Below are 114,598 nucleotides of genomic sequence, written 5' to 3' on the forward strand. Positions count from 1 at the left end.
ACGAGGATCCGATCGATCGGATCGTCTCGACGGTTCGATCTTCCTCCGTGGTTCCAGCGGACGGCGGCGACGACCGATACCGTACCATCCTCGCGAACGAACTGCCCGACGAAGCCTTCGTCATCGGCGAGAACGGGACGTATCTCGAGGCGAAGGTTCGGTCCGAGTCCGCGGATCTGTACTCGATGCCGGCGGACGACCTCGTCGGAACCGCGCTCGACGACGCGTTCCCCGAAGCGGTCGCCGCGAAGTTACAGGAGTGTGTCGATCGGGCGATCCGGACCGACGAGGTCCAGTCGGTCGAGTACGAGGCGGACACGACCGACGGCCGCCGACAGTTCGAGGCCCGGGTCGTCCCGATCGAGGAACGGATTCAAGGCCGGCGCGCCGTCGTCTGGCAGGCGCGGGATATCACCGAACGCGTCGAGCGCGAGCGGCAACTCCGCTCGCGCCAGGATCAACTCGAGACGCTCAATCGAATCAACGCGGTCGTTCGACGGGTCATCGAGACGCTGGTTGAGGCCCCGGCCAGGGACGCCATCGAACGCGACGTCTGCGAGCAACTCGTCGACTCGGAGCTGTACTGCGGCTCGTGGATCGCCGAACGGACCGGGGATGGGCGACTGTCCTACCGGACCGGCGCGGGCGAGGCGGAGGCCGTCCTCGAGCGCATTCGGGAGTACCCCGGAGACGATCACGATAACCCGGTGGCGAAGGCGGCACAAACCGGCGAGTTACGGACGACGAACCGCGTTCTCGAGGACGAGTCGATCCCCGACGAATTGCGGGCGGCGGCCCGCGAGGACGACGTCAGGTCCGCGATCGCCGTCCCCATCACGCACGAAGACGCGACCTACGGCGTGCTCACCGTGCTCGCGAGTCGCGACGACGCCTTCAGCGAGCGCGAGCGGGCCGGGTTCAGACTGCTCGGCGAGACGATCGGCTTTACGATCATGGCCGTCAAGAACCGCCAACTGCTCTTCGCCGACTCCGTCGTCGAACTCGAGTTCCGGATCGACGGCGGCGACACGTTCTCGTTCGACCTCTCGACGGAGTACGACTGCACCTGCTCGCTCGAGTGGGCCGGCACGACCGCCGGCGGGCGCACGTTCCAGTACGTGACGATCGACGGGCTGAACGGCGAGACGGTGCTCGAGGAGGCGGCGGCCCACGACTCGGTCGAGGAGTGTCGGCTCATCCACGACGGGGAGGAGCGCTGTACGATCGAGATGCGGCTGTCGAAGTCGGGAGTTCGGACGCTCACGAACCACGGCGCGACCATCCGGGACGTCTCCGTCGCGGACGGCGTCGGGACCTGTCTGGTCGAAGTCTCACAGGACGCCGATATCCGGGAGATCGCGGAGGCGCTGACCGTGATCTACGAGAACACCGAACTCGTCGCCAGACGGGAAGTGGATCGACCGGTCAGGACGGCGGCCGAGCGACGGAATCGGATCCTCGACGGGCTCACCGACCGCCAGCTCACGACGTTGCGACTCGCCTACTACAGCGGGTTCTTCGATTGGCCGCGCGAGAGCACCGGCGAGGATATCGCGGACGCGATGGACATCTCGCCGCCGACGATGCACCAGCATCTTCGAAAGGGACTCAAATCGATTCTCGGTGAGTTCTTCGAGGACGGCGGAAACCCCGAGTAGTCGTTCTCAGCGGCGAATTCGACCGAGTCGAGAGATAGCGGGGACGTTCGAGGCGGCGAATGGTCGCCCGAACGGACTGACTCGGATCGAGTCCGTCGTCCGACCGCTGCCATCTGGCCGGCGAATACAGCCAAGAGAACGGTGTTAGACACGGTCAGCATCCGCCCGGACCGAACAGCTCGAGGCCCACTGCTGCAGTCGGCGGGCCGTCCGCCAGTGAATCCGCGTGCCTCTGACGCTCACACTCGGTGGAAAGTGACGCTCGCTTAAACGTCGTCCATATGAATCCGAGTGCCGACGTGCGTGACGGTCGTTCGATGCGATAGGAATGACTGGTGTCGTTCGAATCGTCTACTCCGTCGCCAGCTCGCAGGAGCGCCCCGGCTCTCGAGAGCAGGGGGTGTCGAACCCGTGGTAGCGCCCCCGTTCGAGACGGTCTTCGAGGGGTCGGACGGTCGGTACTACACCGACTGGCAGGTCAGACGACGGCTTCGGGACGGCGAGTGGACGGTTTGTCTGCACCAGCGCGCGCCCCACCGACGACTGGTCGAAACCGAGAACGACGCGCTGCTCTTGCTCACACCGACTGAACCGAACGAACTTCCCGACGGACTCGAGATTCGCGTCATCGAGAGCCGTGCCCGCGTCGTCGATACTCGGCGCGTGCCGCCGCGGTAGTCGCGTCGGCCGACCGCTCTGATCTCGGCTGTATGGCTCTCGGAACCGTCCGTGACCGGCCGGTAGCACCCACTTCGAGGCGGTCGTTTCGCTCGCGGTGGTCCGTACCGCGGGGAACGACCGACACTTAACGCGCGTCCATAGACACCCGAAGGCACTCCCACCTCGTTGCGAGACGCACGCTCGTGAAACGCCGCGTGTTTCTCGGGACCGTCGGATCCACGGCCTCGCTCGGCACGCTGGCGTATGCGACGCGGGGAACGAGCCACACGCTCGAGGTGCGGATCTGGCTCTCGGAACGGGCCGCGACCTACGACGGGGTCGGCGATCGGATCCGTGCGTATCTCGACGAAACCCTCGCCCTCGGGTACTGGACGCTCGAGGTCTCGGTCGGCGGGCCCGTCTCGGTTTCGACCGAGGACGCCGCGCGCCTCACTCGCCGCGGGGAGTGGCCCGTGGCGGTCGCGTCGGGGACGCTCGGCGGGCGCGACCTCGAGCCCGCGTCGGACGTCAACCTGCTGGTGACCGACGGGGGGATGGGGCGGGCTCCCACCGGATACGGCGTCCCCCACATCGCATCGGTCGGCGGGGCCCGGCATCTCGCCGCCCTCGAGTCGTTCGACGACGTGGTCACCGACGAGGCCCGTGCGATCGCGCCGAACACGACGCCGGTGCGGACGATGCAGGTCCTCCTCCACGAGATCGGACACGCACTCGGTCTGAACCACGAAGACGGCGTCGCGTTCGTGTACGACGGTTCCCTGACCGCGACGCCGATGCTCAGCAGTTACGCGTGGGATCCCGAGTACGAGAGCGACGCATCGCCGTGTGGATCGACGATACCTTCCTCTGCCGACCGGAAACGGTCGCTCAGCTTCGCCTTTTCGGCCTGTGCCCGCCGCCGTCTCGCGGAGTACGACGGAGCGTTTTCGCTCTGACTCGCACGGACCATGGTAGTAACTAACGGACGGCTGTCGCGACCGACTCGCCGTGGCAGAATTCGTCACGACGACTCGAGGCGGAGTGACGGCGGCCGGAGGCGGGCCGCGTCGTCAGGTTACTCGTCGGAGTCGTCGTCGGTTTCACCGCGGGCGAAACTCGCCTGCGGCTCTCCCTGCTCGGCCCCGGCGCTCGGGCCCTCGATGAGCGCCTCGAAGTCGTCGGCTTCGTCGTACTGTTCCCGGTAGACCAGCGCCGCCTTCCCCGTCGAAGAGATCTCGTACAGCCCGGATCGCTCCGCGGGACCGATCTTGCGGACGAGACCGTAGTCTTCTAACACCGGTAGTCTGGTATTGATGTTCTTCCGGCTCTTTCCCGTATGGGCGGCCAGATTCGTTGCAACGTTGCGACCCTTGTCCTCGAGCGCCTCGAGGATCAGGAAATCAGTTGGTTGTCGGAGTTTCACTCTCTTTCACTCTCGTACCGTACTATATTTCCAGTGGTAACTAATACTTTCGGCTCGAACGCGCGTGTATCTACTAGTCATTCGTTTTGGAAATGCCGATATCACGGAACCGGCGGTCCGACGCGATGACTCGTCGCGGCAGCTATCGCGCCGACTGCAACGATTGACACACCGATCGCACAGTCCGCGGTTCTCGCTCACTCCGTTCGCTCCGAACCGCGCCGCTCCGAACCGCACCGCTCCGAACCGCTATCGGGCCTCGATGGGAGGCGCGGTGGACGCGTCGGACCGAGCGACCAGATCGGCTCCGGTCGATCCCAGCCACGAGAGAAACGACGCGACCTCGGCCGGCGACTCGACCCGACAGGACGCGCTCGAGGGAGCGTCGTCGCCGACCCGAACCCCGAACCCGTCCGGTTCGACGGCTCGAAACGCCGACTCGTCGGTGACGTCGTCCCCGACGTAGACGGCGGCGGTCCCCGGCGGTTCGTCCGCGGCGATCAGTTCGACGGCGTTGCCCTTTCCCCACGGGAACTCCGGTCCGATCTCGAGGATCCGTTTCCCCGCCGAAATCTCGAGGGCGTCGCCGCCGAAGCGGTCGACCACCTCGCGAGTGATGTGGCGGGCGATGGGTTCGGCGGCCGGCGGTACGGATCTGAAGTGGACCGTCCCGGTCAGGCGCTTGTTTTCGATCCGGCAGTTCGGAACGGGGCGAAGCGCGGTCTCGAGAACGGCGCAGATCCGGTCGACGCGGGCGGCGCGTTTGCGCGCGACCGGATGGACGGCGATCGTTCCCGTGCGCGCGAGTTCGAGGCCGTGGTTTCCGGCGTAGATCGACGGCCCGTCGACGCGCTCGCGGACGTCCGTCAGGGCGCGGCCGCTGACGACCGCCGTCGTCACCGACGGCGTGTCTGCGAGCGTCGCTACCGCGCCCCGATTCTGGTCCGTCGGGACCGCGGCGTCCGGATCCTCGACGATCGGCGCGAGCGTGCCGTCGAAATCCAGACAGACGAGCAACCCCTCGGCCCGCTCGAGCCGCTCGCGAATCCGGGGCAGTCGCTCGTCGATCGGCCGCGGTGATGATTCGGTCCTCGTCATCGGCTATATCGGCGGCGTTCGTTCGCGGGAGTCCGACTCGCGTTCGGACCGCGGTTCGGTCGTCCGGGAATCGTCGTGGACGCGTCGAATCCAGTCGAACTGCGTCTCCATCCACGACTCGATGTCTCCGTCGAAGACGCGCTGACGAAGCGTGTTCAGCCGCCGCTGGCGTTCGTAGGTGGACAGGGTGAGCGCGTGCTCGATCTGGGTCGCGAAGCCGTCGGTATCGGTCGGATCGATCGTCAGCGCGTGCGAACCGAGCCGCTCGTGGGCTCCCGTTCGGTCGCTCAGCAACAACGCGGAGTCGCCGTCGACGCTCGCGGCGACGTACTCCTGTGCGACCAGATTCATCCCGTCGACCAGCGGACTCACGATCATCACGTCCGCGTGTCGATAGAGCGCACAGATGTCCTCGCGAGGCAGCACATCCTCCGTGTAGACGATCGGCCGCCAGTCGGCGGTTTCGAAGCGTCGATTGATCCGCTGGACCTCGCTGCGGACGAGTTCGCCGTACCGTTCGTAGGTCTCGATATCCGTCCGGGAGGGCGTCGCCTTCTGAATGAACGTGAACTCGCCGCGCCGGTCCGGATTCCGCTCGAAGAACCGCTCGAGCGCCGCCAACCGCTCCGGAATCCCCTTGCTGTAGTCGAGGCGGTCGAGCCCCAGTCCGATCGCGGTCCCCTCCGGGATCCCGTACTCCTCGAACAGGCCGGAGAGGCGGTCCAGATCGGCCGATCGCGCGTCCCGGTCGTACGATTCGGCGTCGACGCCCATCGGCGTCGCGACGACGCGGGTCGTCCGCCCGTCGTACCGGATCGTTCGCCGAGCGAAGTCGACGGACGCCCTCGGGAGGAACTGATCGACGCACCGCAGGAATTGATCGGCGTACCGATCGACGTGAAAGCCCAACAGATCGTTCCCGAGCAGCCCCTCGAGGACGCGGTCGCCCGCCGGACAGTGCTGGAAGGTGTCCGGCGTCGGCCACGGAATGTGCCAGAAGTGCGCGACGGTCGCGCTCTCGGGAATCGAATTCTGGATCATCCGCGGCGCGAGCGCGAGGTGGTAGTCCTGCAGCCAGATCACCGAGTCGTCGTCGGCGTGCTCGCCGACTGCGTCGGCGAACTGTTCGTTGACCGTCCGATACCACTCGAAGTCGTTCGATCGATCCTCGATCAGGTCGGGAAAGCCGTGGCAGAGCGGCCAGAGCACGCGATTACTGAACCCGTAGTAGTAGGACTCGACCGCCTCGTCGGATAGCTCGAGCCGTCGGAGCGTGTACGCCCCTTCGTCCGGCGGGACGGCGACGCAGTTTCGCTCGTCCGTGACCGCGAAGTCGGCGTCGCCGTCGCCCCAGGCGATCCAGGTTCCGTCGGTCTCCCGGACCACGGGATCGAGGCCGGCGGTCAGCCCGCCGGTCGGTTCGTCAACCGTGATGGACCGCTGCGTTCCCGTCTGATCCCCGCCGTCCGTTCCCGCTGGCGGGCTCTCGTCGGTATCCGGGGAGCCGGACTCCGGAGTCGGATCCGGCTCGTCTTCGTACTCGTGACGATACGGTTGCCGGTTCGAGACCACGATCAGCGAACCGGGACAGGTGGGGCCGTCGTCGCCGGACGTTTCGTCCGCTCGTCCGCGGCCGTCGGCCCGAAGCTGTCGACTGTGCACAGCCATCGACGACAACCGCTCGGTAACTCGCATTCGCTGAAAAAACAGAGCGCCCCGACTGGTTGCTCCGCGGCCTGCGACCGCAGGGAGGCTAATAGGTTTCCGCTACTACTCGCGTCCGGCCGACCGTTCGCTCGAGGAGACAGTCACCGATCGGCACTGGCCCGCTGCTGTCAGCGAGGGCGAGACGGTCCGACAGTGGATCGCCCGGGACTGATCCGACTCTATGACGAGCGAACGGCGTTCGATAAGGGGGACGCTACGTCTCAGTTCGGACCGACCAACCGCCGTGCGGTGGCGCGCGCTGGGCCGCGGTGAATGCTAATGAACCGCGGCATGAAGCCGTGCGAGGGATGAGCGAGTGCAACGAGCGAATCGGCTGGGGAGGACGTGGCGATCCCCTGTTGCCACGATAGCAGGGCGCTTTGTTTCCCGTCTTCCCATCAGCACACACCGTACCATTCACCATCGATGGGTACTCCGATCGACGAACGCTGATACGGTGGTGGTCCGCCTGATCGTCGGTTTCGTCGGGTTCCACTCCTCGAGCCACGCCACAAGCGAGGACCCCGATCTCCGGCGTGCACTCCGTCCTCTCCCGCTCCCGTTTCGGCAACCAAACGTTGATTCCTCGCTCGAGCGAACCGTCCCCTATGAGACCCCCGTTCGAACGCCGGATCGAGGCCTGTCGGGGCCGACTCGAGGAAGCGGGAGCCGACCTGACGGTCTGTTTCCCGAGCCCGAACCTGACCTACCTGACCGGATTCGACGAGTCGCCGTCCGAACGACACCTGCTACTGTTCGTTCCCGCGCGCGGCGATCCCGCGCTCGTCGCGCCGGCGATGTACGAGGCCGAATGCTCCGAGCTGCCGATCGAGAACCTGCATCTGCAATACTGGACCGATTCCGACGACCCGCTCGAGGCCGTCGAGACCGTTTTGGAGGCCTGTTCGCTGATCGGCCCCGATACGTCGACCGTACTCGTCGACGATCGGATGTGGGCGACGTTCACGCAGGAGCTTCGAGAACTGCTCCCCGGCGCCGAATTCGGGCTCGCGAGCACCGTCCTCGAGCCGTTGCGGATCCGCAAGGACGACGGCGAACTCGCGGCGCTCCGCCGAGCCGGCGAACTCGCGGATCGCGTCTCGCTCGAGATTCGCGAGCGCGGGGACGAGCTGCTCGGGACGACAGAAGCCGAACTGGCCGGCGAGATCGACCGACTGCTCGCCGCGGAGGGCGGGGCGGAACCGGCCTTCGAGACGATCGTCGCGAGCGGTCCGAACGGGGCCCGTCCGCACCATCACGGCGGCTCGCGCGAGCTCGAGTCGGGAGATCCCGTCGTCCTCGATTTCGGCGCCTTCGTCGCGGCCGATCTCGAGGCGGGAGCCGGCCGGTATCCGGGCGATCAGACTCGAACGATCGTCGTCGGCGAGCCGCCAGCGGAGTACGAGCGCGTCCACGAGACCGTCAGGGAAGCCCAGCAGGCCGCCATCGACGCCGTCGAGCCGGGCGTCACCGCCGGCTCGATCGATCGCGCCGCTCGATCGATCATCGAGGAAGCCGGCTACGGCGACGCCTTCGTCCACCGGACCGGCCACGGGGTCGGCCTCGAGGTGCACGAACCGCCCTACATCGCGGCGGGCAACGACCGCGAACTCGAGCCGGGGATGGTCTTCAGCGTCGAACCGGGGATCTACCTCGAGGGCGAGTTCGGCGTCAGAATCGAGGATCTCGTCGCGGTGACAGAGGACGGTGCCGAGCGGTTGAACGAGACGCCCCGCGGCTGGGAGACCGGTCGGTGAGTCGGCGAATGCGGAGACAGTTCGATCACTGTCGAAGAGAGATGCCGTGTTTCTGGTGAAACAGCCCTTCCGTTTGGCGATGGTGATTCGCGGCCGGGTCAGTATCGCCTACCCCGGAAATCGAGCCGCGGACGTCCGGACGGCCCGGTAACCGAGACGATCACCGATGGCCCGTTTGATCGAATGCGTGCGGGCAGTAGGCGGTCGCGGACACACACCGGGTTTCCGGTGTGGGTCGCTCCCACGGCACCAGTAGTCGGTTCGCCGAGACTGCGGCCCGAGCGCGAGAACGAGTGGAACGCGCAGCGGTCGAAACGCAGGGAAAGGCCGCCTGCTGACATCTGCCTGAGAAGTTCCCGTCGGACTCGCCGTCTCAGTAGTAGTACAACTCGAGTTCGTGACCGCAGTTCCGGCAGCGAGTTTCCTTTCCGAGGAGGCGGTTCGAATCGCTCTCCGAGTGGATTCCCGGGCCCGGCGGGACGGATGCGGCGATCGTCGCATCACACTCCGGACACCCGATATCCATTGCTGCGTGACCTGTACGAGACATGCTTCGGACGTATTCGATGATCCACGATAGTTATCGTAACCGTAAGCGACCACCGGTAACCGGTCGGGACCGATCGATTACGGTACGAACGAATTTATCGACTGAAACATAGCTCCCGCGCGAAGGCTTTTCGATGGTCGACCGGCTCTTGTTTCGGCGATCGGCCGACTCTCACCGTCGTTCCGTCCGAAAGCCGTGGTTTCCACGCTGAAATCGACACCCTCCATCCGGAGGCTGTCGCAACGCGTGGCTCCGCCTCGAGCGGCTCGAAACGGATAGTGAACTGTCTCGTGAACGATCTCAAACTGTTTCGGCCCTGAACCGGCTCAGACCGTGTAGCTCAGTTCATCGAAGTCGAAAAACGCGGTCTCGTAGCCATCGTGGCGGGACACTTGCGGCGGCGAGTCGATCGAGACCGTCACGCGGTCGCCGGACGCGAGCTCGTCGATCGCGACGCCGTAGTGGTGGCCGATTTCGTGATCGAGCGCTTCCGTGAGTTCGTCCTGTCGGACCGAACCGCTCCCCTCGACGGCCGCTGACAGGGACGTAAACGGGAGGACGATGTCGTTGTACGGCGTTCTGGGACTGATCGCCAGATATGAACTCCCGTCGGCGAATCGGTCGTCGTCGGAGATCAGCGCGACGAACGCCGCGTCACCGCTGCGCTGAGGCTCGAAGACCTGGCCGGGAAGGTCCTCGATCGGCACCCCCCGTCCCATCGGCGGCTGTCCGGCCCCGTCACCGTGGCCACCGCCGTCGCCGCCGTCACCGTCTCCTCCGCTGTCGCCGTCCCCGCTGTGTCCACCGTCGCCGCCGTGATCACCGTGGGTCATCAGGGGCAACGCCTCGCGACTTCCCCGCCGATCCTCGGGGATCGTCTCGAACGAGAGGTCGTGAACGTCCGACCGAGCGTACTCGAAGTCGATCTCGAGCGAGCCCGACGACTCGAGACGGCCCTCGAACGACCCGGTCCGCTCGATCCCGGTGGGGGCGACGGTGACCCGAACTGTGTACTCGCCTTCCCCGGGAAGCTGGACGTTATCGCCGTAGTGAAACCCCATTCGCTGGGAGATCATGGGCCACGGCGACGAGGTGCCGGTATCGACCGGTTCGCCGCCCTGCGAAACCTCGAGGCGCAGGGTCGCCGGGAGGACGGTGTTCGTCTCGCGATCCCAGACGGAGACCATGAGGTGGAGGCTGTCGTCGGCGTCGACCTCGACGAGCGTCTTCCCCTCGCTGGTGGCTTCGACGGTCCAGAATCGATGGGGGAAGGTGTACGACAGCGCGGCCGCGTAGTCGCCGTCGGTCGCCGTCCCGTAGGTCCCCATCTCCTCGCGCGATGCCGGGAGGTAGACCGCGTCGGGTCTGTTCTCGACGAGCGGCGGGTTCGCCCACGCCGATTCTTCTTCGAAGCCGAGTCGCTCGAGACAGCCGGCGAGTCCGGCGGTTCCGGCGGCACCGACCGCTGCTGATCCACGGAGAAAACCCCGGCGTTTCATCGAGTGACGGTTGGGTATCGGCGATCAAACGCCTGTTGGTTCGTCCGTCGAAGGGGCGGAGCCGGGATCGCGCCGCTCCGGGTGCCCGCTCGATCGGCGACGGAGGCGGCCACGTCTGCGTGTCGGTCCATCGACCACGACGCACCGGGACCGACTTCGGCGATCGAACCAATGAACCTTTGATTACGGGTTCCGACGAACTAGACATGGAACGGCGGACATACCTCGGCTCGCTCGGGGCAGCGGGGATCACGAGCGTTGCCGGCTGTCTCGGTGATCTACTCGGCGGAGACTCCAATCCGGATACGATACTCGACCCACCGGAAGAAGATGCCCAGTACGGTGACTTCTCGTATCCGACGTACGGCGAGGAGTTCCCGTCGTTTTCGCTCACCGATCCGCTCACGGGAGACCCCATCTCCCGCGACGATTTCGTCGGCGAACGCCCGTTCGTCATCACGTACTTTTACGGATCCTGTCCCGACGGCATGTGCGACGCGCTCCTCCAGCACCTCGCTCGGATACAGGAAGACGCCATCGAGAGCGGCTACGAGGACGACGTCGGTTTGCTCGCGGTGACGTTCGACCCCGACCGTGACACGGCCGATGCCCTTCGGACTTACAGTGCAGATCGGGGGATCGATCCCGACGCAGGACGCTGGCATTACCTCCGCCCCGAGGACAACGAGACGGCCAAAAGGGTCCTCGAGGAGACGTTCGGTCTCCCGCTATCGGGAGGGAAGGAACCCTCGGGTGACGAATCGGAAACCAACACGTCGGATACCGAATCGACGAACAGTACCGCGGATACCGGATCGGAAAACGAGACCGACACTCCCGAGTCGACGAACGAATCGTCCGGCACCGACGACACCGAGTACACGTTCACGCATTCCGCGCTCGTTCAGATCGTCAACGACAGCGGAATCGTCGAGCGCGCGTATCCGAAAGCGAGCCAGCAACGTGACGCAGTGAACACGCAGGTGATGGTCGAAGATACGAGAACGGTCGTGGGGGTGGACGAGTAGCGATGCGTCGCCGCGAGGTCCTCGCCGGCCTCGGCAGCGCGGGCGTCGTCGCCGGTGCCGGTGCCGTCGCAGCGTTCGGCGTCCCCTCTCTGAACGACGACTCCGACGACTCCGGACTCGTCGGCCGGCAGCACGAACCCTACGAGATCGAGACGGCTGACGCGCCGGGGAGCGAAGCCGGCACCGCCACCGTCCCCGCGCCGGACCGTCCGACGTTTATCGACTTCTTCGCGACGTGGTGTGATCCCTGTATCAAACAGATGGACGCGCTCGCTACGACCCACGAGCGAGTCGGCGACGAAGTCCTCTTTCTGTCCGTCACGAGCGAACCGGTCGGCGAGACGATTTCCGAGGCGGAGCTCGCCGAGTGGTGGGACGAAAACGACGGCGACTGGACGGTCGGCCTCGATCCGACCTCGGAGCTCACCAGCCGATACTGGGGATCGCCCTATCCGTCCGCCGTGGCGATCGACGCCTCGGGGACCGTCCGGTGGCACGATTCCGGTATCAAGACCGCCGACGAACTCGTCGCGGGCATCGAACGCGCCCTCGAGGGCGGGGCCGAGTGAGGATGGTCGACGCGACGGGAACCACGTCGATCGTGTTCGCGCTGTCGACCGGGGTCGCGACGTTCTTCTCCCCGTGTGCGTACCCGCTCCTGCCGGGGTACGTGGGCTTTTACGTGAGTCAGACCGACGGCGAGCGGGCGTCGCTCGGCGGCGCGTTGAGCCGCGGTTTGCTCGCGGGGCTCGGCGTCCTCGTCACGTTCACCGCCCTGCTCGGGGCGACGTTCTGGGTCGGCCAGTCGACGCTGTCGTCGATCAAGTGGTTCGAAGCCATCGCCGGGTTCGTCCTGATCGGTTTTGGCGCGTTAATCGTCGCCGGCCGCGCGCCGTCGCTCTCGATCCCGCTCCCGAAGCGTCGCTCGAGCACGCTCGGCTTCGGGGTCTTCGGCGTCGGCTACGCGCTGGCGTCGGCCGGCTGCGTCGCGCCGCTGTTCATCAGCGTCGTCACCCGCGCGTTATCGCTGTCGACGACCGACGCGCTGGTCCTCCTGGGGACGTACGTCGGTACCGTCGTCGTGCTCATGGTCGCGTTAACCGTCGCGACGGGGATGGGTCTCCTCGCCGGTGCCGGCCGGCTCGCGGCCTACTCCGGCCTGCTCAAGCGGATCGCGGGAGTCGTGATGATCGTCGCCGGGATTGGGCAACTGTACCTGGCGATCGTCGTTTTCGACCTGCATCGCGTGTTTCTCGAGTTGCTCTGACGCCGCCGCTCGCGACGCGACGGTTCGGTCCGGCGTTCAGCGGTCAGATCGACCGATCGAACTCCGTGTGAAACGGACTGAATTGGTATCAATCCTCCCGAAGCGAGTCGGCGCTTTATATTCGACGTGAGCGATGCGAGAAGAGCATGAGCCGATATCGTTGCCCGAACTGTCTCGAGGAGTCGGGAGAAGAAGCGGCCCGATCGGTGACCGATGCGGGGCTCAACCGTCGCTTCGAGTGCCGGAACTGCGGGCACGGGTGGGAGGTAGTGTTCTGAGGCTGCCCGGCCGATGGATAGCCGGCAGGCAACGGCAGGTCAGGGATGTATCCGACCGTCGCTCGAATGGATAGTTAACCGATGTATCAGGACTTACTGCTCGCGACGGACGGGAGCGACGCGGCCCGTCGAGCGACCGATCACGGGATCGAACTCGCGAATCGACTCGACGCGACCCTCCACGTCCTCTCGGTGTCGGAGGACGGCCCGCACGCGGAGAACCAACAGGATCAGCTCCGGAACGATCCGGAGGATGCGGCCGCCGCGGCCGCCGCGGAGGCCGAGGAGTCGGCGACTCGAGAGGGCGTCGACGTAACCACGGACATCCGCCACGGCGTCCCCCAAGAGCAGGTCGTCGACTTCGCGGAGACGAACCCGGTCGACATGGTGATCGTCGGAACGGCCGGCCGATCCGGGCTCGATCACCTCATCTCGGGCAGCGTCGCGGAGGAGATCGTCCGGAACGCACCGGCCCCGGTCCTCACGGTTCGAGAACGATCGTAACGGTGCAGTCATAACGGCCCCCGAATCCGGTGGTTAGTCCGCCTACTCCCCCGCGGCGTGCGGGTACGAGACCCATAGTTATCTTGCAAGAGAGCGATCCGGCCGGTATCGTGGCCGCTTTCGTGGCTGCTCGCTCGGCTCGTGCGCTCGGTCGTTCGGGACTCGGTCGTCCGGCGATTCATCGATCAGGAGTCGATCGGACCGGACGGTACCGACCCGGGGCGCGAGAGCTGAAGCGGACCGAATCGGCGGTGATCACCGAGTGAGCGACGGCACCGCAACCGTCGTCGGTGACGCTCCCTGCGTGCTGGTCGTCGGCGATTCCACGGCCGCCGACGACACGATGGAGACGCTTACCGGCCGGCTCGAGGCCGGGCCGCTACTCAGGGAACGAACGCTCGAGGGGGCCCGCGAGCGACTCGCCGAGCGCGAGGTACACTGTCTCGTCTGCCCGTTCGTCCCGGCCGACGACGGACGATCGGAACCGAGCGAAACGTTGCTCGAGCGCCTCGCCGCCGGAGCCGACGATCGGCCGATCGTTGCCGTCCTCGGCTGCGACGACGCCGACCGCACGGACTCAGATCACGCCAACTGCGCCGACCGCGCGCTCGCGGCGGGGGCGACAGACGTCGTCGCTCGCGACGAATCTCCGACGGTGCTGGCCGCTCGAGTGAGAAACGCCGCCGAGCGAGCTCGATTCCGTCTGGCCGCGGCGGAATCCGATCGGCGCTACCGATCGATCCTCGAGAGCGCCGGCGCGGTCGTCTGGGTGCTCGACGCCGACGGCGACGTCGAGTACGCGACGCCGGCGGTCGAGTCGCGGCTGGGGTACACGCCGACCGAACTCGAGCGGGCGGCGATCGATCGGCTCGTTCACCCGGACGATCGAGCGACTGTTCGCGAGGCGCTCGCCGCCGTGACCGACGCGCCGGTCGGGACGACCGAACGCGTGACCCCGCGGCTCGGCCACGCCGACGGCACGTGGCACGTTTCGGAACTGGCCCTCACGAACCGGCTCGCGGATCCGACCGTCGAGGGTGTCGTCGTCACCCGAACCGGTGCGGGATCGGCGGCCGATTCGGCGATCGACGACGGGATTCGCGCGGGCGTCGACCGGCTCGCGGACGCGTTTTTCACCCTCGGCCCGCGGGACGAGCTCCGGTACGCGAACGACGCCGCGATGTCGCTGTTCACCGGCACCGATACCGGTATCGGCGGGGGAACTGGGGCCGAGACGAGCACTGCGGAGCGCTCGAGCGACCGCGCCGACCCGATCGGAACCGTCGTCTGGGGCCTCCTTCCGGACGACCTCGGCGAGGCGCTCTACGACGCCGTTCGAGCGGCCGAGACGACCGGGTCCGCCGAAACGTTCGGAACGACCCGTTCCCGACTCGAGGGTGAACTCGCCGTGACCGTTCACCCCGGCGACGACGGCGTCTCGGTCCACGCGCGGGAACGTCCCCCCGACGCCGCGACCTCGGTGAACGAAGACCGCCTCGAACTTCTCGAGTCCGTCGTCGACGCGCTCGACGACGGGATCGCCGTCCTCGAGGGGGAGACGATTCGGCTGGCGAACCCGGCGCTGCTCGATCTCGCCGCTGCGGACGCGCTCGTCGGACGGCGGCTCGAGGACGTGTTCGCCGACGACCTCGCGGCGACGGTTCGGGAGCGGGCTCGATCACCCGTCGTCCGGTGGATGGAACCGATTTCGGGCGTTCTCGCGACCGACGCGTCCCCGCCGGTCGACGTCTTCGTCGCGCCGCTTTCGGATCCCGACCGAACGCTCTGCGTCGTCCGCGACAGGGGCGGCTCTCGGGGGGCCGCCCTGTCGTCGATCCGACGCGCACTCGACGGGCTCCGCCGGGCCGAGACGCCGTCCGCCGTTCGAGACGCCGCCACGGGCGCCGTCCGGGAACTGGCCGGCGCTGACGTGGCCGTCTGGTATCGCGTCGACGACGACCGCCTTCGTCCGGCGACGGTCGCGACGGCCGACCGCATCGGTGGCGACCGGCGCTCGCTCGACCCGCCGCCGATCGATCCCGACGGGAGCCCGCTGTCCGATGTTCTCGAGGACGACGGGTCGGATGCCCACTCGAACGATGACGGAGCGGCCGATCGCCCCGAGAACGAGGGACCGACGGTCTACGAGCGGGCGGAGTTCGCGGACCTCGTCGCGCGCGCTGGGCTCCGAGCCGAGCGAGTTCTCGCCGTCCCGGTCGCGAACCGCGCCGTGATCCTCGCGACCAGTACCGAACCGATGGCGTTCGACGGGCTCGAGTCGGACCCGATCGAGGCGGTGACGGACGCCGCGACGATCGCGCTCGAGTCGCTCGAGCGCGCCGACGATCTCCGAGCGTTTCGGCGCGAGCGAGCCCGCCTCGACGCCGTCGTCGAACGGACGGAACGGGTGTGGGACGCGGGGCAGTCGATACTGGCTGCCGACACGCGCGAGGCCGTCGAACGGCGGCTCTGCGAGGCGATCGTCTCCCTGACCCCGCTCGAGTCGGAGGGAGAAATCGAACTCGCGTGGGTCGGTCACGCGGACGACGGCCGCGAACGGGTCGTCCCGTCGACGTGGGTCGGCCGCGACGGCGAGTTCCTCGAGTCGGCGACCGTTCCCCTCGAGACTCCCGTCGACGCGCCGACGGGAGCGGCGGCCGCGACGCGCGAGCCGGTCGTTCTCGACGACCTCTCGGTCGATCGGCGCGAGCACGCGAACGAGGACCGGTCGTGGCGACGGCGGCTCCTCGAGCGAGGATTTCGGTCCGCGCTCGGTGTGGTGCTCACCGCTGACGGCGTCCGGTACGGAACGCTGACCGCGTACGCGGACCGGCCGTCGGCGTTCGACGACCGAACCCGACGCGCCTGTCGTCACCTCGCCTCGATCGCCGGCGCCGTGATCGGGGCGATCGAGCGGAAACGCTCGTTGCTCGCCGATCGGATCGTTGAACTCGAGGTCGTCGTCCGGGACGACGCCGAACCGCTGTCGTCGATCGCCCGCGGCATCGATCGACCGCTCGACGTACGAGCGATCGTCCCGCGATCGTCGGGCGGATCGACGGTGTTCTGTACGGTCGACGGGGACGATCCGGACGCGATTCGAGAGACGATCGGGTCGCTGTCGGCGGTCGACGCGGTTTCGATCGTCGACCGCGACACCGGCGGGACCGTCCTCGAAATCGGCCTGCGGGAACCCACCGTCGCGCGACCGATCGCGGATCACGGTGGCGTCCTCCGATCCGTCACGCCGGTCGACGGTCGCTGCCGGCTCGTGATCGAACTCGGCGAGCCGGTCGACGTTCGCTCGTTCCTCGGCCACCTCGAGCGAGCCCATCCCGGAACGGAGCTGGTCGCTCGCCGGAAACGCGAGCGATCACCCCGGCCGGTGCGCCCGTTCGACGATCTGCAGCAGCACCTCTCGGAGCGCCAGCGGCGGACGCTCGAGGCGGCCTACTATAGCGGCTTTTTCGAGTGGCCGCGCGAACACACCGGCGAGGAGGTCGCCGAATCGCTCGGGATCTCCCAGCCGACGTTCAGTCGCCATCTCCGGCTGGCCCAGTTGAAGCTGTTCGAACTGTTGTTCGACGAACTCGAGGCCGACTGAGACGGGGTGCTATCCCGATGTACCGGCGCGGCTGCAGCGACGTCCCAGCGCGACCGCGAACCGTCCTGCGGTCGCGCCAAAACTGACTGCCAGCAGGTCCACACGAGCCGCCATCACCCGATATTGCCCCGGTATTTTCGTCTTACTACGATCCGCTCGAGTCGGTAATACCGTCTTTCCGCCGGTGCCGGTACCCATCAACGCACCGATAGATGAATATAGATTGAGCGGCGGACCGGCTCCGTTTCCGTGTATAGCGCCCACGATCATGTCCTCGGCTCCTCTTGGGGCATTCGATGAGTGCGTTCGAGGTAAGTCGTAATTACGCCGGTCATCTCTCCGGATGGCGGATGGATTCGTGAGCATCGATATCGCCGACGTCGAGGAGGGCGTCGAGGAAGTCACCGACGCCGATTCCGAAACGAGCGTCGAGCGAGCCACGGACGCCGGGAACCCCATCGAATCGATCAGCGACGCGTCCGGTGACCGATCGGGCGTTCGATCGGAAGCCGACGGCGGGATCGTCGTCCAGCTTCGACTCGATCACCCGGAGCTGTTCTTGCGCTCGACGATTCGGCACGCGTCGGACGTCGCCGTCGAACCCGATTACTGGACCACCGTCGAATCGGGGCGGACGCTCGTGTTCGTCACCGTCTACGGTACCGCGTTCGACGCGTTCGAAACCGCCCTCGAGACGGATCCGACGGTCACCGACCCCGTCCTCGTCGACCGCTACCCCGACAGACGCGTCTACCGGATCACGCGTACCGACCGCGCGACGACGTTCACCGCCGAGATCGCCGCAGCCGGCGGCCGCCTGCTCGACCTCTCGAGCGCTCGAGACGGCTGGCAGGTGCAGCTTCGGTTCGCCGACCGGGATCGACTCGTCGCGTTCAACGACTACTGTCGCGAACGCGAAATTTCGGTGACCGTCGATCACCTGCGCGTCTCCGACGACGGCGACGACGGCGTCGTCGCGCTGACGGCGAAACAACAGGAGCTGCTCACCGTCGCCTACGAGGAGGGGTATTTCGACGTGCCGCGTGGCATCTCTCAGAACGAACTCGCGGATCGACTCGGCGTCTCGAAGTCGGCCGTCTCCCAACGACTGCGGCGGGCGATCGGCGAACTCTGTTCCGCGACGCTCTGCTGACCGGCGGACCCGGCCGTCACTGTTGATATCTCTCGAGTATCCACTCGTTTCGGTTGACTCGACGACTCGAGACGCGGTTCGAGAAAAAACGAAGCGGCGATCGGAGCGATGGCGGTCGACGACGCGCGAGCGATCGCCGTCGACCGTGGACGGCCGGAGCCGTCTCGACCCCGCTTCAGTGAGGCCGTTATTCGTCGGACTCGTCTTCTTTCATCGAGCCCAGCTGGGAGACGAGTTCGTCCGTCGAGACGTCGGACTCGAACGACATTTCCCCCTTGTGTTCGTGTTCGTGGACGTTGACGGCTTCTACGTCCTCGTCGTCCGTGCTCTGGTCCTGTTGTTCGGATTCATCGTAGCTACCAAAACCCATACGCGTACAACCCACCCCACCGCAAAAGGTGTGGCGGTTCGAGCCACCGCCCCGGCGGGTCGACCCATCGCGCGCGCGTCTCGACGATCTCGGTTCGGAACGCAGCCTGCGGTCGCGGTTTCGCCCCTCCGTGACCGACCGCCGAAACGACGCTGTGTGTCGCGTTGCGAACTGCGACGACTGTTTTCCGTTCCTACGTCAGTTGGGTAGTCGCTACCGCTCGTTCGACGCCCCATACTCGAGCGCCGACTCCCTGTTTGTTCGGCGTACTTTTCAGACCGATAGGACAGTTCGCACGTTTTCCGCGGAGAGAGCGTCCCAAATCGACAGTTCGTGTCCGGCGGCGGGTTGCGATCCTGTTCGACACTGCGATCGACATGGGCTGCGGTCGACGGCCAGTGATGGTGTACCCTGTGACTACGGCGCTCAGTAGTCCGTCTATAGTAATGGGTTCAGGAGGTTTGAAGTCCTCTCATGGTTGCGTACCGTTCGTCGTCTCGACCAGTTACTGCGAGTCAGCAGCCCTCCACGATACTTCTATCGCAGCGTTCGGGGGCAGAGAAGCAGCTGCCTCATCGGCGGCAATCGAACCCGTGTCCGGACCACGCGAACAGTCCGAGCGTCCCGACGGGTGGTGACTAACAGATGTGTGGAATCATCGGCCGCGTCGGAGACGGCAACGCCATCGAGCCGTTGCTGACCGGGCTGGAGAACCTCGAGTACCGGGGCTACGACTCGGCGGGGGTCGCCGTCCAGAACGGCTCCGGTATCAACGTCGAAAAGCGCTCCGGGAAGGTCGAGGAGCTGAAGGAATCGATCGGCGAACCGCTCGACGGGGAAGTCGGAATCGGACACACCCGCTGGAGTACGCACGGGCCGCCGACCGACGCGAACGCTCATCCGCACACGGACGAGAGCGAGGACGTCGCGGTCGTCCACAACGGGATCATCGAGAACTACGTCGAACTCAGGAAGCGACTGGCCGAGAACGGATACGTGTTCACGAGCGAGACCGACACCGAAGTCATTCCGCACCTCATCCAGTACTACCTCGACGCCGGATTCGACAGCGAATCGGCATTCAGGCGGGCGATCGACGAACTCGAGGGCAGTTACGCCGTGACCGCGATGGTGTCGGGCGAGCACGTCCTCTACGCGGCCCGGCAGGGCTCCCCGCTCGTCGTGGGGATGGAAGACGGCGAGTACTTCCTCGCGAGCGACGTTCCGGCCTTCCTGGAGTACACCGATAGCGTGGTCTACCTCGAGGACGGTGACGTCGTCATCGTCGACGAGGACGGCGTCGAGTTCACCGACCTCGAAGGAAATCCGATCGTGCGGACGTCCGAGACGGTCGAGTGGGATCCCGAACAGGCCGGGAAGGGCGAGTACGATCACTTCATGCTCAAAGAGATCAACGAGCAGCCGACGTCGCTGGCGCAGGCGCTCGAGGGCCGGATCGACCCCCTGAACGGTCGGATCGCGCTCGCCGATTTCGAACCGGGGGCGTTCGACGACGTCGACAGCGTCCAGTTCGTCGCCTGCGGAACCTCGTATCACGCGGCCCTGTACGGCTCGCTCGCGCTGAATCAGGCGGGGGTGCACTCGACCGCGTTGCTGGCCAACGAATACAGCGCCTCCGCGCCGCCGATCGACGACGACACCTTGGTGATCGCGGTCACCCAGAGCGGCGAGACGGCCGACACCCTGAACGCGCTCCGCCAGGCCGCCGCCGAAGGTGCTCGCACGCTCACCGTGACGAACGTCGTCGGCTCGACGGCCGCACGCGAGGCCGACGACACCCTCTTCATCCGCGCCGGCCCGGAGATCGGCGTCGCCGCGACGAAGACGTTCTCATCGCAGGCGGTCATGCTCACGCTGCTCGGCCAGCGCATCGCCGACGACGCCCGGGGCGAACCGCCGGCCGATCTCGAGTCGCTCTTGCCGGAACTCGAGTCGATGCCCGGGAAAATCGACGAGCTCCTCGAGTACTCGAGCGCCGCGGCGATCGCCGACCGGTACAGCCGGAGCGAGGCGTACTTCTTCATCGGCCGCGGGCTCGGCTTCCCCGTGGCGCTCGAGGGGGCCCTGAAGTTCAAGGAGATAACCTACGAGCACGCCGAGGGCTTCGCCTCGGGCGAACTCAAACACGGACCACTGGCGCTGGTCACGCCCGAAACGCCGGTGTTCGCGATCTTCACCGGACAGGAAGACGAGAAGACGCTGAAAAACGCCGAGGAGGCACAGACCCGCGGAGCACCCGTCGTCGCGGTCTGTCCCGACGGCCACCCCGCCGTCGAGGTGGCAGACGAACACCTGCGGATTCCCGACACCGATCCCGATCTGGCGGGGCTGGTCGCGAACGTCCAACTCCAACTCGTCTCCTATCACGCCGCCGACCTCCTCGACCGACCGATCGACAAACCGCGAAACCTCGCCAAGAGCGTCACCGTCGAGTGAGCCGGAACGATCGACCTCGAATCGGGCGCGGCTGACACGGTTCGCGCCCGAAGCCGCCTCCGCTCCTGTCAGCGCAAATCGGCCACATCGCTCGGTGGAGTCGCCGCGCTCGCGCATCGATCCAGCGCGTCGGATCTCCGTCTCGAGACGGCGCTTCCCGTCGGTCTCGAAGTGTCCAGTCTCAAAGTATGGAGCGCCGCCTCCGAACAGCGCACGGACCGACCGATCGGACTCGAGTAAGGGTCTCGAGGCCGCAGGACGCGAAACCACCCCCGTAGTCTCGAATCCACACGGCGTCGGTCGTGACGACCCGTACTCGACCGATGTCGGAATCGAACGTGGAGGGTCACTGTGGCGATCGAGTTACGGTGACGGCGTCACCGATTTCGTGGGTATCGACCGATACCCTCCAAGTAGTCTAGGTGTTCGCCGCTGTATAAAGGGTGTACCTGATTGCTCCGGGCGATCGACGCGTCCGGTCGCGCGCGAGCGAGAGTGGAGGCGAGATATCCGCTGGCGGGCGTTTACGACGGATCGGATCGCGGCCCGTCCTCACCGATCCCGTTCGACCGTTTCACCGGGAGCCGTGGTCGCGCCGGTCGCGAGTCTCAGCCCGGGCGTCAGACTCGCGTTGATGCCGGTCTTCGCCCCGTCTCCCGCGACGACGCCGAACGTCCGTCGGCCCGTCGAGAGCCGTTCGCCCTTGACCGTAAACGAGACGTCCGCTTCGTCGTGGCGGCGATTCGCCACCGTCGTTCCCGCACCGAAGGTAACGTTCCGACCGAGAACGCTATCGCAGACGGAAGAGCGGTGGTTCACCGACGCTCCCCGCGAGAGGACGCTGTTTTTCACCTCGACACCGCTTCCGACCGACGCGTCTTCGCCGACCACCGTCGCGCCCCGGACGGACGCGTTCGGGCCGACGGTCGCCCCCGACCGGATCAGCACCGGTCCCTCGATCACGACGCCGGGCTCGATCGTCGCTCCCTCCTCCACCACGACTCGTCCCTCGAGGTGAGCGGCGTCGCTGACCGCGCCGTCGATCCGGCGCTCGAGTTCGCCGACTTTCCACTCGTTGGCCTCGAGCAGTTCCCAGGGACGGCCCACGTCCAGCCACCGGTCGAGCGTGATCGGCGTGACCGCGTCCCGCTCGATGACCCGCGTGAGCACGTCCGTAATCTCGCGTTCGCCCCGTTCGCTCGCGGGCACCTCGAGCCACTCGCGGGCGTCCGCCGGGAAGGCGTAGGCCCCCGCATTGGCGAGGTTCGTCGGCGGCTCGTCCGGCTTTTCGACGATGTTCGTGACGGTGCCGTCGGTCGTACTCAGGACGCCGTAGTTGCGCGGGTCCGACACCTCGGCGGCACAGACCGCCGGACACGCGTCGAACAGCCGGTCGATGGCGGCGGGATCGTAGAGGTTGTCCCCGTTCAGGACGGCGAAGGGGCCGTCGATCTGTTCGCGGGCCGCGTCGACGGCGTCGGCCGTCCCCGTCTGCGCTTCCTGAACGGCGTAGGAGACCGGGACACCGCGGTATTCTTCGCCGAAGTAGTCCCGGACCGTTTCGCCCTCGTAGCCGACGACGAGCGCGATCTCGTCCGCACCGGCGTCGATGGCGGCGTCGGCCGTCTGGGCGGCCAGGGGTCGGTCGGCGACGGGGAGCATCGGTTTGGGTCGGGACGCGGAGAGCGGCCTGATACGCGTCCCCTCACCTGCCGCGAGAAGGATGGCTTTCATCGGATCGACGTACGCCGATCCGGCGGATAATTATGCGTCGAGCAAGCGTGATACCGGGCCGTTTAGGGCTCGGATACGGCCCGTCACCGACCGACGCCCACCACTGATAACTGCATTGCCGGATATTCCCGGAGCGTTTCGCACCGAGCGAACGGGTGTGTTACGAACCGTACTATCCTCTCGCTCGGGGTTCCCGCGTCTGAAGACGCGGGCGGATGCCAAAGAGCTGGTACGGGAGTCGACTCGAGCGGCCGACCGATGCATCGCCGACCCGATTCGGAGACTCGACTCGGTGTCCCATCTCGGCCGAATCCGACTCGAACCCGAACCGGACACTACCGAATCGGACGGGGATCCGAGCGATCGATACGACAGTCCAGACTCGGTCGCTCCGAGATGACGAACACGGGGTAGAAACGGGCCGAAATACGATATTTCGTTTCGGTAATTTTGTATTTCTCTCGAATGCGGGCCTAATACGTTCGATATCTGGAGTGTTTCGCTGGGGTATCAATCGCCGCCGGCAGCGCGAACGGCCGGTCTTCACGTTGATTATGCGGTCTATAGTAAATACCGTTCTGTGGTTACGACTTGTTGATGTCGACGGATCCATCCGCGAACTGGACGCCAATGACGTCCGGCCAGCAAACGACCGCCCCCCGATGTGTCAACTGTGGCAACCAGGTAACTCGACAGTTCGCTCGCGTCTTCGGCGACAATCGCGACGTCGTCCACGCCTGTCCCGACTGCGCGACGTACCGCGAAATGAAGACCTCCGATTTCATCCCGAAAGAAGCCAGATAACCCGTTCGTAACACCCGTCTCGAGCGCTCTACCGTCGGCCGCAGCGCTCTCAGATCAGTTGCCGCCGTCGTCACTCCCCCTCGTCGCGACGGCCTCGGTAACTACCGCCTGTGCCTCCTCGAACAGCGCCTCGGCGTCGGCCGCCGACCGCGCCTCCGCCGTGACGCGGATCAACGGCTGCGTGCCGCTGGCCCGAAGCAGGAACCAGCCGTCATCGGTCTCGACCCGAACGCCGTCGAGCGTATCGATCTCGTCGTATCGCTCGCTCACCCCCTCGCTGACGTCGGTCATCACCGCCGCCTTCGCTCCCACTTCGATCGACGTGCGTCGGATCGGATACCCCTCGGTCCCGGCGACCAGTTCGGAAAGCGGTCCCCGCTCGGCGACCAGTTCCACCAGTTTACACGCCGCGAGCGGGCCGTCCGGACACAGCGTCTCGTCGGGCCAGATCCACGCGCCGCTCGGTTCGCCGCCGAAGACGACGTCGGTCTCCGTCGCCCGCTCCGCGACGTACACGTCCCCGACCCGCGTCCGCGTCAGCGACGCGCCGACGTCGGCAACCGCGTCGTCGACGGCCAGACTCGTGTCGACGGGGGCGGCGACCCGGTCGCCCGATCCCGCCGCTTCTCGAGCGAAGAGAGCCAATAACGCGTCTTTCGGGACGAAGGTTCCCGTCCCGTCGACGGCCACCATTCGATCGGCGTCGCCGTCGTGAGCCACCCCCAGCTCGGCGTCAGTTTCCGCGACCAGGATCGAGAGCGTCTCGAGGGTCTCCGCCGTCGGCTCGCTCGGCCGACCGGGGAAGGAGCCGTCTTCCTGCCCGTTGAGCGTCCTGACCCGACAGCCGAGGTCGTCGAGCACCGACGCCGTCACGCCGCCCGCACCGTTTCCGATATCGACGACGACGCTCGGCGACCGCTCGAGGGCCACCGCCGACTCGATCGCGGTCGCGTGATGGTCCCGAACGCCGTCGCGACGCGTTCGATCGCCGACCCCGTCCCACTCGGCCAGTTCGTAGTCGTCCTCGTGAACCCGCCGTTCGACGGCCGCGCGCTGGTCGGGGCCGAAGGCCTTCCCCGACGGGTTCCAGAGTTTGAGCCCGTTATCGGTTTCCGGGTTGTGCGAGGCCGTCACCACGACTCCCGCATCGGCCCCGAGGTGGTGGACCGCGCGGGCGATCGTCGGCGTCGCCTCGACGCCGACGTCGACGACGTCGGCACCGCACTCGCGCAGTCCCGCGCTGACCGCCTCGACGAGCATCGAGCCGCTCTCTCGAACGTCGCGGCCGACGACGACCCGATCGTGTCCCTCCGAGGCGACGGCGCGGCCGACCGAAAGCGCCAGCGCCGCCGTCACCTCGTCGCCCACCCGCCCGCGAATACCGCTGGTTCCGAACATATCGGTTCCTGAGGTGGGCTACCGCCTTACTATGCACGGGTTACTGCCGTCCGCTCCGCGCTCCGTCGTCGGGTCCACAGCGGCCCGCACCGCCGCCTCGAGCGGTCGTCGACTGTCGATCCGCGCGGTGATCGACGCGGGTGACCGTCCGATCGGAGACTCGTTAGTTCCTCCCTGCGATTCTGAACTGTCGGTACGGTATATGTGGCTCACACCGGTACGCTCGAGCGAGAATGAGAGAGCAAGGACCCGCAGCCCGCCGATGTAGTCCGTCCGTCGGGAGACGTGATCTCGAGCCGACGACCGCACGTGTCACTCGACGGGCTCCCCCGCCCCGTCCCGATCGGACCGCTTCCGACGGACGGTCCTCGGAATCGCCGCGCGGTATCCCCGGTGACCGAGAGACATGAGTGCGACCGAATCGGATCCCGACGTCGACGAGAACACCGATGCCAACGAAGCCACTAGCGGTGCCGAGGGGACGGCTGCTGGTGAGGGGACGGCCGATGATGCGGGAAGCGGCGAGAACGAGGAAACGTGTGCCGAGAGCGCTCTCTCCGAGTTTCCGCCGAGCGCGAAACTCGTCTACAAAGTCCTCGAGTACGAGGGGCCGCTGACCCAAGAGCGGATCGCCGCCGAATCCAGACTGTGTCCCCGGACCGTCCGTTACGCGCTCGGCAAGCTCGAGGACGGCGGCCTCGTGACCAGCCGAGTCTGTCTGGAAGACGCCCGCCAGTCCAAGTATCGAATCGGCGAGTAGCGAACGGAGCGCGTTCCGGTTATCCCGTCTCCACCGGCGCGGAAAACTGTCACCGACTGCGGTTCCAGGTGAGCGTGTCGGGAGTGCGACGGGAGTGTCATTTTCGACGGACAGGTCGACTGTCGTCGTCTCGTTCAAGGGGGTGTGCAGTTACACCTGTGCAGTCGGCTCTGGGATGAGAGAGTACTTTATATGCCGCGCTCAAGTGACACACGCACAGGCGAGAGCAATGAGTCAGGACGTCATCGAGATACTATTTGGCGACCCGTTCGCCGTTATGAATACGATCGGCCTGGTCGCGTTTGCACTCGTGGGATCATCGAAGGCGATCCGGGAGGGGTTCGACGTATTCGGGATCACCACCGTCGGACTGGCGATGGCGTTCGCCGGTGGAGCAACGCGCGATCTTCTCGTGGCACGAACTCCGTTAGCACTCCAGTCGCCGATCGAAGTCAGTCTGGGGCTACTCGGAGTCGGCTTGGCGATCGCGCTGAGCGTCGTTCTGTCGTCTCCGGAAACGCATCCAATCACCCTTGTCTCGGATGCTATCGGGCTTGCTGCCTTTGCGACGACCGGCGCTATCGTCGCAACTGAGGCGGGCGTTTCACCGTTTGGGGTCGTCGCAATAGCGACGATCAACGCCGTGGGCGGTGGTGCGTTCGCAGATATTCTTCTCGATCGACCCCCGTTCATTCTCTTCGAGGATTTCTACGCGAGTTGTGCGGTCCTCGGTGGAAGTGCGTACTGGCTCGTGGGAACGGTCGGCGCTACCGGAAGTACGGCTGCTGGAGCCTGTGCGGTAGTGACCGTCGTGACTCGGGTAGCCGCGGTGACGTACGATTGGAACCTCCCGACGGCACAAAACTTAGGACTATTGAGGAGTTGATTCGGTTACAAATGAGCGATTCCTCGATCAGGTTACGACTCAATTCGGTTCGAGGGCCTGCACACTCACCGAGATAAAGTAGACGAACATGAACAAGAAAAAGCCCACGATAAGCGGAATGAGCCGGGCATCGATGACGGCGAGTTCCAACAGTGCGACGAGTGCGATTCCGCTGACGAAGACCAGAATAACGAAGACACCGACCGCGTAGTAGAACCGAAGATCGGATTCGAAGTACTCTCCTATTCCCATGTTCTTCTGTTGATAGCTGGCGGAGAAAAGTGTGTTGTTAGTATCCGACGCGGAGTCGGGGAAACCCCCTCGTGGGTCTCGAGTGCGACAACGAGTGCGACGGCGAAGTTCGCTATCGACGCGACTGGTAACCGCTGATAGTCACTGCAGTCCGACACTACAACAGCTATCTGATCAGAAGAAACACTCGGTTTAGTGATTGGTATCGTAGCCGCGGGTCTAGTCCTGGCACTCTCGGACCTCGATCGTTCCGTCGGTGGCCACGGTGACGAGCAGATCGTCGACGGTGAATGCGATGACCAGCTCCGAAGTCGCGGATTCGAGAAGCGTGTCGAGGGCGTCCGGGTCGAGGTACTCCCCAAACGTAAAATCGACCTCGGTGGGATCTTCCTCAACGTAGTCTGCAATCGTTTCGATCACCTGTACACTATCGGGGACCGGAGGAGAAGGGGACGGGGACCCTGTGTCGCGCTCAGTCATCGCTATACAAGGTAATACTGTAACCTTTGTATAACAGTTGCGATATTTAGAAATTCCGCTCGAACGTGATTTCCACCGGTCTCAATTCGTTTCCGGCGAATTCCTTCAGCACGTCAGAGGAAACGTCGGTTATCTCCCCTTCGACGGAAAACGCTATCGTCTCCCCGGAGATAGTGATGTCAACGTCCTCGAGTTCGACATTTGCATCGTCTGCAACATTAAGAGTCATCCCCATGTCTCTTCACAGCAGTGATATGATATAAATAGATGCCGAAACGGTTGTCAACTCACTATATATTTGATGCGTATCATCTACTCCGGGGATATATCCAGTTCCGTTGGTCGGGGTTGTCCGGGGGAACGTGGACGGCTGCGGCCGCAGGAACGTTACCGGTGTTTCTGGTACTGATCGACCAACAGGTCGACGCCGAACGAACCCGACGTGATCTCGTAGTGGGTCTCGAGGCGCGGGTTGAACTTCGCCTTGTACCGGTTGATGCTCGGGACGCCGGCTCCGACGAGGTCGTACTCCTCGTTTCCCTCGCGGAGGCCGTCGCGCATGACGTGCCAGTCCAGTAGATCGTTGATCGCGATATCGACGTCGGCGTCCGGTTTGACCCCGCCCTGCCACCGGTACCGCGTCCGATCGGATTCGACGACGAGGATGCCACCCAGGAACTCGCCGTCGACGCGACAGACGTAGGGCCGGATCGCGCCGTCGGGGAGTTGCTCGTAGAGCGACCTGGCGAAGTCGGGCTGCAGCCGGAACGGCTGCCCCTGATTCTCGTAGCGTTCCCGGACCTTCTCGACGATGCGTTCGACGTCTACGGAATCGCCCGCTTCGATCGCGTAGCTGTCTTCGTCGGCGTTTCGGATGTTGCTCCGGGCGTCGCTGCTGAATCGTCCCAGTAGCTCCGCTTCGGTCCCCTCGAGGTCGACGACGTACGTGTGACAGGGTTTGACATCGTACTCGTTCCAGACGAACGGCCGAATGTCGTCTAACTCGGCGGTGACGAACTTGCTGTACAACGGCGATATTTCCGCGTCGATCCGATCGAGACAGCCCTCGATGAATCGCTTGATCCGTCGATCCGCTTTGCGCTGTTTGAGCTTGTCGACGTTCAGCAGGGCGGGTCCGAGGTACGACGTCCAGGAGTGTGGCGCCGGAGAGAACGCGCCAGTCACCGGGCCTTTGGTGTACTCGAAGATCGGGAAGATCCCGACCGGCTCCTGCCCTTTAAACCCGGCGAGCAGGTACGGGGTCGTTCCGGTGTATTCGGCCTGCAATCGGAGCGCTTCCGTCCGGAAAAACGGGTTCGACCCGTCGGATCGTTCGACGTACCGGTTCCACTCGTCGGCGTCGGTTCGCGGATCGAGAGTTTGGATTTCGACGCTCATAGGTAGCCCAGGTCGGAGAGTCGGTCTTCGACGGTTCCCTGGTCGGTCGCCCTGATCGGCTCCGGATCGTAGGCCGGATACGATTGCTCGGCGCTCCGGTCGACGGCCGGAAGCGCTTCGCCGTCCATCGCGACGTCGATCGGCACGTCGAACAGCGAACAGATCGTCGGCGCGATATCGAAGATCGTCGCCCCCTCGAGCGCGGCGGACTCGTCGAACGCCGGCCCGGCGGCCGCGACGACGCCGGTCGACTTGTGGTTCCACGGCTCCATCGGCTCGCCGAACCGCCCCGTCCCGAGATCAGCGGAAATCGCGTTGTCGAACCCGGCAGGAACCGTCACCACGTCGGGTGCCTCGTCGACGTGCGGTCCCTCGAAGTACGTCTCCCTGGGTTCGACGGCGTCGAACATCGCCTCGCCGTCTGGCGTCCGGACGGTAGATAGCGTCTCGATGAGTTCGTCGCGGACGCGCTCGTACGCCGCGGCCGGAACCCGTCCGTTCGGCTCGCGCCCCTCGAGGTTGATCCGGACGCCGAGTTCGCTCTTCGAGCGGACGTACGCTCGAGAGTTCGGGAAGTCGACTTGTTCGCTCGCCGCCCGGATCATATCGTTGGGCACCCGCTTGCCGATCGGCTCCTTCAGCCCGACGCGCTCGAGCGCGCCCGCGATTCGCTGGGTCGTCAGCCCGACGGACGCGGCCAGGTTCATCGCCCGCTCGAGCGTACCGGCCCCGGAGTCGCCGGCTGTCGAACCCTCGAGCAGGTCGTTCTCCCACGATTTCGACCAGTCCGGCATCCCCTCACCCCCGCTCTGGGCGCTCACGTACCCCGCGTCCCGGAGGAACTCGTTGACCCGGAACTCGTCGCCGGTTACTTTTCCCATGCCGTGATCGCTAACGACCAGGACGTTTTCGGGGTCCGTTCGCTCGAGCGTCTCCTCGAGTTGGTGGTCGACCGCCCGGTAGACCGCTTCGATCGCCTCCTTGTCCCCCGGTCGCTCGTGAAACACCGAGTCGGTCTGCTGGAACTGGAGGAAGCCAAAGTCCGGTGCGATCCGCCGACAGAGGTATCGGAAGGCCGTTCCTCGGAGTTCGATCGTCCGCTGATAGCCCTCGATCGAGCGGTCCGGCAACGGCCCGCTCTGCGGGTATATCCAGTAGTCGCCGCCGCAAGCGAGCTCGACGTCCTCGAGTATTCCTTCGGGGTGACAGTCCGGATCCTCCGGGGCGGTCAGTCCCGGAATGAGCGCGCCGTCGAACGCCCGAGGCGGGTGTGTCACCGGCACGTTGACGACGACGCTCGAGAACCCGTTGTCGCTCAGAAGCTCCCAGACCGGCCGCTCGCGGACGTGGGTCGCGTTGACCACGTCCCAATCGTAGCCGTCGAAGGAGAGGAAATCGTACACGCCGTGTTTCCCCGGGTTTTTGCCGGTGTACAGCGACGGCCAGGCGCTGGCCGTCCAGGGCGGAATCTGGGACTCGAGGGGTCCCGCAGTGCCCGTTTCGAACAGCCGCTGTAAGGTGGGGAGTTCGTCCGACTCGAACATCGGCTCGAGCACCGGTCGACAGCCGGCGTCGAGCCCGACGACGAGCAGACGAAGGTCGTTGTCGTCAGTCGAACCTGCCATGGACGCGTTGTCTGCCCGCCCGGGCTTTGTTATGCGAGTGCTTTTCCCGTCAGTTCGGTATCGCGGAGCGAGTGAGCCGGAAGCCGTCGGCTGTAAGTAGCCATTTCTTCCCTGTCGCGGGCTGTATCGGCCGGTTCACTAAGACCACGCGACTCCGAACTAATTCGATAACCGCCGCTCTTCGGCATCGATCCGCGCAGCGGTTACACGTATGATCACTGCTACCCCTTCCGTCTTCGCTCTCTCCCGTTCGCGGTCGGATACGGGAGGAATCGACTCCTTCGTCGACCGGCACGCCCCCGACGTGGCGTACACGCGCTACGGCTCCGGGAAAGCCGCGCTCAGAGACGGGCTCGCCGGGGTCGCCGAGCCCGACGGAAACGTCGTCGTTCCGGCTTACCTCTCGCCGGCGATCGCCGAACCGTTCCGCGACCTCGGACTCGAGACGCGGTTCTACGCGATCGAGGCGACGTTGGCTCCCGATTTCGGCGACCTCGAGGCGCGGATCGACGACGACACCCTCGCCGTCATGTCCGTCAACTATTTCGGCTTTCCACAGCGCGGCCTCGAGCGGATCGCATCGCTGACCGACGAGCACGACTGTTATCATATCGACGACAACGCGCATTCGCCGCTCAGCGTCCACGAGGGGACGCTGCTGGGAACGCACGGCGATCTCGGCATCACGACGCTACGGAAGTTGCTCCCGGTTCCGGACGGGGCGTTGCTCTATCGATCCGACGAGGATATTCGCGAGCGGTATTCCCCGTCGTCGCTCGCCGGACAGTCCGATCGCGTCGGGTCCGACGACTGCCGGTTCGTCGCCACGTCGGTCTTCGGGGCCGTCCTCGAGACGAGTCCATCGCTCTACCGGTCGGTCGAGTCTGCACTCTCCGACGGTTCAGATGGCTCGAAGTCGGTCGATCCGACGGCGAGGTACGAGGCCGCGAAAGCACCCATGTCGAAGTTCTCGGCGTCGGTCGCCGACGCCGCCGACCCGGACGCGATTCGGAAGCGGCGGCGGGAGAACTACCGAACGTGGCGAGGGATCCTCGACGACCGAAACGACGTGACGCTACTGTACGACTCGCTTCCGACCGGGATCTCGCCGTACGAGTTCCCCGTCCGAACCGACGATTCGGCGGCGGTTCTCGCGGAACTCGAGGCGGCCGGCGTCACGGGGGCCCACACCTGGCCGATACTCCGGGAGTCGGTCCGGGGAAACGACGAGTACGAGACCGCCAACCGGCTCTCGCGGGAGCTCGTCGCGCTTCCCGTCCACCAGGGAGTCGAGCCGTCCGCGATCGATGCGGTCGGCGATCGTCTCCGCCGATAGTCCGGAGAACGGACGGAACACTCGGCGTGCGACGCCGTCACAGCCGTTCACTCGCCGGCGGTCGAGTGGGCCAGTTCCGCGCGGACGTCCTCGGACAGCGCGTACGTCCGTTCGCCGGTGCGTTCGAGTACCCCGTCCGTCCGCAGCTCCGAGAGGAGACTCTGCACCGCGACCGTCGACCGGTTCACCCGAGCCGCGATCGGCTCCGCCTCGAGGGGGCCGTCCTCGGCGAACACGGCCAGAATCTCGCGGGCCGCACCGACCGAGCACTGCGATCCTTCGCACGCTCGAGTGACTCGATCGCGGACCCACGGGACCTCGAGCAGCTCCGCGAGTTCGCGCTCCTCGTCGGCGACGACGAGCGACGAATCGTCGATCGCTGCCGCGTTCGACTCGCTCTCGCCGTCCGAATCGCCGTCCGCGTCGGCGGGCGTGTAGCCGAACTCGATGTCGTCGCCGCCGGCCTGCAGAATGGGTGACTCGTCGTCAGTTCCGCGCTCGGCACCTCCGTTTCCGTCGGCGTCCTCGCGCTCGAGGTCGCGGACGACCTCGCGTAACTGTTCGTTGTCCGCGCGAAGCGTCGCCAGTTCGTCCTCGCGAGCCGCGAGTTCGGTCTCGAGGCCCTCGATCCGATTGTCGCGGTCGTCGAGCGCTTCCCGAAGCTCGTCGCGTTCGGTCTCGAGTTCGGCGATCTCCTCGTGAAGCCGACGAAGGTCGTCGCTCGAACCGGGGAGTTCCGCCTGGACCGTGTCCGTGTTCTGCAACGCGTCGGCCATCTGTCTGGCCGCACTCGAGACGTCCCGCGCCGAGGACAACTCGTCCTCGAGGGTCTCGATCCGTTTCTCCTTCTTCTCGAGTTCGTTCTCGAGTTCGTTGATCCGGTCTTGCTCGCGGTCCTTGCGCTCGGAGATGTCCTGGAGGTCGCCGACCAGCGTGTCCGAGACGGACTTGAGTTCGGGGCGCTCGAAGTCCTCGAGGCCGGGGGTCGCGCCGGCGTCGAAGGTCCGCTTGCGGCGGAACTGGACCTTCCGGACGTCGACCTCGGTCCAGTCGGTCTGCACGAACGCCTGCCCGTCGTCGAGGTCGGCGACGAGTTCCGAGTACTCGGTGTCGATGATTCGGCCGACCACCTTGGTGTCGTTGTCCCAGGTTAGCCGGTGCCAGACGAGCCAGTTCGCCTGCGTAATGAAGTCCTTCTTCACGTCGGCCGGTCGCTGGCTGATTCCCAGGATTCCGAGGCCGTGTTTCCGACCGCGCTTGCTGATCTTGATCAACAGGTTCCCCGTCTCGCCGACGCCGCCGCCCTCCGGGATGTACTCGTGGACCTCCTCGACGACCAGCAGGAACGGCTTCTTCATCTTCTTCTCCTTGACGAACAGCTGGCGGGCGACCTCTCGGAGCAACTCGTCCGCCACGCTCTCGTCGAGATAGCCCGAAACGTCGAGGATGACGGGGACGTTCTCCTCGAGGGCGATGGTGGCCATCTGCTCGGCGTGCTCCGGTCCGATCTGGATGTCGCACTCCTCGTCGGCTCCCGCGTGGAGCATCTCGTACTCCTCTTTGAGCCCGTAGTACTCGCCGTCGGTGTCGACGATGAGGAGGGGATAGCCCGCCTCGAGCAGTTCCTCGGCGATGACCGACGCGGTGTTCGATTTCCCGGAGCCCGATTTCCCGGTCACGAACCCGCGGCCGGTCAGCAGTTCCACGACCGGCAGCTTCAGGTTCGCGCCGTCGGCCGTTTCGCCCACGAGAATCTGGCGCTGGGTCCCGTCGTCGCTCACCGCCACCTCACCTCGCGTCCGCGTGGCTCGTTCATACTATCAGTACAGTTCGAACACGCGACCTTGAATATTGGCCTCGGTTCGGGTCCGGTTTCGTGGGGCCGTTCCGTCTCATCTCTCTCCGCCCGACCACCCCGACTCATACAGCAGACCGTTTCAGTCCTCGTCCCGTTCGACGGCCTGTTCGCGGACCGTGATCCCCTTGCGACCCAGATGCTGGAGCTGTTTCCGGGCGAAGTCCTCCTCGCGCGTGCCCCGCGTCGCCAGCACGTAGACGAGCGCGCCGCCGGCGGGACGCATCGTCCGTCCGGCGCGTTGGGTTCCCTGACGACGGCTCCCGCCCAGCCCGGAGGCGACGATCGCCAGATCGGCCGTCGGCAGGTCGATCCCCTCGTCGCCGACCCGCGAGACGAGCAGCAGGTCGCGCTCGTTCCGGCGGAACTCCTCGAGCAGCCGCCGCCGTTCGTGGTGGGGCGTCTCGCCGCTGAGGAAGGGAACCTCGAGCGCTTCGGACAGCTCGCGGCCCTGGTCGAGGTAGTCGACGAAGACGATCGCCTTCGCGTCGGGGTGGGCCGACAGCAGGTATCGGACCTCGTCGATCTTGCCCCGGTTTTCCGCGGCGATGCGGTACTTCTCGCGGCCCTCGGCCGAGCCGTAGGCGTTGGCCTGTTCGTCGTCGCCCCACGGCACGTAGCGGATCTCGAGTTCGGGTTCGGCGACGAAGCCGGCCTCGAACAGCGCCTCCCAGTCGGTGCCGATCGGCGGCCCGACGAGGGTGAAGATCTCGGTCTGGCGGTCGTCTTCCCGGATCGGACTGGCGCTGAGCCCCAGGCGATGTTTGGACTGCAGGTGTGTACTCCGCCGATACACGTCCGAGGGGACGTGCTGGCACTCGTCGAAGATCACCAGCCCCCACTCGCGGTCGTCGAACAGCGAGCGGTGGCGATCCATCCCCGCGATCTGGTAGGTGGCGATGGTCACCGGTCGCACTTCCTTCCGGCCGCCGTGGTACTGGCCGATCTGGTGGGACTCGAGCGAGGTGTACTCCTCGATCGCGTCGGCCCACTGCTGGGCGAGGTCGCGACTCGGGACGAGGACGAGCGTCTCGCCTTCGACGTGGGCCATCGCGCCCATCGCGGCCACCGTCTTCCCGCTGCCCGGCGGGCCGACGAAGACGCCCTCGCCCGCCTCGGCGAAGCGATCGACCCAGGTCTGCTGGTAGTCCCGCAGTCGCACACCCAGCTCGATCGGCAACTCCTCGCCGGAGGCCAGTTCGCGGTGGTCCTGAACCGGATAGCCGGCCTCGTAGAGGATTCGCTTGATCGCGGCCTCCGAACCCTCCTGCACCCAGTCTTCGGTCTCGGAGATCGGCGCGTGGACGTGTTCCTCGTCGAGCTTCTGGCGGGCGACGTTGCCCATTATCTCGGGGCTCTGCGCCTCGAGCACGGTGTAGCCCTCCTCGTGAGTCACCAGTCGGAACTGGTGGGCCCGGTCCCACTGGCTCTCGACCCACTCCTCGAGCGCGTCCGACCGCTGTCCCAGCGCCTGCCGCATCGTCCGCGCGAGGGCGTCGAAGGAGTCGTGGGGCGTCCCCCAGATATCGGCCGGCCGAACGACGTACCGATACCCCTGCTCTCCGTTCGCATCCGCGAGGTGGGCGAACTGAGACAGTTGGGCGCGCGTGAACTGGTCGGGCCGGTCGACGACGATCTCCCGTTGTTTCGGAAAGACGACCACCCGCTCGCGATCCGTCAGGTCCTCGAGTTCCGTCGGGTACCAGACGACGGGATCCGTCGAGACGGCCAGTCGCTCGAGCGCGCCGCGGTCGGCGAGCGCCTCGAGTCGTTCGTTCGCTTCCTCGTGGGGGAGGTCGAGGGCGCGGGAGACGGCCGCGGCGGTGAGAACCGGCCGTCCCTCCCGCTGGCTGGCGTCGTGGAAGTCGGCGATCGTGAACTCGTCGGTGGCGTCGTTCTCGTCGGCCTCCGCGCCGGCGTCGGTCGCCTCCCCGCCCCTCGAGTCGGGGTGATCGCTTCGCTGCTCGCCGGAAGACGTCGAAGAACGTTCGTCGGTCACTGCCCGGTCGTAGCGTCGGTGGGGGTAAACCGATTTCGCTCGCCGATCACGGCCAACAGATATGCCGGATGAGAACGTACATCGTCGTATGTACCGCGCGATCCTCCCCGAAGGACAGATCGTCTGCGAGCGCTACGATCACACCGACGACGGACTCGAGCTGTACGACGATGACGACCGGTTCCTCGCGTTCGTTCCGTACAGCAACCTCCACGCGCTGCTCGACGAGGAGGTCTACGAGGAAGACGAGAACGACCGCTCGATCATGTGACCGGCTGCTGATCGATCGCCTCGAGCTGCTCGCGATACCGGTTTCGAACCGTGACGACGGTCGTCTGGGCGGTATCGGCGACCGCTCGCTGCGGGATGGTCTCGTCGCAGAGCAGTCCGGCGGCGTAGATCGCCGCTGCGGCGAACCCGGTCGGTGACTTGCCCGAATGGAGCCCCTTCTCGGTCGTCAGGTCGATGATCTCGACGGCCTTGGTTTCGACGTCCTTGTCGACGTCTAGCTCCGAGCAAAAGCGCGGAACGAACTGCCGCGGGTTCGTCGGCTCGAGGTTAATATCCAATTCGTCCGCAATGTAGCGGTAGGTGCGACCGATCTCGCGCTGGTCGACCCGTGAAACCGACGTTACTTCCTCGAGGCTTCGGGGAATGCCTTCCTTACGACACGCGGTGTAGAGCGCGCTGGTCGCGACGCCCTCGATCGATCGGCCGCGGATGAGGTCTTGCTCGAGCGCCTGTCGATAGATGACGCTCGCGGTCTCCTTGACCGGCTTGGGGACGCCCAACGCGCTGACCATCCGATCGATCTCGGAGAGGGCGTATTTGAGGTTTCGTTCGCCCGCATTTTTCGTTCGAATTCGTTCCTGCCAGACTCGAAGCCGGTGGAGCTGCCCGTGTTTCTCGGCCGACATCGAGTGACCGTTCGCGTCCCTGTTGCGCCAGTCGATGGTCGTCGTCAGCCCCCGATCGTGCATGGATTGGGTAAGGGGCGCGCCGACCCGCGAGAGTTCGTCGTGCTCCTGAGCGTTGAACGCTCGCCACTCCGGGCCGTAATCGATCGGATCTTCGGTGAGAACGAGGCCGCACTCCTCACAGACCCGTTCGCCGCGGTCCGGATCGTGGACGATCGTATCGGTCTCGCAGTCTGGACAGAGACCAGCCTCGACCGCCTCCGACTGCGATTCGGTGCTGGCGTGATCGATTATAGACCGCGTCATCAGTATCCGACCGAAACCGTGCAGTCACTGTAAGGGGTTCACATGGTTTCGCGGGAAACACCGACTTACTATTCTGACGCCTGACTGTCAGGAGCCGTATTCACCGGATGGATTCGAGGAACTTCTCTGAGACGGCCAGTAAGGAGTCGCGTCGCCGACGCTACACCGAGCGGTGACGACGACCGACGCGACCGTCACTCCCTCGAGCGAACAGCTGTGACGGTCGCGTCGAGACCGTGTCCCATCGGTCGTGTCCGGGCGAAACGGCCGTCACCGGTCGCTTCGACCCGTATTGATACGTGTGACCATCCCACATGAAATGTGGGGATAGTCGACTCGAGCCAGCGGCGTAAATCCCTCTATTCGGCGTGTAAACCCGTCGTTCGTGTGTGAACTGTCGATCGACTTTATATCCGCTGGGCCGAACGATCGGTATCGCCGCCGTGTTGTCACTCAGTTCCCCGAGACGCGTCGGTATCGGATCCGTTTTCGGCCCGCGTCTCCGTACGCTGTCGATACGCGCCCACGATCGATCGGTACCGACCGACTTCGCCGGCGACCGAGGACGGCCGTCGCGGCGCCAAGAAGCCACCGTTGTAACTCGCTCGGGAAGCCGTTCCGTACGTCCTTTGCAGCCGGTGCGAAACGTGGCCGTTTTTAAGAGTATCTCCGTTGGTGTTCAACTTGGTGTGTCAAACGTGATTTGGAGCCGCCGTTCGAACGTACAGCGGTCACCGTCGAGCCGACGCTCCGGTGGCTTTTCCTGCCGTGTACTGGGGACGACGAACGCGAATGGGGTCGCTACGATCGGAGGGTCGCGATAATGTCGTCGGTAGATACGTCACTTCCGGACGAGATCGCCTCGGTCACCAACGAGACGGACGAGCGGCTCTCGAAGGATGTCATTTTCGAGCTCTTAAAGAATCGACGTCGGCGCGAAGTCCTCGCGTACCTCCTGGACGCCGACGAAACGGTGACGCTCGGCGAACTCGCGGAACAGATCGCCGCCTGGGAGAACGACACCGATATCAACGCCCTCAGCTCCGACCAGCGGAAACGAGTCTACGTCGCTCTCTATCAGACCCATCTGCCGAAAATGGACGACGCCGGTATCGTCGAGTACGACCAGGATCGAGGGTTGATCTCGCTCGCGGACAACGCCGACCTGTTGATGATGTACCTCGATACGGATACCCATCGACAGGATCGGTGGGATCGGTGGTACGCCGGGCTTAGCGTGGCCGGCGCGTCCCTCATCGGTGCGGCGTTCCTCGGGATCCCGCTCCTGTCGGCCGTGCCGATGACCGCCCTCGCCGGCGTCGTCGTCGCCGCCTTCTTTTGTCTCTCGATCGCTCACGTCGTCCGGAACCGTCATCACGAACGCAACGTCGACGGAAAGCTCTCTCGTATCGAGTGACCCGCCATCCACACGGCGGCGGTCCGTCCCGTGGCTGCAACGAGTTCGCGCTGTGACCTCGCGCCTCGAGCGACGCGTTCGTTGACCGCCTGCGGATCGAACGCCGTTCCGTTCGTCCGGTCGAGGTCCGTGTTCGTCGCCGGACTCGTTACCATCCCTCCCCGTGACCGCGCTCGCCGCACGCGGGTGAGCGACGGGATCGATGCGCTCTCTCACAGCGGTTCCCGGTCGGCCGCTAAGAAGGCTTTTTATTACCCGCTTGCGTACAATCGATTGGCTCCCGACGACCGTCATCCAGTACCGGAACAGTCGCGTGCCAGCAGCTGTTCTCGGCGCGGGAGCCTTCTAACCTGACGCGAATGGGTCGCCGACGCTCGTGAATTTCGTGCCAGCAGAGTGACTCTCGTAGCCACCGACCGTCACTGCAGACCCGATCGCACGATAGCGTTGCGATCGGTCCGTGAATCGTTTCAGTGGCTACGATACCGTCTCGAGTCATGCCCCGGAGGCGACCGCCCCGAAACGGCGGTCGATCGAACGGGACCTCGTGCTTCGGGTCGACTGCGCCCGATCCTCGCGTTCGGTAGCCCGGATCTGTCTCTCGTAAACGCGGCCATTACTATGACGAAGACTATCACGTCTCCTCCTATGGTTGGCATCACCGGGCGAACGCCGGACGTGGACGACGGATCGTTTGCCAGTTCTCTCGAGCCGCTCGTTCACACGGATCGGTACGAGGCCGACGTGGTCTTCGAATCGGCGTCTCGTTCGGTCGGAACGACGGCGTACCCGGAGTATCCGATCCGAATCGTCGAGAACGACGAGTACTGGATCTGTCTCGAGGGCCGGATCTACGACCGCGACGACGAGACGCTCGACCGCGAACTCTTCGACGTTGCGGCGCACGTGCTCGCGGCCGACGGCGACGACGAGTTCCTGACCGAGTGGTTGCTCGAGACCGACGGCGAGTTCCTGCTCGTCGCCGTCGACAAGAAAAGCGACCGGCTCGGCTTGCTCAACGATCCGCTCGCTCGGCTGCCGACGTACTACTTCCACGACGGGGAGACGTTCCTGTTCTCGCGGGAGCTCCGCTATCTCATCAACCAGGCGCCGATCGAGGGGTTCGATCCGATGGGCGTCGCCCACTGTCTCCTCTTTGGCTACTCGCTGGGCGACCGGACGCTGATCGACGGGGCGAACCGGCTGCGTCCCGGGACGAAACTCACCGTCGATCCGGAGCGCGGCGCGGTCACGGAGACGACGCTCCACCGGTTCGACTTCGGCGAGCCGGCCCACGCGGATCGGAGCCGATCGAGAAACGCCGCCGAACTCGTCGACCGGTTCGAGCGGGCCTGCCGCCAGCGGTCGGGCGACGGCAGTCGGGACGTGATCTCGTTGAGCGGGGGGCTCGACTCGCGGTCCGTGCTGGCCGGCTACCACGCCGAGGGGATCCCGACGACTGCGGCGACGATGGCATCCGACGAGTTCGTGCCGCGATCCGACGTCGAGCTCGCTCGAGAGCTATCCGAGACGTTCGATATCGACTGGCAGCGTTACGATGTCGGGCCGCCCAACGGGTCGGATCTGGACCGAATCATCAAGACGAAAAACGGACAGATCGGGCTCCTGACCTCGTTTATCCTCGACTTCTTTCGGCAGCTTCGTGAGGAGTACGACGCCGGCCTCACCTACGTCACCGGCGACGGCGGGGACAAGGTGCTCCCCGATCTCACTCCCGCGACGTCGATCGACGACGAATCGGCGCTGGTCGACTACATCATCGAGGAAAACTGCGTTCTCTCGCTCGAGCAAGTGGCCCAGATTACGGGGCTCTCCACGGATGCGATTCGCCGGAGCGTTCGTGATCGGCTTCGACTCTACCCCGAGACGGATCCCGCCTCGAAGTACGTCCACTTCCTCGTCTACGAGCGCGGCGTCAACTTCCTGTTCGAGGGCGAGGACCGGAATCGATTCTTCTTCTGGAGCACGACCCCGTTCTACTCGATCGACTTCTTCCGGTACGCGATGAACTGTCCGCCCGAACAGAAGAGCCGGTACGACCTCTATCGGTCGTTCCTCACGGAACTCTCGCCCGCCGCCGCGGCGCTTACTCACCCCGATTACGGAGTGCCCGTCGCCTCGACCCGCCACGAGGCCGCGGCGTTCGTCGACGAGCTGCTTTCACGGTATCCACGGGTGTTCGACGTCGTGCGACCGATCGTCAAATCGCTCAACGGTCTCGAGACGGAGTCCCAACTGAGACCGAGCACGGTCGACTGCATTCGAACCCAGATCGAACAGTGCGGGGCCGTTGATGACGTGCTCTCGACCGACGAACTCCACGCGTTCCTCGACGCGCACGCGGACCGCGATCGGGTGTCGGTCTACCGCCTCTTCGCGCTCACCTCGCTTATCGACGACATCCATTCGACGGAGAGCGTCCTCGAATCGCGGCGGGATGCCGTCTTCGGCTGACTGTCTCGTTTCTCTGTTCGACGGGCGAGTAGTCAGGTCACAATTCTGGAGTACGCGTTCGTTCCCTCGTTTTTGACAGTTCCACCACCCCAACTGTCTTTATATAATGCTGGATACCGATGAGCAGAGACGCGACCCCGCCGCAGCCGCCCGTTTTCCAATATAAGAAACCGTGGTTAAATTGGATAATAAGAGAAAAAATATGCAGTGATATAATGAAAATCACAGAATCTTACCGATATCGAGGCAGGAAAGTTTATGGTACGGTAGTGTTCTCTCACAGATCGCATGGCACGCGACGAACCGGTACGGGACACAGACGATCCCGCCGAACCGACAGTCAGTGACGACGAACAGCGCGAACACAGTATACTCGATCGACGATCGTACCTGAAGTTAGCCGGCGCGACGGCCGTCGCAGCGGGCGTCGGGACGACTGCGGCGAGCGCGGCCGACGGTGACTACGAGGTCATCGAGGCGCGCGGCCAGTCGATCAGGATCGATTCGGGCGAGACCTGGGAGAACAAACTCATCGATTTCGGCGATCGAAACAACATCACGATCACCGCCAAGGGATCGAATTGGACGATCCGGAACATCGGCTTTACGGGCACTATTCCCTACAACGAGACCATTTTCGGAGTCTGCGATTCCGGCTCCGGAACGTCGGTGATGGAGAACGTCTACTTCGGCGAATCGACCGGCGAACAGCCGAGCGGCGAGCGCTCGATCTGTATCTGGGTCGACCCCGACCACTCGGGCCACCTGGACGTGACGAACGTCAATTTCAACGTCCCCGGAAACAACGGTATCTACGGCTCCGCGCCCGCCTACAACGGCGACGGCGGGACGATCGCACTCCAGGGCTGTTACGGCAACGACTGTCACCACACCGCGTTCCGGATCGGCGACTGCGGCATGTCGATCGAGAACTGCGTGAGCTACAAGAGCGGGACCCGCGCGGCGAACCGCAACGTCTGGGTCTGGGAGGGCAACTACGGCGGCGGCGCGACCGTCCGCGATTCCCACTTCATCACGAACGGCACGGGCGGCTCGGTCGTGACGAACGGGAGTCCGAACCTGACCCTCGAGAACGTTCACACCGACGACGGCCGCGGCGACGGCTCGAATCCGAAACATTTCGTCCCCGACGGCTGTCCGGAAAGCGGCGCGGAAGCAGCGAGCGGCGGCAGCGGCGGTGGTTCGTCGAGTCCGCCCTCAAACGGCGAGGCTGATTCGGACGAGGACCTCCCCGAGAACACCCTGACGGTCACCGGGACCGGCGACGCGACGGAGTACTACGTCGAGACCACCGACGAACTCGTCGCCGATCCGAACGCCGGCTCGCTCGAGGTTCACGACGAGATCGACGGCACGAGCGTCTCCGGCTGGGTGACGACGTCGTCCCACGTCGACGGCTTTCGCTTCGCCGGCGACCTCCACGAGGTCGCGTTCCGACAGGGCTCTGCCCGCGTCGAGGTCAACGGCGAGGTGATCGATCCCGATCAGTACAACGGCGACGAGCCCGGCCTCGAGAACACGCTGCTGGTCGACGGGATCGGCACCGCCGGCGGAACGAGCTACGAGTTTTCGGTCTCGGGGGCCGTCGAAAAGGCGACCGTCGAGGGAGCCACGATCGACGACGAGGACGCGATCGACGGCGGCCACGTCTCGGGCGGCGTCGCCGGCTGGCGCGACGCCTTCCGGTTCGGCGGCGACCTCGAGGAACTCACCGTCGACGGCGATGCGCGCGTCCTGATCAACGGCGAGCAGGTCGACCCGGCCGAGTACGGCCAGGAGCAGCCACACGTGCTGACGCTGGTCGGCAACGGATCGGCCGCGAACTACGAGATAACGGTCGACGGAACGATCGACACGATCGCCGGCGACGATTCGGACGCATTCGCGACGGTGTCCTCCGGGACCACGGTCGAGGGATCGATCGAGCGCGGCGCTCAGCGGTTCCGGTTCTCCGGGACGCTCACCGACGTCACCTTCATCGACGGTTCGGCACACGTCTACCTCGATGACCGGCGAATCGACCCCGATCAGTACGGCGAGCAGGAACTGCTCCCAAACGCCATCGTAATTGACGGAGCCGGCACCGACGGCGAGACGAACTACTCCTTCGATATCGACGGCGAGGTCGTCACCGCGAGCTACCGCGACGCGTCGGTCGACCCCGGTGACGAGATCGAGGGCCGATCCGTCACCGGCAGCGTCGACGACGAACTGGACGCCTACTGGTTCGACGGCGACGTCGCGGACTTCCGGCTCAGCGGCAACGCCAGCGTCGACGTCCAGTACAACGCCCGAAGCAACTGACCGGTCTCGACCGGCTTTTTGCCGGACCCGCTCCTCGAGACGATCGCGTTGGGACCCTGTGTCTCGCGCGCGATCGCGTTCGCCACAGCGGTCGTCACCGTTCGCCGAGTTCAGACCGTATCCGCCCGAATCGGCTCGCTCGACGGGCGATCGACCCCCTCGGTCGACTCGAGTGCAGTGTGACAGACTCGTTCGAAGCGCTCGGCCTGGGCGCTCCAGCGAAACGCGTACGCGTCTTCGCGAGCCTGCGCACCGAGGCGCGACCGGAGCGACGGGGAGTCCACGAGCATCGTCAGCTTGTCCGCGAGATCCTGGGGATCGCCGACGCGGGCCAGCAAGCCGTTCTCCCCGTTGGAGAGGTAGGTCGCGATCCCCTCGAGATCGGTCGTGACGACCGGGAGGCCACAGGCCATCGCTTCCAGGTTCGCCATCCCGAAACTCTCCTCGTGGCTCGGGAGACAGAACACGTCGGCTCCGGCGTGGTACGCCGGGAGATCGGGGTGGGGAACCTCGCCGTGGCAGACGACGTCGTCGTCGATCCCGAGCGCCGCGGCCCGATCCCGAATTCGGGCGCGTTCGCCCCGCCCGACGAAGTGGAGTTCCTGTCGTCCGTCGAGGGCCGCGACCGCCTCGAGCAGGTCGTCGATCCCTTTCGATTCGACGAGTCGACCGACGAACAAGATTGCCGGGTCGTCGCTCTCGAAGGCGGGCTCGATACCGGGCCGAAATTCCTCGGGATCGATGCCGGGCGGGACGACGCCCTCGAAGTCGTAGCCGAACGTCTCGGTGAGTTTGCGGGCGGTATCCGGCGAGTTGGCAATCAGCAGGTCGGTTTTCGAAAACCGGTCGCGAAGCCAGGCCGCCGGAGTGACGGTCGAGGCCTTGTGAAACGTGTAGACGGTCGGCACGTCGACGAGGTTCGAGAGGAGTAGATCGTCCAGAAACTGGGAGGTACAGAGCACATCGAGCCGTTCGTTCATGTGATCAATGACGTCGTTACGGGCCGCCCAGAGCGTCATCAGGAACTTCTTGCGGTTCTGGCTACCGAGGGGATTGATCGGATCGATCGCCCGGGAGGGGTGGTCGGCGAACGACGGGGTCTCGACGATCCGCACGTCCGACTCGAGTAACACGGGGGAGAGATCGCCGCTCCTGGTGTACAGCGTCACGTCGTTCGTCTCGCTGAGTTCGACCGCCATCCGCTGCGTGTAGACGGCGATCCCCCCGGCGTGGCGCGTGCCCGCCGCGTCGTGATAGAACCCGATGTGCATGCGCCAGTAGACGCGTATCAACTGGTTTGTTATTACGCTCGTACCGACAGTACAACCCGCCTATCTATAGCGCCTGGCGTCTACTCGATGGCGGCGTGTCGGTCGGCGCGCTCGAGGGATGCTACTCGCGCAACGGCGAGAGAGCGAAACAGGAGGAGTGAGTCGTATTATTGATCGCGCGCGTTGTACTGGACGTCGACGCTCGCGTTCCCGCGGAGCCGGAAGTCCGTAACGTCACCGTCGAACCAGTAGGCGTCGAGCCAGTTGCCGACGCCACCGCGAACGGCTCGTCCCTCGATCACGTCTTCGTCGTCGATCGAGGCGTTCCGGTAGTCCGACTTGCAGACCGCGCCGTCGACCTCGAGGGAGTACGTGCTCGGACCGTCGGCGTCGACGCCGTCGATCACGAGGGCGTGGGGGAGCAGTTCCTGCTCGGCGTACTCGCTCGGATCGATCGATTCGCCGTCGACCGTGATGTCCGCCGCGCCGTCACTGAACGTGAGGTCCGTCAGCGCACCCGAGAATCGGAACGACTGGGTTTCGTCGGTGAGCGAACTCTGAACCGTCGATCCCGAGATCGTCGTCGCGTCCGCCGCGGGCTGCTCGTCCGACGCGAGTTCGATCGATCCGTCGACCGTGACCTCGTAGCTCGTCGGCGTTCCCCGTCCCGAGACCTCGAGGACGTGGGGAAGCCGTCGGCCGAAGTCGGCCGGATCGACCTCCTCGTCGTTGACGAGCACCGTTCCGGGGCCGTCGACGGTGAGTTCCGCGAGGTCGCCGTCGAACCGGAATGCGTCCTTCCAGTCGGCCACGCTCCCCTGCACGGTAGCGCCGTCGATGGCGTCCTCGGCGTCGATCGAGGCACCCTCGTAGTTGGCGTGTTCGATCGCACCGTCGACCGCGAACTCGTATCGGGTCGCGTCCGACGGATCGCCGTCGACGAGGAGGACGTTCGGCAGTTGCGGGTTCTCCTCGTCCGCGGTCGTCCCCTCGTCGCCGGCTCCGCCGCTCGAGCCGGCGGATTCGGTGCCCGACGCGGCCGCCTCGGGCGACGTCGGAACGCCGTCGGGGACGGAGAGATCGGGCTCCCTCGAGACGTCGCTGCCGATGGAGACCGTGGAACCGTTCGCCTCCCGTATCTCTCCGCGATAGCCGCCGCTCCGGAAGTCGACGCTGCCCGCGGATCCGTTCGCCCCGGCCACGAGCGAGTACGGGTAGGGACCGTCGGCGAAGTGCGAGTCGCGGATGGTCACGGTACCGCCGTTCCAGACCCAGACGGGGCGGCCGTTCGTTTCACCGTAGCCGCCGTAGCCGCGCCCGTAGTCGGTATCGTCGTTGTAGGCGACGCAGTCGACGATCTCGTCGTCCTCGCTGCCACAGCGGAAGGTGGTGACGCCGTTGTTCTTGCCGAAACAGCGCTCGAAGCGGACGCTGCCGCCGTAGGGCGTGTTGGAACAGTAAAAGCCGTTGTTCGGGTAGCCCTGGACGTTGCAGTTGCGGAAGGTGAGGTCCGCCTCGCTCCCGCGGTGCATGAATACGGCACCGGGGCCGTGAACGAAACTCGCGCCTTCCTTCGTCGCGCCGTCGCCCAGGTAAATGTTCTCGAAAAGGATGTCTCCCTGCCCGGCGTTGATCGAAATCATGAACGAGTCCCCGCGGTAGAGGCCTTTGAAACCGATATTTCGAACCGCTGAGTCGGCTCCATCGACCATGATCAGGAAACTCTCACCGGTCGTGAGGTCGATCAGTTTGTTCTCGTACGTCTCACCGCGGCTGACCGTCACCGTCTGGCCGCGCGCCTCGACGACCTCGTAGTCGTCTTCGACGGCGCTCGCCGCTCCCGTTAGCGTCGCGGCCGCCGTCGTCGCACCGGCCAACTTCATATACGATCGCCGGTCTAGTAATTTTCCGTTACTGCCGTCGCCGGTCGCCTCCGCGTCGGTGGAGGCTGACGACTCGTCGTCTCGTACCGAAGGGTCGCGTGCCATGCAATCAGGTAATTCGATACTACCGGCATAAACTTTCCGCATTTCTGCACTTAAAATTTACAGACTGTACCTATTCTCTGCACGATTACTAAAAGTTTGAGTGCCTATTCGTATCAGAATAATTCGTACAGAACATTCTCGCATTCCTATCGGTACGATCGTATTACCTGGAAACGGGCGCCGAAAGCCGCCGATTCCGGCTGCTCTTCGCCGGTCGATTCCGGTCGATCGTCGCCGGTAATACGATATTACGCTGGAAGCGATACGCCGAATACGCCCGGAAGAAGCGATCGTCTACAGCAGTGTCGCCTCTCGAGAAACGGATACCTCGAATTCGGACTGAAGCCGGTATCGCGGACTGTCCGATCAGCGGGAAACCGTTTCGGCGATTACGATACCCATCATCGAAGCGATGGCTCGAGTCTGTGACGACCGTCGAGCGAGACGTGAATACGGTGAGAATGTGCCAGCGCGGATCGGGGGAGGGCACAGCAGCGAGCCGCACTGTGGAGAGTCGCGTCAGCGGGGAACGGATCGTGTGGAGGGTCGCGTCAGCAGGGAACGGATCGGGTGGAGGGTCGCGTCAGCAGGGAACGGATCGGGTGGAGGGTCGCGTCAGCAGGGAACGGATCGGGTGGAGGGTCGCGTCAGCAGGGAACGGATCGGGTGGAGGGTCGCGTCAGCAGGGAACGGATCGGGTGGAGGGTCGCGTCAGCAGGGAACGGATCGGGTGGAGGGTCGCGTCAGCGGGGGATTCAGTTCGAAGCGCCCGATGCGGCGTCTTCGGGGGAGGTCGGGACGCCGTCCGGGATGACTGCCTCGGGATCAGTCCCGACGCCGTTACCGAGTTGAACGCTCGAGCCCGCTTCTTCGCTGATGCCCGCTCCGTCGTCGTAGTCGGAGTTCGTGACGGCGACCTCGGTGGGATTTCCGTTCGCACCGGCGACGATGGCCGAATTCTGGCCGTTCATCTCGATCTGACAGTTGTCGACCTCGATCGCCCCGGGGGCCCACGCCCAAATCCCGCGGCCGGCGTAGCCCTCACTGCTGTCGACGTAAACGCTGGAATTGGTCACCTTGCTGCCCTCGGTGGCCAGCCGGAAGTGCGAAACGTAGCAGTTCGCGGCGAAGCTGCTGTCGACGTGGATCGTCCCGCCGCCCTTGTTGCCGGGCGCGGAGCCGTAGATCGCGTTGTCCGCGAAGTTCTGGATGTTGACGTTTTTGAAGTCGATGTGACCGGAGTGGTCGGGGGCGACCCAGAAGGCGGTCTGGCCGTGCCCGTTCGGGTTGCCGTTACCCGTACTCGAGCCGTCGCCGAGGTAGACGTTTTCGACGGTGCAGGTTCCGCCGGCGGTGTCGGAGATACCGAAGGTGGCGGAGCCGGTGCCGGAGGTGTTCTCGCCCTTGAACCCGACGTTTCGGATCGTCCAGTCGCTGCTGTGGGCCGTGACGATGATGTCCTGACCGGTCGTCATGTCGATGAGCTTGTTCTCCCAGGTCTCACCGGCGTCGATGGTGATCGTCTGTCCCTCGGCTTCGATGACCTCGTAGTCGTCCTGGGCCGAGGCTGCGCCGGCACCGCCGAGTGCGGTCGTCGCGGTCGCCACCGCGGCGAGCGAGCGAACGTAGTTACGGCGGGTTAATCCGGAATTTCGGCCTGTCGTCGGAGCGGATTCCGTGTCGGACGTACGGGGATTCTGCGCCATACAATTCCGTAACACCATCTTACGCCCATAAACTTTTCTTTGTAGATATGGCTTAAATTTACAGACATAGTTTCTAACTTTGTGGAAACCAACACAATCTATGCATATTCGTTCTCGAACATACGAATGATCACGCGGTGAAACTGCGGCGTGCAATCGCGGCTTTTCTCGAGAAACGAGGGAATTCCCCGGAGCGTGGGGGACTCCGGGCCGAATTCGGCGAGTTGCTTCCCGCACCGTTTCTCCGGTGGTGACGCCGTTTCATTCGGACAGGCGCACGTTTCCTCGGTCGTAACAACCTATTACCGGCCGGAACGCCGACCGGCGGCCCCCGTCGCCCGTCAGTCACGCCGTCCGTACGATTGCCCGACAGCGTCGAACCACCGCGGTCGCCAGTGAGACGTCGGCACCGGACTCGGCGGACGACTCGCCCCTCGAGTGCGCATCCGGGCGTTGCTCAACGCGCGCGTGTCATCCACTACTAGAGCTCGAGTTCCCCCGACGACCGAGTCGGACACCTCTCTAGGGGGCGGTGATCGACCGCGACGGTCTGAGAGCGACGATTCGATACCGATCGCGGGAGGCGACTCCATCGCTCGACCGACCGGCTCGCTCCCTCCGGAGAAACGCAGTCGCGTCGGGCGACGAGGGACCTTACGGTGCGCTGTCGATCGCGTACATCTCGAATTCGTCGTTCGAGATCACCTTGTTCGCGCCCGGCTCCGTGTCGAGTCCCTCGAGCGCCCTCCTGTCGTAGTTGAGCTCTCGATAGACGTCGAGCTCTCGCGTCTCGTCCCAGTCGGTGACGACGAAGTAGTACTCGTCGGTGGGATAAGCCCCGCTGTAGTTCCCCTCCGAAAACACGGTGGCGTTGACGGAGCCGGTGGCGGCCGACGCGCCGCCGACCGTGTCGCCACCGCCTGCAATTCCGTTGATGCCCTGCTCGTATCGATAGGGATCGTACCCCATGCCCGCGTAGGGGACGTCATCGGCCCCGTGATCGAACCCGTCCTCGTACCCGCTCATCATTTCGTCGGTCACGTGCTGGCCCGGGTTGTAGATCAGCGGCGACGTGAACACCGTCATGAGCCCGAGGACGAGACACGCCCCGAGTACCAGCGCCGTGACCGCGTTCGCGCCCGGTCTCGTGATCACGCCCGAGAGGCCGCCGACGAGCTGTGCGAGGGCGATGCCGGCCAGGATCGTCAGGAGCACGTAGATGAACCCCATCTGCCGGAACGCCATCGTCGGCGTCCCGAGGAAGTAGACGAGAAACATCGCGGAGAGCGGGAACAGCGCGAACGCGACGTAGTTGACGAGGGACTTGGTCTCCCCGTCGAGGCTCGTCCGGCCGAGCCAGACGACCAGGATGAAACAGCCGACGATGAGGCCGATGATCGCCGCGTCGAGGAACATCTTGACGAACAATTCGGTGAGGCTGCCGCCGATCTCGGTCAACGACGTCCCCCGTTGATTGACCTCGGTGCCGCCGCCGATATCCTGTGCGAGCAGGCCGGTGACGAGGCCGGCGGCGGCCTGCCTGAACCGCTCGTTACCGAGCGCCCAGAGCCCGAAGAGGGCCCCGAGGGAGAGCGTGTGAACGTGGGTCGTCGGATGCTCGAGCATCGGGTGTTCGTCGTAGCGCCGGCGGGCGAGGTACTGGACGCCGCTGATCGCGCCGATGAGAACGACGACGTTGAACATCTGCTGGGGATGTACCAACAAGAGCGCGAGGCCGGTGAGAAAGAGGAGGACGCTGAACGGCGACACGTCGAGCGGGAGCCGCTCGAGCGTCGAGCGCCGGCGGAGGTAGGCGACGATCGCGAAGAGTACCGGCGGGACGAGAAACAGCGCGTTCGAGTTGGTGTGAACGCCCATGTGGGTCGCGATGTTGTTGATCGGCAGCACCATCCAGGAGACGATCGCGGCGAGGCCGACCGCCAGCCCGTCGCCGGTCATGTCGCGGACGACGAGCGGGACGAAGACGACGAAGGGGACGAAGAGGATAACCATTCCGAGCAGGAGTCCGCGTTCGATCGAGACGCCGCCGGCGAAGTGCAGGACCGTCGCGATAGCGTGCAATCCCGGATAGAAGAGTTCGTGTGGCGCGGTTCCGCCGGTGACGATATCGCGCGTCCACCCGAGGTGGGTGAGGGCGTCTCCCATTCCGGCGAACCGATAGTTCCTGAGTATCGGGAGGCTCACGATGGCCGTGACCGTCAGTCCCCCGAGACCGATTCCGAGTCCCTGCTGGCGGCCGCGACAGGACAGGGTCGTTCCGACCGCGATCGCGAGCGCGAGTGCGAACCCGAACCAGGTGATCGTCGGCGCTCCCGCGTAGACCGACGGCTCGTAGGCGGTCGCGGGATTCGCCCTCGCCACGAGGATCCCCACCGCGACCGCGAGAAAGCCGATCGCGACCGTCACGTTGAGCGTCGATCGTCTCATGCCCTCTCACCGAGTTCGGCCGGACCAGTCTCGATACGCATGTGTTGGGCCAGTGGTCGGCGCTGTCGGGGTTTGTTATAGGCTTCCTACCCTCGAAAACAGACGTTGTGAGGCCTCCACCCGAAGTATGCTATCCCTATCGAATCCGAACTGTCAGCTACGGATTGATTTCTCGCGTCGGAATCGATCAACGATACTGCTGGTTTTTGTAGGCGGTCGTGATCGATCGAGACGACACCCGACTCGCTCTTACTATGTCATCCATCATCATCGACGGGATCTCGACTCACGAGGCGACCCTCGAGTGCTCGGTCCGTAGCTCGGCCGACCTCGAGCGGTTCTTCACCGACGAATCGTTCCGGACCAGCTACGACGTTCCGATCGGGGACGTTCCCGAGGGCGTGCTCGCGATCCCCGTCCTCGCGCAGGTCTGTCCGGTCGCCTGGGCCAACGGCGCCGACGTCTACGTCGACGAGGTCGACGCGACGTTCGCCCGCGCGCTCGAGGACGTGAAGGAATCGCTGTGTGAGATGCACGACTTCCTCGAGGGAGGGACGCTCTACGCGCGTCGAACCATCGAACCGGAGCCGAACGCGACCGGCGAGAGCGGCCTGCTGTTTACCGGCGGCGTCGACTCGACGTGCTCGTACGTCCGCCACCGCGAGGAGTCGCCGACGCTGATCAGCGTTCGCGGCTGGACGATCACCCCGGACGCTGCCGACGACGGGAAATGGGACGCCCTCCGCGAGCGCGTCTCGGGTTTCGCCGCCGATCACGACTGCGAGACGTCGTTCGTCGAGTCCAACATGCTCTCCTTCCTCGATCATCCGATGCTGTTGGCCCACTACAAGCGCTACGTCGACGGCGGCTGGTACAGCTCCGTGGGTCACGGGCTGGGACTGCTCGGCCTCTGCGCGCCGATGGCCTACGCGCGCGGAATGGAAGACCTCTACGTCGCCGCGACCCACTGGGACGGGATCGACCTCGAGTGGGGTTCTCGCCCCGACATCGACGAGCGCGTCCGGTGGGCCGGGACGCGATGTCACCACGACGCCTACGATCTCACCCGGCAGGAACGCCTCGACGTCATCGCCGGCTACGTCCGCGACGAGGATCCCGAACTGCAACTCCAGACCTGTAACGACCGCATGGACGGTAACTGCGGGGAATGCGAGAAGTGTTATCGGACGGCGGTCGGCCTTCGCCTGTCCGGCCTCGAGCCGTCGAACCACGGGTATCCGTTCTCCGACGCGGACTACCCCGACCTCCGTCGCTCCCTCGAGCGCGGCGAGTGGGTGCTCGGGCAGGACGAGCGCCACATGTGGGCCGACATCCGCGAACGCGCGAGCGAGACCGAACCCGCGACGCCGGCCGAGCGACGCTTCTTCGAGTGGCTCGAAACCGCGGATCTGGCCGACCTGATATCGTCGTCCGGCTCACCGCTGGCCCACCGACTCCTCTGGGTCGGCGCTCGAAACGCGCCGAACAGCGTCTACAACACGGTGTACCCGGCCTGGACGACGGCGAAAGCCGGCCTTCGACTCGTCCGGTCCGGTCGATAGAGCGAGGCGTCCGATCGGCGTCGTGTCCACCACGCTTTTCATCATCCCACGTGAACGAATGGCACAATAGGGAGATGACCGTCGAAATCGGCGATCTGGCCTCGATCTTGCTCGAGAACGCCCAGGACAAACTCGCCGTCGTCGACGAGGCGGGGACGTACCGCTACGTCAACGAGGCGAGCCGCTCCATCCTCGGCTACGAGCCGGACCAGCTCGTCGGCGAGGACACACAGGAGTACATCCATCCGGACGATCGACAGCCTGTCGCGGACCAGTTCCGGCGGATCACTGCGACGGGGGAATCGTCCGCGTCGGTCAGATATCGTCACGCGACCCGAAGCGGCGAGTGGGTGTGGCTCGAGAGCCGATTTACGGACCTGCCCGACGACACGCTCGAGGGGTACGTCGTCAGCTCGCGGGATATCTCCCGACAGGTCGCTGCGGAACGCGATCGCCGCACCGCCGAGAGTCGACTGCAGACGATCGCCGGGACGGTCGGGGACGTCCTCTGGATGTTCAACGGTGACTGGACCGAGCTCCTGTTCGTGAACCCGGTCTACGAAGACGTCTTCGGCCAACCGGTCGAGGATCTCGAGGCGAACCCGCGCGAGTTTCTCGAGGTCGTCCACCCCGACGACGTTTCCCGCGTCACGGAAGCGATGGCCCGCATCTCGGACGGCGAATCGGTCGACATCGAGTATCGCGTCAATCCGGACACGGACTACAGCCGCTGGGTCTGGGTGCGTTCCGAACCCATCATCGAAGACGGCGAGGTCGACCGTATCGTCGGGTTCTCCCGGGATATCACCGATCGCCGTCGTCGGGAGCGCCAGCTGGTGATCATGGACAATCTCCTTCGACACAACCTGCGAAACGATCTGTCCGTGATGCTCGGCAACGCCGAGTGCATCGCCAGTGACGGCGACGAATCGTCCCGCGAACGCGCGGCGATCATCCGCCGACAGGGACGGGAACTCCTCGAGACCGCCGCCAAGCAGCGCGAGATCATCGAGTTGTTGACGGAGGGATCGGCGCCCGCCTCGATCGACCTCGTCCCGGTCGTGACCGACGCGGTCGACGCGATACGCGACCGGTATCCGAACGCCACGATCGAGACGACCGCTCCGGACACCGCGACCGCCCGCGCAGTAACCGAAATCGAGTTAGCCGTGACGGAACTCCTCGAGAACGCGGTTCGACACGAACCGCACGGAGAGCCGAAACTGTCGGTAACCGTCCGCTCGCGTCCGGAAACGATCTCCGTCGCGATTCGAGATAACTGCCCGCCGATTCCGGAAGTCGAGTTTCGCATTCTCACCGGCGACTGGAAGATGGACGACGTCTATCACACGTCCGGGCTGGGGCTGTGGCTCGTCTACTGGGTCGCCGACCTCTCGGACGGCGGTATCGCGTTCGACCGATCCGAGACGGGAAACACCATCACGCTGACGCTACCGCGCGATCGGACGTGATCGGGGGCTGCCGGTCGGTCGGCATCCGTTCGAACGGATCGGCGGTATTCGAGATCGAAGAGCGTCAGGAGAGAACCCCGTCACGACGAATACGGCGGTAGGTGCCGACCCCTGCCGAGGCGATAGCCACTCGGAGAACGCGCGACGGACGGCGGGATCCCGTATACGGACTGTTGTCCGTCAGTTTTGGAGCGACCGCGACTCGTCCTTGGGATGCTCCGGTACGTCGGTGCACCGGACCGTCTTATTCCATGTAACCGAGCCCCTTCAGTCGGTCCTCGACGTCGTCGAAGTCCTCGTCGACCGCGTCGTCGCTGTCGGTCCGGCTGACCGTCGTGCGGTCGACCTTCCGCGAGGACGGGCGCGCTTCCGCGGCGAACGCGTCGAACAACACCCGTCCGTCGGCGTTTTCCGGGACCGGTTCGCCGATTCCGTGGAGCAGCGTCGGCGCGATGTCGACTACGCGCGCCCCCCGGAGCGTCGCCCCGGCGTCGATCGACGGCCCGCGACACAGGACGATCCCTTCGCTGCGGTGGCTCGCGTCGTAGACCCCGGTGTCGCCGATCACGTCGTCTGCGACCGAACTCCGCGCCTCGTAGGTGCCCCGACCGCTCACGACGAGGTCGGGTGACGCCTCGTCCGTCGGGAACAGATCGTCCCCGTCGGACACCTCGAGCAGCGCCTCCCCGTCGGCGTCGGTCGCCGACTTCAGGGTGGCCGTAATATCGGCCTTGATCTCCGGTATCTCGCCGGGATCGACGACGCCGCCGTCGAAGCGGTCGGTGTCGTTGATGTACAGGTTGCCGGTGTCGTGGACGAACGCGACCGTGCGGTCGAAGTCGACGTCGTAGAGGGCGTGATCGCCGGGAATCTGCTCGGCGACGGAGTCGACCAGCTGCCGGGGGAGCGACTGGACGAGAGCCTTCTCCGTGATCCCGACCCGATTGAGCGCCCCGGTGATCGCGTCCCGGGAGATGCCGAGGCTGGCGAGCGCGCCGCGGGTCCCGTCGTCTTCGCGACGGAACAGGTAGCCGTCCCGCTCGAGGATGCGGTTGACGTAGACGAGGTCCTCGATCGGCCCGAAGCCGTGATCGGAGACGACGTAGAGGTCCGCGTCGTGGTCGTCCGTGTAGTCCACGACCTCGCCGAGTATCTCGTCGAGCTTCTTGTAGTGGGCGAGGAGCCGATCCATGTCCCAGATGAGGTGCTGGAATCGGTCGGGTGCGGTGTAGACGAAGAAGAACAGCTGCCAATCGTCGGCGGCGCGGTCCATCTGAATCCGCATCAGTTCGCGGCGCTTCGCGAGCACGTCGTCGACGGCGACCTCGAAGTCGTCCAGTCGGTCGGCGTACTCGGGATAGTCGAGGCTGATCTCGTAGTTCGGGATCCGGGACTCGATCTCGTCCCGAAGATCCGGTGGATGGGTGAACTCCCGGTCCGTCGAGGGCGTCATCATGCCCGTGACCATGGTGCCGTCGATCTCGCTGACCGGATACGTCATCGGGACGTTCCCGACGTGGGCCGGCCCGAGTTGCTCCCAGAGGGCCGGCTGCTGGAGATCACGACTCGTGTACATCTCGTGACTGTATTCCGAAGAGAGATTCTGAAAGCCGTAGATTCCGTGCTTGTCCGGCCAGACGCCCGTGGCAATCGACGGCCACGCGAGCGGCGTCGTTGGCGGACGAGTGCTCTCGAGCGTTCCGGACGCGCCCTCCTCGCGCATCCGGGCGAAGTTGGGGAGTTCGCCCTCGTCGCACCACTGCTCGATGAGTCTCCACGGTACGCCGTCGAGTCCGAGCACGAACGCTCGCTCGGATGGGGTTGTAGATCCGCTCATGATTTATGTAGGGAGACGTCGAAGACGCCTATGGACAGAAATTGCCCGACGAGCGCTTTGTTATAGAGGGGTTTCACCCGGTAGCCGCCCCCGCTCGATTCCGTTCGCTCCGATTAATTTCACCGCCAACACGTCCGTTCCCGAAGACCGGCGGCGGCGCTCGAACGACGGCGGTAAACGCGACGGTTCTCGGTCCCCGTTCCGACAAGAGATCCATAACAAAGTCATCCCGGGCGGACCGTCCCGATATGAAACGCGTTCAACAGTGGTGGATACCGTGGGCAGCGTCGTAATTTCCCTCGACGCCGAACTCGGCTGGGGATTTCACGACCTGGCCGACCCGCCAACCGAGCGGGTCGAGGCCGGTCGCCGCGGCTGGTCGGTCATGCTCGAGTTGTTCGAGGAGTTCGACGTCCCGGCGACGTGGGCGGTCGTCGGCCACCTCATGCTCAACGACTGCGACGGCGTCCACGCCGATCACCCGGCCCCGGACGGCTGGTTCGATCGCGAACGAACTGACTGGGCGGAGCGCGACGACCTCCGATACGGCCCCGATCTCGTGACGGACCTCCTCGAGTCGGACACCGACCACGAGTTCGCCAGCCACTCCTTCTCGCACGCCCTGTTCGGCCGCCCGGAGACGGATCGCGAGTTCGCCGTCGCCGAACTCGAGCGCAGCCGCGAAATCGCGGCCGACTGGAACCAGTCGATCGACTCGTTCGTCTACCCGCGCAACGATATCGGCCACCGGGAGGTGCTGGCCGAGCAGGACGTCTCGGCCTATCGGGGACGATCGCCGACGCGGGACGGCGTGCGCGGCATCTTCGATTCGACGATTCGGGACCGGTCCATGCTGGTCGAACCGGCCGTCGACGAGTACGGGCTGGTCAACGTTCCGGCGTCGATGTTCCTCTTCGGGTTCGAGGGGCCGGCGCGGACCGTCGCCGAGTCGATCTGGACGGATCCGATGGTCGAACTGGCCCGCAGCGGGATCGACGAGGCGGCCCGGACCGACGGCCTCTTCCACATGTGGCTTCATCCGAACAACCTGACCCACGAGCGAGACGATCGACGGATGCGGGCGATCCTCTCACACCTCGAGCGCCGGCGGACCGCGACCGATCTCACGGTCGAGACGATGGCCGACGTCGCCCGCCGAGTCGCGGGACGGCCGTCGGCCACCGAGCGGGCGACGGCGAGCTGGAACTGACGGGCGATATCGGCCGAAGGGGCGCGCTACTCGGTCGCTCGACGCGGTACGGCGACGATAACAAAGCCCGCAGCCGGACCGTTTTCGGACAGATGGCACGAACACCTCTTTTGAATCGGTTGACCGACTCGAGCGCGCTCTCACTGGGCGTCCTCGGCGTCGGGAACATCGGCATGGTACACCTGAAGTCGGCGGCCGCGATGCCCGGCGTCGAGGTCGTGGCGGCCGCTGACGCCATTCCCGAGAACCGCAGCCGCGCCGAACGCGTCGGCGCGTCGAACACGTACGACGACTACGCGACGCTGCTCGCGTCCGAGGACCTGGACGCGGCGGTCGTCGCACTCCCGCCGTTCCTCCACGCCGAAGCCGTCGAGCGGGCGGCCGAGGCCGGCGTCGACGTCTTCGTGGAAAAACCCCTCGCTCGCTCGACCGAGGAGGCCGACGAGATGCTCGAGACCGCTCGCGAAGCGGGCATCGACATCGGCGTCGACCACACCCTGCGCTACCAGCCGGACATGGCCGGCGTCAAGGCGGCCTACGACGAGGGGAGCGTCGGTCACGTCCCCTACGCCTCGATCACCCGGCTCAACGACGGCCCGCTCGGCCGACCGCCGGTCGAGAACGCGCCCCCCTCGTGGCCGCTGGATTCCGATGCCGTCGGCGGCGGCTCCCTCCTCGAGCTCGGCGTCCACTGCTTCGACGTCCTCGAGTGGCTGTTCGGCGAACTTCGCGTCCGGGACGCGACGATGGGACGGACGCTCGAGATAGACGTCGAGGACGCCGCGACCGTCCTCATGGACGCGCCGGAGACGGGGACGACGATCTCGCTCCACTGTGGCTCCTACCAGTGGGAGCAGCTTCCGGAGGTCAACACGCGACTGCGCCTCGAGGGCGTGACGGGGACGATCAGCAATCAGGAGCACCTGCCCCGGAACTTCTACGCCGGCGCGGCCAAATCCGCCCTCTCGAACGTCGCCAGTCGACTCACGCGCGACGAGCCGGACGTTTTCGGCCCGTCGTTCTACCTGCAGGCGCACTACGACGCGCTGGCGGACTTCTGCGATGCGATCCGCGAAGGCGAGCAACCGCCGGTCGACGGGGCCGACGGTCGCCGGACGCTCGAACTCGCCGAACGGGCGTACGACCTGGCAGCCGCGGAGATCGACGACGCCGACGTCGACGGACTCGAGACGCCCGAGGTGACGCTATGAGCGCGACGGACGATGCGACCAACGGGGAACCAGTCCGCGCAGTTGCCGTCGACGCCGACGAACGCCGCGGCGGCTGGAACCCCGACGTCGACGACCGGATGGCCGCCCTCGAGTCGCCCGTCCGAACCCTGCTCGAGCCCTCGCTCGAGACGCTCGCCGAGGCCGACCGGATTACGCTCGTCCCCGACGCCCACTACCCGTTTCACCCGTCGTCGGGGATGGTCACCGATCCAGCAGTGATCGGGTCGATCGTCGCTCGGCTCGAGTGGCGGACGGACGCCGACGTCGCCGTCGCCGGCGCGAGCGACGAGCGGATCTCGTTCGATCGAACCGCCGAGTATCTCGGCTACGCGAGCCTGCTCGAGCGCTTCGACGCGGAACTCGTCGATCTGGCGGACGAACCTCGTACCGACGATATCTGTGCCGTTGACGGGAGTCCGACCGTGCTCTCGGTGCCCGAACGACTCACCGAGGGTACCGTGATCGTCATCCCGTCGCTGCGACCGACCGAGGACGGACCGGTCGCCGGCGCGATGCGAACGCTCGCCACGCTCGTCGACTCGACCGCGGATCCCGAGCGAGTTCCCGTCGCGGCGACGCGCGTCATCGGCCCCGCCGTCTCCGTCCTGGACGCGACGACCGCCTACGGCGGCGACCCCGCGGAAGGAAACGCGCTGTTCGCGGGCGCTGCTCCCGCCGTCGACGCCGTGGCGTCCTCGCTGCTCGGCCGATCGCTCGAGACCGACGCGGCGCTGAAGACGGCCCGCGGAGACGCGGGGCCGGTCGCCGTCGAGGGGGACGGCGTCGACTTCGAGCGGCTTCGAGACCGGATCCCCGACGGCGACCTCCCGCCATCGGACGAGACCCATCCCGCCGTCTCCACCGCCTACCGCGTCTACGCGGCGGTCGCCGGCGACGCCGTCCCGCCGCAACTCGAGGGTGGTCGATGACCGAATCGCGCACCGCGGCGGTCACCGGCGCGACCGGCTTCCTCGGTTCGCGGCTGTGCGAGCGCCTGCTCGAGGACGGCTGGACGGTTCGCGGGCTCAGTCGCCCGACCTCGGACCGGGGGGATCTCGACGACGCGGAGTGGTACGTCGGCGATCTCTCCGACGACGAGACGCTGTGCGACCTCGTCGACGGGGCCGACGTCGTCTTCCACCTCGCGGGGATCGGCCTCTGGAGCGCCGGTCCGGAGACGGTCTGGGAAGTCAACCGGGACGGGACGGAGCGCGTGCTCGAGGCCTGTCGAGAGGGCAACGTCGGTCGCGTGGTGTTTACCAGCACCTCCGGGACGCGCCGCCCGAAGAACGGGAACGATTTCGCGGACGAGACGGACGTGGCCGAGCCGATCGGTGCCTACCAGGCCTCGAAAGCCGAGGCGGAGGAACTGGTCGATCGGTACGCCGAAACGGACGGCGACGCCGTCACCGTCCACCCGACGTCGATCTTCGGGCCGGGCGACGAGGAGTTCACGGCGCAACTGCTCTCGATGGGCGTCGAGCCGACGATGCCCGCCTACCTCCCCGGCGGCCTGAGCATCGCCGGCGTCTCCGACGTCGTCGACGGCTTGCTGGCCGCCGCCGAGCGCGGGACCAGCGGCGAGCACTACATCCTCGGCGGCGAGAACCTCACCTACGATCGGGCGGTCTCCAGAATCGCCGACGCGGCCGGCGGCACGCCCGCACGGATCCGCGTTCCGTCGACCGCGATCCGGGCCGCCGGACCGGTCGCCGAGGTCGTCGACGCCGTCGCCGATCGCCGGATGTTCCCCTTCGACCGACAGATGGCGCAACTCGCCACCCAGCGACTGTTCTACAGCTCGCGGAAAGCCAGCGAGGAGTTGGGATACGAGTACCGGCCGCTCGAGGCGCACGTGCCCGAGGCGATGGAGTGGTACGAGGCGGAAGTGCAGTAGCCATCGAAATTTCAGCATAACCGACTGCGATCGAACCGGTGCGAGAACGGTTTTCCGCGTCGCTTAGCCCGCCGGAACGGCTGAACGACTGCAATTTCGGTTCCCATTTGAGATCGAAACGTGGGAGTAGATTTCTTTCCCGCCCGCCAGTTGACACTAGATAGGTATGTCCGAGATCACGACGGACGAGCGCGGTCGGATTACGATCCCGAAGGCGGTTCGTGAGCGCTTCGGCGAGCGGTATCGACTTGTCGAACTGGAGGACGGTATCAAACTCATGCCTATTCCGGAAGATCCGCTCGAGTCATTACGGAACGCGGCCAGCGACGAGTTGAAAGCTGCATCCATGGACGAACTGCGTGAGGGCGGTCTCGACGAAGGCCGAGAGCAAGCGACCGAGCATATACGCTGATACAGCTACGACTTTCGACCGTCACTCGACCCGTGCCGCTCCCGTCACAGGCCGTTTCTCCCTGTCGTCCTCGGTTTCGATGACCTGCCCCGCGACCTCCTCGTAGACCTCGAGCATCCGATCGGCCGTTCGGTCGATGCTCACCTCGCGGGCGGCCTCGCGGCCGTTCGACCGCTCGCCGGATTCGAGGACCTCGATGAGACCCCGGACGAGTTCCTCGTCGCTCGCGGCGACGCGTGAGGGCTCGACGCCGGCCAGTCGTTCCTGCACGTCGCCGACGTCGACGGCGACCACGGGGAGGTTGCAGGCCAGCGCCTCCTTCACCGAGTTTGGCGACCCCTCGCTGTGAGAGGTCAACAGCAGCGCGTCGGCGGCGTTCATGTAGTCCGGCACCGCGTCGTGGTCGACGCCGGAGACGGTCCGGAGCCGCACGGGCCGCTCGAGGAGGTTGTCGACCACGGAGACGACGCGCCGGGCCCGCGGATAGTTCTTCACGTCGCGTGCGGGAGAGTAGGGAAAGAGTACCTCGTACGCGTCGTCGTTCCAGCCGACCCGCGCTTTGACCCGGTCCCGGGGTTCCGGCCGAAACGTCTCGAGGTCGACGCCGTCGGGGATCACCCGACAGTCGCGACCGAGTGCCGCGCGCATCTCCTCGGACATGACGACGACCTCGTCACAGAACGGCGCGGACGCCCGGCTGACGGGCGCGACCGGTCCGTGGACGTCCGATCCCCACAGCGAGAGGACGACCGGCTTGCGGAGCTGTGCGAGCGCTATCGGCCCCGTCAATCCGTAGTGGGCGTGGATCAGATCGTAACCGTTTCCCGCTTCCCGAATGACCTCCGGAACCGTCCGAACGTAATCCGCCGGACTCCGGTCGGTTTCGGCGTCGATCTCACCGGCCACCGACATCGTCGTAAACGAGACGCCGCGCTCCTCGAGCGCGTTCATCTGCTGAACCATGAACGGGGCGTCGGCGTACGCAGTGAGCGTGAGGACGTCCATTTCGAGTACCGGATGAAACGGACTGAAGCCGTTTTGTTAACCGCTCGACCCACGGAGTTTTTCTTCACGTACAGCTAGATGTGGGGTTCGTATACGGTGACTTCCGGTCGGAGTCCCCCGTAGCGATGGGATTACAAAGGGTCGAGATGGGGTAGCTCCCTTCGATGCGGATCCTCGTCTTGGCGAATACGCCAGCTCACGTCCATCTGTATCGACACGCCGTCGACCGCCTCGAGCGAGCGGGCCACGACGTGCTCGTGCTCACTCGGCGCTACGCCTGTACGACCGATCTACTCGACTATTTCGACATGCCCTACCGAGTGTACGGCGATCACGAAACGGAGCGCTACTCGAAACTGGGGTTCGCACGGGAGTTAGGGGGCCAGTTCCTGACGATCGCCACCGAAGCGATACGGTTCGGTCCCGACGTGATCTTCGGCAGGGGCCCCTACGCCGCCGCCGCCGGCACGCTGACGAGAACCCCGGTCGTGCTCGTCCTCGACGACGAGCCCGGTGACTTCAACCACACCGTTTCCCGACCGTTCGCCGATTGCATTCTCTCCCCGGCGGTGACGCGCCGGGATCTCGGCGACGCCCACTACACCTTCGACGGCTTCAAGGAGTGCGCCTATCTCCACCCCGACGTCTTCGAGCCGAACGCCGACGTTCGGGAGTACCTCGAGGTGGCTCCGGACGAACCGTACGCGATCGTCCGATTCAACGCCCTCGACGCCCTTCACGACGCCGACCTCGAGGGGTTTCGCCCGGAACAGCGACGCGACCTGATCGAACGGCTCAGCGAGGAGGTGACCGTGTTCGTCTCCGACGAGGGCGACGAGATGGACATCCGGGACCTCCCCGCACGGGCGTACGACCTCCACCCCGCGCTGATACACGATGCGATGGCCGAGGCCTCGCTCCTGGTCGCCGACACCGGGACCATGGTCAACGAGGCCGCACTGCTCGGAACGCCCGCCTTTCGCTACCGCGGCACCGACCGTCACGAGTACGGCGAGTTCCAGGAACTCGAGCGCGCCGGCCTCGCCGAGCAGTTCGACGAGTACGACGCGATCTGCGAGCGCTCTCTCGAAGTCCTCGCCGACGACGAGGTCGACGAGCGCTGGCAGCGGCGGCGGCGGGAGTACGTCGGCGATCTCGTGAACCTCACCGAGTTGCTCGTCGATGTCGCCCGGTCTCGGGGGACGGTCGACCGTCTCGATCGCTCGTCGAAACGGGTGTTACAGCCGCGTTCGCAGACGATGTGACTCCGGTTGCGATCCGACTTTCCGGGAAGGGTACCCGGCCGTTTCTCGCTACAGCGACCGGTGACTTGCCGACTATACGCGCCGATGCTGGTGCCGTCCGGTTCACAAAAAACTTATTACCGGCTCCGGAATAGAGCCGATAACCCCGTTCTATGAGTCTCTCCACACTCCTTAGTGAACTGTTCTCCGGGTCCGAAACCACGACGGACACGCCAGAAACCGCCGCACAAAGCGGCGATGGCGTCAAATCAGTGACGGTCGTCCACGAGTGCCGTGACTGCGGAACGAACGTCTCGGCCGGAACCACTCAGTGTCCGACCTGCGAGAGCGATGCGATCGTGACTCACTCGATCGATTGAGCCGGCGCTCGATCCTCGCGCTCGACTGTCCGATCCGTCGCCGCGTCGCGTTCGTCGCACGGAATCTCGAGTTTCCCGTTCGCCTCGGCGTCGAGCTGGATGGCGCTCCCGAGCGAGACGAGTCCGATCAGGATCGCGGCGAACGAAGCGAGACTAGCCGTCGCGGCCTCGTTGCCGCGAGCGACTCGAACGAGCGAGCTCCCCGCGCCCGCCAGCCCGCCGGCCAGCCCCACGGAGCCGACGGCGTAGTGGACGATGGCCGGATTGAACGATCGGACCACGTACCGCGTTTTCAGCCGCCAGCAGAAGCTCCGGAGTAACAGCAGGGAGACGTACCGAACGAAGGGGACGTACCGAATACTGCTCTCTTCGTCGCCGTAGACCGCCGTCATGGGTACGTCCGCGACCCGACAGCCCGCGACGTTGAGGTGTGTCAGGAGGTGGTTCAGAAAGCCGTACTGGTCGGTGATCGACTCGAGATCGAGTCGCTCGATCGCGTCCCGCGAGATGGCGGTGTACCCGTTTTGGGGGTCGCCGATCGACCAGTAGCCCGACGCGAACTTCGAGAGCCCGGTGAGGAGCGCGTTCCCGACGAACCGGAACGTCGACATGTCCTCGCGGTCTTCGGGTCGGAGCAGCCGATTCCCCTTGGCGTACTCGGCCTCGCCGGTCACGACGGGATCGATGATTCGATCGAGGATCGCGGGGTCCATCTGGCCGTCGCCGTTCATCACGGCGACGACGTCCATTCCGTCCTCCGTCGCGCGGCGGTAACCGGTTTTGACCGCCGCGCCGTAACCGCGGTTTTCCTCGTGACGGATCGGAACGACCCGTCGGTCGTCGCCGCCGTCGGCCACCGCGACCGCCTGTTCGGTCGCGCCGCTTTCGGCCGCCGCGTTGACCCGCTCGGCGACGCGCTGGATCACCTGCCAGCTCTCGTCCGGCGACCTGTCGTCGACCGCGTAGATCCGATCGACGAACTCCGGGACGGTTTCGATGACGCGACCGACGAACGACGCCTCGTCGTAGGCGGTCACGACGACGCCGATCCGCTCGCCCTTATACATCGTTCCCTCCGTCCGTGCTCGCGCTCGTCGCCGCCGACGTGTCGCGCTCGGTTCCGTCGCGATCAGTGCCATCGGGTTCGATACCGTCGTCGAAACCGCGCGACCCCCGCGGCGGTCGCCCGTCGCTCGAGCCGGCGAGGTCGTACTCTCGATGGAACGTTTCCGAGAGGTCGACCGCGTCCCGGCCGTCGACGACGACCATCGGCTCGAGGTCGCCCCAGTCGATCCGATCGAACTCCCGGTGGGGCGTGACGATCACGGCGGCGTCGAACGCCTCGTCAGCGAGCCCCTCGATCGTCACCGGGCGCGCGCCGTAGTCGGCCGGATCGACGAGCGGATCGACGCCCGCCACGTCGGCTCCCCGCTCGAGCAGGTCGTCGATGACGCCCAGCGCGGGCGAGGCGCGCGTCTCCTCGACGCCGGGACGGTACGTGACGCCGAGAACGACGACCGACGCGTCCGCGATGTCGGTGTCCACCCGCGCGAGTTCGCCCTCGAGTCGCTCGACGACGACCGACGGCATCTCGTGGTTGACCCGGCGGGCCGTCTCCGTGACGGTCATCGGCTCGTCGGTTCGGCCGAGCAGGAAGTGCGGGTAGTACGGAATGCAGTGCCCGCCGACGCCCGGACCGGGATCGTGGAGCTGACACATCGGCAAGTCGTTCGCCGTGTCCATCGCTTCGCGGGTCGAAACGTCGAGTTCGTCCGCGAGTAGCCCTAACTCGTTCGCGAGGCCGATGTTCACGTCGCGGTAAATTCCCTCGAACACCTTGACGGCCTCCGCCGTCGTCGCGTCCGAGACGGTGTGGACCTCGTTCTCCGAGAGCTCGTCGTAGACGACCGCGGCCGCCCTGGTACTCTCCGGATCGACGCCGCCGACGACCTTCGGATACTGGCCGCGGATGTCCCGCAGCGCCGTCCCCGAGGAGGTCCGTTCCGGACAGAACGCGAGCCCGAACTCGTCGGTCGCGAGACCGCTCTCGCTCGCGAGGTGGGGCTCGAGCACGTCGCGACAGGTCCCCGGGGGCAGCGTCGACTCGGCGATCACCAGATCGCCGGGGGCGAGCCCGGCGGCGATATCGTCGACGACTGATTCGACCGTCGTCAGGTCCGGATCGTTCGCGTCGTCCAGCAGCGTCGGAACGATGATGACGTGAATCCGCGCCGCAGCCGCCGCGGCCGAGCCGTCGGTCGTGGCAGCGAGCCGTCCCGCCTCGACCTGGTCGGCGACGAGGGCCGCGAGGCCGGGTTCGCCGACGACGTGGCTCTCGCCGTCGGCGACCGTCTCGACGACGGCGGGATCGATGTCCACGCCGGTTACGTTCCCCGTGATCTCGGCGTAGACCGCCGCGAGCGGGAGTCCCATCTTGCCGAGGCCGTAGACGGCGACCGGAACTTCGCCGCTCGTCAATCGGTCGCGCTGACGGCCGGGGGACCGGCTCGAGCCGTAGAGCCCGTCGGTGGTCCGGTCGCCGGTCGCGTCGCGATCGTCGCCAGCGGCGTCCGACATCAGGCTTCCACCTCCGGCTCCTGGAGCGGTTCGTCGTCCGCCTCGTCCGTCGGCCCCATCGCGAGCCGATCGATCAACTGGACCGTCTCGAGTGCCTGAATCCCGTCCTCGGCGGTCACTTCCGGCTCGGAACCGGTACGAACCGCTTCGACGAACGACTCGAGTTCGTTTCGAAGCGGCTCGCCGGTGTCGACGCGAGGTCGCTCGACGACGCTCTCGTGGCGGTATCGGGACTGGCCGTCGTCCGTGAGGTACTCGGGGTAGGAGTCCCGGTGGATCAGCACCGACTGCTCGAGGTAGTCCACCTCGACGAGACACTCGCGGGCGGTGACGGTGAGTTTCCGCACTTTCTTCTGGGTGACGCGGCTCGCCGTCACCGTCGCGATGACGTCGTCGTACTCGATCGTCGCGGTGGCGTAATTGCCGTTCTCGGATCCCATCGCGGCGACCGAGTGCGGCTTTTCCTCGAGTATCGAGCCGACGACGTCGACGTCGTGGACCATCAGATCGAAGACCACGTTTCCCGGTGCCGTCCGGTCGATCGGCGGGCCGAGCCGGTGGGCCTCGATGCTGATCACGTCCAACTCGTCGATCAGTTCCTCGACCGTCTGCACCGCCGGGTTAAAGCGCTCGATGTGACCGACCTGCAAGATCAGGCCCGCCTCGCGGGCCCGCTCGGCCAGTTTCTGGCCCTGCTCGACGGTCTCCGCGATCGGCTTCTCGACCAGCACGTTGACGCCCGCCTCGAGACAGGTCGAGACCGTCTCGTAGTGGGCGTGGGTCGGAACGGCCACCGTCACGAGGTCACAGCGTTCGCACAGCGTCTCGAGACCGACCGGTTCGGTTCCGTACTCGTCGGCGACTCGCCGCGCGATCCCGTCGTCGTGGTCGCTTACGCCGGCGAGTTCGACGCGGGGCAGTTCGGCGTAGATGCGCGCGTGGTTTTCGCCCATCGAGCCGACGCCGATGACGCCGGCTCGAATCTGTTCGTCGGTCGTCGCGTCAGTCGTTCTGTCCGTACTCATTGGCTGATAACGTGATCCCGAACTGCTTCGACGACGGTCTCCCTGTCGCGTGTCGACAGGCCCTGATGAACGGGCAGTGACAGTACCTCCTCGGCCGCCCGTTCCGCGCGCGGTAACCGCGCCGCAGCCGTGCTAACCGTTTCGTAGGCCGGCTGGTGATGAATCGGCGTCTCGTAGTAGATCCCGGTCCCGACGTCGCGATCGGCGAGGGCCGCCTCGAGGGCGTCCCGATCGTCCGTCCGAATCGTATACTGGTGGTAGACGTGCTGAAAGCCGGTCGGCTCCGTCGGCGTCTCGAGCGGGAGGTCCGCGAACCGCTCGTCGTACGCGGCGGCGTTCTCGCGACGGGCGCGGTTGAACTCCGACAGCCGCTCGAGCTGGGCGCGGCCGATCGCCGCCTCGATGCTGGTCATCCGGAAGTTGTGCCCGAGGGCGACGTGGTCGTAGCCGCCGGTCCCGCTCACGTCCCGGCCGTGGTTGACGTAGCTCGCGGCGCGCTCGGCGACGTCGTCGCGGTCGGTGACGATCATTCCGCCCTCGCCGGTCGTCATGTTCTTGGTCGGGTAGAACGAGAAGCAGGCCGCGTCACCGAACGTGCCGACTCGCTCGCCGCCGACTTTCGCCCCGTGGGCCTGACACGCGTCCTCGAGGACGAACAGATCGCGCTCGTCGGCGAGGTCACACAGCGCCGGCATCTCCGCTGGCAGTCCGTAGAGGTGGACCGGCAGGATTCCGGCGATATCGTCGCGCTCGGCGAGCACCCGCTCCACGTCGGCCGGATCCAGCGTGTAGGTCTCGGGATCGATATCGGCGAAGACGGGTTTGCCGCCCGCCAGTCGGATCGCGTTCGCGCTCGCGACGAAGGAAAACGGCGACGTGATCACCGCGTCGCCGTCCTCGAGTCCGATCGCCTCGAGGGCCGCGTGTAACGCGGTCGTCCCGTTGGCCGTCGCGACCGCGTCGTCGGTGCCGCAGTAGGCCGCGAATTCGTCCTCGAAGGCCCTGACTTCCGGCCCGGCCGCCAGTCGGCCGTCCTCGAGGACGGATTCGACCCGCCGGACGGCGTCGTCGCTGAGTCGAGGGTCCGCGATCGGAACTGGAGTCGCGTCGCGGTCGGGTTCGGTATCGGCGTCGGCCGTCCCGGCTCCCGCATCGGTACCAGTGCTGGTATCGGTACCAGTGTCGGCATCGATACCAGTCTCCGCTTCTCGGTTCGTTTCGGTGTCCGTCATGCGAGCTGGTTCGCCCCCTCGAGTGGAGCCGGTAACTCCCGGACGGCGGCCGGCGTGCCGACGGCCAGACTATCGGCAGGGACGTCGTCCGTCACCACGGCCCCGGCGGCGACGAACGCGTTCTCGCCGATCGTGACGCCGGGCAACAGCGTCGCGTTCGCGCCGATCGACGCGCCGTCCTCGATCGTCGGTCCCTCGAGCCCGTCGTCGGTCCGAATCGGGTACTCGTCGTTGGTCAGCACCGCGCCCGGGCCGACGAAGACGTTGTTACCGATCGTCGTCTCGGTCGGGACGTAGACGTTGGTCTGGAGGCTGACGTGCGAGCCGATCGTCGTCTGTCCGTCGATGACCGTCTTGGTTCCGACGAGCACGTCGTCGCCGATCGTCGTCCCTTCGCGGACGAGGACGTCGTGTCCTGTCGCGAACTCGTCGCCGACCGTCACGTCGCCGTAGACGATCGAGCCGGCTCTGATCGTCGCGTCGTCGCCGATCCGCGTCGGCTCGTCGAACTCGCCGTAGCCGACCGTCGCGTCGGCGTCGATCGTACAGCCGTCGCCGCGGACGACCTCTCGTACCGCTTCGCTCATCGTGGTTCGCCTCCGTCGTCGCGGCTCCCCTGGACGTCGCTCGAGCGACCGCGACGGTGAATCGTGGCGTGCGCTCGAGCCGCTACTCGGCGTCGTGGTCGGTCGCGTATTCGTTTCATAGTCAATCGATACCCGCGTGGGTAATCGTGCTGAAACAGCCGGTAGCGAGGCTTTGTTATCCCCGGCTTGCAGGGCTCGTAGGAACGAACTACGGCCTCCTCGGGACGGAACACCCCGTCATCGTCGTGAGCCGGTCACTCGCGGCCGCGAACGAGCGTATAAAGTGGGATCGCGCACTGAAACGTCGTATTTCTCGTCTGTCACGGATGCCAACTGGTACAATTCCCTTTCCCGCGGGTAGCAGAGCGATAGTAAAGTGACACAGTCTGGCATTCGATGGTGTGAGGTATCCGACTACACCCGTCAGACGGAACCGGGACTCGAGACGACACGACGAGAGCAGACATGTCTGAGACTGAACTCACGCAAGCCGAGCTATTCGACGTCTTCAGCAACGCGCGGCGACGACGGGCGGTCCAGTACCTGAAACGTCAGGGCGGCTCCTGCGATCTCGCGCCGCTCGTCCAGCAGGTCGCCGCGTGGGAGAACGACACCGAGCCCGACGATGTGACCCGCACCCAGCGCCGGCGAGTGTACATCTCGCTGTACCAGACTCATCTGCCGATGCTCGAGGACCACGGCATCGTCGACTGGGATCCCGACGGGCACAAGATCGAACTGCTACCCAGCGAGGACCGGTTCGAGCCGTACCTCGACCGCCACCTCGAGAACGATCGGGCGTGGCATCGCATCTACGCTGCGGTGACGTCGGTCGGCGTCGTCGCACTCGGGCTGTCGTTGCTCGCAGTCGGTCCCCTGACTACCGGGCTGGCACCGATCATCGCGCTGATGCTCTGCCTCGTCGTCCTCGCCCTCTCGGCGGTACAACACGTCTCCCGCCGACCGGATTTGGACCTTCCGCTCGGCTTCGCGAGCCGGTAGAGCGGTTCCCGCGCCCGACTTCCGTCGTCGTTTACTATCCTCGCCATCCCCGTTTGCGCCGACCCGCTTCCCGCCGTCCGTCTCAGCGCGTCTCGGAGCCGTTTCGCACCAGCGCGAACCCCGAGAGCGATCGCCGAACAGCCGCCCTCCGTCTCGTCGACGGACGGACTGGCCCCTGCAGTCTCGAGGGGCGATCCTCGCTCGAGAAGCGACTCGAGTTGGTACTGCTGTCTCGGCGATAAGTCAGCGTTTCACCGCCTTGGAACGCGTCGAGCGCGCCGCAAAGCGGAGCAGCTTCCCCTCGGAGTTCGATTCACACTCGAACGGGAGAATATTACGATTCAGTCACTTCTACCCAGAAATGGGTCTCCTCCGCAGCGTTTTCGTTCGTCGGGGTGCCTGGTGGCTCGCCCTGATAGAGCAACAGACTGATCCTGACCGTTTCGCCCGGGCCTGCAGTCGGGGTCACCGATCGCTCCCCGCTCGCGGTCGCGCCGTCCGAGACGGTCGCGTCGATCCGTCGTAACTCCGTTCGTTCGACCACCCCGCCGTCTTCGATGACCTGTTCCTGGACGACGACCGTGTAGCGCTGTTGGTCTCCCTCCTGGTTTTCGATCGAGACGGTTACCGGGATCGACTCGCCCGGCTCGACCTCGCTCGGCAGCGCGCCGGCGACCAGTTCGCCGTCTTCGTCTTCACTGTACAGCGCGAGCTCGGTATACCCACCGCCCGCCACGGGCAGCAAAAATCCGACGAGTAACGCCCCGACCGCCGTTCCGATCGCGACCACGAGCAGTACCGACGACGCCGTCGCAACCGCGCTATCGTCGCCGCGGAGGCGCCCCAGACTCGAGATCGGGGAGACGCTGAACCGGTCGGCGTCCGGAGTCCGGAGCCGTCGCACGACGCCCAGTTGGGCGGCGACGACCGTCACGAGAGCGAGGGCCGCTGCGACCGACGCGGCGGTCAGCCCCCAGCCGGTGATCGGCAAGAGCAACACGGCCAGCGGAACGATCGCCAGCGAGAGGACGAATCCCAGACCGACGCGTTCGGTGACGTCGATTCCGCGGGGGCGCGCCTCTGCGGCCGTCGCCGCCGTTTCCCGCGCATCCCGCTCGCGGGCCGGGAACAGGACCGAAACGAGCGCGTAGCCCGGGAGAAACAGTGCAAGCGGCATCGTAACGAACAACCGAAGGCCGTTTCCGGACTCGAACGACGTCACGATCAGGAACGCGAGCACCGCGCCGATCGAGACGGCCGCGAGATCGAACGGGTACCGGCGAACGAACGCGAACCGCGTCCGACTACTCGTTCGATGACTCATCGACGATCCACCGGGGTTCGTCGTGCGACGTTCGATCCCTGTACGGACAAGACGAGTGGCATTCTCGTTGGAGCGATACACTCTCCCGTGCTTTGTTATGGCCGCGTTACCGCGATGAAAACTACCGTCCGGTGCGATATCGACCGGTCACTGTGAGACCGACTGTATTCGCGGTCCGCCGTCGGGGGTCACCTGCCGCCCTAAAAGTCGATGTACTGTCCCTCCCACTCCCGACGATCTTCGATCTGCTGTCGACCGGCATCAGTGATCGCGTAGTAGTTCGTTCGTCTGTCGAGTTGTCCCTTCTCGACCAGTTCCTTGTTGACGAGCGTGTCCAGATTCGGATACAACCGTCCGTGGTTGATCTCGGAGCTGTAGTACTTCTCGACTTCGTCTTTGACGGTCTGCCCCGACGGTCGGTCGGCACCTGCGATCACGTACAACAGGTCGCGCTGGAAGCCGGTCAGATCGTGCATTGCTCAATCACACTGACCGTTCCAGTGAATAGATATTTGTTATCCGTCTCGTACAGTGTCCGTTCCGTCGTTTCGTGGGGTATTACTCGAGCGTAACAGCGTATTCACGGACGGTGTTCGATCTCCGAAACGTCCATCGAAGCGCCGCTCGAGGCGGTCATCAGCGGCGTCGGATCCAATCGTTTCACCGGGCAGACGGACACCACCACATTCGCGACCCGCCCGAGGACGATCAGCCGTCGCTATCGGAGACGACGACGTTGATGCCGTCCGCGTCGATCCGAACGCGAAGGGCGTCGACGGTCGTCTCGTAGGCGGTCGTATGGGAGCCGTCGTTCTCGAACCGCACGCACTCCGCGAGGAGATCGCTCTCGAGAAGGTTATTGATTCGTCGGTAGACCGTTGCCGACGAACTGTCCGTTCGTTTCGTCAGTTCCTTTGCAGTCTTCGGCCCTTCGCTCGTGGCGATGAGGATCGTCCGTGCGCAGTCGTCACCGAGGACATCGAGTTTGGTCGCGGGATTGGTAGTCGACTCGGATCGCGTGTTACTTGCTTGCGTTGACATGGTCGTAGTCACCCGTCCAGGACGGGCAGGGTCCGTTCGCTCTGTGTGAGAGGGGACGATTCGAGGGGGTCTGTCGCTGGACCACCACTGTCTGCGGTTCCACCGTTACATTCCAGCACAAAGATCGGTAAGCCATAGTGGTATTTTATAACGATGTACCTTATTCTCCGCCGCTATTTCGTTCCGCGACGTAAGATCGTATTTCGATCCGGAAAGTACAGCTTTCGCCGATTCCACGAACCGATAAATACTCGGTTTGAATACCTAATACGGCTGAATTCTGGTTGAGGTCGCTCGACGGCCGTTCGACTACACGTCGGTATCGACGCTTCTACCGGGTCAAGCCGCCCAGAAACCGGTTGTTTCCCGGTTCTCAAACCGGCTTCCGAGGTGAACGGTCAGCGTCCTTTATTCGCGATTGCTCCCCTCGATACGATGATGCCCGGACGGGTATCGCGGCAGATCGGCCGCGTCGCGACCGGATCGAGTTCGGCGGTCGATCCATCCGGTCGGCGGCGTCCCCGATCGTATCCGTCCGAGTACACCCCCTACAACCCATGAACTCCACACAACACGATTGGAAGCCCATGGAATCGTCGACGGCCGGTGCTCGATGTCGAAACTGCGGAACGCACGTCACGCAGCAATTCGCGCGCGTCTTCGGTGACAACGGCGACATCGTCCACGGCTGTCCATCCTGTACGACCTATCGAGAGATGCAATCCGGCGGTCATCTCCCGGGTGACTGATCGCCTCCGGCCAGCTCCGTTTTTCGTTTCGACGCCACCCCTCTCCCGTCCGCCCTCGAGACGAGAGACCGAGACGGTCGGCGACTGGAGGGCCGTTCTCCCGTCCGTCCGCGCCGTTCGTCACGTTTTCAGGAGACGGTTTCTCACGTCTTCCGGACGCGATGTGATCGGCGGGTGGAACCGATGGCTCGAGTGACTGTATCCCTCTCCTACTCCCGGTCGCGCGGATCCCGGTCACACAGGCCGTCTCGGGCGATGGCGTAACCTGCAAAAGTTAAAGGTAGTGGTGGGAGAAATGGGAAGACATGGTTACAGGTGGTGGACGGCCGTTCGAGTACCCTTGCCCTTTCTCTCTGATCGATGTCAGTTCAAACGAACAGAACTGAGCCACTCGAGGAGAGCGAGGTATTTCACATCCTCGGTAACGATAGACGGCGGGCTATCGTCCAGTTGCTCGCGGAGGAGGGCGGACAGATCGACGTCTCCGACGTCGCGACCGAGATCGCTGCGACGGAGTCAGATACCACGCCCGTTCCGAACAACCTCTACAAGAGCGTCTACGTCTCCCTCCAACAGACGCATCTCCCCCAGCTCGAGGAAGACGCCGTGATCGAGTACGACTCCGACGCGAAGACGATCCAGCCCGGTCGTCACTTCGACGAGGTCCTCCAGTACGTCGACGGGCACACAGACGATCACTCCCGCGTCTTGGGGCTTCACCTCGGACTCTGTCTCCTCGGGCTCGCGATCATCGCGCTCGCCGGTCTCGGGCTGCCGGTCGCCTCGAGCATCGATCCGGTGCTCTCGAGCGTGCTACTGTTTCTCGCCGTCGCTTCGAGCAGCCTCTATCAGCTGCTCGGGTGAACGAGGTGCACACCCCACCTCCACGTCCGGCGAACCTCGGCCATCGGCGCTCAGCGCGCGTCACGCCCACACTCGCACGGCCATCCGTCGTGTGACGGCTAGTTCGGTACGACGCCGTCGCTACGCGCCTGGTGACTGCTGAATCGAGTGTGGTCGTCCGCCGAGCGAACGACAGCATCCCGTCGCGACGCTCGCTGCGACGGCGAGAAAAGACGCGCGGTCCGTTGGATCGGTCGGCCGTTCGCTACCGAACCCGGTCGCAGTCGCAGGGTCGGCTCAGTCGGCCGTCACACCGTCGGTGGTGTTCTCACCGGTGTCGTTGAGATCGTCTCCGGTCTCGTTGAGTCCGGTTTCAGTCTCGTTCGTCTCGTTGTCGAGTCCGGTGTCTTCGGTTCCGGATTCGTCCGTTTCGTCGTCGATACCGGCGTCAGTTTCCTCGGTCAGCTCGAGGGTCGCAACCTCGCCGGATTCGTCCGATAACACCATGTGGATGTACTCGCCGGCAGCGAGGTCACTGGTGTCGACCTCGAACTCGACGTCCTCGCTCGCGCCGCTCTCGAGGGTCACGTTCTGCTCGGCGACGAGGTCACCGTCGAGACGGAACTGGATCTCCTCGGTGCGTTCCTCGTCCGTGGGGTTCGAGATGTTCGCCGTCACGGTGATGTTCTCACCGACCGCGGCGCTGCTGGGCGCCTCGAGTTCGCTGACGTTGAAGGAATCGGCTGCCGCAACGTCGTCGGCGTCATCCTCGGTTTCGTTGTCGTCGATCGGCGTGAGGTCGTCTTCCGTTTCGTTATCGTCGGTGACGTTATCCTCAGTTTCGTTGTCGTCGATCGGCGTGAGGTTATCGTCCGATTCGTCGTCCTCGGTTTCGTTGTCGTCGATCGGCGTGAGGTTATCGTCCGATTCGTCGTCCTCGGTTTCGTTGTCGTCGATCGGCGTGAGGTTATCGTCCGATTCGTCGTCCTCGGTTTCGTTGTCGTCGATCGGCGTGAGGTTGTCCTCTGATTCGTCGTCCTCGGTTTCGTTGTCGATCGGCGTGAGGTCGTCTTCCGTTTCGTTGTCGTCAGTGACGTTGTCCTCCGTTTCGTTGTCGTCGATCGGTTCTTCGTCGATCGGCGTGATGTTCTCTTCAGTTTCGTTGTCGTCAGAGACGTTGTCCGCAGCCTCGTCATCGTCAGCCGGCATTTCACCGTCGGTGACGTTGTCGATCTGGTCTGCGATCTCGTCACTGTCGACGTCTTCGCCGACGATGAAGACGTAAACGGACACGTTCTCGATGTTCAGGTTCTCGATGGTGGGGTTCTCGACGGTGACGAAGATCGGCTGTCCGTCACCATCGACCGGTAGATCCTCCATCGGCATCTCGTCGGCCGGCTCTTCGTCTGCTATCGCATCCTCGTCAGTCTCGTTGTCGTCGATCGGTTCGTCGGTAACGTTGTCGTCAGCGAGCTCGTCCTCGTCGGTTTCGTTATCGTCGACGAGCCCATCGTCAGTCTCGTCGTCGTCAGCGAGTTCGTCCTCGTCGGTCTCGTTATCCTCGACGAGGCCATCATCGGTCTCGTTGTCGTCGACCGGTTCGTCGGTGACGGTATCGGTCGGTTCTTCGTCAGTCGGTTCCTCCTCAGTGACGTTATCGTCGGGCTGTTGGACGTCCTCGTCGGTCTCGGTATCCTCGACCGGCTCCTCATCGGCCGCATCCTCGACGGTGACCACTGCATCGTCGGTCACCGGCTCGTCGTCGGCCGTGAGGAAGGGCCCGTCAAACTGCCCCTCCGATTCGACGAAATCGTACGTCTGGTTGTCGTTCGTATCGCGATGGGGCATCGCAGTCAGGGTCTCGTCCTCCTCGAGCGACTCGTTGAGAGTGACTTCGACCTGTTCGTGCGTGCCGGCCTCGAGGTACTCCGAGGTACCGATGACGCTCCCGAAGACGTCTCCCACGAGGAGGCTGCTATCGTGGATCGTCACGAAACCGGGGTTCGCGAGCGTGACGTTCTCAACGACGACCGTCTCGCCATCGGTCGTCTGATCTTCGAACGTCACGTACGCGGGCTGGGAGTCGTCGTCCGCGTCCGCGGTTTCGTTATCGGCGTCACCGTCGTCGGGGACCGTCTCGTTGTCGTCGATCCCCGTCGCTGTCTCGTCCTGTTCGTCGTCCGCCGTTTCGTTCGTCGTCTCGTTCGCTGAGTCGTACTCGTTCGTGCTGGCCTCGCTGCTCTGATCGATGGTATCACCGGATGTCGCGGCTGCGACCATCGCCCCGCTCGAGCAAACGAGCATCAGCGCGGTAAGTACGACGAGCAACTGATTGCGTGCGTTCATGGTTGCCGTGAAGGCACCAATTTCGTCGTTGCATCGGCGCATAAACCGGCGGAACCATTACGCGAGAAATCGGATACTACGGCCCACCGGTAGCGTATTCAGTGTCGGGTTCGCTCGCGGAAAACAACGATTGCTGATAGGAACGGTCGCCGGTGAATTCCCTTCCACTCGACACCGGCAGCGAGAATCGGTACACCACACGCGGAGCTCGACCCGCTGTCGGACTGAAGCGTGACTAATCGTCGTTCATCTGTTCGGGCGATTTCGACGCCGTCGGTTCGTGACCCGGCAGACAGACCAGGTTCTCCCGTCCGAGACGCAGTTTCGTGATCTGTTCGTCCTCCTCGAGGTCCGCGAGCAGTCGGCTGACCTTCGCCTTCGACCAGTCGACGGAGTCGACGATGCTCGATTGCTTCATCCGTCCGCCGTTTTCTCGGAGGAGCGTTCGGACCCGCTCCCGATCGGTCACGAACTCCTCGGGATGCGTCTCGGGACCGGCCGCGATCGAGGTCGGCTCCTCGTACCGGTTGCGAGCGACGAGTATCCCACCGAGAAGCGCGAGCGCGATCATTCCGGCGAGCGCAGCGATGTGGGCGCTGCCCTCGAGTTGGAGCGGCCGGGCCGACCACGAGACGAACCCCGGTCGAGTGCCCGTGGTCACCGCCGACGCGACGGTTCCACTGGTCGACGGAACGAGCGCGACGATGGATCGGGGGGCTCGTCGGTGGATGCTCATGGCTGTGTGAAATCCGCGTTCGCGTCGTTCATATCCTGTATCCTCGTGACCATTCTACAAATCGCTTTTTATAACCCATGTGCTGTTAGTACGGTAGCTATATCTCTTCCAGAACGCGAATTCCACTGGACTGACCGGTTCCGATCCGTCGGTATCAGTGGGATTCCGCGATGGGGTCCCGGACAGTCGCTGCCTATCGACGGCGGGCGGTGGTCGACTCGATCCGGGATCACCGCAGCTGAACACTCGCCAGTCATGGTATAGGCGGTCTTTGTTCGACGGACCGAATAAACTCGTCCGGACGTTTCGAACGGCTAGTGCGGATTCGCTCCGGATTTAGCGAGTAACAAAATATTGCCGTGACTGTCCACGAATCGAACACGAGCGAGTGATGCGCCCGTCTCGACGGCCTCCGTCTCGGTGTCGCACCGATTAAAGGCCCGATACACCGGCGGATACGAACGTCCCGTACTGTCGACCGACTCAACTGTACGAACCGTGTTCCCGGTTCGACTCCAGTAGCGTGCCAGCGTCTTCCTCGAGCGGCGTCCGTTCGCCCTCGTCGACCAGCGAACGGATTCCGGACTCGAGATCGATCCGGGCGTCGAACCCGAGTTCGCGCGTCGCCTTCGCGGTGTCCGCGCCGCTGTGTCTGATATCGCCGGGGCGAGAATCCCGGTGGACGATCGGCGAGGACGATCCGGTCGCATCCCGGACGATCTCGGCAAGTTCCAGGACCGTCGTTCGCTGGCCCGTCCCGACGTTGAACGCCTCGCCGACCGCGTCGGTCGTCGCCGCCCGCAGGTTCGCCCGGACGACGTCGCTCACGTGAACGAAGTCGCGACTCTGCTCGCCGTCTCCCTCGACCGTGATCGGCTCGCCCGCTCGCGCCTGCTCGAGGAACGTCGAAATCACGCCGCTGTAGGGCCCCCGCTGGCGCGGGCCGTAGGCGTTGAAATAGCGCAACGCGACGGTCGGCAGATCGTATAACTCCTCGTAGAGGCGGGTGTACTGGTCGAGTGCGTGCTTCTGGACGCCGTAGGGCGAGGTCGGGTTCGTCGGCGCCGTTTCCGTGATCGGCAGCTCTTCGGGGTGGCCGTAGATCGCCGCGCTCGAGGCGACGACGACCCGGGCGTCCTCTTGACGGGCCTGCTCGAGAATCAGCAGGCTCGCCTCGAGGTTCGTGCGATTGCTCTGTCGGGGCGCGTCGACGCTCCGCTCGACGCTGACGAGTGCGGCGTGGTGGAAGATCACGTCCACGCCCCGAGCCGCCTGCTGCAGCGCGATCGGATCCCGAACGTCGCCCTCGATCACCGTCACGCCGTCGGGGAGGTGAGTTCGGTCGCCGGTCGTGAGGTTGTCGAGGACCCTGACCTCGTTGTGGGGCGTCAGCGCCTCGACGAGGTGGCTACCGATAAAGCCCGCGCCGCCGGTCACGAGCACCGTGCTGTCGCGAATCGCTGGCGAGTCCATCTCCCGGGAGTATCACCACCTCGCTGTTTAGTATCCGATTCGTACCCTCGCGTATTCTGGCTCGATCCGGAGGAAGGTACTGCTTACACCGGCGACGCTTTCGATATCGGTCGGTATTATCGCCGTTCGGTCGATCGGCAATATACGCGACCGGATGGCGGTTGGACGATCGGAAACGACGTGTCGTTCGGTTTCGTCCGTCGGCACGTTCCATTCTCGAGGCGGTGGGAGTGCGAGGCAGTTGGGGAAGCTATATGCGCGGCCCTCGGCAACTCCACGGCAATGACCGTGGATCTCGTCGTGCGCAACAGTACCGTCGTCACGCCCGCGGGTCGGACGCCCGACGCGGGCGTCGCCGTCGAGGACGGCCAGATCGTCGCCGTCGGCCGGAGCGACCGGCTTCCGGACGCCGATCGCGTCCTCGACGCCGAGGGGAACGTGCTGGTCCCCGGGATCGTCGACTGCCACATCCACAACCGAGAACCCGGCCTCGAGTACAAGGAAGATTGGGAGTCCGCGACGCGAGCGGCGGCCGCCGGCGGCGTGACGACCGTCGTCGGGATGCCCAACACGGACCCCGTCATCGACAGCCCCGCGAATCTCGAGCTCAAATTCGAGCGCGGCGAGGCCTCGGCCCACGTCGACTTCCAGAGCTACGCCGTCGTCACCTCGGAGAACCTCGAGCTGATCTCCGAAATCGACGAGGTCGGCCCGCTCGGCTTCAAGGTTTTCCTCGGCTCGACGGTCGGCGACGTACCGCCGCCAAACGACGGCGAGATACTCGAGGCGATGGAACGGATCCGCGAGACGGGGAAACGGCTGGGCTTCCACGAGGAAAACGGCGAGATCATCGACCATTACACGGAGCGGTTCCAGGCCGAGGGGAGAAACGAACCGATCGACCACTCCCGCTCGCGGCCCGTTATCGCCGAGCGGGAGGCCGTCGAGCGGATGATCACCTTCGCCGAGGAGACCGGCGCGAAGGTGCACATGTTCCACGTCTCGTCGGGGTCGGCGGCCGAGGCTGTCGCCCGCGGCAAAGACCGCGGCGTCGACGTGACCGCTGAAACGACCCCCCACTACCTCTGGTTCACCGAGGAGGTCATGCGCGAGAAGGGCAACGTCGCGCGCGTCCAGCCACCGATCCGAGACGCCGAAGAACAGGACCGACTCTGGCAGGTCGGCATCGACGACGATTCCATCGAGTGTATCGCCACCGATCACGCGCCTCACACCCCCGAGGAAAAGAAGGTCGACGACCCCTTCGGCAACACCTGGGAGGCCATCTCGGGCTTCGTCGGCCTCGAGACCGAGGTCCCGGCCATGCTCACCTTCGTCGACCGCGGTCGATTCACGATGGAAGAGTGGGTTCGCCGCCACTCGACGAACCCGGCCACGGTCTGGGGGATGTACCCGCAGAAGGGATCGCTACAGGTCGGGACCGACGCCGACTTCACGCTCGTCGATCCCGATCTCGAGTGGACGCTCGAGGACGCGGACGAACTGCATTCGAAGAACTGCGTGACCCCGTTCGAGGGCGAGTCCTTTACGGGGAAAGCGGTCGCGACGGTCGTCCGCGGCGAGGTCGTGGCGGAGGACGGCGCGGTCGTCGGCGAAGCGGGACACGGAACGCGCGTCGACGTCGCGTAGCCCGCCGCTGGAATCCTCTCGGAGCGGGCCGACAGTCCCCCGTCGAAGCTTCCGTTCCACGGTAATTCTGTCTGCATACATATAATTTTAATTTATTTCGGTTCGCTCAACGTTCCGATGAGCGAATAAGTCGTCCATAGGAATACGACTCTCTCGACAGGGGACGACCATGCGAGACGAGACCGCTGCGGAGTCGAACCTGAACCGACGATCGATTCTTCGCCGAGGTGCGGTCGCGACGACTGGCCTCGTCGCGCTCGGCGCGGGCGCCAGCGCGCAGAGCGACGAAACGGACGAACCGACCGTCATCACGGAGCGGACGACGATCACCGAACCGGGGGAGTACGTGCTTGGTGACGATCTGGCGGTCGACGACGAGTCCGGTCTCACGATTCGGGCGAGCGACGTCACGCTGGATGGACGGGGACACGAGATCGTTCGAACCGGTGACCGCGCCCTTCCGGACCCGGACCGTCCGGACCCGGATACGGCCGGTATCGGTACGGATGCGCCCGATTCAGACTCCCTCTCCGATATCACCGTGACGAACGTGACGGTCTCGAACTTCGGGGCCGGAATTCACTTCGACGACGTGCGGGACGGGTCGATCGGAGCAACGACGGTGCGCGAAAACAACGTCGGTATCTATCTCGAGAATTCGACCGCGATCACGGTCGCCGAAAACACCGTGGATCGCACGGGGTGGCGCGGAATCGCGCTGTTCGACTCGGACGACAACGTGGTTACCGAAAACGCGAGCAATAACGGGAACCACGACCTCACCCGCGGGCTCGAACTGCTGAATTCGAACCGGAATACGATCGAGAAAAATACGTTTTCGAACAATTTCACCGGTGTCGAACTCGGGAACTCGCACGGAAACGGACTCGAGGAAAACACCATTCGCGACAACGAACACGAGAACGTCGTGCTGCGGGAATCGAATACCAACGCGTTTCTCGGGAACACCGTCACGGGCGCCGGGTGGGTCGGAATCAGCGCGACGGGCACCGGCAACGAGTTCGAACGGAACACGGTACGAGACACTCGAGGGTACGGGTTCATCGTTTCCGGAGCCGAGAACCTGGTCAGAGGGAACGAGATCACCGGTAGCGCCGCCGATGGGCTCAATCTCGATGGCGAGCGCGGTCGCATCGAGGAAAACACGATTTCGGAGAACGACCTCGCCGGAATTCGGGTTAGCGGTAGCGAACACGCGCTGAACGAAAACGTCTCGACCCGTAACGGCGAAGCGGAACTGTTCCTCGACGAGGAGTCGTCCGATACCACGGGAACGGGGAACCGCCTCTCCGACGACGAGTGCCCCTACTTCGTCGACGACGGAACGAACAACGACGTCGAGTACGTACCGGAGTAATCGATCCGAACCGTTCCTCGACTCGAGCAGTCGGTTCCCGTGACGATTCTCAGTCCATGAAAGTAGCGACCGATTTATATTCACCGCCCGTTCGTCGGGCCTCGATGAGGACCGCTCGCCATGACCGAAACAGACGCCACGGCGGACGAGAGCGACGAACCGGACGGGACGGCCGAGATGGACAAGACTGAGCGGTTGCGGTCGGTGTTCCTCTCCGTCACCGACGGCGAGGCGGAACCGATGGTCGAGTCCCAGCGGGAGGACTCCCACTCCCGGGAGATTCGCGAGGAACAGACCGACGAGGTCGTCGGCCCGGCGGAGCATCACGGACTCGACGATGCGATCGACGACCCCGAACCGGCCGACTGATCGCGAGGGCGCGTTCGCCGGCTACTCGAGGTCCGCGCCGACCGCCGCTTCGATCGACGAGTAGCCGTCGCGCTCGAGCAGTTCGACCAGTCCCCTGTTGATCCGCTTGGCCGTCGACGGCCCCTCGTAGACGAAGCCGGTGTACAACTGGACGAGCGACGCGCCGGCCCTGATCTTTTCGTAGGCGCTCGCCGGGGAGCCGACGCCGCCGACGCCGATGATGGGCAGTTCGCCGTCCGTGTACTCGGCAAGCGAGCGGATGACTCCCGTCGAGCGATCCGCCAGTGGCTTCCCGCTGAGGCCGCCCCACTCCTCCCGTCGCGGTGACTCGAGTCCCTCGCGACCCGTCGACGTGTTCGTCGCGACGATGCCGTCGAGATCGAACTCCCGGACGATGTCGACCAGGTCGAAGACGGACTCCTCGGGCTCGTCCGGGCCGATCTTGACCAGGATCGGCACGTCCCGATCGTTTTCGGCCTCGAGGGTCTCGAAGATCGTCCGGAGGTGCTCGGGCGAGCCCTCGTCGAACTCGTCGGGCGTGTTCGGACAGGAGACGTTCACGACGACGTAGTCGGCGAACGGCGAGAGCCGATCGAAGACGCGCCGATAGTCCTCGATCGCTTCGCGCTCGCTCGAGGAGTTCATCTTGCCGACGTTGACGCCGAGAGGGACGGCCGGGGTACCGTCGGCCTCGAGTCGCGACTTGACCCGTTCCATCCCCTGGCCGTTGAATCCCATCCGATTGACCATCGCCTCGTCCTCGCGCAGGCGGAAGAGTCGCGGGCGGTCGTTGCCCGCCTGCGGATAGGGCGTAACGGTTCCGATTTCGACGAACCCGAAGCCTAACGCCTCGAGCGCGTGGGTCACTTCGGCGTTCTTGTCGAAGCCGGCGGCGACGCCGATCGGGTTCGGAAACGTCGCGTCGAACAGGTCGACCTCGAGCGCGGGATGGCGGTACTGGTAGGCGGCGGCCAGCGCCGCCCGCGTCGGCCGGGTCGATTGGGTCGCCCGGAGCGTCCGTTTGCCGAGATCGTGAGCCGTCTCGGCCGGCAGTTTGAACGCGAGGGGCCTGACCCGCGAGTACAGCGTCATCGCCGTCACGTGGGGGCGGCCGACGGGTAAACGTCCCGAAACGACTGCGGTCGAGCGGCCGTCGGACCGTCGGCGTTCAGCTCGACTCGAGGACTGCTCGACACTGCGTGTCTGGGGAAAATCAGTGCACGACAGTAGCAGTCAGCGAGGAGTCGTCGTTCGTATCGACCGTCAGTTCGCGGACTGTATCGAGGGCAGTGATCCGACGCCGTTCGAGGCGACCGTGGCGAACACGAACAGGATCATGATGATTGCCCCGAGGATCGATCCGGGGATCGAGAGCACGCCCATCGCCGAGATGAGCAGGAGACTACTGCTCGCGCCGATCGCAGTCCGGAAATACGCGCTATCGGCGCGGGCAGTGACCGATCGATCGGGGTCGGTTTGCGACCGCTCGAGTTCGTCGTCCGACGCCTCGAGATACGGTCGGAATATTTCCAATCGGTCGGTCGGTCGCACGACCCCGCGGGGCTGGTCGTACTCGATGATCCCCTTCTTGTCGAGTTTCGGAAGATGGGACTGATACAGCGGGATATAGACGCGCTGTCGCTGCGCAGACGTTAGTTGCGCCACCGTCGTCTCGTGTTCTTTCGCCGCGACGTGCTCGGCGACGTCGCGCATTTTGACGAGTTCGTCCCCGTCGAGCAGATATCGGATCGCTTCTCGCCTTCGATTCGTCTGAAGAATGTGGAAAATATCGTCCGGGGATAGCTCGGCCGTCTCGTCGAACTGCGGATCGCTGGAGGGCGTATCCGAAGTGCGGGATGGGATATCGAATCTGGAGGTCATACGCTACAATCGGGAAAGGAAACCATGTCTACGTAAATCCTTCGGGACTTCGTTCTAACTAAAATATTCCTATATGATTGATAAAGAAGTACGATACTTTGATGATTTTATTAAACACTATCCAACAAAGATGGGCGTGCGGTCGATCGAGGGGCGGGCGAGCTCGTCCGAGGTCCGCAGTATCGGTCCGAGTTGAAAATACGGTGCGAGCGTGATAACTCTACTACCAACAGTGTTTGGGGCGAGTGATTCGGTCCCACTGAAAAACCGATGACGCGACTGCGCCGACGGCACGACCACGACGGATTGGGCGGACCTCGGAGACCGGAGCCAATCACCGGTCGCCGACGCGTCCCGCGTTCGGGCCGAACTCGGAGGCGAGCAACTCGGGAACGTCCGCCGGCGTTACGTCCGAGTACCACGCGTTTCGCGGTTGAATCGAGATCGCGGTCCCGTTCTCGCTGCACAGCCCCAGACACGAGGTCGTACTGACCGAGACGCTCGTCCAGAACGCATCGCGATCGCGCAACCACGCTTTCGCCGCGGCGACCGTCTCGTCGGCCCCGGCGTCACCGCAACTCGCGTGTTCGGAATCGCGATCGTTGGCGCAGACGAACACGTGGGCGTCGAGGCGTTCGCGATGTTCTTCGGTCCGATCCTTCATGGACTGCTCAGCAGTTCCTCGCGTTGCTCGGCGGCCGATCGTCCGTCGGATCGCGGCCGAAGCCGGCCGAAGCACCCGGCCACGAGGATCCACAGGGCAGCCTGGCTCAGGACGGTGAGCCCGCGGAACGCGGCGACGAGATCGGTCGGCATCGCGCCGGATTCGACGATGGTCGGCGCCGCGATCGCGGTGCCCGCGACGAGGGCGACGATGGGAACGGCCGCCGTGGCCACTCCGAGCGGTCGACTCCGCGCAGATCCGCGGGTATACCCGTAGATCGACGCCGCGGCGACGATTGCGCCGACGGCGATGAGACCGACGTAGATCGCGATCCGAAGCGTCGGATCGTACGCCTGTTCGGCTCCGGGTGTTGTCGGCGGCAACACCAGCCACGGCGCGACCGAGACGGAAAGGAAGCCGGCACCGGCCAGGACGTACGCCTTGACGTTCCCGCGGCCGGGCAGCGCCGGCTCGAGGAAGTAAAAGCCGAGGGCGAAGACGCCACCCAGCAGGATCCCCCAGAGGACGCCGCTGCCGATGCTCACCGCGGCCGTCGTCGCCTCGCTCACGGCGTGAGCATGTTCGCCGGCAGCGTGGGCGTGCTCACCGGCTTCATGAGCGTGTTCGCCCGCTTCGTGAGCGTGTTCGCCATGCTCGCCGCCCTCGGCGAGCGTCTCCATATACCCGATAAGCGGGTTCGCAACGAGCGCCATGTACGCGCTGTACGCGATCCCGGCGATCGCGCCGGCGAGGACTCCGCGCTCGAGGTAGTCGACGAGCATCAGTGACAGATCACGCCGGCCGCGTGCCGGAAGTTGTGCATGGAGTCGTGGGCCAGCGGCTCCTGAAGGAACAGCAGTGTGAACGCCAGCGCCGCGACGAACGCGAAGACGGCCACGAGCTGGCCGGTCGTGAGATCATCGCGTGCGGTCCCGATTCGATCGTGAACGGTTTCGGTCGTCGTCATACAAGTCAGTTTTCTCTACTGAAAGTCCGATTGTAAAACTACCGATCGTCCAGCGGCGCCGGCGGATTGGACACGTGTCTGCCGATCGGCGAACACGCAGTCGAACTGCTGCAAACGACCGGCCCGGAACCGACGGAGCACGACTGGATCGAACCCGACGGAACGGACGACTGCTGGCGAATAACGAAATCGTTTTCCTACGGCTACCGCTTGGTTCGACTAACAACCAGAGTCATGAGTGTCCAACGACGGTCGTCAGGAGGGAAACGCGGTGGCGGTTGAACGCCTGCTCGTCCCGCTGTCGGACACGGTGACAGTTCGCCAGACGGTCGGCTACGCCGTCCGATCGGGACTCGAGAGCGCCGACTCGCTCGAGTGTCACCTCGTCGTCGCGATGCCCTACGACGCCGACGTTCCGGAGAGCGATCGGTACAGCGAGGACGCCGAAGGGCTGCTCTCCCGGGCGCGAAATTGGGTCGAGGAAGACGCCGGCGACGCCGACGTGACGATCGAGACGGCGACGCTCGGGAACGACGAGTACCTCTTCGGGCCGCGGGACTACGCCGAGATCTTCGACGCCTACGCCGACGAACACGGGATCGACCGCGTCGTGCTCGATCCGGAGTACCAGCCCGGGGTCACCGCGCAGATGCTCCAACCCCTCGAGCGCGAACTCGAGCGCATCGGAGTCGCCTACGACGAGGCGCCGGTCGAGCGGTCGGCCCGCCGCGGCCGTCTCGCCGGCGGGACCGAGGACTTCGATCGTCTGTTCGCGACGTTCCTGCTCTCCTACGGGTTCTATCTCGTCCTCGGCGATCCGACCTACTGGTTCGATCTCCTCACCGGCGCCGCGGTCGCCGGCATCGTCGCCGTCTCGCTCGCACGGGTGTCGTTTACCGTGCCGCTCGACCGCGTACAGTCGCCGCTCCGCGTCGTTCGGTTCGCCCTCTACATTCCCTACCTGCTCTGGGAGATCGTGAAGGCCAATCTCGCGGTGTCGGCCGTGATACTCCGGCCGTCGATGCCGATCGAACCCACGCTGACTCGCGTCGACTCCCGCGTGCGAAGCGGCCTGCCGCTGCTCGCGTTGGCCAACAGCATCACGCTCACACCCGGAACCCTGACCGTTCGGGCCACCAACCAGCAGCTGCTCGTCCACACGCTGATTCCCACCGCCCGCGACGACCTCTTCGACGGCGGGCTCGAGCGGGCGATTCGATTCGTCTTCTACGGCCGAGATTCGGCGGCGATCCCCTCGCCGAGGGAACGCGGTGACGCCGAAATAGTCGGGGGTGACGAGCTGTGACGCCGGCCTCGCTCGAGGACGTTTTTCTCGCCACGGCCGCGCTGTTCGTGGTGCTCGCGATCGCGGTGTTCTACCGCGCGGTCGCGGGACCGACCACGCAAGACCGGCTGCTGGCGGTGAACGTGCTCGGAACGAACACGGTCGTCATCCTCGCCCTGCTGGCCGCGGGGCTCGATCAGGCGTGGTTCCTGGACGTGGCGCTGATCTACGCGCTGTTGAACTTCCTGATGTCGATCGCGATTTCGAAGTTCACCGTCGAGCGAGGTGGCGTGCTGTGATCGAGACGGTCAGGTTCTGGGTGATCGTCGTCTGCCTCGGACTGGGCGTCCTCTTCACGCTCGTCTCGACGGTGGGCGTCATCCGACTCCCGGACATCTACGCCCGGGCTCACACCGCGTCCCAGACGGACACCCTCGGAGCCGGGTTCGCACTCGCCGGCGTCGCCGTCGCGTTCGGCTGGCAGCACGCGGCGGTTTACACCGTCCTCCTCCTGTTCTTCGTGTTCATCACGAACCCGACCGCGGCCCACGCGATCGCCCGCTCCGCGGCGGAGACCGGTGTCGAACCGATCCTCGCCGAGGAGGGAACGGACGCGGAGACGGACGAAACCGAGGCCGCTACCGAAACGGGCGGTGAGTCGCGATGAGTCTGTTCGCGTATACCCTCGTTGCGTTCATTCTGGCGACGGCCGTCGCGACCGCGCTGTTCCGCGACGTGCTGTCGGCCATCATCGTCTTCGGTGCGTACAGTCTCGGGATGGCGATCCTCTACACGTTCCTGTTGGCCCCCGACGTCGCGATGACCGAAGCCGCGATCGGCGCCGGCGTCACGACGCTTTTGTTGTTGCTGACGATCGCCCGCACGACGCGCCCCTCGACGGATCGACTCAGAGAGCGAATTCACGTCCCGGCGGTCGTCGTCGTCGGCGCGTTCGTGCTCGTGCTCTGTACCGCCGTTCTCCCCGAAATGTACGCGGTCGGCGGCACGGAGACGCCGGTCTGGTCGAACCCGGACGTGACCCAACACTACATCACTGAGACGTATTCCGAGACCGGCGTCGAGAACGCGGTCACGTCCGTGCTCGCCGCCTACCGTGGCTTTGACACCTTCGGCGAGGCGGTCGTCGTCTTCGCCGCCGGCGTCTCGACGCTGCTCGTCCTGAAACGCGAGGTGTTCGCTTAATGTCCGGATCTATCGACGATACCTACACCGAGAGTCAGGTGATCATGACCACCGTCAAGATCATCGCACCGTTTACGCTCACCTACGGGCTGTTCATGACGTTCCACGGCGGCGACGCCCCCGGCGGCGGCTTCCAGGGCGGAACTATCGTCGGCGTCACCATCCTCATGCTCGCCTTCGCCTTCGGGATCGACCCGACCCGTCAGTGGCTCCGCAACTCCGTTATTACCGGCATCGTCACCGGCGGCGTCGTCATCTTCGGTGCGATCGGCCTCGGGATGATCGCGCTCGGCGGGCACTTCCTCGAGTTCTCCCAACTCAAGGAAGTCTTCCACATCAAACCGAAGTGGGGGCTTGAGGCCGTCGAGATCGCCGGCATCTCGCTGATCGTCTCCGGGACGATCATCAGCCTCTTCTTTACGATGGCAGCGGGGTTCTCGCCCGACCGACCGAGCGGGACCGGTGGCGTCAGCAACGCCGATAACGCCGCCGAGAACCCCGATTCGTCCACCACGGAGGTGAGCAACGATGATTGAACTCCTGACGAGTCACTACACCTACGTCCTGATGTTCGTCCTGCTGGGGCTGGGCATCTACATGGTGATCGCCAGCGAGAACCTCGTGAAGAAGCTGATCGGAGTGAACCTCTTCCAGACGGCCATCTTCCTGTTTTTCATCTCGATGGCCTACATCGAGGGCGGCTCGGCACCGATCGTTCCCCACGAGGGAGTTCCCGGGGAAGTCATGGTCGCGAGCCCGCTGCCACAGGTCATCGTGCTGACCGCCATCGTCGTCGGCATCGCGCTGACGGCGGTCGGACTGGCCCTGATCATCCGCATCTACGCGGAGTACGGAACGCTCCGCGAGGACACGCTTCGGGAGGTGCGTGCCGATGAGTAGCGTCGACCTGCTCTTGCCGTTGCTGATCGCGGTCCCGATCATCACCGCGACGCTCCCGGTCGCCCTCGGACTCCGGTACGACCGAACGGGCTGGTCCGTCGCCGCGATCACGACGACCGGTCTCTTCGCCGGAGCGCTCGCCCTCGCGAGCGTCGTCTACTCCGACGGCCGAGTGTCCCACTGGCTGGGCGGCTACCCGCCCAGATACGGGATCGAACTCGTCGCCGACGAGTTCTCGATGCTGATCGTCCTGCTCGTGACGGCGGTCGCTACCGCCGTCCTCGCGTACACGCGCCGAGGCGGTCCGCGCGGGAACACGTTCTACACCGCGTACCTGCTGTTAGTCGCCGGCCTGCTCGGCATCTCGATGACCGGCGACGTCTTCAACCTCTTCGTCTTCCTCGAGATCACGAGCATCGCGACCTACGCGCTCGTCGCGAGCGGCGACGGTCCGGAGGCGGCGGTCGCCTCCCTGCAGTACCTGATCTTGGGAACCGTCGCCGCGTCGATGTACCTGATCGGCGTCGCCTTCGTCTTCATGGCGACGGGGACGCTCAACATGATCGAACTCGCCGACGCGATTCCGACGGCCGAACGCCCCGTCCTGATTCGGGCCGGCTTCGCGTTCATCGTCGTCGGCTTCGCCGTCAAGGTCGCCCAGTGGCCCCTGCACACCTGGCAGCCGAGCGCCTACCAGCGGGCTCCCGACGGCGTGACCCCGCTGATCGCCGCGCTGGTTTCGACCGCCTCCGCCTACGCCTTCGGCCGCGTGATCGTCACCGTCTTCGAGGTCGACTACCTCGCCGCGATGCCGAACGCGGCGGCGATCGTCCTCACGGTCGGCTGCGTGAGCGTGCTCGCGGGAACCGTCCTCGCCGTGATCCAGACCGAGGTCAAACGGATGCTCGCCTACTCCTCGGTCTCGCAGTTCGGATTGGTTATCGCCGCCTACGGGGTCGTCATCGCCGGCAGTTCCGAAACGGCGCTGATCGGTGCGGCGATCCACCTTGTCGGCCACGGCCTGTTGAAGGCCGGCCTCTTTCTGGCGGCCGCCGTCGCCGCGACGAGTTACGGCGCTCGCACGGTCGACGAGTACGCCGGACTCGCCACGGAGCGTCCGTTCGTCGCCGGTTCGATGGCCGTCCTCCTACTGGTTCTGGTCGGCGTCCCGCCGGGCGTCGGCTTCGTCGGCAAGTGGTACATCGCCCTCGGTGCCGTCCAGTCGGAACTGTGGCCCGTCGCCGCCGTGATCTTCCTCAGTACTATGCTCACCCTCGCCTACGCCGCTCGCCTGCTCGAGAAGATGTACTTCACACCACCGCTCTCGGTCGGCTCGGCGGACGCGCCGGGTTCGATCGCGACGGACGGCGGTACTGCGGACGCTGACGACGGCGCCGCCGCCGCTGGCACGCGCGGCAACGCCACCCCCGACGCCGCCGCCGTCTCGATCGGCATGATCGCGATCGTCGTGGCCGTCGCGCTCGCCGCCGTCGCACTCGGCTTCGCCGGCGGGACGTTCGCCGACTTGCTCGAGCCGTTCGTCACGGAGGTGTTCAACTGATGGTCGCGGATCTCCGACCGCTCGCCGCCGTGTTGGTGTCGGCGGTCGCTATCGTCCTGATTATCGCGTCGCATCGCCGGCCGAACCTCCGGGAAGGCTGGTCCGTCCTGGCCGCCCTCGCGAAGTTCGGCATCGTCGTCAGCATGCTCCCCGCGGTCATGGACGGCACCGTCTTCCGGTGGAGTCTCGCGGAGTCGACGGGAATTCAGTTCCTCGCAGGCATCGACTTCGCCCTGCGAGCGGACCCGCTGGGGATCTTCTTCGCGCTCCTCGCGAGTTTCCTCTGGATCTTCACGTCGTTCTACGCCGCGGGATACATGCGCGGGCTCGACGAGCACTCCCAGACCCGATTTTTCGCCTCGTTCGCGGCCAGTCTCTCGGCCGCGGTCGGCATCGCCTTCGCGGCGAACCTGGTGACGATCTTCGTCTTCTACGAACTGCTCTCGCTGGTCACCTATCCGCTGGTCGTGCACAACGAGGACAACGAGGCCCGGATCGCCGGCCGCAAGTATCTCGCGTACACCTTCTTCGGCGGCGGCGTTTTCCTGCTAGCCGGCACCGTTCTAGTCTACTGGCTCACGAGCCTGGTCAGTTCGGGGCCGACGCTCGCCTTCGAAGCGGGCGGTATCGAGGCGCTCGCGACGGCCGCGCAGGCGGAACCGGTCTATGCACAGGCCGCGTTCTTCCTGCTCATCGCCGGCTTCGGCGTCAAGGCCGCGCTGATGCCGCTGCACTCGTGGCTCGCCGACGCGATGGTCGCGCCCACGCCCGTCTCCGGGCTACTCCACGCCGTGGCGGTCGTCAAATCCGGCGCGTTCGGCATCGCTCGAGTCATCCTCGAGGTCTACGGGCCCGGTCTCATTCACGACCTGCCGCTGGACGTGCCCGGCATCGGCGAGGTCGGACTGAACATCCCGGTCGCCATCGTCGCCGCGTTCACGCTGACCGCGGCGAGCATCATCGCGATGCGGAAAGACCACCTCAAGCGTCGGTTGGCGTACTCGACGACCGCACAGCTTTCCTACATCGTGCTCGGGCTCTCGATGTTGCACCCCTACGCGATGGTCGGGGCGCTGTTCCACATCCCCGCGCACGCGTTCGCGAAACTCACCCTGTTCTTCTGTGCGGGTGCGATCCACGTCGAGACCCACACGGACTACATCAGCGAAATGGCCGGCATCGGGAAACGGATGCCGCTGACGATGGCCGCGTTCACCGTCGGCGCGGCCGGCATGGCCGGGCTCCCGCCGATCGCCGGCTTCGTCAGCAAGTTCTACATGCTGATCGGGGCCGGCTACATGGGCGGCGAGTACTGGCTGTTCGCCGGCGCACTGTTGCTCTCGGCCGTGCTCAACGTCGCGTACTTCTGGCCGGTCGTCTACACCGCCTTCTTCGAGAGCGAGGACCGCCACGACGCCAAACCGCTCCTCGAGTTCCCGCGGGGTGGCCTGCTCCAGACCTACGGGACCGCGGACGACCACGTCGCCGCCGACGGCGGGGATCCGACCGACCGGACGGAAACGGCCGACGCCACGGACGCGGAGCCCGCGGCCGACGAGGAGTTCGAGTACGCCGTCGACAAATATCCGAGCGATCACACGACCGCCGACGGAGCGGACGCGACGAATCACTCAGCCGACGCTCGAGGGTTCGAAACCGATGATCACGACGATAGTGATGATGCCGAAGCCTCGGGCACCGACGACCACGGCGACACTGGCGACACCGTCGATGCCGTCGACCATCACGGCGACCACGACGATCACCTCACCGGCGGCCCGCCCGCGGAGGGCTGGCAACGCCACTCGCCGTTCGCGGAGAGCACGTGGCTCATGCTCGCGCCGATCGCCGTCATCGCGACGGGCGCGATCGTCCTCGGGATCGGCCCCGACTACGCCGTCTTCCTCGAGTTAGCGACGCGGATCGTCGAGGGGGTCTTCGACACGCCGTTCGAGGAGTTGGGCGGCGTTCCGTTCGACGAACTCGTGACGGAGGTGAGCAACTGATGGAACTCGAACTCCTGTCGCTGGCGTACCCGCCGCTCGTCGTCTTCGCGGCGGCCCTGCTCGTGCTCGTTCTGCCTCGAATCGCCGGCTTCACCGTCGGCGCGCTCAGTCTCGCGGCGGTGCTGGCGATCTCACTCGTCGCTCCCGGCGGCGAGCACCTGGCCGGGACCTTCCTCGGATTCGAGGTCGTCCCGTTCTACGTCGACGACTTCTCCCGGATGGTCGGTCTCGGTCTCGGCTTCTTGGGGATCTGTAGCGTGATTTACGCCTACTCGAGCGAGGCGAGCAGGACGCTGGTCGCGTTCGCGCTCGTTTACGTCTCCTCGTCGATCGGGGCGGCGTTCGCGGGCGACTGGCTCGTGCTCTTGTTCATGTGGGAGCTGATGGCCGTCACCAGCACGCTCGTGGTCTGGCACTACGGCGGCGAGGCGGTCCGAGCCGGTTTCCGGTACGCGCTCTTCCACGGCACCGGCGGGGTGCTCGTGATGATGGCGGTCGCCGTCCACTACGTCCAGACCGGTACGTTCGTCTACACCGAGGCCGGTATCGCCGACGGCATTCCGGCGCTTCTCGCGGTGCTCGGGATGGGCGTCAACGTCGCCTTCATCGGATTCCACACGTGGCTGCCCGACACCTATCCGCGACCGCACTTCGCGGCCTCGGTGTTCCTCTCGGTCTACACGACGAAGACGAGCGCGTTCGTCCTCTACCGGGCGTTCCCGGTCGGCGGCGAGAGCGACCTCTCGATCTACATCGCGTACATGGGCGGCCTGATGGCCGTCTACGGCGCGACCTTCGCGCTGCTCCAACACGACATGCGGGCGCTGCTCTCCTATCACATTCAGGCCCAGCTCGGCTACATCGTCGCCGCGATCGGGATCGGCTCCAACCTCGCCGTCGCGGGCGCGATGAGCCACCTGTTCAACAACATCCTCTTCAAGAGCCTGCTGTTCATGGCCGTCGGCGTCGTCATCTACCGGACCGGCGAGGAGGACCTGTACGACCTCGGCGGCCTCTGGCGCGAGATGCCGCTGACCGCGATCGGGTTCGGGCTCGGCGCGCTCTCCATCACCGCGATCCCGGGCTTCAACGGCTACGTCAGTAAGGGAATGATCTTCGACGCCGCCAATCCACACTACTACGGTCAGCCCGAGTATCAGGCGCTCTACTGGCTGCTCTGGCTCGGCGCGATCGGGACGCTGCTCTCCTTTATCAAACTCGGCTACTACGTCTTCTTCCACGGCGAGAGCGACCTCGAGGTCGCCGACGCCAAACCGGGCCAGACCGTCGCGATGCTCGGCCTCGGCGGTGCCTGTCTCCTCTTCGGCGTCTGGTGGCAGGGGCTGGCTGACCTCGCGCCGACGATCCACGGGAGCGATTTCGCGTTCTCCTATTACGGCGGCGAGAGCCACCTCCACCCCTACAGTCCGAGCCACCTCGAGACGGCCGGGATCCTCACGGGGGTCGCAGCCGTCGCGTTCGTCGTCGTCCGAAAGCCGCTCTCGAAGCTGGATCTCGGTGATCCGGCGATGGTCGTCTACCCCGCGACCTACTACCTCAGCCGGTGGACGATGCTCGCGGTGACGGGAACCTACGCGGTCGTGGACGCCGCCGTCGTCGGAGCCGTCACGCGATGCTACTGGGTCGGGAACAACCCGGTCCTCGCCGTCGACGCGGCCGCACGGCGGCTCCCGCTGGTCGATGTCGACGAGCGCCAACCGACCGACGGCGGCCGGCCCTCGACGATCCACCTCCGAACGAGCATCGGGACGAGCGTCCTCCTGCTGACGCTGGTCCTGACGGTGATCCTGTGGCTGCTGGTCGTTTGACGTAGCCGGAGCGAAGGCCGACGTTCGTTATCGGGCGAATAGCTGGCGGGATGCAAGCAGGAAGTTGCTGACGCAGCTACGATTCATTCTGTGATGACTTTTCCTGACTTCCAAGGAGCCAGTAAAACGCCACTCCCAATACAGCTTCGAGCGGACCAATGAAGACGGCGCCGAGAAGAAACAGAAAATACGCCAAGAGACCATGGTTGGAACGGCCGTTATCCATCTCGTTTTCGTATTCCGTTGATTCAACAAAAAGTTCTTCGCTCAGCTCGCTCCCGTGCAAACCAAGTCTCGAGAGAAGACCACCACATCAAATACGAACACGCGACAGACCGATCTCCGTTTCCGTTCAGTCCGTCTCCGTCGACTCGTCTCCCTCGACAGCCTCGGCATCCACTACCGTGGACCGGGAGTCCGGAACGACGATCGACTGCTCGAGCACCGACGCCCGAAGCGTCGGCTTCGACGCCGTCGCCTCCTGGCGGTACGACGCTCCCGATCGATCTCGGCGGACGCCCCGCGGCGTCAGATAGTCGCCGTCGATGTCGATCCCGGCCCCCTCGCAGAGTCGCCGCAATACCGACCGCGCCCCTTCGGTGGTGATCGCCGGCGGCGCGATCGAGCGTTCGCGAGCGAGTTCCGTCGCCGTCGCGTCCTCGAACAGGGATTCGATCATCTCCTGGTCGTACCCCCGATCGCGCAGAACGGCACGCACGCGACCGGCGATCGACGGCGCGTGGGCCGTCGGGAACAGCGGCCAGTCGTTCGACGGCGGATCGAGGACGACCCGGTAGCGGCGCAACGGCGTCCGGGCGCGGGCTGGGAGGGGAACGTCCTCGAGTCGCTGGGACTTCCCGAGGACGCGGATCGTTCCCGTGTAGAAATCGACGTCGTCCCACGTGGCACCCGTGCGTCGGTCGTCGTCGGGAACCCGGAAGAGCTCCGACCCGCGGACCGTCGAGTGAGCGAGGACGGCCACCATCGCGTACTCGCGCAGTCGGCTGCGTCGCTCGCGCATCGGCCGACCGCTATCGAGTGCCCGCTCGCGGACGTGGCCCTCGAGTTCGCGACGCTGTCGCGCGGTCCAAAATTTGCTCGTCGGTCGCTCGTCGGCGGTCGGCAGCGCGGCCTCCGCGAGGTCGGTCGCGGCGGGGTTGTCCGCGAGGATCCCACCGCGGACGCACCACGAGAGGAACGCCCGGACGACCGCGTAGTACGTTCCGGCGGTCGAGGCGGTGTACTCGCCGCGACCGGTTTTGCGTCGGAGTTCCTCGGCGTACGCGCGCATGTGTTCGACCTCGAGTGCGAACAGCGAGGTCAGTCCGTGTTCTCGCTCGAGCCAGTCGGCCCACCGGCGGAGGATCGATTGCGCGTTTGACGCGTAGGTGCCGGCGCCCGAGCCGTCCGGATCGCCGACGGCCTTTCGCTGCAGGTAGGCGTCGACCGCGTCCGTGATCGCCACCTCCGTCACGACGCGATCACCCGTCCGGGTTCAGCGCGGCAGATCGCCGACGACCGCCGATTCGGATTTCGGCTGCCGCTGGGCTGCTCGAGGGGGCTATCACCGCGCCACGAACGGATCGTGAGAGCGACGCCTCGGCTCATCGATTGTCCCATACTGCTCCGCGATCCTAAATCTGTGTTTCGGTCTCGCGGAGCCGGAAAAAACGCGGATCGGTCACGCCTGGATGCAAGAGCATCGCAGCCAAAAGACTATGTTAATTGAATAATTAATTAGTATCACGAGCACTCATGAACGGAGTAGACGGAAAGACGGCCGTGGTAACGGGAGCCGGATCTGGAATTGGGCGTGCATCAGCGAAACGATTTGCTGCGGAGGGGGCAAACGTCGTCGTCGCAGATATCGTTGCGGAAACCGGTCGCGAAACGGTCGACCTGATCGAGGATGCCGGCGGCGATGCGACGTTCGTCGAAGTTGATGTCTGCGATTACGGGTCGGTAGAGAACATGGTCGATGTCGCAGTCGACACGTACGGAAACCTCGATTTTGCGCACAACAACGCGGGAATTCTCACGGGGTTTGCAGGAGTAACTGACATCGAAGACGCACAGTGGGACACGCTCATGGATATCAACCTGAAAGGCGTCTGGACGTGTCTGAAAGCCGAACTTCCCGTCATGGAATCGCAGGGGAGCGGTGCGATCGTCAACACCGCGTCCGAATCCGGGTTAGTGGGGATGGGAGGACTCGCCAGCTATTCGGCCAGTAAACACGGCGTCGTCGGCCTCACGAAGACGGCCGCGCTCGAGTACGCGACGCGGGGCGTTCGGATCAACGCCATCGCACCGGGGCCGACGAACACGAATATCCAATCCGGGATGTCGGGAGGCAGCGATCCGTCGGAGATGGAGTTCGACACGTCGGCTATGATCGACGTCCCGATGGACCGCATCGCGGACCCGGAAGAGATGGCCGGCGCGGTCGCGTTCCTCTGTTCGGACGATGCCTCGTATATCACCGGCCACACGCTCCCCGTCGACGGCGGCCAGGCGGCCGACTGAGCGACCACGCTTCGACGTCTCTCCAGCGAGCAAGTGTGACGGTGGTCCAGAAAATTCAGCGATATCGACGCTATTCGTCTGCTTACGCGTTTCGACTCACTTCACAGGGGAGCGACTCGAGACCGTAGAGGGAACTCAACGGCTCGAGATCCGACAAATCCGCATCCAGGCGGTCGAAACGATCGAACAACCGATCCAGGGCGACGTCTGCTTCCATCCGTGCGAGATGGGCACCCAGGCAGAAGTGGACTCCCGTCCCGAACGCCATATGACGGTTCGGACGCCGCTCGGGCCGAAACTCTTCGGGCGCATCGAAGGTTTCCGGATCGCGGTTTGCGGCACCCAGCCAGAGCGTAAGGACGTCCCCGGCCCGAATCCGTCGCCCGTTTAGCTCGACGTCCTCCACGGCGATACGCTTCAACGATTGGATCGGGGATCGGTATCGAAGCGTCTCCTCGATAGCCTGTGTGTGATCGACGTCCCCCGTCCGAATCGCGTCCGTCAGCCCGCGTTCTTCGACGGACCATATCGCGTTGGTGAGGAGATTCGTCGTCGTGATGTTGCCAGCGAGGAGGAGTAGCATGCAGAACCCGATCTGTTCGCCCCTGGATAACTCCTCCGCGTTCGCGGCGAGCGTAATGAGGTCGTCGCCGTCGCCGCCATCGCGCTCTTCCAGTAACTCCGCGAAGTACCGCCCCATCGCCTGTTGGGCCTCCTCCTGTTCCCGTTCCACTCGTTCTATCTCCTCCGGGGTGTCGTCTTCTGGTCGCGCGACGAGTGCGTCCGACCACGCTTTGAACTGATCGCGACGGTCGGCGGGAATCCCCAGTAGTTCGGCGATGACGATGACGGGAAGCGGAATCGCGAACTCGTCGACGAAGTCGAAACTATTCTCGCCCTCGAGGTCGTCAAGCAGGTCCTCCGTTACCTCCTCTACTTGCGGCTGGTACTCCCGTATCGCTCCCGGCTGGAATCGCTCGTCGACGAACCCCCGGAGCCGGGTCTGTGTCGGTGGATCGGTCGTAATCATCGTCTGGAGCATCGGGAGACCGTCGTCACCGTCGTTCGAGGACTCGTCGGCGTCGAAGGCGCGGTTAGCCGTAAACGTATCGTGGTCTTTGAGCACGCGTTCGACGTCTTCGTATCGAAAGACGTCCCACGTCTCCCGCCGCTCGTCGAAGCGGACTGGCGTCTCCTGACGCATTTCAGCGTACCACTCGAACGGCGAGAGTTGCCCCTCGAGGCTTCGAATGGCTTCCGGTGACCGGCCCACTCCAACGACTGAATCGGGGGACCCCATGATTTAATTGACTGTTTAATCAGTTGTAGTCCTTTTGGTGCACTCTCGCGCCGTTAATCGAGACGTGCAAACATGCAAACAGAGCGGTGGCTGTATCGAAGAGTGACCAGCGGGGCGAGGCGGGGGAGTCAAGTAACCGAGTGGTCGGAGGATAGCTCGAGCCAGATACTTCGTAGACTTGCTCTCCCGCTAGCTCTTGCGGGAGATATCAGTTATAATGCCGTCGACGATCGCTTGGACTCGATCGACGGCAGCATCCCGGTTCGTCGTCGTCCCCGTGTGTATCCCTTGTTTGAGGAGAAAGAGTATGTGATCTGCCGTGAGTTCGGGATCGACTGGTCGAAACTGCTCGAGCTCGATTCCGGCGCGGAGTATCCGGGTGATCGTGTCCCGGAGGCGATCCTCTACCATCGTGGTTTTCCTGCGGAAGTCGGTGTCCCACGTCGCGTGCGCCCACAACTCGACGAAAATCCGAGAGACCGCCGTCTCGATATCTGATGGCGGGTCGAACATGACCTGTTCGACCTGTGCCGGCTTCGGATGCAGTATTTGACCGACGAACTCTCGAAGTTCCGCTTCTGCGTCGGTGATCGGCTTCTCAGTCCGTTGATCGAGGAATATTTCGACGAAGACGTCGAGCATCGAGAGTAAGAGATCGTCTTTGCTATCAAAATAATGGTATATAAGTGATGGGTTCTGCCCCAACTCTTCACCGATATCTTTGATGGAGAGGTCCGCGTATCCGTGTTCGACAAGCGCGCGAAATGCGGCTTCCCTAATTCGTTGTTCAGTTTCGGGATGGCGGCCCATTGTACTCGTATGGCGGACGTAGGTTCATAAGCCATCCTCTCTCGCAGCCACTGAACTCGTCTCAACGACTACAAGCCAGACAGCGTCGATCAGAGAGACCCGTACGCGAGCACGTCGATCTGGCGTACCGGAGTAAAGATTCGGACAGCATTTGGATCCGAATAGACCACAGCGGTCACGAACTCTCATATTTGCGGTCACCTGCCTTCACATATCTCATCCAGAAGTCAAGCAGTCCTTCGGTCACGCGGGTCCCCAGTGACGGTGAACGCCGACGTGTAGGCCGCCGCTCCAATTTAATATAGCGACTATCAGTTTATAAAACTGGATGGGGGAGGGGAAGCTGTTCGTCGGATAGCAACCGAAAGCCGTGGAAACGCACGTCTCAGGTGTTGAAATGCGGGACCGCAACTATCGAATCGCGATGGTATGCATTCGACAGGCTCCGCGTAGCGTGCCACGATTCAGGACGGGTCCTGATGTCGGATCTTTTCGGCGGTCATCGACGGCACCGGCGTCCCGCAGTCTTTGCACTTCCAGGTCGGCGTCCGCGTTCCGGACTCCTTCTCGAGGTCCTGTTTGAACTCGAGGCGTGCGCCACACGTACACCGGTAGGTGGTGTGGGTCATAGCGAAACCGACCCTCTCGAAGCGCAAAAACGGTTCGCAGGGGCGACCGCGGGTCGATCGGTACTTCGTACGCGAGTTCTCGGTGGAGTCCGACGGAGGTCGCTCCAGGAGATGGTCGTCGACCCGTCCGTCGGCAGCGATTCGTAATCGGTTCGACCTCGACGGATGCAGAGGTCGTCTCGCCCGCTCACTCGAGATAGGGAAGAGAGCCGCTGACGGTGGTGATCACGGTCGTAGGGTGGCTCGGAGCACTCCCTGACTCGTATTCACAGCGATGACGGTTCGGGCGCTTCGACTCCGGGGTTCGTCCGTCCATGAGCCGTTCCTCGCGGCTCGACTCGAGGTCGTCCACGTCGTTAAGTCACGTCGGGTCGGCCGGAGCGCTCGAGCCTCGACCAGTCGCGTTATCCGGGAACACCGTTATCAAGGGTGATGGGACCGTCCGTGGGAGACGAATGCCGGAGACACATCGGATTCGGATCGAAACTGCAGCGACGGAACGGAGCTCCCCGGAACTCGCGGCCGTCCACCACGAGGCACCGTCCGACGACTGGCTCGTCTTTTGTCACGGCCTCCGGAGCGACAAATCCGGCAGCTACGAGCGGCGGTGTCGCCGTGCGGTCGCGGCCGGCTACAACGCGGTTCGATTCGACTGTCGCGGCTGTGGCGACTCGGACGGCGAATTCGTCGAGTCGACGCTCGAGGCGCGATTGACCGACCTCCGTCGCGTCGTCGATTACTTCGACCCCGACTCGTACGCCCTGTTCGGCTCGAGTTTCGGCGGGAAGGTCGCGTTCCACGCCGGAGCAGCCGACGACCGGGTCGAAGCGATCGCCGCGCGAGCGCCGGTGACGATCAACGAGACGTTCGACGAGTATCGGGCGACGGTCGAACGCGAGGGCGAGGTGACCTTCGACACCGGCGAGCGCCTCGACCGACGGTTCTTCGAGCACCTCGATCGGTATCCGTTCGACGACGTCGCGTCGACGCTATCGATCCCGGTCGCGATCTTCCACGGCGGGGACGACGGCGTCGTCGATCCCGCCGACAGCTTCGACGCCGCCCGGCGACTCGAGACCGACGTCCTCCTCGAGCGATTCGCGGGAGAAGGCCACCGATTCTCGCATGACGGCGAGGATCGGTTGCTCGAGCGACTGTTCGGCTGGCTCGAGTGGGCGGTCGACCGTCCCTGAGACGGCTCGATCGCTCTCCGACTCGGCTGATGAACCATATATTGATATACAAAATGGTGCGGTCACGTGAACGCCGCTTGCGACGAGTCCGGCCGAGACTGCTCTCGGCCGCCCACACGCTTCTTCGGCGGACGGGACGCGGAACCGGCGGCGCGTTGCTGGCCAGCGCCGCGACGACCGCGGCCGGGTTCGGCGTCCTCGTGCTCGCGATCGTCCCGTCTCCGGCGTTTTGGCTTCGCCACGAGCGTCGCGATCGGAGACGCGTTCCTCGCGAGTCTCCTCGTCTTGCCGAGTTCGCTCGCAGTCTGGGCGATATGCACTGGGGACATCGGTACGGACGCGGACGCTGACACCCTCTGACGCCGAAATTTCGCCCCGTCCGCGACGAGGCCAGGAGTCTTTTCTCACCCAGAAAAACCGGACTGCTTTTGATAGTTATACCGAAACGAACAGCTAGACCAGTGAGTGAGGATACCGACTTGTCGACGCTGCTCGCGGTGCTCGACGACGAGTACGCACGTGAAATCCTCACCCATACGAGCGTCGAACCCATGTCTGCCAGTACCCTGAGCGAACGGTGTGACGCCTCCCTCCCGACGATCTATCGACGACTCGACCGACTCGAGGAGTGTCACCTCGTTACCGAAGAGACGGAACTCGCGCCGGACGGCAACCACTACAGCGTCTACAGTGCGAACCTCGACCGGCTGGAACTGTCGCTCGACGAGGGCTCGTTCTCTCTGGAACTGACGTACCGCGAGGAAGACGTCGCCGACAAGTTCACGCGCATGTGGGAGGGAATGAGATGAGTCGGAACGTCGTGCGGATCGACGAGGCGACGTTGTTCGAGCTGTTGACCGTGACGAGCCTCTTCCTCGTCGCGCTGTTCGGGACGCTCATCGCCTATCAGGCCTACCGCGGGTACCGGCGGAACGACGCGCGATCCATGCTGTATCTCGCGCTCGGGCTCCTCCTGTTGACGCTGTTCCCGTTCCTGCTCAACGTCGTGGTCACGACGCTCGTCGATCCGGAACGGGTCGTGATCGTACTCCTCGAGAACGTGAGTCGGCTGCTCGGTCTGGTTGCGATCACCTATTCGTTGTACGGGCACCATTGAGACGGCGTCGAAAAGCGAACCGGGACAACGGGATTTCAGTACCGCTAGCGACGGGAACGGGCCGAAGCGATCCACCGACGACCGAATTTCGTCGGCAGCGAGTGGGGGCCGGTCGACGCAACGCGGCCCCACGAGAGGGGGAATTGCAGGACCGCGTGGGACGTGCGTCGCGGCCCCGGGATGATCGGAGACGGGAACACGCGGGGGACCACCAAGGCGTGTGGGGATGGCCTCTCTCGTCCCCCGTGCGTTCGTGACAGTGCCGTCGTATTAGTAATACGAGTGCGTTTTCTGGGCCGGAAAATACGGCGTCCGTTCCGGCTCGAAACTACCGTCTCCCGCAGCCTCGGCGTTTTCCGGAGCTTTCTTCGAGATCGACGGCGTCGATCCGCTATGCGCTATCTCGCGGGAACCGACTCCGTCCACACGACGGCGGCGATCTGTGACTATCTCGACCAGCGAGCGACGGGCGACGACACCGTGACCGCGATCGCGGTCGTTCCGCCCGACGACCCGACGGCGCGCCGCGACGGCGACGAAGCGCTGAACGTGGCTCCCGTCCGACTCGCGACCGCGGGCGATGTCGAAACGGCGCTTCGATCGGGAACACCTGCCGAGACGCTCCTCGAGGTGGCGGATGAACTCGACGTCGACGAGGTCGTGATCGGTGCCCACAGCGGCGACCCGGACGCGACGCGCGACCTCGGCTCGACCGCGCGACGGCTCATCGCAAACGCGAGCCGACCGGTCGTCGTCGTTCCGACCCCGGACTTATAACGCCGTGAACGGCCGTTCCGTGCCGAAATTCACAGCTCCCCGTCGTACGCGTCGTCGATATACTCGCCGTCGGAGAAGACCCGCACTTTCAGCGGGGGATCGTCCCGTTCGAGTTCGTCGACGAGGGCGACGGTATCTCCCGTTGCGAACGTTCCGTCCATCAGGTCGTCCAGTGGGACTTCGGTTACCTCGTCGTCGATGTGAACCTCCGCGACGAGCTCCGAGACGGGCAGGGGCCGGCCGCCGTCGTGGACGAGCGTCACCGTTCCGTTCTCGACCGTGAGATCGAACGAGACCGACGCGTCGGCCTCCCCGCTGCCGATACGGAGGTCGTCCGCTCCCCAGACGACACTGATAGTCGTCTCGACGGGAACCGCTGCGAGCTCGAGCGTGTCTCCGTCGGACACCGTCTCACCCTCGTCGCGCCACTGTGTGGCGGCCGGCTCGCCGTCGCGCAGGACCGTATACTCCGCGGCCGGTCTGGTCCGGTCGTCCTCGAAGGCGAGTTCGACGGTCGCCATCCTCGTCTCGTACTCGTAGTTAACCGTCGCCTCCCCTATCGGCTGAATCCGGTCGCTGGCGAGTGACCCGGCGCGCGTGGGTTCCCTCCAGTACACGTATACGTCCGTTCTGGGAGCGACGTTCTCGACGGTCACCTCGTCGCCGGTCGAGAGGTCGGAGCCGGTCCACGGTTCGGTCGTCCGGAGCGGATCGGGCATCAATTCGTTTCCGTCATTAGCGTCGTAAAGAGCGAGAATTACGTGTTCTCCGTCGAGCGGGAACTCGTCCTCGTAGCGGACCGACAGCGTTCTTGCCTCCAGATCGTAGTCGAAGGTAAACGCGAAGTCGCTGTGCAGGCTCGTGTGGGCGGGCATACCGCGGTCGTTCTCGTGGTGGAGCGATATCTCCAGGTTCGGTTCGGCATCCTCGGTCGCCACGAGTAACGTGTCTCCCCCCTCGATCTCGTCTCGACCGTCGGCCCAGATCTCCTCGTCGTAGGGGTCGCCGTCGAGTTCGAGCCTGAGTTCGCCGACCGGCGTCGGATCGCCCGTTCCGACCTCGATTTCCACGTACTGCTCGTCGGCGTCCAGCTCACCGGCTTCGAGAAAACCCGGGCTCTCGTGTCGTTCCTCCTCGAGGTCGATTTCGACCGTCGTCGTCAGGAGCGAGCCGTTGACATCGGTCGAGACGATCTCTCCCGTCCCACTGGCTATCTGCGCCTCGAACTGGTCGACCAGATCGTCCGTAACGAGCGACTCGTCGACGAGCGAGAGACTGCGGCCGATCTCGAGCGTGTCGGGATCGACCGCTGTCGCGGTGAGCAACACGTACCGGCCGTCTTCGGGTTCTAGCTCGTCGAGGGCCCACGACCATTCGTCGTCGGTGATCACGGTCCGGATATCGGCGTTCGGGAACGCCTCGAGCGCCTCGTCGAAGAGGGGGATCGACTCACGAACTCCGTCCGCGTCGCCGCCACGGGCATCGAGCGCGTCGTCCACCGTCGATTCCGAGTCGGCGAGGAGGACGATGTCGTCGGTGATCGCGACGACGGCGTCGTCTTCCACGGGCGCGAGCTCGAAGTCGGGTCCGACGTCGTGTTCGTGCGTCTCGAGGTCGTCCTCGAGTGAGACGGCGAGGTCGCGCTCCGCGTCGAAATCGTCGGTTTCGGGCTCGAAGATCGTGATGAACGGTGGCTCGAGGTCGTAACGCATGGCGGTGACGTGGCGCGAAATGACCGCGTCGTCGTCGAAGAAATCCGCGACCGACGTTCTGTGGGAGATGTCGAACGCGCCGACCTGCTGCTGTGCGCCGACTTCACGGAGGCGAGCCTCGTCTACCGCCGAGAGCGACATGCTCTCGTCGACGATGTCGCCGGGCACGGCGGCGAGCAAGTCGGCGAGCGAGTTCTCGGACTCGTCGGCGTCTTCGTCGGTGTCGTCGGCAAACGAAAGGCAGCCGGCGGCTGCGACGACGATCGTCGAACTGATTCCCCTGAGGAGGGTTCGGCGGGGACGGTCTCGCATACGTCTGCTCGTTTTATTACGCACAATCAAGTAATTTACTATATATTTATAATTCAGTGACCGTTTCGGGAACCGTTCCGGTGGCTGGCCGAGCGGTCGCCGCGATAGGCGACGGGACGGCGCTCTCGCTCGCGATCGGCGGTTTGGATTCACGGTCGACTGCGCCCGCGAATCTGTAACCCTCACGGCGAATACGACTGCGTGGACGGACGACGGCGACACTTCGGTTTCACGAACAGAATACGTGAAGGGACTGTCTTATCGACGGTAGCGAATGGCTACTTAATTTACGGGCGGGAGAACGACCCGTAGATGAGCGATCCGATACCGTTGTTCGAAATCCTGTGGGACCGGCGGGACGTCGCCAACGCCGTCGACTCGATCACTCGAGGGAGCTACTGGGCGAACGGGCCGTACGTCGAGGCGTTCGAAGCGGGTCTCGAGGAGTATTTCGGCGTCGAACACGCGGTGACTGTCAGTTCGGGAACGACCGCGCTGGTGGCCGCGCTGACCGCTCACGGCGTCGGCGAGGGCGACGAGGTGATCGTCCCCTCCTTCACGTTTATCGCGACGGCGAACGCCGTTCGCGAGGTCGGTGCGCGCCCGGTGTTCGCGGACATCCAGCGCGCGGCCTACGGGCTCGATCCGGACGCCGTCGCCGACGCGATTTCCGACGACACGGCCGCGATCGTCCCCGTCCACCCCTACGGCGCCTCCTGTGAAATCGACGCGCTCACCGAGCTGGCCGCGGATGCCGATATCCCGCTGATCGAGGACGCGGCCGAGGCGTTCGGAGCCGATTACGAGGGGCAACTCCTGGGGACGTTCGGGGAGTCCGCGGCGCTGAGCTTCTGTCAGAACAAGATCCTGCCGACGGGCGAGGGCGGTGCTATCATCACCGACGACGACGGAATTGCCCGTCGGGTCGAGCGGTATCGATCACACGGTCGCGCGTCCGACGAGTACTTCGAGTCGGCCGACAGCGGCGAGTACGTCGGCGTCGGGACGAACGTCCGGATGTCCGATCTCGTCGCGAGCATCGGTTGCGCTCAACTCGAGAAGGTGGAGGCTAACATCGCCGGGCGACGACGTGCGGCCGAACAGCTGTCGACGGGGTTCGCCGACGTTCCCGGCGTCGAACCGCACACGGCCGCCGGCCGCGGCCGGCACGTCTATCAGCTGTATTCGGTTACGCTCGAGGCGGACGTCGATCGATCGGTCGTTATCGACACCCTGACCGAGCGAGAGATCGCGTCGAAAGTCTACTGGGAACCCGCCGTCCACCGGACGCGAGCCTACGGCGAGGAGGACGTCGAGTCGGCGTCGCTCCCCGTCACCGAAGACGTGGCCGGTCGCGTGCTTTCCCTGCCGATCCATCCCGAGTTGTCTCGGGACGAGATCGACCGGATCGTCGCCGGCGTCAGAGCCGGCATCGAACGTACCCGTTCTACTGCACCGAGTCTCGAGATTCGAGACGCCGAGTCGAAGTGAGATGCCCGGTCGAAGTGAGATGCCCGGTCGAAGTGAGATGCCCGGTCGAAGTGAGATGCCCGGTCGAAGTGACTCCGATCGCCGCGCGAGCGGTTCGGTCGTTCCGGTCGATTCGAACCGAAACCGCGTTCGTTGGCGGCCGTTCTGCCATCAAAACGCATCCATAACAAAGGGGTACCGTCAGGGTAGACTGAATAAGCCGTGTCGGCGTCGGTGTCCGACCGACCACGGACGGCAGTCGACAACGCAACTATGAGATGGCCAGTCACAGCAGACGAAGGGATGTCGATCCGCGACGCGATTGCTCGGATCGATCGCTCCGGATCGGGAGGTATCGTCGTCGTCGACGAGGAGAATCGGCTCGTCGGGACCGCGACGACCGAACGTCTCAGGCGGAAACTTCGTTCGGGGGCCGCACCGGAGACGCCGCTATCGGCCGTCGTCGACGACGATCCGACCGTCCTCGATGCGGACGAAACGAGTCGTCCGATCGATGGACGACCGAGTTCGGAGACCGAGGGTGATCGAAACGGGTCCGCGGCGAGTGGAGACCGACCCGACGCGATGGCGGGGGGTCGGACCGGCACTGCAACGACGGGAGATCGGACCGGATTCGCGATGGAACGCGACCGGACCGGCTCCACCGCGGTCCCGGTCGTCGACGGGGACGGCAGCGTCGTCGACGTGACCGCAGTGGCCGACGACGACCGACCGCACGAGGGCGAAATCGACCCGACTGCCGTCCGGACGGTCCTCGTGGTCGGCGGTGCGGGGTATCTCGGATCCGTTCTCTGCCGACGACTGCTCGACGACGGGTTCGACGTCCGCGCGCTCGATCCGCTGTTGTACGGCGATTCCGGGATCGACGACCTCCTCGAGCGCGACCGGTTCTCGGTGATCCGGGGCGACGCTCGATCGGTCGAGACGGTCGTCGACGCGATCGCGGGAGTCGACGCCGTCGTCCACCTCGGCGGCATCGTCGGCGATCCCGCCTCCGAACTCGATCCGCGGAAGACCCTCGAGTACAACTATCACTCGACGCAGCTGCTGGCGTCGCTGTGCAAGTACTACCAGATCAATCGCTTCCTGTTCGCCTCTTCCTGTAGCGTCTACGGACGAGCCGAAGCCGACCACGGGAACTGCACCGAAGACGCGCCGCTCAACCCCGTCTCGCTGTACGCTCGGTTGAAGATCCAGTCCGAACGAGTCCTTCGCTCCGTCGCCGACGGGAACTTCTCGCCGACGATCCTCCGGATGGCAACGGTCTACGGTCGCTCGCCCAGAATGCGATTCGATCTGGTCGGGAACGTGTTGCCCGCCAAGGCGTATCACGAGGGTGTCGTTCCCGTCTTCGGCGGCGATCAGTATCGGCCGAACGTCCACGTCGACGACGCCGCACGCGCCTACGTCGACTGCCTGACTGCGCCCCTCGAGGACGTCGGGGATACCGTCTTCAACGTCGGCTCGACGCTGCAGAACTACCGGATCGACGAACTCGCGACGATCGTCTCCGATTGCTTCCCCGACGCCGGGATCGAGTACCACGACGATCGGACGGACGACCGCAGTTACCGGGTCGCCTTCGACCGGATCGCCGACGTGCTCGACTACGAGGCCGAGGTGACCGTCCGCGATCACTGTCAGGAGCTCCGGGCCGCGTTCGAAGCCGGCGAATTCACCGACTACACCGCCGACCGCTACAACAACTGTGCGTCACTCGAGCGACGCGATGAGTTCGAACGGACGACGGCCGTTCCCGACACACACGATCCCCCGACGCAGGAGACGCTGCCCTCCACGGGCATATGACGCAGTGGAACTCCTCGAGACGTGTGCTCTCCTTCTAACCGCGACTCCTGTGGCACCGTCCGTTCGATCGATAGAACGATGGGACGGGCGAGCGGAAATCGATCGATAGGGCAGCCGAGCGGAGAACGAGTCCCGTCAGAACGGGAACAGCGAGTCTGCCTCGAGGTCGCGCTCGATGAGTTCGATCTCGTGGCCGTCCTGGTCCGTCGTGAACGCGTACATGTCGTCACAGCTCTCCGGGTCGCGGTAGTCCGGGGCTTCCCGTGTCATGAGCTGTTCCCAGTCCTCGGCGAGGTCGTCGATGCGAATACAGAGGTGTCCCCAGGCGTCGCCCATCTCGTAGCTGCGGCCGTCGTAGTTGTACGTGAGTTCGACGGACATCGCCTCGTCGGCGGCGTCCGCGGGTTCGACGAAGTAGTTCGCGAAGGTGTCGGACTCCCAGCGACCGACCTCGTCGTACTCGAACTTGCGCGTCCAGAAGCCCAGCGCCTCGTCGGCGTCCTTGACGCGGATCATCGTGTGATCGAGCGACCACAGCGCGCCCTGATCGCGCTGGACGATCTCGATCTCGTGGCCGTCGGGGTCTCTCACGAACGCGTACCGGCCGCCACAGGACTCGGGGTCGCGGTAGTCCTCGACGCCCTCGTCCATCAGCTGCTGGTAGTGCTCTTCGAGTTCGCCCTCCGGAACCCGGACCGCGATGTGGCCCCAGGCGTCACCGACCTCGGGTTCCTCGCCTTCGTTGTGGGTGATCTCGAGCATCGCCCCGTCCTCGTGCATCGCTTCCGGCCCGAGGTAGACGATGGTGAAGTCGTCGCCCTCGAAGCGATCCTTCTCCTCGTACTCGAGATGCGTCCGGTACCACTCGAGCGATTCCTCGAGGTCAGCGACGCGGATCATCGTGTGATCGAGCGTTCCGTCCATGCGCGAACGGACGCCCGCGCCTTCCAAAAAATTGGCGAAGGCGGCGGTTTAGCCGGACCGCTCGGGCGAATCGGCGTCGACTTCGGCGTCTCGGTCGGCGAGGTCGGCGGCCGGGCTCGTCGGGACTGGCTCGAGCCCCTTTCGACCGGCGTCGAATTTCGAGAGGCCGACGACGAGTCCGACGAGGGCGACGACCCCCAGCGGCAGGAAGACGATCGGCGGCACGCCGAGGTAGCCGTTGAGCAGGTAACAGCAGACGACCACGAGGAAGACGGTCATGGCGTAGGGCAGTTGCGTTCGCACGTGATCGATCAGATCAGCGCCGCTGAACGTCGCGGAGAGCACCGTCGTGTCGGAGATCGGCGAGGCGTGATCGCCGAAGATCGCGCCGGAGAAGACGGCTCCGACGGCGACCGGCACGAGTTCGAACCCGGTCCCGAACTCGTAGGCGACCTGGATGGCGATGGGCGTCACGAGCCCCATCGTGGCCCACGACGATCCCATGGTGAACGCGACGAACGCGGCGACGAGCAGGATGAGCACGGGCAGCAACTCCGCCGTGATGTACGGTTCGGCGACGCTCGCGACGAATTCGCCGGTGCCGAGCGTCTCCGCGACGCTGCTGATCGTCCACGCGAGCACGAGGACCGTCACCGCCGTCAACATGATCCCGAACCCGTCGATGACGGTATCGACGCCGTCACCGATATCGAAGAGGCCGTAGCCGATTCCGATCGCGATCGTCGAGACGACCATCGCGAACGATCCCCAGATCAGTGCCGTTGCGAAGTCGCCGCCGCCGACGATGTCGATGAGGACTCGAAGGACCGAGACCAGCAGTTCGACGGCTCCGTCACCGCCGACCGCGGCACCGATCGACGTCGGCGCTCCCGCTTCGGCTTGACTCGAGACCCAGGTCTGATAGCCGGTCCAGAACGCTCTGGCCAGCGTCACCGCGATCAGGACGATTACGGGTGCGAAGAACGTCCGGAGCATCGGCCGATCGTCGATCGGTGTTCCCAGATCTTCTTCGACCCTCTGGAGCGGCTGTGCGCCCTCGCGGTTGACCGCCCCCGTCGTCCGAGAGCGGTGTTCGGCGTCCAGCATCTCGCCGTAGTCTCGGCCGGTGTAGACGACGATCCCGACCATGACGATCGCGAGTAGCGCGTAGGTGTTGTAGGGAATCGAGCGCATGAACGTCTCGAACGCGCCCGGAGCCTCGCTCGCGACGCCCATGTCTTCGTAGGCGCTACTGATCAGCGACAGCTGAAACGCGACCCAGCTCGAGATGCCCAGCGTCGCGACGGGCGCGGCCGTCGAGTCGACGATGTACGCGAGTTTCTCGCGGGAGATCCGCAGCTCGTCGGATATCTCGCGCATCGTACTCCCGACGATCGCGGTATTGGCGTAGTCGTCGAAGAACATGAGGAGCCCGAGACCCCACGTGGTCAGCCCGACGGCCCGCTGGGATCGGAGGTTTTCGGTCGCCCAGTCGCGCACGGCGATCGCGCCGCCGAGCCGCCAGATGAGCGCGACGCCCGAGCCCAGCAGCAGCGTGAAGAGGAGGATCTGGACGTGAAAGCCGTCGTCGACGATGATCGCGCTGACGATCCAGTCGAAGGTCTGTTGGATGCCGAGACCCTCGGTGTGGATGATCGCACCCGACCAGATGCCCAGAAACAGGGAGAGCATCGGCCGACGGGTTACGATCGCGAGGACGATCGCGAGCACCGGTGGCACGAGCGAGAGCGCCCCGGACTCGACCACCTGCGCGAGCAGATCGATCACCTGCGTGAGCGGCCCGAAATCAACCATAACTACCTAGACTCCGACCCGCCGGATATTTTTCACCGTTCCGGTTCGAACGCTATCCAGTCAGCAACCAAACACGATGGTCCGCGAGCGGGTGTAGCCGTTCGATCGGTTTGACTCTCCGCCCGGTGGAATGCGCGGCATTTCAGAACTGGTTTGATGAGGGAAGGGGGAGAACGGGGACGAATCGGGACCGAACGGTCGACCAAATGAACGGACTATCGACGCAGAATCAGCTTCAGCACGTCCTCGTCCTCGAGGACGTGATCTTTCCCGACCTGCTGTTGATCGTGGGCCGCGCTGGGGCCGGTGACCCGGGCGAAGCGGAACCGCTCTTCCATCTCGCCGCCGAGTTTCTCGATGGCCTCGCCGACGGTGGTTCCCCGCTGGACCACGAGCGGTTCCTCCCAGTCGATGCCGCGGCCGGGCTTCTCCATGTAGACTCGGATGAGACCGAGTCGCTCCCAGATCCGGTCTTTGAGTACGTCGAGGCCCTTCTCCTCCTCGGCGCTGATGAAGGTCACTTCCTCGGGGTCGAGGTCGCGCCGGCGCAGCTGCTCGTCGACCGTCTCCTTGTAACCGGCGTCGATCAGATCGACCTTGTTGACGCAGGTGATCGAGGGGATGTACTCCCGATTCTCCATCAGTCCGTCGACCAGCCGGTCGATGGAGACGTTCTCTTGCAGGTTGACGACGGCGTTGACGTAGCCGTGCTCGCGGATGACCTGCTTGATCGTTTCCTCGTCCAGGTCCTGGTCGGTGCTCGAGGTGATCTTGATGCCGTCTTTGATCTTCGGCCGGACCGTGACCTGCGGGGGCTCCTGGTCGACGCGGATGTTGATGTCGTAGAGTTCCTCCTGGAGCCGGTCGTACTGCTCGATTTCGAACACCGAGAGCATGTAGATGATGAGGTCGGCGTTGCGGACGACCGCCAGCACCTGCTGACCGCCGCCTTTGCCTGCCGCCGCGCCCTCGATCAGCCCCGGCACGTCGAGCATCTGGATGTTCGCGCCGCGGTGGTTGAGCATCCCCGGGTTGACGTCCAGCGTCGTGAACTCGTAGGAGCCGGTTTCGCTCTCAGCGTTGGTCAGCGAGTTCAGCAGCGACGACTTGCCGACGCTCGGGAACCCCACCAGCGCGACCGTCGCGTCGCCGTGCTTCTCGACGGAATACCCGCCGCCGCCGCCCGATCCGGACTGCTGCGTCTCGAGTTTCTCCTTTTTCTCCGCGAGCTTCGACTTCAGCCGGCCGATGTGGGCCTCCGTCGACTTGTTGTAGGGCGTATTGGCTATTTCATCCTCGATTTCCTCGATTTCGTCCTCGAGCCCCATTTGTCAGTATGCAACCGGCCGCGCCGAAAAACCCTTTCGAGACACGCGTTGAAGCACGCGAGGCGACGGCGTCCGAACGAGCCCCGCCGCACTCCGTACGGCTCGAACGGCCACGTCGACCGGGGGTCGAACCCGTCGCGGTCCTTCCGTCGAACTGAACACTCGTTGCCTCGACCGTGTTCCGCTAGCCAAGGTTATGTTACCTATACCGTTCTGTGACGTGTACGTCATCGTATGCGACGGCGAGAATACGTTACGGCAGTGGGGAGTAGCGTGGGTGCCATCGCGACGACGGGAGTCGGAGGTGCGCAGACGCGAACCCTCGAGCGAATCGTCCCGGTGGAGCGCACGACGGCAGTCCGACCCGGCGACGGCATCGGGTTCGAAATCGCGGCGACTCCGGGAGTCGAACCGCAGGCGGCCGACTGGCGGGTCGACGGCCCGGACGGGGACGCTATCACGCCGTACGACCCGTTCTACAGTTACACGTACGTCACGGGGAACCCGGCGGCCGCCGGTCGGTTCGACGAGCCGGGAACGCACGAGGTCGGCGTGACCGTCGACGGAACGACGATCACCTGGTCGGTCGAGGTCACCGAGAGCGCGCCGGCGCCACCGAGCGTCGACGTGACCTGCGAACCGGGACCGGACGCCACGATCACGGTGCGCGACGACGTCGAAGTGACCGCCTCGTCGGCCGACGAATCCGGGACGCTCCGGCGGCTCTTCTGGCAGGAGGGGCGCAACGCGACGTACGTCGACGGCGCTTCGCTGTCGGGGTCGACGGCGACGGTCACGTACGCGACAGCCGGTCGCGACGCGATCTGGTTCATCGGCGGCTATCCGATGATGGCGTGGGTCGTTTGCCGCGACGGCCGACTGTCGGTCGCCCGCACCGAGGGGCCGTCGATCGATGCGGTGCGCGACGTCACGATCACCGGGACGAACGCGCCGGTCCGAGCGGGTGACGATCTCGTCGTCGACGCCGAAATCTCGATCGACGGTGACTCTACCTACCACGCGTTCGTCGAAGCGGAGCCGGAGCTGATCGTCGGCCACGATCCCACGCGCGTCGACAGCGAAACGGTCGAGGTCTTCGCGGGGAACAGCGGGTCGGTCCGACTCGAGTTCACGACGGCGACCGTGCGCAACACGCAGACGTTTCCCGTCCGCGTCGAGACGCGTCACGCGGCATCGGAGACCGACGTCACCGTCGTCGGGACCGACGACGCCGAGAGTCACGGTCACCTCGAGGTGAGCGGACTCGAGACGAACGCGCCCGTGACGGGCGGAGAACGGCTCGAGGTGACGGCCGCGCTCGAGAACACCGGCGACGGGCCGGCCGGCCGCGACGTGGAACTCGTCGTTGGAGACGATCCGACGACGGTCGACGCGCGGGAGGTGACCGTCGGCGCTGGCGAGACGACGACCGTCACCCTGGGGTACGAGACCTATCCCGTCGAGAACGACGACGAGTTCCCCGTCTCCGTCGAGACGGGCGACGACACCGCGACACGGTCGGTGCTCGTCCACGGCCGCAGCGGTGACGATACCGGCGGCGCTGGGGAGCAGGACGAGGCGACGTTCGCTGTCTCGATCACCGGGACGAACGCGCCGGTGACCGGCGGCGAGTGGCTCTCGGTGACCGCCGTCGCCGAGAACGTGGGGAGCGCGCCCGGCAGACACGACGTCCAGCTCGTCGTGGGCCGCTCGCCGGAGGTGGTCGATACGCTCCGCGTGAGTCTCAATCCCGGCCAGTCCCAGCGGCTTTCGCTCGGCTACGAAACCTACCCCGTGACCAACGACGATACCTTCCCGGTCGTCGTTCGCTCGCCGCACGCGAGCGACGAGCGAACGGTAACGGTTCACGGAACGGGATGACACTAGTAACGATCGCCGTGGCTCGATACTCGAGGAGGACCGCGGGACCGCCAGATACCGGGACTACACTTCCATACCGAAGCCTCCTGCGCGGAGGTCCCTCAGCCGGAATCATTACCAATACCAACTGACTTCGACACACATAAGCGGCGCGCGCGAAATCAGTTTTCTATGTCAAACGCGTCGCAGCTGCGTGACAGCACCCAGATCGTCCTCCCCCGGGAGACGCTCGAGGGCCTCGAAGCGCAGCTCGACGACGAGTTCACGGTCTCCGTCTTCCCGGACGGCGAAGACCACTGCCGAATCGTCGGCAGTCCCGTCGAAATCAAAGCCGCGAGCGACTTTCTCACTCGCCACGGCATCAGCGTCCGCTGACTCGTCGGCTTCGAACGGCCGTCGTATTACGCTCTGCAGGCCGTTTCGGACCCGTTTTGCGAGAATCGGACCGAGCTATCGCTCGGGGTGCGTCGGTCCGTCGAACCCGCCGCGGACGAGCGGCTTCGCGACGTGTCGGCGCGCACACGGCGGCACCTCGTACCACCCCGGCTCGAGGTCCCGCTCGAGCGATCGGTTCGTTTTCCCCGCAGCGTCGGTCCCGCAGTCCCGGCAGCGATAGCCCTGATTCCGGCCCGCGCTCTCCATCGTTCGCTCGCAGCGGGGGCAGATCGGTGTGACCCGCTCGGTCCGCACGAGGTCGCGGACGGCGAACTTCTCGAGTTTGAGCGTTCCGTCGGACACCTCGCCGCAGGCGGTAATCCGATCGCCGACGCGCAACGCTCGCACGCGGTCCCGGAAGCGCTTCGTCGGCTCAAATGCGGCGCACGCCAGTCGGTTCGTCGATTCAGTACCAGTTACATCGTCACTAGCCCCATCGCCACGGGTCGGCGACTCGAGGTCGACGAACACGTGGCCGCCGCGTCGCGTCTCGGGGTCGCTCGCGACCCGGCCCTCGAGCCGGTAGGCTCGACCGTCCGCGACGGCTCCGATCGCGCCGTCTTGCAGGTGGACGTCGGTCCCCTGGTTGGTCACGAAGCGCTGGCTCGCGGCGACGGGTTCGCTCTCGATTCGATCGGCGACGGTCCGGACGGCGTCCGTCTCGTCGCCGCGGATTCCATACAGGATCGGGCCGGGCGTGTGCGGGACGCAGACGGTCTCGTCTTCGCCGCGGTCGACCGTGTCCCATACGTCCGGATAGCCTCGATCCGCCGCTGCAAAGACGCTCTCGTGGCCGACTTCGCGAGGCGTCCCCCAGCGCTCGGGCTCGCGGTAGGCGATGTACTCGTCGGTCCACTCCTCGAGCGCCGTCCACGCGCCGATCGCAGCCAGCGCGCCGATCCGGCCTCGGCCGTCGCCCGCGTGCCACGACCGATAGCCGTGCCGGTCGATCAGGGACGCGGCGTCGGAAATCTCGAGGTGGTCCCGGATCGCCATCTGCGTGAATCGACTCACGTCATCGGCGGGAACGGCTTCGTCCGGTTCGTGGTCCGCCACGACCAGTCCGGGGTTCGTCCGCTCGTCGTCGGTTTCGGAAAGCGCCTCGAGTCGCTCGCGAGCGATCTCGACGGCGCGGTCGGGGTCGCAATCGGTGTGAACCGCGAGCGCGGCGTTCCCCCGCGTTTTGTACTCCACGGCGGGGTTGAGACGGATGAGGAGTAGCCTCGAGACGCTCACCGAGTCGTCTTCGCGGAGCCGATCGGCGATC

100 protein-coding genes and 2 pseudogenes (2 of these 102 cut by a window edge) are annotated in these 114,598 nt (G+C 65.1%); 54 read left to right on the forward strand and 48 right to left on the reverse strand.

Annotated elements, in window-relative coordinates; translation table 11 throughout:
* The 3 genes from AC0QDI_RS00590 to AC0QDI_RS00600 form a co-directional block, all read left to right on the forward strand.
* Window positions 1-1,658: the 3' portion of a bacterio-opsin activator domain-containing protein gene (locus AC0QDI_RS00590; protein WP_474665634.1), read on the forward strand. Its footprint begins 364 nt before the window's first position; 1,658 of the gene's 2,022 nt are visible here — the last part of the coding sequence; its start codon lies beyond the left edge, outside the window; it ends in the stop codon at window positions 1,656-1,658.
* A gap of 411 nt (window positions 1,659-2,069) precedes the next feature.
* Window positions 2,070-2,336 carry a hypothetical protein gene (locus tag AC0QDI_RS00595; protein WP_474664221.1) on the forward strand — a complete coding sequence of 89 codons (267 nt, stop codon included), beginning with the start codon at window positions 2,070-2,072 and terminating at the stop codon, window positions 2,334-2,336.
* A gap of 185 nt (window positions 2,337-2,521) precedes the next feature.
* Window positions 2,522-3,274 carry a peptidase M10A and M12B matrixin and adamalysin gene (locus tag AC0QDI_RS00600; RefSeq protein ID WP_474664223.1) on the forward strand — a complete coding sequence of 251 codons (753 nt, stop codon included), beginning with the start codon at window positions 2,522-2,524 and terminating at the stop codon, window positions 3,272-3,274.
* Window positions 3,275-3,393: 119 nt separating this feature from the next.
* Here the strand turns inward: AC0QDI_RS00600 and AC0QDI_RS00605 are convergent, their stop codons facing one another.
* The 3 genes from AC0QDI_RS00605 to AC0QDI_RS00615 form a co-directional block, all read right to left on the reverse strand.
* Entirely contained in the window at window positions 3,394-3,741 is a 348-nt protein-coding gene (locus AC0QDI_RS00605) for a winged helix-turn-helix domain-containing protein (protein WP_474664225.1), read from the reverse strand.
* Between the two features lie 249 nt (window positions 3,742-3,990).
* Entirely contained in the window at window positions 3,991-4,839 is an 849-nt protein-coding gene (otsB, locus tag AC0QDI_RS00610) for a trehalose-phosphatase (protein ID WP_474664227.1), read from the reverse strand.
* 3 nt (window positions 4,840-4,842) lie between these two features.
* Window positions 4,843-6,534, reverse strand: a complete 1,692-nt coding sequence (locus tag AC0QDI_RS00615; RefSeq protein ID WP_474664229.1) for an alpha,alpha-trehalose-phosphate synthase (UDP-forming) — start codon at window positions 6,532-6,534, stop codon at window positions 4,843-4,845.
* Between the two features lie 620 nt (window positions 6,535-7,154).
* Here AC0QDI_RS00615 and AC0QDI_RS00620 point away from each other — a divergent pair.
* Window positions 7,155-8,303: a M24 family metallopeptidase gene (locus AC0QDI_RS00620; RefSeq protein ID WP_474664231.1), complete on the forward strand. Its 1,149-nt coding sequence runs from the start codon at window positions 7,155-7,157 to the stop codon at window positions 8,301-8,303.
* Window positions 8,304-9,179: 876 nt separating this feature from the next.
* Here the strand turns inward: AC0QDI_RS00620 and AC0QDI_RS00625 are convergent.
* Window positions 9,180-10,352, reverse strand: a complete 1,173-nt coding sequence (locus AC0QDI_RS00625; RefSeq protein WP_474664233.1) for an iron transporter — start codon at window positions 10,350-10,352, stop codon at window positions 9,180-9,182.
* 206 nt (window positions 10,353-10,558) lie between these two features.
* On the opposite strand from AC0QDI_RS00625, the gene AC0QDI_RS00630 reads away from it, so the two are divergent.
* From AC0QDI_RS00630 to AC0QDI_RS00660, 7 genes are all read left to right on the forward strand, one after another.
* Window positions 10,559-11,380 carry an SCO family protein gene (locus AC0QDI_RS00630; RefSeq protein WP_474664235.1) on the forward strand — a complete coding sequence of 274 codons (822 nt, stop codon included), beginning with the start codon at window positions 10,559-10,561 and terminating at the stop codon, window positions 11,378-11,380.
* Window positions 11,381-11,382: 2 nt separating this feature from the next.
* On the forward strand, window positions 11,383-11,949 hold the full coding sequence (locus tag AC0QDI_RS00635; RefSeq protein ID WP_474664237.1) for a TlpA family protein disulfide reductase: 567 nt from the start codon (window positions 11,383-11,385) through the stop codon (window positions 11,947-11,949).
* 2 nt (window positions 11,950-11,951) lie between these two features.
* Window positions 11,952-12,647 carry a cytochrome c biogenesis CcdA family protein gene (locus tag AC0QDI_RS00640; RefSeq protein ID WP_474664239.1) on the forward strand — a complete coding sequence of 232 codons (696 nt, stop codon included), beginning with the start codon at window positions 11,952-11,954 and terminating at the stop codon, window positions 12,645-12,647.
* A gap of 146 nt (window positions 12,648-12,793) precedes the next feature.
* The gene (locus AC0QDI_RS00645) at window positions 12,794-12,925 is read left to right on the forward strand and encodes a hypothetical protein (RefSeq protein ID WP_474664241.1); all 132 of its coding nucleotides are present in this window, start codon (window positions 12,794-12,796) and stop codon (window positions 12,923-12,925) included.
* Between the two features lie 81 nt (window positions 12,926-13,006).
* Window positions 13,007-13,429, forward strand: a complete 423-nt coding sequence (locus AC0QDI_RS00650) for a universal stress protein (protein ID WP_474664243.1) — start codon at window positions 13,007-13,009, stop codon at window positions 13,427-13,429.
* A 262-nt stretch (window positions 13,430-13,691) separates the two neighbouring features.
* Entirely contained in the window at window positions 13,692-17,033 is a 3,342-nt protein-coding gene (locus AC0QDI_RS00655) for a bacterio-opsin activator domain-containing protein (RefSeq protein ID WP_474664245.1), read from the forward strand.
* Between the two features lie 358 nt (window positions 17,034-17,391).
* Complete coding sequence (locus tag AC0QDI_RS00660) at window positions 17,392-18,186, forward strand: helix-turn-helix domain-containing protein (protein WP_474665636.1); 795 nt, start codon at window positions 17,392-17,394, stop codon at window positions 18,184-18,186.
* 187 nt (window positions 18,187-18,373) lie between these two features.
* Here the strand turns inward: AC0QDI_RS00660 and AC0QDI_RS00665 are convergent, their stop codons facing one another.
* Window positions 18,374-18,556: a DUF5786 family protein gene (locus tag AC0QDI_RS00665; RefSeq protein ID WP_474664247.1), complete on the reverse strand. Its 183-nt coding sequence runs from the start codon at window positions 18,554-18,556 to the stop codon at window positions 18,374-18,376.
* A gap of 645 nt (window positions 18,557-19,201) precedes the next feature.
* On the opposite strand from AC0QDI_RS00665, the gene glmS reads away from it, so the two are divergent.
* Window positions 19,202-21,013 carry a glutamine--fructose-6-phosphate transaminase (isomerizing) gene (gene glmS / locus AC0QDI_RS00670; RefSeq protein ID WP_474664249.1) on the forward strand — a complete coding sequence of 604 codons (1,812 nt, stop codon included), beginning with the start codon at window positions 19,202-19,204 and terminating at the stop codon, window positions 21,011-21,013.
* 552 nt (window positions 21,014-21,565) lie between these two features.
* Here glmS and glmU read toward each other — a convergent pair.
* Window positions 21,566-22,747: a bifunctional sugar-1-phosphate nucleotidylyltransferase/acetyltransferase gene (gene glmU / locus AC0QDI_RS00675; protein WP_474664251.1), complete on the reverse strand. Its 1,182-nt coding sequence runs from the start codon at window positions 22,745-22,747 to the stop codon at window positions 21,566-21,568.
* 597 nt (window positions 22,748-23,344) lie between these two features.
* Here glmU and AC0QDI_RS00680 point away from each other — a divergent pair.
* On the forward strand, window positions 23,345-23,551 hold the full coding sequence (locus tag AC0QDI_RS00680) for a DUF7563 family protein (protein WP_066296984.1): 207 nt from the start codon (window positions 23,345-23,347) through the stop codon (window positions 23,549-23,551).
* A 54-nt stretch (window positions 23,552-23,605) separates the two neighbouring features.
* On the opposite strand, the gene glmM is transcribed toward AC0QDI_RS00680, so the two are convergent.
* Window positions 23,606-24,949 (reverse strand): phosphoglucosamine mutase, encoded by a 1,344-nt coding sequence (glmM, locus tag AC0QDI_RS00685; protein ID WP_474664253.1) that lies wholly within the window; start codon window positions 24,947-24,949, stop codon window positions 23,606-23,608.
* A gap of 406 nt (window positions 24,950-25,355) precedes the next feature.
* Here glmM and AC0QDI_RS00690 point away from each other — a divergent pair, with 406 nt between their 5' ends.
* Together AC0QDI_RS00690 and AC0QDI_RS00695 are read left to right on the forward strand one after the other, a co-directional pair.
* A complete protein-coding gene (locus tag AC0QDI_RS00690) occupies window positions 25,356-25,709 on the forward strand; it encodes a MarR family transcriptional regulator (RefSeq protein WP_474664255.1) in 354 nt (117 codons plus the stop codon).
* A gap of 229 nt (window positions 25,710-25,938) precedes the next feature.
* Window positions 25,939-26,595 carry a trimeric intracellular cation channel family protein gene (locus AC0QDI_RS00695; RefSeq protein ID WP_474664257.1) on the forward strand — a complete coding sequence of 219 codons (657 nt, stop codon included), beginning with the start codon at window positions 25,939-25,941 and terminating at the stop codon, window positions 26,593-26,595.
* A 39-nt stretch (window positions 26,596-26,634) separates the two neighbouring features.
* Here the strand turns inward: AC0QDI_RS00695 and AC0QDI_RS00700 are convergent, their stop codons facing one another.
* The 5 genes from AC0QDI_RS00700 to AC0QDI_RS00720 form a co-directional block, all read right to left on the reverse strand.
* On the reverse strand, window positions 26,635-26,847 hold the full coding sequence (locus tag AC0QDI_RS00700) for a hypothetical protein (RefSeq protein WP_474664259.1): 213 nt from the start codon (window positions 26,845-26,847) through the stop codon (window positions 26,635-26,637).
* Between the two features lie 219 nt (window positions 26,848-27,066).
* Window positions 27,067-27,327, reverse strand: coding sequence for a HalOD1 output domain-containing protein (locus tag AC0QDI_RS00705; RefSeq protein ID WP_474664261.1), 261 nt, complete (start codon window positions 27,325-27,327; stop codon window positions 27,067-27,069).
* Between the two features lie 46 nt (window positions 27,328-27,373).
* Entirely contained in the window at window positions 27,374-27,562 is a 189-nt protein-coding gene (locus AC0QDI_RS00710) for a hypothetical protein (RefSeq protein WP_474664263.1), read from the reverse strand.
* Window positions 27,563-27,714: 152 nt separating this feature from the next.
* On the reverse strand, window positions 27,715-28,725 hold the full coding sequence (locus AC0QDI_RS00715) for a lipid II:glycine glycyltransferase FemX (RefSeq protein WP_474664265.1): 1,011 nt from the start codon (window positions 28,723-28,725) through the stop codon (window positions 27,715-27,717).
* Entirely contained in the window at window positions 28,722-30,350 is a 1,629-nt protein-coding gene (locus AC0QDI_RS00720; protein WP_474664267.1) for an alkaline phosphatase family protein, read from the reverse strand. The genes AC0QDI_RS00715 and AC0QDI_RS00720 overlap by 4 nt, the downstream gene beginning before the upstream one ends.
* Window positions 30,351-30,561: 211 nt before the next feature.
* Between AC0QDI_RS00720 and AC0QDI_RS00725 the strand changes: the two genes are divergently transcribed.
* The gene (locus tag AC0QDI_RS00725; RefSeq protein WP_474664269.1) at window positions 30,562-31,686 is read left to right on the forward strand and encodes a DegT/DnrJ/EryC1/StrS family aminotransferase; all 1,125 of its coding nucleotides are present in this window, start codon (window positions 30,562-30,564) and stop codon (window positions 31,684-31,686) included.
* Window positions 31,687-31,733: 47 nt separating this feature from the next.
* Here the strand turns inward: AC0QDI_RS00725 and AC0QDI_RS00730 are convergent, their stop codons facing one another.
* Both AC0QDI_RS00730 and AC0QDI_RS00735 read right to left on the reverse strand, forming a co-directional pair.
* The gene (locus tag AC0QDI_RS00730; RefSeq protein ID WP_474664271.1) at window positions 31,734-33,467 is read right to left on the reverse strand and encodes an ATP-binding protein; all 1,734 of its coding nucleotides are present in this window, start codon (window positions 33,465-33,467) and stop codon (window positions 31,734-31,736) included.
* Window positions 33,468-33,623: 156 nt separating this feature from the next.
* A complete protein-coding gene (locus AC0QDI_RS00735) occupies window positions 33,624-35,540 on the reverse strand; it encodes a DEAD/DEAH box helicase family protein (protein ID WP_474664273.1) in 1,917 nt (638 codons plus the stop codon).
* Between the two features lie 88 nt (window positions 35,541-35,628).
* On the opposite strand from AC0QDI_RS00735, the gene AC0QDI_RS00740 reads away from it, so the two are divergent.
* Entirely contained in the window at window positions 35,629-35,811 is a 183-nt protein-coding gene (locus AC0QDI_RS00740; RefSeq protein ID WP_474664275.1) for a hypothetical protein, read from the forward strand.
* On the opposite strand, the gene AC0QDI_RS00745 is transcribed toward AC0QDI_RS00740, so the two are convergent.
* Window positions 35,804-36,763, reverse strand: coding sequence for a transcription initiation factor IIB (locus AC0QDI_RS00745; protein WP_474664277.1), 960 nt, complete (start codon window positions 36,761-36,763; stop codon window positions 35,804-35,806). The genes AC0QDI_RS00740 and AC0QDI_RS00745 overlap by 8 nt on opposite strands.
* Before the next feature lie 823 nt (window positions 36,764-37,586).
* Here AC0QDI_RS00745 and AC0QDI_RS00750 point away from each other — a divergent pair.
* The 3 genes from AC0QDI_RS00750 (at window position 37,587) to AC0QDI_RS00760 (ending at window position 42,980) form a co-directional block, all read left to right on the forward strand.
* Window positions 37,587-38,180: a DUF7344 domain-containing protein gene (locus tag AC0QDI_RS00750; RefSeq protein WP_474664279.1), complete on the forward strand. Its 594-nt coding sequence runs from the start codon at window positions 37,587-37,589 to the stop codon at window positions 38,178-38,180.
* Window positions 38,181-38,828: 648 nt separating this feature from the next.
* Window positions 38,829-40,655 carry an asparagine synthetase B family protein gene (locus AC0QDI_RS00755; RefSeq protein ID WP_474664281.1) on the forward strand — a complete coding sequence of 609 codons (1,827 nt, stop codon included), beginning with the start codon at window positions 38,829-38,831 and terminating at the stop codon, window positions 40,653-40,655.
* Between the two features lie 288 nt (window positions 40,656-40,943).
* The gene (locus AC0QDI_RS00760; RefSeq protein WP_474664283.1) at window positions 40,944-42,980 is read left to right on the forward strand and encodes a right-handed parallel beta-helix repeat-containing protein; all 2,037 of its coding nucleotides are present in this window, start codon (window positions 40,944-40,946) and stop codon (window positions 42,978-42,980) included.
* Between the two features lie 110 nt (window positions 42,981-43,090).
* On the opposite strand, the gene AC0QDI_RS00765 is transcribed toward AC0QDI_RS00760, so the two are convergent.
* The 4 genes from AC0QDI_RS00765 to AC0QDI_RS00780 form a co-directional block, all read right to left on the reverse strand.
* Complete coding sequence (locus AC0QDI_RS00765; protein ID WP_474664285.1) at window positions 43,091-44,251, reverse strand: glycosyltransferase family 4 protein; 1,161 nt, start codon at window positions 44,249-44,251, stop codon at window positions 43,091-43,093.
* Between the two features lie 167 nt (window positions 44,252-44,418).
* On the reverse strand, window positions 44,419-46,239 hold the full coding sequence (locus tag AC0QDI_RS00770) for a hypothetical protein (RefSeq protein WP_474664287.1): 1,821 nt from the start codon (window positions 46,237-46,239) through the stop codon (window positions 44,419-44,421).
* Window positions 46,240-46,994: 755 nt separating this feature from the next.
* Window positions 46,995-47,945: a hypothetical protein gene (locus AC0QDI_RS00775; RefSeq protein WP_474664289.1), complete on the reverse strand. Its 951-nt coding sequence runs from the start codon at window positions 47,943-47,945 to the stop codon at window positions 46,995-46,997.
* A 654-nt stretch (window positions 47,946-48,599) separates the two neighbouring features.
* A complete protein-coding gene (locus tag AC0QDI_RS00780) occupies window positions 48,600-50,393 on the reverse strand; it encodes a hypothetical protein (RefSeq protein WP_474664291.1) in 1,794 nt (597 codons plus the stop codon).
* Window positions 50,394-50,647: 254 nt separating this feature from the next.
* Here AC0QDI_RS00780 and AC0QDI_RS00785 point away from each other — a divergent pair, with 254 nt between their 5' ends.
* Complete coding sequence (locus AC0QDI_RS00785) at window positions 50,648-51,955, forward strand: hypothetical protein (protein WP_474664293.1); 1,308 nt, start codon at window positions 50,648-50,650, stop codon at window positions 51,953-51,955.
* A gap of 74 nt (window positions 51,956-52,029) precedes the next feature.
* Window positions 52,030-53,427 carry a PAS domain-containing sensor histidine kinase gene (locus AC0QDI_RS00790; protein ID WP_474664295.1) on the forward strand — a complete coding sequence of 466 codons (1,398 nt, stop codon included), beginning with the start codon at window positions 52,030-52,032 and terminating at the stop codon, window positions 53,425-53,427.
* Window positions 53,428-53,671: 244 nt separating this feature from the next.
* On the opposite strand, the gene AC0QDI_RS00795 is transcribed toward AC0QDI_RS00790, so the two are convergent.
* Window positions 53,672-55,264, reverse strand: coding sequence for an alkaline phosphatase family protein (locus AC0QDI_RS00795; protein ID WP_474664297.1), 1,593 nt, complete (start codon window positions 55,262-55,264; stop codon window positions 53,672-53,674).
* A 277-nt stretch (window positions 55,265-55,541) separates the two neighbouring features.
* On the opposite strand from AC0QDI_RS00795, the gene AC0QDI_RS00800 reads away from it, so the two are divergent.
* The 5 genes from AC0QDI_RS00800 to AC0QDI_RS00820 all read left to right on the forward strand — a co-directional run bounded on the left by AC0QDI_RS00800 (window position 55,542) and on the right by AC0QDI_RS00820 (window position 60,015).
* On the forward strand, window positions 55,542-56,474 hold the full coding sequence (locus tag AC0QDI_RS00800) for a polysaccharide deacetylase family protein (protein ID WP_474664299.1): 933 nt from the start codon (window positions 55,542-55,544) through the stop codon (window positions 56,472-56,474).
* Between the two features lie 92 nt (window positions 56,475-56,566).
* On the forward strand, window positions 56,567-57,685 hold the full coding sequence (locus AC0QDI_RS00805) for a Gfo/Idh/MocA family protein (protein ID WP_474664301.1): 1,119 nt from the start codon (window positions 56,567-56,569) through the stop codon (window positions 57,683-57,685).
* Window positions 57,682-58,635: a DUF362 domain-containing protein gene (locus tag AC0QDI_RS00810; RefSeq protein WP_474664303.1), complete on the forward strand. Its 954-nt coding sequence runs from the start codon at window positions 57,682-57,684 to the stop codon at window positions 58,633-58,635. Before AC0QDI_RS00805 ends, AC0QDI_RS00810 begins: the two co-directional genes overlap by 4 nt.
* Window positions 58,632-59,603, forward strand: a complete 972-nt coding sequence (locus AC0QDI_RS00815) for an NAD-dependent epimerase/dehydratase family protein (protein ID WP_474664305.1) — start codon at window positions 58,632-58,634, stop codon at window positions 59,601-59,603. Before AC0QDI_RS00810 ends, AC0QDI_RS00815 begins: the two co-directional genes overlap by 4 nt.
* Window positions 59,604-59,769: 166 nt before the next feature.
* The gene (locus AC0QDI_RS00820) at window positions 59,770-60,015 is read left to right on the forward strand and encodes an AbrB/MazE/SpoVT family DNA-binding domain-containing protein (protein ID WP_474664307.1); all 246 of its coding nucleotides are present in this window, start codon (window positions 59,770-59,772) and stop codon (window positions 60,013-60,015) included.
* A 21-nt stretch (window positions 60,016-60,036) separates the two neighbouring features.
* On the opposite strand, the gene AC0QDI_RS00825 is transcribed toward AC0QDI_RS00820, so the two are convergent.
* Complete coding sequence (locus tag AC0QDI_RS00825; protein WP_474664309.1) at window positions 60,037-61,020, reverse strand: glycosyltransferase; 984 nt, start codon at window positions 61,018-61,020, stop codon at window positions 60,037-60,039.
* Window positions 61,021-61,184: 164 nt separating this feature from the next.
* Here AC0QDI_RS00825 and AC0QDI_RS00830 point away from each other — a divergent pair, with 164 nt between their 5' ends.
* Both AC0QDI_RS00830 and AC0QDI_RS00835 read left to right on the forward strand, forming a co-directional pair.
* Window positions 61,185-62,285, forward strand: a complete 1,101-nt coding sequence (locus tag AC0QDI_RS00830; RefSeq protein ID WP_474664311.1) for a DUF354 domain-containing protein — start codon at window positions 61,185-61,187, stop codon at window positions 62,283-62,285.
* A 152-nt stretch (window positions 62,286-62,437) separates the two neighbouring features.
* Complete coding sequence (locus tag AC0QDI_RS00835) at window positions 62,438-62,644, forward strand: hypothetical protein (RefSeq protein ID WP_474664313.1); 207 nt, start codon at window positions 62,438-62,440, stop codon at window positions 62,642-62,644.
* Here AC0QDI_RS00835 and AC0QDI_RS00840 read toward each other — a convergent pair.
* From AC0QDI_RS00840 to AC0QDI_RS00860, 5 genes are read right to left on the reverse strand one after another with little or no spacing between them, the layout of a single operon-like run.
* Window positions 62,629-63,711: a glycosyltransferase family 2 protein gene (locus AC0QDI_RS00840; RefSeq protein WP_474664315.1), complete on the reverse strand. Its 1,083-nt coding sequence runs from the start codon at window positions 63,709-63,711 to the stop codon at window positions 62,629-62,631. The two genes, AC0QDI_RS00835 and AC0QDI_RS00840, sit on opposite strands and share 16 nt — an antisense overlap.
* The gene (locus tag AC0QDI_RS00845; RefSeq protein WP_474664317.1) at window positions 63,704-65,221 is read right to left on the reverse strand and encodes a nucleotide sugar dehydrogenase; all 1,518 of its coding nucleotides are present in this window, start codon (window positions 65,219-65,221) and stop codon (window positions 63,704-63,706) included. The genes AC0QDI_RS00840 and AC0QDI_RS00845 overlap by 8 nt, the downstream gene beginning before the upstream one ends.
* On the reverse strand, window positions 65,221-66,246 hold the full coding sequence (locus AC0QDI_RS00850; protein ID WP_474664319.1) for a Gfo/Idh/MocA family oxidoreductase: 1,026 nt from the start codon (window positions 66,244-66,246) through the stop codon (window positions 65,221-65,223). The genes AC0QDI_RS00845 and AC0QDI_RS00850 overlap by 1 nt, the downstream gene beginning before the upstream one ends.
* Window positions 66,243-67,478: a DegT/DnrJ/EryC1/StrS family aminotransferase gene (locus AC0QDI_RS00855; RefSeq protein WP_474664321.1), complete on the reverse strand. Its 1,236-nt coding sequence runs from the start codon at window positions 67,476-67,478 to the stop codon at window positions 66,243-66,245. Before AC0QDI_RS00855 ends, AC0QDI_RS00850 begins: the two co-directional genes overlap by 4 nt.
* The gene (locus AC0QDI_RS00860; protein WP_474664323.1) at window positions 67,475-68,065 is read right to left on the reverse strand and encodes an acyltransferase; all 591 of its coding nucleotides are present in this window, start codon (window positions 68,063-68,065) and stop codon (window positions 67,475-67,477) included. The genes AC0QDI_RS00855 and AC0QDI_RS00860 overlap by 4 nt, the downstream gene beginning before the upstream one ends.
* 465 nt (window positions 68,066-68,530) lie before the next feature.
* Between AC0QDI_RS00860 and AC0QDI_RS00865 the strand changes: the two genes are divergently transcribed.
* Entirely contained in the window at window positions 68,531-69,067 is a 537-nt protein-coding gene (locus tag AC0QDI_RS00865; RefSeq protein ID WP_474664325.1) for a DUF7344 domain-containing protein, read from the forward strand.
* A 334-nt stretch (window positions 69,068-69,401) separates the two neighbouring features.
* Here AC0QDI_RS00865 and AC0QDI_RS00870 read toward each other — a convergent pair whose 3' ends face one another.
* The 3 genes from AC0QDI_RS00870 to AC0QDI_RS00880 all read right to left on the reverse strand — a co-directional run bounded on the left by AC0QDI_RS00870 (window position 69,402) and on the right by AC0QDI_RS00880 (window position 71,432).
* The gene (locus tag AC0QDI_RS00870) at window positions 69,402-70,391 is read right to left on the reverse strand and encodes a DUF1616 domain-containing protein (protein ID WP_474664327.1); all 990 of its coding nucleotides are present in this window, start codon (window positions 70,389-70,391) and stop codon (window positions 69,402-69,404) included.
* 200 nt (window positions 70,392-70,591) lie between these two features.
* A complete protein-coding gene (locus AC0QDI_RS00875; protein WP_098726399.1) occupies window positions 70,592-70,867 on the reverse strand; it encodes a PadR family transcriptional regulator in 276 nt (91 codons plus the stop codon).
* 232 nt (window positions 70,868-71,099) lie between these two features.
* Complete coding sequence (locus AC0QDI_RS00880) at window positions 71,100-71,432, reverse strand: helix-turn-helix domain-containing protein (RefSeq protein ID WP_474664329.1); 333 nt, start codon at window positions 71,430-71,432, stop codon at window positions 71,100-71,102.
* A gap of 587 nt (window positions 71,433-72,019) precedes the next feature.
* Here AC0QDI_RS00880 and AC0QDI_RS00885 point away from each other — a divergent pair.
* The gene (locus AC0QDI_RS00885; protein WP_007109247.1) at window positions 72,020-72,181 is read left to right on the forward strand and encodes a DUF7563 family protein; all 162 of its coding nucleotides are present in this window, start codon (window positions 72,020-72,022) and stop codon (window positions 72,179-72,181) included.
* Between the two features lie 360 nt (window positions 72,182-72,541).
* Entirely contained in the window at window positions 72,542-73,045 is a 504-nt protein-coding gene (locus tag AC0QDI_RS00890; protein WP_474664331.1) for a DUF7344 domain-containing protein, read from the forward strand.
* Between the two features lie 276 nt (window positions 73,046-73,321).
* Here AC0QDI_RS00890 and AC0QDI_RS00895 read toward each other — a convergent pair whose 3' ends face one another.
* From AC0QDI_RS00895 to AC0QDI_RS00905, 3 genes are all read right to left on the reverse strand, one after another.
* Window positions 73,322-75,370 carry a DUF7282 domain-containing protein gene (locus AC0QDI_RS00895; RefSeq protein WP_474664333.1) on the reverse strand — a complete coding sequence of 683 codons (2,049 nt, stop codon included), beginning with the start codon at window positions 75,368-75,370 and terminating at the stop codon, window positions 73,322-73,324.
* A 235-nt stretch (window positions 75,371-75,605) separates the two neighbouring features.
* Window positions 75,606-76,106 (reverse strand): helix-turn-helix transcriptional regulator, encoded by a 501-nt coding sequence (locus tag AC0QDI_RS00900; protein WP_474664335.1) that lies wholly within the window; start codon window positions 76,104-76,106, stop codon window positions 75,606-75,608.
* 483 nt (window positions 76,107-76,589) lie between these two features.
* Entirely contained in the window at window positions 76,590-77,579 is a 990-nt protein-coding gene (locus AC0QDI_RS00905) for an NAD-dependent epimerase/dehydratase family protein (protein ID WP_474664337.1), read from the reverse strand.
* Window positions 77,580-77,861: 282 nt separating this feature from the next.
* Here AC0QDI_RS00905 and allB point away from each other — a divergent pair, with 282 nt between their 5' ends.
* The 3 genes from allB (at window position 77,862) to AC0QDI_RS00920 (ending at window position 80,976) form a co-directional block, all read left to right on the forward strand.
* Window positions 77,862-79,229 carry an allantoinase AllB gene (gene allB / locus AC0QDI_RS00910; RefSeq protein WP_474664339.1) on the forward strand — a complete coding sequence of 456 codons (1,368 nt, stop codon included), beginning with the start codon at window positions 77,862-77,864 and terminating at the stop codon, window positions 79,227-79,229.
* Between the two features lie 169 nt (window positions 79,230-79,398).
* Window positions 79,399-80,607: a NosD domain-containing protein gene (locus AC0QDI_RS00915; RefSeq protein WP_474664341.1), complete on the forward strand. Its 1,209-nt coding sequence runs from the start codon at window positions 79,399-79,401 to the stop codon at window positions 80,605-80,607.
* A gap of 120 nt (window positions 80,608-80,727) precedes the next feature.
* The gene (locus tag AC0QDI_RS00920) at window positions 80,728-80,976 is read left to right on the forward strand and encodes a hypothetical protein (protein ID WP_474664343.1); all 249 of its coding nucleotides are present in this window, start codon (window positions 80,728-80,730) and stop codon (window positions 80,974-80,976) included.
* Window positions 80,977-80,997: 21 nt separating this feature from the next.
* On the opposite strand, the gene AC0QDI_RS00925 is transcribed toward AC0QDI_RS00920, so the two are convergent.
* The 5 genes from AC0QDI_RS00925 to AC0QDI_RS00945 form a co-directional block, all read right to left on the reverse strand.
* Window positions 80,998-82,068, reverse strand: a complete 1,071-nt coding sequence (locus AC0QDI_RS00925) for a quinone-dependent dihydroorotate dehydrogenase (protein ID WP_474664345.1) — start codon at window positions 82,066-82,068, stop codon at window positions 80,998-81,000.
* Between the two features lie 171 nt (window positions 82,069-82,239).
* Window positions 82,240-82,857, reverse strand: a complete 618-nt coding sequence (locus AC0QDI_RS00930) for a DUF7344 domain-containing protein (protein ID WP_474664347.1) — start codon at window positions 82,855-82,857, stop codon at window positions 82,240-82,242.
* A gap of 334 nt (window positions 82,858-83,191) precedes the next feature.
* Entirely contained in the window at window positions 83,192-83,521 is a 330-nt protein-coding gene (locus AC0QDI_RS00935) for a (2Fe-2S) ferredoxin domain-containing protein (protein ID WP_474664349.1), read from the reverse strand.
* Entirely contained in the window at window positions 83,518-84,303 is a 786-nt protein-coding gene (locus tag AC0QDI_RS00940) for a CbtA family protein (protein ID WP_474664351.1), read from the reverse strand. Before AC0QDI_RS00940 ends, AC0QDI_RS00935 begins: the two co-directional genes overlap by 4 nt.
* The gene (locus tag AC0QDI_RS00945) at window positions 84,303-84,488 is read right to left on the reverse strand and encodes a CbtB domain-containing protein (protein ID WP_098726414.1); all 186 of its coding nucleotides are present in this window, start codon (window positions 84,486-84,488) and stop codon (window positions 84,303-84,305) included. Before AC0QDI_RS00945 ends, AC0QDI_RS00940 begins: the two co-directional genes overlap by 1 nt.
* A 271-nt stretch (window positions 84,489-84,759) precedes the next feature.
* Here AC0QDI_RS00945 and AC0QDI_RS00950 point away from each other — a divergent pair, with 271 nt between their 5' ends.
* Genes AC0QDI_RS00950 through AC0QDI_RS00990 form a run of 9 tightly spaced genes read left to right on the forward strand, consistent with a single transcriptional unit; the run spans window position 84,760 to window position 93,272 of the window.
* Window positions 84,760-85,794 (forward strand): monovalent cation/H+ antiporter subunit E, encoded by a 1,035-nt coding sequence (locus AC0QDI_RS00950; RefSeq protein WP_474664353.1) that lies wholly within the window; start codon window positions 84,760-84,762, stop codon window positions 85,792-85,794.
* A complete protein-coding gene (locus AC0QDI_RS00955; RefSeq protein WP_474664355.1) occupies window positions 85,791-86,072 on the forward strand; it encodes a cation:proton antiporter in 282 nt (93 codons plus the stop codon). Before AC0QDI_RS00950 ends, AC0QDI_RS00955 begins: the two co-directional genes overlap by 4 nt.
* Window positions 86,069-86,440, forward strand: coding sequence for a monovalent cation/H(+) antiporter subunit G (gene mnhG, locus AC0QDI_RS00960; RefSeq protein WP_474664357.1), 372 nt, complete (start codon window positions 86,069-86,071; stop codon window positions 86,438-86,440). Before AC0QDI_RS00955 ends, mnhG begins: the two co-directional genes overlap by 4 nt.
* Window positions 86,437-86,976 carry a DUF4040 domain-containing protein gene (locus tag AC0QDI_RS00965; RefSeq protein ID WP_474664359.1) on the forward strand — a complete coding sequence of 180 codons (540 nt, stop codon included), beginning with the start codon at window positions 86,437-86,439 and terminating at the stop codon, window positions 86,974-86,976. Before mnhG ends, AC0QDI_RS00965 begins: the two co-directional genes overlap by 4 nt.
* Complete coding sequence (locus tag AC0QDI_RS00970; protein ID WP_474664361.1) at window positions 86,976-87,512, forward strand: MnhB domain-containing protein; 537 nt, start codon at window positions 86,976-86,978, stop codon at window positions 87,510-87,512. Before AC0QDI_RS00965 ends, AC0QDI_RS00970 begins: the two co-directional genes overlap by 1 nt.
* Window positions 87,505-87,876 (forward strand): cation:proton antiporter subunit C, encoded by a 372-nt coding sequence (locus AC0QDI_RS00975; RefSeq protein ID WP_474664363.1) that lies wholly within the window; start codon window positions 87,505-87,507, stop codon window positions 87,874-87,876. The genes AC0QDI_RS00970 and AC0QDI_RS00975 overlap by 8 nt, the downstream gene beginning before the upstream one ends.
* Window positions 87,869-89,437, forward strand: a complete 1,569-nt coding sequence (locus AC0QDI_RS00980; protein ID WP_474664365.1) for a proton-conducting transporter transmembrane domain-containing protein — start codon at window positions 87,869-87,871, stop codon at window positions 89,435-89,437. The genes AC0QDI_RS00975 and AC0QDI_RS00980 overlap by 8 nt, the downstream gene beginning before the upstream one ends.
* Window positions 89,437-91,443: a proton-conducting transporter transmembrane domain-containing protein gene (locus AC0QDI_RS00985; RefSeq protein ID WP_474664367.1), complete on the forward strand. Its 2,007-nt coding sequence runs from the start codon at window positions 89,437-89,439 to the stop codon at window positions 91,441-91,443. Before AC0QDI_RS00980 ends, AC0QDI_RS00985 begins: the two co-directional genes overlap by 1 nt.
* Entirely contained in the window at window positions 91,443-93,272 is a 1,830-nt protein-coding gene (locus tag AC0QDI_RS00990; RefSeq protein ID WP_474664368.1) for a Na(+)/H(+) antiporter subunit D, read from the forward strand. The genes AC0QDI_RS00985 and AC0QDI_RS00990 overlap by 1 nt, the downstream gene beginning before the upstream one ends.
* A 76-nt stretch (window positions 93,273-93,348) precedes the next feature.
* Here AC0QDI_RS00990 and AC0QDI_RS00995 read toward each other — a convergent pair whose 3' ends face one another.
* Window positions 93,349-93,558: a hypothetical protein gene (locus AC0QDI_RS00995; protein ID WP_474664370.1), complete on the reverse strand. Its 210-nt coding sequence runs from the start codon at window positions 93,556-93,558 to the stop codon at window positions 93,349-93,351.
* Between the two features lie 66 nt (window positions 93,559-93,624).
* A complete protein-coding gene (locus tag AC0QDI_RS01000; protein WP_474664372.1) occupies window positions 93,625-94,746 on the reverse strand; it encodes a tyrosine-type recombinase/integrase in 1,122 nt (373 codons plus the stop codon).
* A gap of 281 nt (window positions 94,747-95,027) precedes the next feature.
* Here AC0QDI_RS01000 and AC0QDI_RS01005 point away from each other — a divergent pair, with 281 nt between their 5' ends.
* On the forward strand, window positions 95,028-95,798 hold the full coding sequence (locus AC0QDI_RS01005) for an SDR family NAD(P)-dependent oxidoreductase (protein WP_474664374.1): 771 nt from the start codon (window positions 95,028-95,030) through the stop codon (window positions 95,796-95,798).
* A gap of 82 nt (window positions 95,799-95,880) precedes the next feature.
* On the opposite strand, the gene AC0QDI_RS01010 is transcribed toward AC0QDI_RS01005, so the two are convergent.
* From AC0QDI_RS01010 to AC0QDI_RS01025, 4 genes and pseudogenes are all read right to left on the reverse strand, one after another.
* On the reverse strand, window positions 95,881-97,098 hold the full coding sequence (locus tag AC0QDI_RS01010) for a cytochrome P450 (RefSeq protein ID WP_474664376.1): 1,218 nt from the start codon (window positions 97,096-97,098) through the stop codon (window positions 95,881-95,883).
* 189 nt (window positions 97,099-97,287) lie between these two features.
* Window positions 97,288-97,740 (reverse strand): TetR family transcriptional regulator C-terminal domain-containing protein, encoded by a 453-nt coding sequence (locus tag AC0QDI_RS01015; RefSeq protein ID WP_474665637.1) that lies wholly within the window; start codon window positions 97,738-97,740, stop codon window positions 97,288-97,290.
* Between the two features lie 12 nt (window positions 97,741-97,752).
* Window positions 97,753-97,908, reverse strand: a pseudogene (locus tag AC0QDI_RS01020) (TetR/AcrR family transcriptional regulator); the annotation flags it as partial.
* A 464-nt stretch (window positions 97,909-98,372) separates the two neighbouring features.
* Entirely contained in the window at window positions 98,373-98,537 is a 165-nt protein-coding gene (locus tag AC0QDI_RS01025) for a hypothetical protein (protein ID WP_474664378.1), read from the reverse strand.
* A gap of 455 nt (window positions 98,538-98,992) precedes the next feature.
* Between AC0QDI_RS01025 and AC0QDI_RS01030 the strand changes: the two genes are divergently transcribed.
* The 5 genes and pseudogenes from AC0QDI_RS01030 to AC0QDI_RS01050 all read left to right on the forward strand — a co-directional run bounded on the left by AC0QDI_RS01030 (window position 98,993) and on the right by AC0QDI_RS01050 (window position 101,624).
* Window positions 98,993-99,730, forward strand: a complete 738-nt coding sequence (locus AC0QDI_RS01030; protein WP_474664380.1) for an alpha/beta hydrolase family protein — start codon at window positions 98,993-98,995, stop codon at window positions 99,728-99,730.
* A 122-nt stretch (window positions 99,731-99,852) separates the two neighbouring features.
* Window positions 99,853-100,090, forward strand: a pseudogene (locus AC0QDI_RS01035) (hypothetical protein); the annotation flags it as partial.
* Between the two features lie 101 nt (window positions 100,091-100,191).
* Window positions 100,192-100,539 carry an ArsR/SmtB family transcription factor gene (locus tag AC0QDI_RS01040; RefSeq protein ID WP_098726427.1) on the forward strand — a complete coding sequence of 116 codons (348 nt, stop codon included), beginning with the start codon at window positions 100,192-100,194 and terminating at the stop codon, window positions 100,537-100,539.
* A complete protein-coding gene (locus AC0QDI_RS01045; RefSeq protein WP_474664383.1) occupies window positions 100,536-100,847 on the forward strand; it encodes a DUF7521 family protein in 312 nt (103 codons plus the stop codon). The genes AC0QDI_RS01040 and AC0QDI_RS01045 overlap by 4 nt, the downstream gene beginning before the upstream one ends.
* 393 nt (window positions 100,848-101,240) lie before the next feature.
* Complete coding sequence (locus tag AC0QDI_RS01050; RefSeq protein ID WP_474664385.1) at window positions 101,241-101,624, forward strand: universal stress protein; 384 nt, start codon at window positions 101,241-101,243, stop codon at window positions 101,622-101,624.
* A 29-nt stretch (window positions 101,625-101,653) separates the two neighbouring features.
* On the opposite strand, the gene AC0QDI_RS01055 is transcribed toward AC0QDI_RS01050, so the two are convergent.
* On the reverse strand, window positions 101,654-103,648 hold the full coding sequence (locus AC0QDI_RS01055; protein ID WP_474664387.1) for a hypothetical protein: 1,995 nt from the start codon (window positions 103,646-103,648) through the stop codon (window positions 101,654-101,656).
* 312 nt (window positions 103,649-103,960) lie between these two features.
* On the opposite strand from AC0QDI_RS01055, the gene AC0QDI_RS01060 reads away from it, so the two are divergent.
* Together AC0QDI_RS01060 and AC0QDI_RS01065 are read left to right on the forward strand one after the other, a co-directional pair.
* Window positions 103,961-105,139 (forward strand): DegT/DnrJ/EryC1/StrS family aminotransferase, encoded by a 1,179-nt coding sequence (locus AC0QDI_RS01060; RefSeq protein ID WP_474664389.1) that lies wholly within the window; start codon window positions 103,961-103,963, stop codon window positions 105,137-105,139.
* A gap of 252 nt (window positions 105,140-105,391) precedes the next feature.
* Window positions 105,392-106,948 carry an NAD-dependent epimerase/dehydratase family protein gene (locus tag AC0QDI_RS01065; protein ID WP_474664391.1) on the forward strand — a complete coding sequence of 519 codons (1,557 nt, stop codon included), beginning with the start codon at window positions 105,392-105,394 and terminating at the stop codon, window positions 106,946-106,948.
* Between the two features lie 135 nt (window positions 106,949-107,083).
* Here the strand turns inward: AC0QDI_RS01065 and AC0QDI_RS01070 are convergent, their stop codons facing one another.
* The 3 genes from AC0QDI_RS01070 to AC0QDI_RS01080 all read right to left on the reverse strand — a co-directional run bounded on the left by AC0QDI_RS01070 (window position 107,084) and on the right by AC0QDI_RS01080 (window position 111,015).
* Complete coding sequence (locus AC0QDI_RS01070; RefSeq protein WP_474664393.1) at window positions 107,084-107,872, reverse strand: VOC family protein; 789 nt, start codon at window positions 107,870-107,872, stop codon at window positions 107,084-107,086.
* Between the two features lie 48 nt (window positions 107,873-107,920).
* Window positions 107,921-109,639, reverse strand: coding sequence for a Na+/H+ antiporter NhaC family protein (locus AC0QDI_RS01075; RefSeq protein ID WP_474665639.1), 1,719 nt, complete (start codon window positions 109,637-109,639; stop codon window positions 107,921-107,923).
* 263 nt (window positions 109,640-109,902) lie between these two features.
* Window positions 109,903-111,015, reverse strand: a complete 1,113-nt coding sequence (locus tag AC0QDI_RS01080; protein WP_474664395.1) for an OBG GTPase family GTP-binding protein — start codon at window positions 111,013-111,015, stop codon at window positions 109,903-109,905.
* 234 nt (window positions 111,016-111,249) lie between these two features.
* Between AC0QDI_RS01080 and AC0QDI_RS01085 the strand changes: the two genes are divergently transcribed.
* The gene (locus AC0QDI_RS01085; RefSeq protein ID WP_474664397.1) at window positions 111,250-112,896 is read left to right on the forward strand and encodes a hypothetical protein; all 1,647 of its coding nucleotides are present in this window, start codon (window positions 111,250-111,252) and stop codon (window positions 112,894-112,896) included.
* A gap of 171 nt (window positions 112,897-113,067) precedes the next feature.
* Entirely contained in the window at window positions 113,068-113,271 is a 204-nt protein-coding gene (locus tag AC0QDI_RS01090; RefSeq protein WP_474664399.1) for a VNG_1110C family protein, read from the forward strand.
* A gap of 75 nt (window positions 113,272-113,346) precedes the next feature.
* Here AC0QDI_RS01090 and AC0QDI_RS01095 read toward each other — a convergent pair whose 3' ends face one another.
* Window positions 113,347-114,598, reverse strand: partial view of a TiaS agmantine-binding domain-containing protein gene (locus AC0QDI_RS01095; protein WP_474664401.1) — the 3' portion only. 71 nt of this gene lie beyond the right edge of the window; the window shows 1,252 of its 1,323 coding nt (coding positions 72-1,323); its start codon lies beyond the right edge, outside the window — the gene reads right to left on this strand; its stop codon occupies window positions 113,347-113,349.

It is taken from the genome of Natrinema sp. LJW11 (genome assembly GCF_056135975.1).

Excerpts from the sequence above, each read along its gene's own strand:
- AC0QDI_RS00640 (WP_474664239.1), top strand. The coding sequence starts at position 11,952 with ATGGTCGACGCGACGGGAACCACGTCGATCGTGTTCGCGCTGTCGACC.
- AC0QDI_RS00835 (WP_474664313.1), top strand. The coding sequence starts at position 62,438 with ATGAGTCTCTCCACACTCCTTAGTGAACTGTTCTCCGGGTCCGAAACC.
- AC0QDI_RS00690 (WP_474664255.1), top strand. The coding sequence starts at position 25,356 with ATGAGTGCGACCGAATCGGATCCCGACGTCGACGAGAACACCGATGCC.
- AC0QDI_RS01030 (WP_474664380.1), top strand. The coding sequence starts at position 98,993 with ATGCCGGAGACACATCGGATTCGGATCGAAACTGCAGCGACGGAACGG.
- AC0QDI_RS00870 (WP_474664327.1), bottom strand. The coding sequence starts at position 70,391 with ATGAGTCATCGAACGAGTAGTCGGACGCGGTTCGCGTTCGTTCGCCGG.
- AC0QDI_RS00725 (WP_474664269.1), top strand. The coding sequence starts at position 30,562 with ATGATCACTGCTACCCCTTCCGTCTTCGCTCTCTCCCGTTCGCGGTCG.
- AC0QDI_RS00965 (WP_474664359.1), top strand. The coding sequence starts at position 86,437 with ATGAGTCTGTTCGCGTATACCCTCGTTGCGTTCATTCTGGCGACGGCC.
- AC0QDI_RS01060 (WP_474664389.1), top strand. The coding sequence starts at position 103,961 with ATGAGCGATCCGATACCGTTGTTCGAAATCCTGTGGGACCGGCGGGAC.
- AC0QDI_RS00750 (WP_474664279.1), top strand. The coding sequence starts at position 37,587 with ATGTCGTCGGTAGATACGTCACTTCCGGACGAGATCGCCTCGGTCACC.
- AC0QDI_RS00815 (WP_474664305.1), top strand. The coding sequence starts at position 58,632 with ATGACCGAATCGCGCACCGCGGCGGTCACCGGCGCGACCGGCTTCCTC.
- AC0QDI_RS01010 (WP_474664376.1), bottom strand. The coding sequence starts at position 97,098 with ATGGGGTCCCCCGATTCAGTCGTTGGAGTGGGCCGGTCACCGGAAGCC.
- AC0QDI_RS00705 (WP_474664261.1), bottom strand. The coding sequence starts at position 27,327 with ATGACTGAGCGCGACACAGGGTCCCCGTCCCCTTCTCCTCCGGTCCCC.
- AC0QDI_RS00615 (WP_474664229.1), bottom strand. The coding sequence starts at position 6,534 with ATGCGAGTTACCGAGCGGTTGTCGTCGATGGCTGTGCACAGTCGACAG.
- AC0QDI_RS00985 (WP_474664367.1), top strand. The coding sequence starts at position 89,437 with ATGGTCGCGGATCTCCGACCGCTCGCCGCCGTGTTGGTGTCGGCGGTC.
- AC0QDI_RS00765 (WP_474664285.1), bottom strand. The coding sequence starts at position 44,251 with ATGCACATCGGGTTCTATCACGACGCGGCGGGCACGCGCCACGCCGGG.
- AC0QDI_RS01065 (WP_474664391.1), top strand. The coding sequence starts at position 105,392 with ATGAGATGGCCAGTCACAGCAGACGAAGGGATGTCGATCCGCGACGCG.
- AC0QDI_RS00780 (WP_474664291.1), bottom strand. The coding sequence starts at position 50,393 with ATGAGACGATCGACGCTCAACGTGACGGTCGCGATCGGCTTTCTCGCG.
- AC0QDI_RS00925 (WP_474664345.1), bottom strand. The coding sequence starts at position 82,068 with ATGACGCTGTACTCGCGGGTCAGGCCCCTCGCGTTCAAACTGCCGGCC.
- AC0QDI_RS00975 (WP_474664363.1), top strand. The coding sequence starts at position 87,505 with ATGATTGAACTCCTGACGAGTCACTACACCTACGTCCTGATGTTCGTC.
- AC0QDI_RS00855 (WP_474664321.1), bottom strand. The coding sequence starts at position 67,478 with ATGACGGACACCGAAACGAACCGAGAAGCGGAGACTGGTATCGATGCC.
- AC0QDI_RS00865 (WP_474664325.1), top strand. The coding sequence starts at position 68,531 with ATGTCTGAGACTGAACTCACGCAAGCCGAGCTATTCGACGTCTTCAGC.
- AC0QDI_RS00635 (WP_474664237.1), top strand. The coding sequence starts at position 11,383 with ATGCGTCGCCGCGAGGTCCTCGCCGGCCTCGGCAGCGCGGGCGTCGTC.
- AC0QDI_RS01045 (WP_474664383.1), top strand. The coding sequence starts at position 100,536 with ATGAGTCGGAACGTCGTGCGGATCGACGAGGCGACGTTGTTCGAGCTG.
- AC0QDI_RS00770 (WP_474664287.1), bottom strand. The coding sequence starts at position 46,239 with ATGGCACGCGACCCTTCGGTACGAGACGACGAGTCGTCAGCCTCCACC.
- AC0QDI_RS01080 (WP_474664395.1), bottom strand. The coding sequence starts at position 111,015 with ATGGGGCTCGAGGACGAAATCGAGGAAATCGAGGATGAAATAGCCAAT.
- AC0QDI_RS00990 (WP_474664368.1), top strand. The coding sequence starts at position 91,443 with ATGGAACTCGAACTCCTGTCGCTGGCGTACCCGCCGCTCGTCGTCTTC.
- AC0QDI_RS00845 (WP_474664317.1), bottom strand. The coding sequence starts at position 65,221 with ATGTCGGACGCCGCTGGCGACGATCGCGACGCGACCGGCGACCGGACC.
- AC0QDI_RS01015 (WP_474665637.1), bottom strand. The coding sequence starts at position 97,740 with ATGCTCGACGTCTTCGTCGAAATATTCCTCGATCAACGGACTGAGAAG.
- AC0QDI_RS00890 (WP_474664331.1), top strand. The coding sequence starts at position 72,542 with ATGTCAGTTCAAACGAACAGAACTGAGCCACTCGAGGAGAGCGAGGTA.
- AC0QDI_RS00715 (WP_474664265.1), bottom strand. The coding sequence starts at position 28,725 with ATGAGCGTCGAAATCCAAACTCTCGATCCGCGAACCGACGCCGACGAG.
- otsB (WP_474664227.1), bottom strand. The coding sequence starts at position 4,839 with ATGACGAGGACCGAATCATCACCGCGGCCGATCGACGAGCGACTGCCC.
- AC0QDI_RS00880 (WP_474664329.1), bottom strand. The coding sequence starts at position 71,432 with ATGTCAACGCAAGCAAGTAACACGCGATCCGAGTCGACTACCAATCCC.
- AC0QDI_RS00710 (WP_474664263.1), bottom strand. The coding sequence starts at position 27,562 with ATGGGGATGACTCTTAATGTTGCAGACGATGCAAATGTCGAACTCGAG.
- AC0QDI_RS00810 (WP_474664303.1), top strand. The coding sequence starts at position 57,682 with ATGAGCGCGACGGACGATGCGACCAACGGGGAACCAGTCCGCGCAGTT.
- AC0QDI_RS00860 (WP_474664323.1), bottom strand. The coding sequence starts at position 68,065 with ATGAGCGAAGCGGTACGAGAGGTCGTCCGCGGCGACGGCTGTACGATC.
- AC0QDI_RS00875 (WP_098726399.1), bottom strand. The coding sequence starts at position 70,867 with ATGCACGATCTGACCGGCTTCCAGCGCGACCTGTTGTACGTGATCGCA.
- AC0QDI_RS00830 (WP_474664311.1), top strand. The coding sequence starts at position 61,185 with ATGCGGATCCTCGTCTTGGCGAATACGCCAGCTCACGTCCATCTGTAT.
- AC0QDI_RS00695 (WP_474664257.1), top strand. The coding sequence starts at position 25,939 with ATGAGTCAGGACGTCATCGAGATACTATTTGGCGACCCGTTCGCCGTT.
- AC0QDI_RS00840 (WP_474664315.1), bottom strand. The coding sequence starts at position 63,711 with ATGTATAAGGGCGAGCGGATCGGCGTCGTCGTGACCGCCTACGACGAG.
- AC0QDI_RS00915 (WP_474664341.1), top strand. The coding sequence starts at position 79,399 with ATGCGAGACGAGACCGCTGCGGAGTCGAACCTGAACCGACGATCGATT.
- glmU (WP_474664251.1), bottom strand. The coding sequence starts at position 22,747 with ATGAAAGCCATCCTTCTCGCGGCAGGTGAGGGGACGCGTATCAGGCCG.
- AC0QDI_RS01025 (WP_474664378.1), bottom strand. The coding sequence starts at position 98,537 with ATGACCCACACCACCTACCGGTGTACGTGTGGCGCACGCCTCGAGTTC.
- AC0QDI_RS00885 (WP_007109247.1), top strand. The coding sequence starts at position 72,020 with ATGGAATCGTCGACGGCCGGTGCTCGATGTCGAAACTGCGGAACGCAC.
- AC0QDI_RS00745 (WP_474664277.1), bottom strand. The coding sequence starts at position 36,763 with ATGACGCGGTCTATAATCGATCACGCCAGCACCGAATCGCAGTCGGAG.
- AC0QDI_RS00790 (WP_474664295.1), top strand. The coding sequence starts at position 52,030 with ATGACCGTCGAAATCGGCGATCTGGCCTCGATCTTGCTCGAGAACGCC.
- AC0QDI_RS00900 (WP_474664335.1), bottom strand. The coding sequence starts at position 76,106 with ATGAGCATCCACCGACGAGCCCCCCGATCCATCGTCGCGCTCGTTCCG.
- AC0QDI_RS00620 (WP_474664231.1), top strand. The coding sequence starts at position 7,155 with ATGAGACCCCCGTTCGAACGCCGGATCGAGGCCTGTCGGGGCCGACTC.
- AC0QDI_RS00930 (WP_474664347.1), bottom strand. The coding sequence starts at position 82,857 with ATGACCTCCAGATTCGATATCCCATCCCGCACTTCGGATACGCCCTCC.
- AC0QDI_RS00645 (WP_474664241.1), top strand. The coding sequence starts at position 12,794 with ATGAGCCGATATCGTTGCCCGAACTGTCTCGAGGAGTCGGGAGAAGAA.
- AC0QDI_RS01090 (WP_474664399.1), top strand. The coding sequence starts at position 113,068 with ATGTCAAACGCGTCGCAGCTGCGTGACAGCACCCAGATCGTCCTCCCC.
- AC0QDI_RS00665 (WP_474664247.1), bottom strand. The coding sequence starts at position 18,556 with ATGGGTTTTGGTAGCTACGATGAATCCGAACAACAGGACCAGAGCACG.
- AC0QDI_RS00805 (WP_474664301.1), top strand. The coding sequence starts at position 56,567 with ATGGCACGAACACCTCTTTTGAATCGGTTGACCGACTCGAGCGCGCTC.
- AC0QDI_RS00630 (WP_474664235.1), top strand. The coding sequence starts at position 10,559 with ATGGAACGGCGGACATACCTCGGCTCGCTCGGGGCAGCGGGGATCACG.
- AC0QDI_RS00775 (WP_474664289.1), bottom strand. The coding sequence starts at position 47,945 with ATGGCGCAGAATCCCCGTACGTCCGACACGGAATCCGCTCCGACGACA.
- AC0QDI_RS01085 (WP_474664397.1), top strand. The coding sequence starts at position 111,250 with ATGCGACGGCGAGAATACGTTACGGCAGTGGGGAGTAGCGTGGGTGCC.
- AC0QDI_RS00755 (WP_474664281.1), top strand. The coding sequence starts at position 38,829 with ATGGTTGGCATCACCGGGCGAACGCCGGACGTGGACGACGGATCGTTT.
- AC0QDI_RS00935 (WP_474664349.1), bottom strand. The coding sequence starts at position 83,521 with ATGAAGGATCGGACCGAAGAACATCGCGAACGCCTCGACGCCCACGTG.
- AC0QDI_RS00940 (WP_474664351.1), bottom strand. The coding sequence starts at position 84,303 with ATGCTCGTCGACTACCTCGAGCGCGGAGTCCTCGCCGGCGCGATCGCC.
- AC0QDI_RS01055 (WP_474664387.1), bottom strand. The coding sequence starts at position 103,648 with ATGCGAGACCGTCCCCGCCGAACCCTCCTCAGGGGAATCAGTTCGACG.
- AC0QDI_RS00850 (WP_474664319.1), bottom strand. The coding sequence starts at position 66,246 with ATGAGTACGGACAGAACGACTGACGCGACGACCGACGAACAGATTCGA.
- AC0QDI_RS00795 (WP_474664297.1), bottom strand. The coding sequence starts at position 55,264 with ATGAGCGGATCTACAACCCCATCCGAGCGAGCGTTCGTGCTCGGACTC.
- AC0QDI_RS00785 (WP_474664293.1), top strand. The coding sequence starts at position 50,648 with ATGTCATCCATCATCATCGACGGGATCTCGACTCACGAGGCGACCCTC.
- glmM (WP_474664253.1), bottom strand. The coding sequence starts at position 24,949 with ATGTTCGGAACCAGCGGTATTCGCGGGCGGGTGGGCGACGAGGTGACG.
- AC0QDI_RS01050 (WP_474664385.1), top strand. The coding sequence starts at position 101,241 with ATGCGCTATCTCGCGGGAACCGACTCCGTCCACACGACGGCGGCGATC.
- AC0QDI_RS00760 (WP_474664283.1), top strand. The coding sequence starts at position 40,944 with ATGGCACGCGACGAACCGGTACGGGACACAGACGATCCCGCCGAACCG.
- AC0QDI_RS00970 (WP_474664361.1), top strand. The coding sequence starts at position 86,976 with ATGTCCGGATCTATCGACGATACCTACACCGAGAGTCAGGTGATCATG.
- AC0QDI_RS01070 (WP_474664393.1), bottom strand. The coding sequence starts at position 107,872 with ATGGACGGAACGCTCGATCACACGATGATCCGCGTCGCTGACCTCGAG.
- AC0QDI_RS00905 (WP_474664337.1), bottom strand. The coding sequence starts at position 77,579 with ATGGACTCGCCAGCGATTCGCGACAGCACGGTGCTCGTGACCGGCGGC.
- AC0QDI_RS00720 (WP_474664267.1), bottom strand. The coding sequence starts at position 30,350 with ATGGCAGGTTCGACTGACGACAACGACCTTCGTCTGCTCGTCGTCGGG.
- AC0QDI_RS00820 (WP_474664307.1), top strand. The coding sequence starts at position 59,770 with ATGTCCGAGATCACGACGGACGAGCGCGGTCGGATTACGATCCCGAAG.
- AC0QDI_RS00650 (WP_474664243.1), top strand. The coding sequence starts at position 13,007 with ATGTATCAGGACTTACTGCTCGCGACGGACGGGAGCGACGCGGCCCGT.
- AC0QDI_RS00920 (WP_474664343.1), top strand. The coding sequence starts at position 80,728 with ATGACCGAAACAGACGCCACGGCGGACGAGAGCGACGAACCGGACGGG.
- allB (WP_474664339.1), top strand. The coding sequence starts at position 77,862 with ATGACCGTGGATCTCGTCGTGCGCAACAGTACCGTCGTCACGCCCGCG.
- AC0QDI_RS00980 (WP_474664365.1), top strand. The coding sequence starts at position 87,869 with ATGAGTAGCGTCGACCTGCTCTTGCCGTTGCTGATCGCGGTCCCGATC.
- AC0QDI_RS00625 (WP_474664233.1), bottom strand. The coding sequence starts at position 10,352 with ATGAAACGCCGGGGTTTTCTCCGTGGATCAGCAGCGGTCGGTGCCGCC.
- AC0QDI_RS00680 (WP_066296984.1), top strand. The coding sequence starts at position 23,345 with ATGTCGACGGATCCATCCGCGAACTGGACGCCAATGACGTCCGGCCAG.
- AC0QDI_RS00825 (WP_474664309.1), bottom strand. The coding sequence starts at position 61,020 with ATGGACGTCCTCACGCTCACTGCGTACGCCGACGCCCCGTTCATGGTT.
- AC0QDI_RS00700 (WP_474664259.1), bottom strand. The coding sequence starts at position 26,847 with ATGGGAATAGGAGAGTACTTCGAATCCGATCTTCGGTTCTACTACGCG.
- AC0QDI_RS01005 (WP_474664374.1), top strand. The coding sequence starts at position 95,028 with ATGAACGGAGTAGACGGAAAGACGGCCGTGGTAACGGGAGCCGGATCT.
- AC0QDI_RS00740 (WP_474664275.1), top strand. The coding sequence starts at position 35,629 with ATGTACCGCGCGATCCTCCCCGAAGGACAGATCGTCTGCGAGCGCTAC.
- glmS (WP_474664249.1), top strand. The coding sequence starts at position 19,202 with ATGTGTGGAATCATCGGCCGCGTCGGAGACGGCAACGCCATCGAGCCG.
- AC0QDI_RS00945 (WP_098726414.1), bottom strand. The coding sequence starts at position 84,488 with ATGACGACGACCGAAACCGTTCACGATCGAATCGGGACCGCACGCGAT.
- AC0QDI_RS00895 (WP_474664333.1), bottom strand. The coding sequence starts at position 75,370 with ATGAACGCACGCAATCAGTTGCTCGTCGTACTTACCGCGCTGATGCTC.